This is a genomic window from Nonomuraea sp. B5E05 (assembly GCF_039880665.1).
Taxonomy (GTDB): domain Bacteria; phylum Actinomycetota; class Actinomycetes; order Streptosporangiales; family Streptosporangiaceae; genus Nonomuraea.
Map to the genome: position 1 here is coordinate 513,586 of NZ_JBDPMJ010000002.1, position 114,771 is coordinate 628,356.

Sequence of the window (114,771 nt, forward strand, 5' to 3'; positions counted from 1 at the left end):
CAGCAGGGTCACAGGGAGGGTGCCGCCGAACACCTGCGCGAACATGATGGCGACGGCGACCAGCACCGCCCAGACGGGATGGATGGCTCTCATGGGAGGCCACGCTAGGAACGCGGGCGAGGCGCGCACATCGGGCCGCGGACCGAATCGGCCATGACCATGGTCATGGGCCTTCAGGAGGATCCCCCGCCCGCGCGGGATACTAGGGTCGCGGTCATGCAGTCCCGTCTGGCCCGGCTGCGCGATCCCGATCGGCCGGTCCTGTTCAGTGCCGTGTTCTGGCTGGTGCTCGCGGGCACCGCCGTGACCGGATACCTCGCCCATCCGGGGACGATCGCCGCGCTCGTGCCGTTCGGCGTCAACCTGACGGTGGTGACCGGGTCGTGGCTCCTGCTGCCGTGGCGGCGGGCCAGCGGGTGGCGGCGGCCGCTGGGCGTCGTTTTCCTGGTGGCGACGATCATGCTGGGGATCACCGGCTCGGCCGAGGTTCACATGCTCCTGACGCTCATCGGCATCGCGAACGTGGCATTCGTGCACGGCATGCGGATCGCCTGGATGATCATCGGCGGCATGGCCGGCGCCCTGTTCCTCACGATCGTGCTGCTCTTCGGGTACGGAGTGGAGAACGCCGTCGCCCAGACCGTGCCGTTCATCGTGTTCGCCGTGTTCGTGCTGGGCCTGACGTCGGCCGTGCTGGAGGCCCGCCGCAGGCGGGCGGAGGCACAGCGGCTGGCCGCTCGGGTCCGGGAGCTCACGGTCGCCGAGGAGCGGGCGCGGATGGCCGCGGACATGCACGACTCCATCGGCCACCACCTGACGGTGATCAAGATGAGCCTGGAGAACGCCGAACGCTTCCGATCCCGCCGGCCCGAGTCGGCCTGGGAGGAGGTGCGGCAGGCCAAGGAGACGACCGTGACGGCGCTGACCGACGCCCGCCGCTGGGTCAGGGCGCTACGCCCGCTCGCGCTCGAAGGGCAGATCAGCGGCGCGGCGCTGGAGCGGCTCGCGGCCTCGTTCGACGGCACAGGGCTGGCGGTGTCGTTCGAGGTGGCGGGCGGGGAGGCGCCGCTGGATCCGGACGTGGAGCTGGTCCTCTACCGCGTGCTGCAGGAGTCCCTGACCAACGCCGTCCGGCACGCGAGCGCCCGGCACGTGAGCGGCAGGCTGGCCTTCGAGGACGAGCGGGTGGTGCTGGTGGTCGCCGACGACGGCCGTGGCCGCGTTCGTGACGCGCGCGGCGGCTTCGGCCTGCGCTCGCTCGCCGAACGCGCCCGCACAGTGGGCGGCGTCCTGACCGCCGGCAACCGCCAGGGCGGCGGCTTCGAGGTACGCGCGGAACTCCCCGTCCCGCCCGCCGGAGGCACCGCCTGGGACCCTGCCCGCGAACCTGACCGGAACCCTGCCGAAGACGTGGAGGCGGCGCGATGAGCACGATCCGGGTGCTGCTGGCCGACGACCAGGAGCTGATCCGGCGGGCGCTGCGCAAGATGCTGGAGATCGAGGACGGCATCGAGGTGGCCTGCGAGGCGGCCGACGGCGAGGAGGCGCTACGCGTGGCCGGCGAGTGCCGGCCGGACGTGGCGCTGGTGGACGCTCGCATGCCGAGGATGGACGGCGTCGAGCTCATCGCGAGGCTGTCCGCCCGGCATCCCGGCGTGGCCGCCATCGTGCTCAGCACCTTCGACGAGGACGACTACATCTTCGGCGCCCTGCGCGGCGGGGCCGTCGGCTACCTGCTCAAGGACTGTACTCCGGAGGAACTGGTGGACGGCATCCACCGGGCCGCGCGCGGGGAGACGGTGCTCGGCGCGTCCGTCGCCGGACGCCTCGTGGCCGAGATCCGCCGCCGCCCGCCCGCGCCGCGTCCCCGAGATGAGGGCCTGTCCGCCAGGGAGGCCGAGGTGGCCGGGCTGATCGCCGAGGGGGCAACGAACCGGGAGATCGCGGCGCGGCTGCTCGTCACGGAGGGCACGGTGAAGAACCACGTCTCAAGCCTGCTTCGCAAGTTCGCCCTCCCTGACCGGACCCGCCTCGCCCTCCACCTCAGGGACGTTCACCCACCCCGCCCCTGACACCCCGCCTCTGGCACCCCGCCCACCGGCACCACGCCCTGTCCGAGCCTCAGGGCAGCGCCCCGCGGAGTGGTGCACGCGGACGGCCCACGGGGCGCGCGTCACGGCGGCCCGCCACGCGCACCCGGTGAGCGTCACCCTGGACGGGGCCCGGCCGCGTGCACAGGGTGGGCCCTCCCGCGCGAAGCCGTAAAAAGGAAAAGGAGGGATCGGTCAGGCGCCCAGGCAGGCCGGGCCGAGCAGCTCTTTCAGGTCGCCCATCAGGGCGGGGGACGGGGTCACGCGGAGGCGGTCGTCGACGCGCATCACTGTCGTCTTGGGCCCGTTGTGCACCTGCAGGTGCACCTCGGACGTGCCCGGATGCGTCGCCAGGATCTCCTTCAGCCGCCCCACCACCGGGGGTGTGCAGCGGGTCACGGGCAGGCTCACCAGTAGCGGCCCGCCCGCCTCCTGGCTCAGGTCGGGGGCAGTCACCTCCATGGCGATGATCTTCGCGACATCCTCGCGCTTGTCGATGCGCCCCTTGACGAACACGATGGCGTCCTCGGCCAGGATCGTCGAGCAGAGCTGGTAGGCCGACGGGAAGATCATCACCTCGATGGAGCCCGCGAGGTCCTCCAGCTGGGTCAGCACCCAGGTGTCGCCCTTCTTGGTGACCTTGCGCTGCACCCCGCTCAGGATGCCGCCCACGGTCACCACCTGCCCGTCGGAGCGGCTTTCGTCCTGGACTGCGGCGATCGAGCAGTCGGCTCCCGCCGCGAGAATGTGCTCGACGCCGAACAGCGGGTGGTCCGACACGTAGAGGCCGAGCATCTCGCGTTCGAACTGCAGGAGCGTGGTCTTGTCCCACTCCCCCAGCGGGATCTGCACGTCGAAGGTCTGGTCCTCGCCGCCCTCGATCGCCCCGAACAGGGAGTCCTGGCCGATGGCTTCGTTCTTCTTGATGTCGATGATCGCGTCGACGGCTTGTTCGTGCACCATGACCAGGCCCTTGCGCACGTGGCCGAGCGAGTCGAACGCGCCCGCCTTGATCAGCGATTCGATGACCCGCTTGTTGCAGACGATGGCCGGCACCTTGCGCAGGAAGTCCTTGAAGTCGGCGAAGCGGCCCTTCTCCCTGCGGGCGATGATGATGCCGTCGACGACGTTGGCGCCGACATTGCGGATGGCCGACAGACCGAAACGGATGTCGGTGCCGCGCGGGGTGAAGTCGAAGTCGGAGTCGTTGACGTCCGGCGGGAACACCTTGATGCCCATGCGGCGGCACTCGTTGAGGTAGAGGGCCGACTTGTCCTTGTCGTCCTTCACCGAGGACAGCAGCGCGGCCATGTAGGCGGCCGGGTAGTTGGCCTTGAGGTAGGCGGTCCAGTAGGCGACGAGGCCGTAGCCGGCGGTGTGGGCCTTGTTGAAGGCGTAGTCGGAGAACGGCAGCAGGATGTCCCAGAGCGCCTTGATGGCCGCGGCGGAGAAGCCGTTGTCCTGCATGCCCTTCTCGAAGGTCACGAACTGCTTGTCCAGCTCGGCCTTCTTCTTCTTGCCCATCGCCCGCCGCAGCAGGTCGGCGCCGCCCAGCGAGTAGCCGGCGACCTTCTGGGCGATGGCCATGACCTGTTCCTGATAGACGATCAGGCCGTAGGTCGTGTCGAGGATCTCCTTCAGCGGCTCTTCGAGCTCGGGGTGGATCGGGGTGATCTCCTGCTGGCCGCTCTTGCGCAGCGCGTAGTTGGTGTGGGAGTTGGCGCCCATCGGGCCGGGCCGGTAGAGCGCGAGGGCGGCGGAGATGTCCTCGAAGTTGTCGGGGCGCATGAGCCGCATCAGCGAGCGCATGCCGCCGCCGTCGAGCTGGAAGATGCCCAGCGTGTCGCCCCGCGCCAGGAGTTCGTAGGCCCTGCGGTCGTCGAGCGGCAGCTCGAGCAGGTCGATCTTCTCGCCGCTGGTCGACTCGATCATCTTCAGGCAGTCGTCGATGATCGTGAGGTTGCGCAGGCCCAGGAAGTCCATCTTCAGCAGGCCGAGCGTCTCGCAGGTCGGATAGTCGAACTGCGTGATGATCGCGCCGTCGGAGTCGCGGCGCATGATCGGGATGTAGTCGGTCAGCACCTCGGCCGACATGATCACGCCGGCGGCGTGCACACCGGTCTGCCTGATCAGGCCCTCCAGGCCCTTGCCGAGGTCCATCGTCGCCTTGACGTCGACGTCTTCCTCGTAGAGCTTGCGCAGCTCGCCGGCCTCGGCGTAGCGCGGGTGGTCCTTGTCGAAGATGCCCGACAGCGGGATGTCCTTGCCCATGACGGCCGGCGGGAACGCCTTGGAGACGCGGTCGCCGAGCGCGTAGGGGTAGCCCAGGACGCGGCCGGCGTCCTTGATGGCGGCCTTCGCCTTGATGGTGCCGAACGTGGCGATCATGGCGACCTTGTCGGCGCCCCACTTCTCGGTCACGTAGCGGATCACGTCACCGCGCCTGCGCTCGTCGAAGTCGATGTCGACGTCGGGCATCGACACGCGCTCGGGGTTGAGGAACCGCTCGAAGATCAGGCCGTGCGGGATGGGGTCGAGGTCGGTGATGCCCAGCGCGTACGCCACCAGCGAGCCGGCCGCGGACCCACGGCCGGGACCGACGCGGATGCCGTTGTGCTTCGCCCACATGATGAAGTCGGCGACCACGAGGAAGTAGCTCGGGAACCCCATCTGGATGATGACGCCCAGCTCCTTCTCGGCCCAGGCGCGGTGCTCCTCGTCGACGCCCCCGGGGAAACGCCGCTCAAGGCCCTTCCACACCTCCTGGCGGAAGTATTGTTCCTCGGTCATCCCCTCCGGGACGGGGTAGGTCGGCATGAGGTTCTTGAACTCGAAGAACCCGGTCGGGTCGACCTTCTCGGCGACCAGCAGCGTGTTGCGGCAACCCTCGGCCCACAGGTCGGAGGAGTCGACCGCGCGCATCTCGTCGGCGGTCTTGATGTAGTAGCCGCTGCCGTCGAAGCGGAACCGGTCGGGGTCGGACAGCTGCTTGCCGGTCTGGATGCACAGGAGGGCGTCGTGGGAGGCGGCGTCGGACTCGTAGGTGTAGTGGGAGTCGTTGGTGACCAGAGGCGGGATGCCGAGCTCTTTGCTGATCCTGGTCAGGCCGTCACGGACCCGGCGCTCGATGTCGAGGCCGTGGTCCATGATCTCCAGGTAGAAGTTGTCCCTGCCGAAGATCTCCTGGAACTTCGCGGCCGCCTTGAGCGCCTCGTCGTACTGGCCGAGCCGCAGCCTCGTCTGCACCTCGCCCGACGGGCACCCCGTGGTGGCCATCAGGCCGTCGGCGTGCTCGGCGAGGATCTCGGCGTCCATCCGCGCCCACTTGCGGACGAACCCCTCGGTGTAGGCGCGCGACGACAACCGCATCAGGTTGTGCAGACCCGCCTTGTTGCGCGCCCAGATCGTCATGTGGGTGTAGTAGCCGCCCGCCGAGACGTCGTCCCGCTTCTGGTGCGGCTCGCCCCACAACACGGGCTTCTTGTTGTGGCGCAGCTCGGGCGCGACGTAGGCCTCGATGCCGATGACCGGCTTGATGCCGGCGCCGGTGGCCTGCTTGTAGAAGTCGTAGGCGCCGTGCATGTTGCCGTGGTCGGTGATCGCGATCGCCGGCATGCCCAGGTCGCCGACCTGTTTGAACATCTGCTTGAGGCGGGCGGCCCCGTCCAGCATCGAATATTCGGTGTGCACGTGCAGATGGACGAACGAGTCGCTGGACGACATGGAGCGACGCCTCCTGACCTCGACGGGTTGTGCGATCCGACTTTAGTGGGCCCGGCCGACACTCCGGGGCCTTCGCCCGCCGCCGCGTCGCAGCTGGACGCCGCCGCCAGGACATCGGGCCGCGCGGGGCGCCCGGATGGATCACCGGCTGGGTAGGCTCGATGGCGCATGCTGCAGTGATCGTTCTGGGAGGACACGCTGGACGAGGCGAAGCGGAGGATCGCCCAGACCGTCGCCGCGGCCGCAATCGGCGTCGCCCTGGCCCTGGCCTGCCTGCCGCTGGGCGTCTTCGAGAAGCTGGCCTGCGCCATGCTGGACACGGGTTGTACCACCACCCAGGAGCCGCCAGGCCTGCTGCCGCAGGTGACGCGGCTGACGCCCGTGGAGGTGGCGCGGAGCGGCGCGTACGTCGCGCTCGGCGACTCCTACTCCTCCGGGGAGGGCGTCTACGACCTGGACGAGCGGCCGGTCAACGACGGCGCCGACCGCTGCCACCGCGCGACGGGCTCGTACGTGCCGCTCGTGGCCAGGGCCTACCGGTTCGGCGGCGGCACCGCCTTCTACGCCTGCAGCGGCGCCACCACGACCGACCTGTTATCGGGCCAGCACGGCCGGCAACCCCAGGTCAGCCGCGTCAGCCCGGCGACCAGCCTGGTGACGCTCAGCATCGGCGGCAACGACGCCGGTTTCACCAAGGTGCTCACGGGCTGCATCGTCAAGCTGCCCGGCTCGTCGGCCTGCGTCGAGCAGGAGGCCGCCGTCGGGCGCCGCATCGAGGAGCTGCGCTCCAGCGTCCTCACGGTCCTCAGAGAGCTGCGCGTACGCGCGCCGGGAGCCCGCGTCATCGTCCTCGGCTACCCGCGCCCGTTCCCGGCGAACCCGGTGCGCACCGTCGACAACCTCAGCCCGCAGGACCAGCGGTGGCTCAACAGCATGACGCGCCGCCTCAACGACACGGTGGGCACGGTGGCCGCCGGCTTCGACCGCATGCTCGCCGCATTCGAGGCGCCGGGCAGCGTGGAGTACGTGGACGCCTACGACGCCTTCACCGGACACGAGGTGGGACGGCCCGAGCCGTATCTCAACGGGTTGCACGTGGACATGGGCGAACTCGCGGTCAACGCCCGCAGCTATCACCCGACGGGCGCCGGCTACCGCCGCTTCGCCGACCTCATCACCCGCCAGATCGCCAAGGGTCCCGGCCGGCCCATGCACAACGTCCGCCTCACGACCCCCTGACCCGTCACTCCGGCGCCTGCGCGCTCAGCGGCGGGCGCGTTCCTCGGCCAGGTGGAGGCCCGCCTCGATGACGGCGTTCATGATGGGAGCGAGCCGCGGCTCCCCCAGCGACGGCGCGCGCGACGCCATGCGTTTCACGAGGGCGCGCTCCCGGTCGAGGTCGCGCCCGGCGAAGCCGCCGACGGGCTTGATCCGCTGCACGATGCCCGCCAGCTCGGCTCTGCGCTCCAGCAGCGTCGCCAGCGCGGCGTCCACCCGGTCGATCGCGTCCCTGCACTCCGGCAGCGTGGCGGGCGCCTCAGGACGGAGCAGGGCGCCCACGACGGTCACGGCCTCTTCGGCCACCCGCAGCGCCGCCTCCTGGTCGGCTTCGGGGATCGCCCCGGGGTCCGCCATGACGCCCGGCAGTCCGATTCCGTCCGCCGCCGCGAACTCCCGAGCCACGACGCCCGCGTAACCGGGCCTCCTGCCCCCCGCGGGGTCATTCTTGCCCGCCTGCCCATGACCAGCCATCCCGCCGTGCCCGGCGCCGGCCGCACCCCCGTGCCCGCCAGAACCCGTCCCGCCGTTGCCGGACCCGGCCGCGCCCCCGTGCCCTGCGGAGTCCGTCCCACCGTTCCGGGAACCGGCTCCCCCGGCGCCGCCGGGCCGCGTGGAAGCGTGGGCGCGGTTGCCGGAGGAGGCGGCCGGGTCGCCCGCGCTCTGAGAGGGCGCGGGGAGAAGGAGGCCGTCGGCGCCGGCGGCGACCGCTGCGGCGGCTAGCCCGACATTTCGGGAAACGTCGGCGAGCACCGGCCTCCCGGACGCCACCCGCGCGGCCCGCATCGACCCCAGATCCAGCGAAGGCCCCTCGCAGAGGATCACCTGCCCGTCCCCCTCGGCCGCGCAGTAGTCGGCCAGCCCCAGCCACTCCTCCAGAGTCCCCGCAGCCCGCCGCTCCACCACGACCGGCAGGCCCAGCCCGGCCGCCGCCCGCACCAGCGGGATGTCGCGCGTCCACGACGAGCCCACCACCACCGCGCCGGCGAGCGCGGCGATCGCCGGCAGGTCGGCCGCCGAGAGCGGCTCCACCAGCAGCGGAGCCGACCGCGCGGCCCTCTCCCGCAGCACGTCGTACGCGTCCGCCCGCCCGTGGCGCTCCCGCAGGCTCACCCGGCCGTCGATCACCACGGCGGGCCCCTCGCCCACGAGCAGCCCGCCCACCGCCACCGCGTGCCGTTCCAAGGTCGATGACATCTCGATCCCTCGCTCAGGCCGGCTCTCCGGAACCGGCAGGAAAACCAAAAAGGCAGAGACGGGGCGTCTCTGCCTCTGCCGACTCCAGGTGGTCGCTAGCCGCCGACCGGCCCTCCTGGAGCCGGCTCGATAAACGCGTAGCGACAAGTCATGTCTGAAACCTTACACCCATGCCTCCACCTGCTGGACAATGCTTCTCACATGGCGGACTGACCCTCCGGCGAGTCGCCGTTGATCCCTGCCTATGGGAGTATTTCTTGGCCTAGAGGAGGGTTTGAGGCCGTTGATGTCGGATCGCAAGCAGGACGGACGCCGCATCGCCGGCCGCTACCAGCTGCAGGAACCCATCGGCAAGGGCGGAATGGGCATCGTCTGGCGTGCCTACGACGAGCTTCTCGACCGCACGGTCGCGGTCAAGGAGGTCAGGTACGCCGCCGCCCTGGGCGATGAGGTGCAGCTACTGAACCGGCGCACCATGCGCGAGGCAAGAGCGGCGGCGAGATTCGAGCATCCCAACGTGATCGTCGTGCACGACGTGATCGAGGAGGATGACAGGCCCTGGATCGTCATGCAGCTCGTCCAGTCACGTTCGCTGGGCACGGTGATCAAGCAGGACGGGCCGCTGCCGCCCAAGCGGGTGGCCGAGATCGGCCTGGCCGTGCTCGACGCGCTGCACCGCGCCCACGAGGCGGGCGTGCTGCACCGCGACGTCAAGCCGGAGAACGTGCTGCTCGCCGACGACGGCAGGGTCGTGCTGACCGACTTCGGCATCGCCACGCTGGAGACGGAGACGCAGCTGACCGTGACGGGGCTGGCCGGCACCCCGGCGTTCATCGCGCCCGAACGGCTCAAGGGGCTGCCCGCGCGGCGCGAGTCGGACCTGTGGTCCCTGGGCGCCACGCTGTACACGGCCGTGGAGGGCCGCTCCCCGCACGAGCGGGGAATGGCGCTGGCCACGATGCACGCCGTGCTCACCGACGAGCCCGATCCCATGCCGCACGCCGGCCCGCTCGCCGAGGTGATCAGCGGGCTGCTGGTGAAGGAGCCGGTGCAGCGGCTCACGTACGAGGAGACGCAGCGACTGCTGCGCGCCGCCATCGCGCAGGCGAGTCCGCCGCCGACGGCGCAGTTCCCCGCCGCCCAGCCGCTCGAGGTGCCCCCTCCGGCCAGCACACCGGCCAAGGCGCGCAAGGTCCCGTTCCCGCCCGTGTCGGCGAGCAGGCCGCGGCGGGCGCCCGCTCCGGCCGTGGACGAAACCCCGACCGACCCGGCTCTGGCGGCCGCCGCGGCGGCCAAGGCCGTCCCGGAGACCGGCGCCCGGATCTCCCCGCTGACGGAGGAGCCCCGGCCGGCGTCGGAGCCGACGGTGGACGCGGCGAGGCCGGGCCAGGTGCGGGCCGGGATCGTCGTCGCGGCCGCCGCGGCGGTCGTTCTCGTCGCCGGCGTGGGCGGCTACCTCGGCCTGAACTCGGTCCCCGACGACCAGGCGGCGGGCGGGCCGGTCTCCTCCGCGCCCGCGACGCCCGCGCAGGCGTCGCCGAGCGCCTCCGCGAGCACCTCTCGGTCGGAAAGCCCGTCCGGGGATCCCTCCCCGAGCCCCAGCGACAGCCCGACCCCGGAGCCCACCGAGACGGCGAACGCGCTGCCCGACGGGTGGAAGATGTACAAGGACAAGGAACTGGGCTTCTCCATCGGGTTACCCAAGGGCTGGGACGTATGGGACCGCGGCGGCAGACAGGTCAAGTTCAAGGGGCCGGGCGCGGCGTCCAACGCCTACCTGATGATCGAAGAGGCGGCCAAGCCGGGCAGTGACCCGTACAAGGACTGGAAGAAGCAGGAGCCGCACCTCAAGCACAACTTCGGTGGCTACAAGAAGATCGACATCGAAAAGGTCGACACCGAGAAGTTCGGCTACATGAAGGCCGCGGCCGACTGGGACTTCACCTGGAACACCAACACGGGCAAGACCCGCGTGCGCAACCGGGGCTTCGTCACCACCAACGGACGGGCGTACGCGATCTACTGGCACACCCTGAACAGCCACTGGAAGGCCGACTACGACTTCTTCGAAGGGTTCTGCGCGACATTCAAACCGGCGAAGTAGGCTTCCCCGCGTGGCAAGGCAGGTCAGCAACCGGTACCACCTCCTCGAGCCTCTCGGCGAGGGCGGGATGGGCGTGGTCTGGCGGGCCTACGACCAACTGCTCGACCGCAAGGTCGCGATCAAGGAGGTCCGCTACTCCGGCGTCGGCGACGCCCGGCGGGCCGAGCTCACCCGCAGGACCATCAGGGAGGCCAGGGCGGCGGGCCGCCTCGACCACCCGTCGGTGATCGTCATCCACGACGTCGTCGAGGAGGACGGCCGCCCGTGGATCGTCATGCAGCTGGTGCCCTCCCGCTCGCTGGCGGAGGTGATCCGCGAGAGCGGTCCGCTGCGCGTGGGGCAGGTCGCGGTGATCGGCGGCCGGGTGCTCGGCGCCCTGCGGGCCGCGCACGCGACGGGGGTGCTGCACCGCGACGTGAAGCCGGAGAACGTGCTGCTGGCCGACGACGGCAGAGTGGTGCTCACCGACTTCGGCATCGCCTCGATGGAGGCGGAGGCAGGGCTGACGGCGACCGGCAACGTGGTGGGCACGCCCGCCTACATGCCTCCCGAGCGGCTGAACGGCGATCCGGCCGGGCCCGGGTCCGACCTGTGGTCGCTGGGGGCGACGCTCTACGCGGCCGTCGAGGGCGAGCCGCCGTTCAAGCGCGACTCGTGGGCCGCGACGGTGGCGGCGGTGCTGCGTGACGAGCCCGAGCCGCCGACGCGGGCCGGGGCGCTGGAGCCGGTCATCATGGGGCTGCTGCGCCGGAACCCTGCCGCCAGGATGGCCGCGGAAGAGGCCGCCAGGCTCCTGTACGACGTCGCCGGCGCACCCGACCGGCCGGCGACGGCCACCGGCCCCGCGGCGCCAGGCCGGGCGGGCGGCACGGCCGAGGCCCCCGGCCCGCCGGACGACGACCGCGCGGCGACCGGCGACCGGTTTCCCACCGGCGACCGGCGGCCCACGGAAACCGGCCGGCGCGAGCGTCCCAGGACCTGGTGGATCGCGGTGCCCGCGGCGGTGATCGGGATGGCACTGCTCGGCACGGCGGGCGTGCTGCTGACCGACGGATGGACGGCGACCCCCACGACCGGCACCACGACCGGCTCGACAGGCGGCGAGCCCACCGCGACGCCCACGCCCACTGAGCCGACCACGGGGCCGACCACGGGGCCGACCACAGGGCCGACCACAGGGCCGACCACAGGGCCGGCCACTGAGCCCGACCCCACGAGAGCGCCGGTGCCGGAGGGCTGGCGGACCTACACGAGCGCCGCGGGCCGCTTCTCGATCGCCCTGCCCCGGCAGTGGAGGGCCGAGAAGCACGCCACCAGGGACAGCGTCTCCTTCTCCCGCCCCGGCGCCTCCGGCACGATGATCGTCGAGTGGACCGTCCCCGACATCCCGTGGGACGACCCGCGCGAGCACTGGATCGGCCTGGAGAAGGAGATCCTGGCGAAGAAGCTGTTCAAGGGCTACGAGCGCATCCGCATCACGCCCACGAGGTTCCTCGGCCGCGAGGCCGCCGACTGGGAATTCACCCGGGAGCGCGACGGTTCCACCATTCACGTGCTCAACCGCGGTTTCCACACCGCGGAAGGCCGCCCGTACGCTCTCTACTGGGAGACCACCCAGTCGCGCTGGCAGCGCGACCGGCACTACTTCGCGGCGTTCGCGAAGACGTTCAGACCCGAATGACCATGCCCGAATGACCATGCCCGAATGACCATGAAGGAACAGGCACACTTCTGGCGGCACCCGGCGGTGCCGGAGACCGACCTGCTCAAAGCCCGCTACGTCACCCACCGTTTCTCCCGGCACGTGCACGACGGCTACGCCATCGGCGTCATCGTGGGCGGCGTCGAGGAGTTCCACTACCGTGGCACCCTGCACCGGGCGGGCACGGGCGAGCTGGTGCTGGTCAACCCCGACTCGGTGCACACTGGGCAGGCCGGCGTGCCCGGCGGGTGGGCGTACCGCATGCTCTATCCGTCGATCGACGCGCTGGCCTCGATCGCCGCCGAGCTGGGCGCCCCCTACGCGACGCCGCACTTCCCGGAGCAGGTGGTGCGCGACGACGAGGTGGCGGCCCTGCTCGGGCGGGCGCACCAGGCGGCCGAGCGGGGCGACGCGCTGGCCGCCTCGACGTTGAGCCGCACGCTGTTCGCCCGGCTGGTGACGCGCCACGCCGCGCCCAGGCCGGCCGCGGCCCTGCCCGCCGAGGGCAGGCGGGCCGTGCGGGAGGCGCTCGACCTGCTCCACGGCAGCCTCGTCGACCCGCCGACGCTCGACGATCTCGCCGGCGCGGTGGGGGCACGGCCGTTCGCACTGCTGCGGGCGTTCAAGGCCGCGACGGGCATGCCGCCGCACGCCTACCTCACCTCGCTCCGGGTACGCCAGGCGCGCCGGCTGCTGCTGTCCGGGGTACGCCCCGCGCAGGTGGCGGCCGAGGTGGGCTTCACCGACCAGGCTCACCTCAACCGGCATTTCAAGCGTGTCGTGGGCGTACCTCCCGCCGCCTACCAGCGCGCCGCAGGAACGTACAAGACCGGCGCTTGACCCCACGTCTAGCCTCGGCGGCATGGAACAGACAACACACCGTTCCGCCGCCGTGCGGGACGGCTTCGGCGTGGGCCTGGCCGTGGGGCTGTCCGGGCTCGCCTTCGGCGCCGCGGCGGTCACCGCGGGCCTGAGCGTGCCGCAGGCGTGCGTGCTGAGCCTGCTGACGTTCACCGGCGCCTCGCAGTTCGCGCTGACGGGCGCGGTGGGCGCGGGCGGCGACCTGGTGGCCGCCACCCTCGGCGCGCTGCTGCTCGGCGGCCGCAACACCCTGTACGGCCTGCGCCTGGCCGACCTGCTGCGGGTACGCGGGCCGCGCCGGCTGGTCGCCGCGCACGGCGTGATCGACGAGACCGCGGCCGTCTCCCTGGCCCAGCCGACCCCGGAGGCGGCGCGCACCGGCTTCGCGACCACGTTCGCCAGCCTCTACGTCACGTGGAACCTCACCACCCTGGCGGGCGCGTACGGCACGTCGTTCCTCGGTGACCCTGACATGGTGGGCCTGGACGTGGTGGGCCCGGCCGCGTTCCTGGCCATCCTGTGGCCCCGTCTGGCGAAGAGCGCCGAGCTGCGCCTGCTGGCCGGGGCGGGCGCGGCGATCGCCCTGTGCGCGACCCCGTTCCTGCCGCCGGGCGTCCCCGTGCTGCTGTCGGCCGCGGCGGTTCTGGTGGTGATGGCCCGATGACGTTGTGGTGGGCCATCGCCGCGCTCTGCGCCGGCTGCTACGCGCTCAAGCTGGCCGGGCTGGCCGCGCCGCAGCGGGTGCTGGAGCATCCGGTGGTGAGCAGGTTCGCCGAGCTGGTGCCGGTGGCGCTGCTGGCGGCGCTGATCGCGGTGCAGATGTTCACCGAGGAGGGCGGGCTGCGGTTCGACCCGGCCCGTACGGCGGGTCTCGGCGCGGCGGTGATCGCCCTGCTGCTGCGTGCCCCGTTTCTGGTGGTTCTGGCGTCCGCGGCGGTCATTACCGCGCTTGTCCGGATTTTTACTGGGTAGTCGCTCGTGCATGACCGATGCAACGGGGATGGTCGGTGGACGGTACCGGCTGGTCAGGACGATCGGCCAGGGCGGCATGGGCACGGTGTGGCAGGCCCACGACGAGGTGCTCGGCAGGGACGTGGCCGTCAAGGAGGTCCTGCCGCCTCCCGACCTCACGGGCTCGGAGCGCGAGGTGTTCGCCGTACGCACCTTCCGCGAGGCCAGGGCCGCCGGCCGGGTGGCGCACCCGAGCGTCGCCGCCGTGTACGACGTCCTGGAGGAGCGCGGGCACCCGTGGATCGTCATGCAGCTGGTCCGCTCCCGCACGCTCGGCGAGGCGATCCGCGAGGACGGCCCGATGCCCCCGCCGCAGGCCGCCCGCGTCGGGCTGCAGCTGCTGGAGGCGCTGCGCGCGGCCCACGCGGCGGGCGTGCTGCACCGGGACGTCAAACCGGACAACGTGCTGCTCACCAAGGACGGCCGGGCGGTGCTGACCGACTTCGGCATCGCGACCACGGAGGACGAGGCCCCGGTCACGAGGACGGGCATCCTGATCGGCACGCCCGCCTACATGGCGCCGGAGCGCGCCGCGGGCGGCCGGGCGGGACCGGCCTCGGACCTGTGGGCGCTGGGCGCGACGCTCTACCTGGCGGTCGAGGGCGACTCGCCCTTCCAGCGGGAGAACGCCCTGGCCACGCTGGGCGCGGTCTTGCACGCCGAGCCGGAACCGCTGTCGCGCGCGGGGGCGCTGGCGCCCGTACTGCTCGGTCTGCTGCGCAAGAACCCGGCCGAGCGCATGTCGCTGGAGGAGGCCGAGCAGCGGCTGGCCGCGATCATCGCGGGCGCGGCGCCCGAGCCCACGGGCCCCTTCACCGCGCCGGAGACGCACGGAAGCGCGCCGCCCCGGACGGTCCAGGGGACGGCGCGACGGAGGCGCGGGCTGCAGCTGACCGCGATCGCGGGAGGCACGCTGCTCGTGGGGCTCGTCGTGGGAGGTGCGGCGTGGTTCTCGAACGGGCCGTACAACGTGCCGGCACACCAGCGGGTGCCCGCCGTGGTGACGACCTCGGGCGAACCGGCGCCGACGGAGGAGGCGTCACCGGGGCCGGAGCGATCACCGAAGAGCGGCCCCGTCTCCAGGCCGGGCCCGTTCTCCGAGCCGGGAGGGAAGACGCCGGCGCCGCCGACGGCCCGTGAGCGGCCGGAGGCACCTCTCGAGGAACGCAACCGCGTCACGCGCGCGCCCGCACCCACCGAGTCCGCGGAGAAACCACGCGAGGACGAGAAGGTGGAGAACCCCAGCCGGACTCCCGGCCAGGTCGAGGGCTCCGAGGACGGCGAGGCGGCGGCCGACGAGGACCAGCAGAGCGAAACCGATTCCTGATCAGGACTCGGCGCGGACGATGTCGAGGGCCTTCTGCAGGTCCTGCGGGTAGTCGGTGCTGAACGACATCCACTCGCCCGTCGCCGGGTGCTCGAACCCCAGCGCGACCGCGTGCAGCCACTGCCGGGTGACCCCCAGCCTGGCCGCGAGCGTGGGGTCGGCGCCGTAGAGCAGGTCTCCGACGCACGGATGGCGCAGCGCCGACATGTGCACCCTGATCTGGTGGGTGCGCCCGGTCTCCAGCTTGATGTCGAGCAGCGACGCCGCCCGGAACGCCTCGATCGTGTCGTAGTGGGTCACCGACGGCTTGCCGCCAGCCACCACGGCGAACCTGCCGTCACCCGACGGGTGCCGGTCGATGGGCGCGTCGACGGTGCCCCTGAACGGGTCGGGATGCCCCTGGACCAGCGCGTGGTAGCGCTTGTCGACCGTACGTTCCTTGAAGGCCCGCTTGAGATGGGAGTAGGCCTGCTCGCTCTTGGCCACCACCATCGCTCCGGTGGTGTTGGCGTCGAGCCGGTGCACGATGCCCTGCCGCTCGGCCGCGCCGCTGGTGGCGATCGTGTGCCCGGCCCCCATCAGCCCGCCGATCACGGTGGGGCCCGTCCAGCCGACGGTCGGGTGGGCGGCCACCCCGATCGGCTTGTTGACCACCACGATGTCGTCGTCCTCGTGGACGATCGTCATGCCCGGCACCGGCTCGGCGACCGGCATGGGCGTGGTGATCGGCGGCGGCATCGTCACGTCGAGCCAGGCGCCCGCGTGCACCCGGTCGCTCTTGGCCGGTTGCCTGCCGTCGACCAGCACCTCGCCGGCCCCGATCAGCTCGGCCGCGCGCGTGCGGGAGAAGCCGAACAACCGCGAGAGGGCGGCGTCGAGCCGCTCGCCCTCCAGGCCGTCGGGGACCGGCAGGCTCCGCTGCTCAGTCATCCCCTGCCACCTCCTTGGAGCCGTCGATCTGCACGTTGCGCCAGGCCAGGAGCACCGCGAGGATGCCGCCGCAGACGATCGCGGAGTCGGCGATGTTGAAGACGGGGAAATAGTCGATCACGGGGAAGTGCCCGGGGAACACCTCGATGAAGTCGACGACGTGCCCCTGGAACTGCGTGGGGCGCCCGATGCCCGACGGATAGCGCAGGAGGCGGTCGGTGAGGTTGCCGAACGCCCCGCCGAGCAGCAGGCCGAGCGTGACCGCCCAGGCCCTGCTGCCCAGCTTGCGGGCGGTGCGCACGATGGCGACCACCACGCAGGCCGCGATGATGGTGAAGATGAACGTCATCCCGGTGCCGATGCTGAAGGCGGCCCCGGGATTGAAGATCACCCTGAACTGCAGGACGTCCTGGATGACGACCAGCGGCGCCTCGCCCTCGAGCGTGCGCAGCACCACCGTCTTGGTGACGAGGTCGGCCGCGTAGATCACGGCCGCCAGCACGATGAGGACGGCGAAGAGGCGCCGGCGTGGGCCGCCTACCGGCGTTCCTCCCTCTGCTTGCACTTGACGCACAGCGTCGCCCTCGGGAACGCCTGAAGGCGTTCCTTGCCGATCGGCTTGTGGCACGATTCGCACACTCCGTAGGTCCCTGCGTCGATCCTGGCGATCGCACGTTCGTTCTGCGCGACCAGATCGCGCGCATTCAGGGTAAGGGCGATCTCGCGTTCGCGCTCATACGTCTTCGCGCCGGCGTCCGCCTGGTCGTCGCCGGCTCCTTGGGTGACGTCTCCAGAGGCTATCTCGGACTCGTGCCGGAGGATGTCCGCGTTGAGTTCGTCGATCTCGCTCTGCAGTCTGCCGCGTACCTCGGCCAGCTCCTCGTCCGACCACATCGACGGTGTAGCGGTCTGCGTGACTGCCGCCATGGCTGCCTCCATTGCTGATCAAGGCCCGTAATGGTGCGGGCAGCTTAGGATCCGGATAACGGAACGGCAAACGACCCGCCGGACGGTTTACCTCCCCCGTACTATCCCGCCACGCGCATTCAACTCCTCCTCAGCGGCGTCCATTCCCACAACTTTGTCACCGTTTACGACTTCCGGACTGACATGTCTGGACATCCTTGGCCGTAGCCTCCCCCACCAGGGAAACCGGGAAGCCTTCGCCCCCACTCTGCGTTATGGTTTGAATCTGCAAGGCGTTGATGGGGCCCTTCTGTGAGGGATATCACCCCGGAGCCGCCGGAAGAACGGCTCGTCCGAGCTCACTAGACCCGGCAGCAGAGCAAATGAAGAGGGCCCCGCCCAGCGCGGAGCCAAGAAGGGTGGTACCGCGGAGCCGCACGGCTTCGTCCCTTCACGCCAGCCAGCCGGCCGATCAAGCGTGGAGGTCACGCCCGAGATGTCCCCAACTTTCCGCTCTCTTCCCGCGCAGGTCGACCTGCCCGCGCTCGAGCGCGAGGTCCTCGACCGCTGGCGGGACGGGAAGATCTTCGAGCGGTCCGTCGAGCAGAACACCGGCAACCCGTCGTGGGTCTTCTACGAGGGCCCGCCCACCGCCAACGGCCTGCCCGGCGTCCACCACGTCGAGGCGCGCGTCTTCAAGGACCTCTTCCCGCGCTACAAGTCCATGCGCGGGTTCAGCGTCCCGCGCAAGGCCGGCTGGGACTGCCACGGCCTGCCCGTCGAGGTCGGCGTCGAGCGCGAGCTGGGCCTGTCCGGCAAGAAGGACATCGAGACGTACGGCATCGCCGAGTTCAACGCCAAGTGCCGGGAGTCGGTGCTGCGGCACGTCGACGCGTTCGAGCAGCTGACCGAGCGCATGGGCTACTGGATCGACCTGTCCCAGGCCTACCGGACGATGGACCCGTCCTACATCGAGTCGGTGTGGTGGTCGCTGAAGGTCGTCCACGACAAGGGGCTGCTGTTCCGCGACTTCCGGATCACCCCCTACTGCCCGCGCTGCGGCACCGGCCTGTCCGACCACGAGCTGGGCCAGCCCGGCGGCTACGAGACCGTCTCCAGCCCGTCCGTCTACGTCCGCATGCCCGTCACGTCCGGCCCGCTGGCCGAGCTGGGCGCGGCGCTGCTGATCTGGACGACCACGCCGTGGACGCTCGTGTCGAACACGGCGGTCGCCGTGCACCCCGACGTGACCTACGTCGCCGCCCGCACCGCCGGCGGCGAGGTCCTGGTGGTGGCCGAGCCGCTGCTGTCCGTGCTCGGCGAGGACGCGACCGAGCTGGCCCGCTACACCGGGCGCGAGCTGGAGCACACCCCCTACTCCCGCCCGTTCGACCTGGTCGACATCCCGGGCGCCCACTACGTCGTGCTGGGCGACTACGTCACCGTCGACGACGGCACCGGCCTGGTCCACCAGGCTCCCGCGTTCGGCGCCGACGACCTGGCCGTCATCAAGCGGTACGACATGCCGGTCGTCAACCCGATCGGCCCCGACGGCCGCTTCCTCGACGACGTGCCCATGGTCGGCGGGCGCTTCTTCAAGGACGCCGACGAGGAGCTGACCGACGACCTGCGCGCCCGCGGGCTGCTCTTCCGCGGCGGCCACTTCGACCACAGCTACCCCCACTGCTGGCGCTGCCACACGCCGCTGCTCTACTACGCGCTCCCGTCCTGGTACATCCGCACCACCGCGGTCAAGGACCAGATGCTGGCCGAGAACGCCAGGACCAACTGGTATCCCGACACCATCAAGTGGGGCCGGTTCGGCGAGTGGCTGCGCAACAACGTCGACTGGTCGCTGTCGCGCTCGCGCTACTGGGGCACGCCGCTGCCGCTGTGGGTGTGCTCGGCCGACGAGTCCCACGTGACGTGCGTAGGGTCGCTGCAGGAGCTGGGCGAGCTGGCCGGCCAGGACGTCTCGGCCCTCGACCCGCACCGCCCGTACGTCGACGACGTGACCTTCGCCTGCCCCGACTGCGGCGAGCAGGCCCGGCGCGTCCCCGACGTGATCGACGCCTGGTACGACTCGGGCTCCATGCCGTTCGCCCAGTGGGGCGAGCGCGGCAGGCCCGAGGGCGTCTACCCGGCGCAGTTCATCTGCGAGGCCACCGACCAGACGCGCGGCTGGTTCTACTCGCTGATGGCCGTCGGCACCCTCGTCTTCGGCCAGTCCTCCTACGAGAACGTGCTCTGCCTCGGCCTCATCCTGGCCGAGGACGGCCGCAAGATGAGCAAGCACCTGGGCAACATCCTCGAGCCGATCCCGCTGATGGAGCAGCACGGCGCCGATGCCCTGCGCTGGTTCATGGCCTGCTCGGGATCGCCATGGGCGTCCCGCCGGGTGGGGCACAACACCCTCGAGGAGATCGTCCGCAAGGTCCTGCTGACGCTCTGGAACACCGCGTCGTTCTTCACTCTCTACGCCAACGCCGAGTCGTGGTCGCCGTCCCGGCTGCGGGAGGCCACACCGGCGGCCGAGCGCCCGCTGCTCGACCGCTGGGCGCTGGCCGAGTTGCACCGCACGGTGGCCGAGGTGACGGCGTCGCTCGACGACTACGACACCCAGCGGGCCGGGCGGCGGCTGGCCGACTTCCTCGACGACCTGTCCAACTGGTACGTCCGCCGCTCCCGCCGCCGCTTCTGGCAGGGAGAGCAGGACGCGTTCGCCACCCTGTACGAGTGCCTGGAGACGGTGCTGCGGCTGATGGCGCCCGTCACGCCGTTCGTCACCGACTACCTGTGGGACATCCTGCGGCCGGGAGACGCTCCCTCCTCGGTGCACCTGGCCTCGTGGCCCGAGGTGCGTGACGACCTGCTCGATCCGGCGCTGTCGGAGCAGATGGCCCTGGTCCGCCGGCTGGTGGAGCTGGGCCGTTCGGCCCGTGCGTCGTCGGGCGTCAAGACCCGGCAGCCGCTCCGCCGGGCCCTGGTGGGCGCGCACGGCTGGCCGTCGTTGCCCGCCGAACTGCGCGGCCTGGTGGCCGACGAGCTCAACGTCCAGGCTCTGGAGGACATGTCCGGCTTCAGCGCCGATCTGGTGTCCTACTCCGTCAAGCCCAATTTCCGGGCCCTGGGCAAGCGCTTCGGCTCCCAGACCAAGGTCGTGGCCGCCGCGGTGGCCGCCGCCGACCCCACCCACGTGGCCAGGGCCCTGCGCTCGGGCTCCACGGTCACGGTGGAGGCGGGCGACCTGGGCGAGGTCACGCTCGGCCCCGACGAGGTGATCGTCAACGAGCAGCCCCGCTCGGGCTGGGCGGTGGAGACGGGAGCGATCGGCACGGGCACGGGCGAGACGGTCGCCCTCGACCTCGAGCTCACCGACGACCTGCGCCGCGCGGGTCTGCTGCGCGAGGTCATCCGCCTGGTCCAGGAGGCGCGCAAGTCGACCGGCCTGTCCATCACGGACCGGATCGAGCTGTGGTGGACCGCGTCCTCGCCGGACCTGGCCGCGGCGCTGCGCTCGGACTGGCAGGTCGTGGCGGAGGAGGTGCTGGCGACCTCGGTCACGGAAGGCACCACGGCAGATCTGCCGTCCCACACGGACGAGGACCTCGGGCTGACCTTCCAGCTCCGCCGCATCTGACGCAGGGCCGGCCGGGCCGCATGCGGCCCGGCCACGCCCGCCCCTCATCAGACCCGCACCGCACGCTCAACGGCAGGTGACCACGTACGTCCTCGCCCCTTCCAGGGCCCGCGCCATGCGGTCAAGGGCCGTGGAGGTGTCGGCGGTCAGCTGACCGATTCGCGGTCGTGCTGGCAGACCGAGCAGCTCGTCAGCCCGGCCGCCTCGGCCGCGGCGGCCGCCATGGTCTCCACTCCCGACTCGCCCGCACCTCTGATCAGCGGGCAGTTGGTGCTGTGGTAGCGGCGCGTGCCGACGATGACCTTCACCGTGCGCCTGTCGCCGCCCTTGGATTCGTCGCCCGTCTTCTTCCCGGAGCCCTCAGCCGTGGAACCGGCGGCCGGAGCCTTCGAGCCGGCAGCCGGCGTCTTCGCGGGTGTGCCCCCGGAAGGCTGGGAACCCTGCCGAGGTTTGCCCTGCTCCTGGTCGCCCTGCCCTTGCTGGGGCTTACCGGAATCCTGCGCGCTCTGCCCTTGGCGAGGCTTGCCCGGCCCCTGGTCACCCTGCCGTTGCTGAGGCTTGCCGGCAGGCTGAGCACCCGTGCCGGACGGCTGCGGGCGAGCAGCCGGAGAGCCGCCCTTGGGCGTGCCGGTGTCATCGTTGGAGGGCTCTGATGCCGCACCCGCCCTCTGCGTGCCAGGCCGGGAACCGGGGCGGGACGTCGCGTTCTTCTGGCCGGCGCCCGAGGGGCCTTCCGCTGCTGCGGGCGTTCCGGTCTTCGGGGCGGTGCCGGGCTTGGCCGGCGGGCCCGAGGGACGCTCCTCCGCCGCGGACCTGGCCGTCGCGCCCGTGGGCAGCGGCCCCTTGGGCTTGGCCTCCGACTCGGCCGAAGACGCGGGCCGTTCAGGAAGGATGAGGGTCTGCCCCACCGCTGCGGAGGTGTCGGCACCCCCGGACGGAGTCTTCGACGGCCCGGACGCTCCCGGACGGCCTGGCGTGGCGGAGGAGGGCACCCTGGGCTGGGGCGCGGTCGCGGGACCCGCGGAGTCGTCGTCCGCCGCCTCGCCCTGGGGACGCTTGCCGCCACCCCCGGGCTGCCCGGGCTTACCACCGGGCTGCTGCGAACCCGCCGCGGGCTGCCCCGGCTTACCGCCGGACTGCTGCGGACTCGCGGCGGACCGCCCCGGCTTGGCCGGGGTCCGCGCGGGCGAGTCCGCGGACGATTCCCGCTCTTCGGCGGGCGTCGCCGGCCTGCCCGGGGCCTGTGCCGGCTTTCCCGCGGCCTGCGCGGGCTTGTCCGCGGGGCGCTCGGACGCGCCGCTCGGCTGCCCCGGCCCGGCGCCGGGCTGCTCGGGTGTGCGGGCGGACTGGGCGGACGACTTGCCGGGTGCGGACCGGCCGGACGGGCCGGTGGCCTGCGCGGGTCCGGGCCGGCCGGACGGGCCTGCCGGCTTCGCGGGCGCGGACCGGCCGGACGGGCCGGGCGTCTTCGCGGGGGTGCCTGGCCGGGTCCCGGGCTTGCCGGGAGAAGCCTTGCCAGGGGAAGGCTTGCCGGTCGACGGCTCGGGCGGCGCGCTGGAAGGCGGCGTCTCGGCCCTGAGCGTGTGCGGCAGGAAAACAGAGGTCTGGGTCTCCGCCTGCTCATCATCCGAGTCAGGGGCGGCGGAGGTGGAGTGGCCGAACCACCCGGCGCCTTCCTCGTGGGCGGCGGCGGGCTCCGGGCTGGGGGTGGAAGCCTTCGTGTCGGGCTTCGGCGGTGCGACCGGCGAACGTAGGTCGCGGGTCTCCGCGGAGTTTTCCGCCCGGCTCTCCGCGCTGATGGCGGAGCCGGGTGCGACGGCGGGCTCGGGGTCGGCGGCAGGCGGCAGCTGCCGTCCGCCGAGCGCTGCGTCAGGCAGGCACGTCGTGCAGGGCGTGAAGCCCTCCTCGCGAGCCTCCTCGTAGGTGAGCTCCTCGTTGGTCCGGCCGCTCAGCTGTCGGCAACCGGGCACGTGATATCTCTTCCGTCCCGGGATCACCAGCACGATCGCATCCGGTGAGATGCCCGCGGCCGCCGGGCGGCGCTGGGCGGAGGCGGCGGGAACGGTCGCCGCCCGCTGGGGTGCCCGCGGTTGCGGACGCGGATGCGGTTGGGTGTGCGGGGGTGGCTGGTGAGCCATGGCACCGGTCTGGGTATACGGCATGCCGGGCGGGGTGAGCCCTTTCGGGGGGGTGGCCGGCGCAGCGGCCTGCCCACCACCGGGAAAAAGCTCGTTTCGCCGCAGGAAGGCCCCGATCACCAGGAACAGCGCGGACAGCACGCTGACCACGATGGACCACATGATCAGGAACGGCTTCGCCAGTACGAAGCCCGCGATCAGCAATACCACTGCCGCGAGCACCAAACCAGCACTGATGAGGATCACAGAGGGCTCTTTCGAGTGACAGGTCCTAGTGACCCTGTACTTTACCGGCGGTCGTTGTGGGGACCGTCACCGCCGGGGAAGGCGCCCTGCGGAGCCGCCTCGCCGCCGAACGGGTTGGGGCCACCGGGCAGGGGCTGCTGGCCACTTCCCTGAGGCACGGCGTGCGACATGGCAGGCGCCGCCGTCTGACCCTGCGGACCACCGGACATCACCGGGAACCCGCCGCTGCCCTCGGCCGCGACATTGAGCTCGGCGAGCTGGTTTTCCAGGTAGAGCTTGAGCCTGCTGCGGTATTCGCGCTCGAAGCTGCGCAGCTCCTCGACCTTGCGCTCGAGCTCGTCGCGGGTCTGCACCAGCGAGCCCATCGCCTGGCGGTGGCGCTCCTGGGCGTCGCGCTCGAGCGTCTCCGCGCGGGCCCTGGCGTCGCCGATGACCTGCTCGGCCTGGCGGCGGGCCTTGGTGAGGATCTCGTCGGCCTCGCGCCGGGCGCGGGTCACCGTCTCGTCCGCCTCCCGGCGGGCGTCGGAGATCGCCTGGTCGGCGGTCTGCTGGGCGAGCGCGAGCACACGGGCCGCGGTGTCCATGTTGTCCTCCGCCGGAGGCATGTTCATGGCCACGGGGACCGGCTGCTGCTGCACCGGCTGCGGCTCGGGGGCCCGCATGGGCTCCGGCTGCGGAGGCGCCATCATCTCGGGCTTGGGCTGCTGCTCCTGGACCGGGGCGGAGGCCATGGGCATGTTCATGCCGCCCGGCACCTTCCCCCGCAGGCACTCGGCCAGCTTGGCGCGGAGCTCCTCGTTCTCTTGGATCAGGCGGTCGAGCTCAGCCTCCACCTCGTCGAGGAAGGCGTCGACCTCTTCCTCGTCGTAGCCCGGCCGCAACCGGGTGGTACTGAACTGCTTGTTCCGCACATCAGCGGGCGTCAGCGGCATTTTTGGTCTCCTTGGCGCGCTTTGGAGTCTGTCCTGAGGACGGTAACCCGAATCACTTCAGCGCGGACACGAGTTGGATCACGACCGGCACGACATCGGCCCGTTCAGCGAAGCGCTCCTGCGATCTGGATCAGGATCAGCACGACGATGAACAGGACAGTGAAGCTTAGGTCAAAGGCCACCGTACCCAACCGGAGCGGGGGAATGAAACGGCGGAGGAACTTGAGTGGTGGGTCTGTTGCGGTGTACGTGGCCTCCGCCAGCACCAGGACGACGCCCGTAGGACGCCACTGGCGAGCGAAAGCCTGCACCGTCTCGAAGATCATCCTGCCGATGAGCAGCACCAGATAGAGAGACAGGACAACGACCAAGATCTGACTGACGATCCCCACGGCCCGGCCGCGCCTCCACTTCTGATGTGCCCTCCCGGCCTCGGCGAGACCTGGTTGGGTGCGATAGACATACAGAGACTCTAACTCTGGTTGAAGAACCCGCGCTCCGCGATTCGGGCCTTGTCCTCGGCGGTCACCTCGACATTGGCAGGGGACAACAGGAACACCTTGTTCGTAACACGTTCAATGCTGCCATGTAGGCCAAAGACGAGACCTGCCGCGAAATCGACAAGGCGCTTGGCGTCGCTGTCGACCATCTCGGTCAGGTTCATGATGACCGGGGTGCCGTCCCGGAAGTGCTCCCCTATGGTACGCGCTTCGTTGTACGTGCGGGGGTGAAGGGTCGTGATGCGGGCGAGATCGGTCGTGCGGCGCTCCACGATCGCCGTCGCCGGCCGCGGCGCGGGCACCCCGGCCTCCGCTTCCTCGTCGCGGTCCTGGACCGCGACAGGCCGCTCTTCGCCGGTTCGCTGCACGTCGTCCTCGTAGGCGTACTCGTCCGGGTAGGTCTCATACCTCTCGTAGCGGTCGTCCTCCACGAGACCGAGGTAGACCGCCATCTTGCGCATCGCGCCGGCCATCGCTACGTCGTCCTCCTGCTCATGGTCGCACTCGCTCGGGCCCGTCTCCGGGCGCCGAGGCGGTAGGCGTACCCCCCTGGAGCTCACCGCTGATCGACCTCTACTCGGTCATGGACCTGAAGACCCACTTGAGGGGACATTACCTGACGAAGGGCCTGCGACGACCGAGCAACGCCGTACCGATCCGCAGGTGTGTCGCGCCGTAGGCGACGGCCTCGGTGAGATCTTCGCTCATACCGGCCGAAACCATCGTCGCGCGGGGATGCTGCTCCTGTACGCGGGTCGCCACCTCCCGCAACCGGGCGAACGCCTTGGCCGGCTCCTCCCCCAGCGGCGCCACCGCCATGACGCCGCCCAGCCACACGCCCTCGGCGAGGGCCACCTCGTCGGCGAGCGCGAGCACGTCGCCGGGGCGCGCGCCGCCTCTGGCCGGGTCGTCGTCGAGCGCGACCTGGAGCAGGCAGCCGATGGTGCGGCCCTGGCGCACCGCCTCCTTGCTGATCGCCTCCACCAGCCTGAGGCGGTCGACGGAGTGGATCACGTCGGCGTACCCGACGACGGAGCGGACCTTGTTGGTCTGGAGCTGGCCCACGAAGTGCCACGTCAGCGGCAGATCGGCGAGCTCGCGCGCCTTGGGGGCGGCCTCCTGGTCGCGGTTCTCCCCGACGTCGCGTACGCCCAGCTCGCACAGGATGCGTACGTCACCGGCGGGTCTGGTCTTGGTGACGGCGATCAGCGTGACCTCGCCGCGGTCGCGCCCGACGGCCTGGCAGGCCGCCCCGATGCGCGCCTCGACCTCGGCGAGCCCGGCCGCGATCTCGTCCCTTCTCACTGCCTCTTCCTCTCGCTTCCGATCCTGTGGCACGTCCGCCGTGAACACGGCGGCGCCGCTCCCGTTTCCCTTCGGGGAGCGGCGTCAGGCGAGCGGCTATTTGAGGAAGTCGGGGACGTCGAGATCCTCCTCCTGCTCCTCGAAGACCACCCGCGGACGTTTGGCGGGCTCCGACATGCGGGAGGTGATGGGCGTGGGCGGGTTGGCGGGCTCCGGCGTCGGCCGGGGGATGGAGACGGGGCCGGACGGTTCGTCGGCGACGGCCTCCCCGGCGTCCTGCCCGGAGGTCTGCGCAGAGGCCTGCGCGGGCTCAACGGGCCGCACCGGCTCGGGGCGCGGCTCCGGACGGGACTCGGGGCGCTGCTCCGGGGCCGGCTCGGCCCTGAAGTCGGAGCGCGGCTCCGGCCTGAACTCCGTACGGGGCTCGGACCTGAACTCCGCGCGCGGCTCCTGCCGCGGCTCAGGGCGGAAGTCGGCACGCGGCTCCGGACGGGCCTCAGGACGGACATCGGCGCGCGGCTCGGCCCTGAAGTCCCCGCGCGGCTCCGGACGCTGCTCAGCGCGCGGCTCAGGGCGCGCCGGAGGCGACTCGGACTTCACGCTGGGCGCCGAGACGCTCGGCCGGGCGGGAGACGACACCGGCGGCGCGGCGGGACGCCCCACCGGACGGGTGGCCGGCTTGTCGGCCACGGTCGGCACGTCGTCGAACCCCGCCGCGATCACCGTCACGCGCACCTCGTCGCCGAGGGCGTCGTCGATGACCGTGCCGAAGATGATGTTGGCGTCCGGCGCGGCCGCCATGGACACGAGCTGGGCGGCCTCGTTGATCTCGAACAGGCCCAGGTCGGAGCCGCCCGCGATGGACAGCAGCACACCGTGGGCGCCGTCGATGCTGGCCTCCAGCAGCGGGCTGGAGACCGCCATCTCGGCCGCCGCCACCGAGCGGTCGTCGCCGCGGGCGTGGCCGATGCCCATGAGCGCCGAACCGGCGCCCGACATGACCGACTTGACGTCGGCGAAGTCGAGGTTGATCAGACCGGGGGTGGTGATCAGGTCGGTGATGCCCTGCACACCGGAGAGCAGCACCTGGTCGGCCGCCTTGAACGCGTCGAGCACGCTCACCTGGCGGTCCGAGATGGACAGCAGCCGGTCGTTGGGGATCACGATGAGGGTGTCGACCTCGTCGCGCAGCGTCTCGATGCCGGCCTCGGCCTGCGAGGCCCTGCGCCGCCCCTCGAAGCTGAACGGCCGGGTCACGACGCCGATCGTCAGCGCGCCGAGCGACCTGGCGATGTTGGCCACGACGGGCGCGCCGCCGGTGCCCGTGCCACCGCCCTCACCTGCCGTGACGAAGACCATGTCGGCCCCCTTGAGGACCTCCTCGATCTCCTCACGGTGGTCCTCGGCCGCCTTGCGCCCCACGTCGGGGTTGGCGCCCGCACCCAGTCCGCGCGTGAGCTCGCGGCCCACGTCGAGTTTCACATCGGCGTCACTCATCAGCAGCGCCTGGGCGTCGGTGTTTATCGCGATGAACTCGACGCCCTTGAGTCCCTCTTCGATCATCCGGTTGACGGCGTTCACTCCGCCGCCGCCGATGCCGACGACCTTGATGACCGCGAGGTAGTTCTGCGGTGCTGCCACGACGAGGGGCCTTTCCGCTCGTTGACTTGCCATTTCGGTGCGGATCGTCTCCGCTTTCAGTCAGTTCGGGTAACTCTCAACCTCAAGTTGAGATTTAGATTTATGTCAACCTGAGGATTGATACGGACAGTAGGAGTTACGCTCCGGGCGGGTCAACTAACCGCGCCGCAAGCACGTCCGGCGTGTCGCGGGCTGTCCGTTTCGCTCTGAAGTCGCGCCTGGTCGGGGCTCCTCTGCCGAACGTCCGCTCTACAGGCTCTCACGTCGTACCCCCCACCCCGCACAGGCTCGGCGATGCTCTTGCCGCAGGGTTGCCAGACCCTGACGATCACCGTCACTTCAGCGTCACCACGTCCGGGGAGCTCACGTCGTAGCGGGTGGCATCGCGCTCGCGCCGGAGCAGCGAGGTGAGGATGCGCCCCTTCTCCTTGGGCCGGTCGGCGCCACCCCAGATGACGGTGCGCCCGTCGGACAACTCGAGGGTGACTCCCTCGGCCGTGCCCGCGCGCACCTCCTTGACCCTGACCGCCACCGACCCCGGCACCACCTGGATGACCTGGAGCGCCGCCATCAGCGCCGGGTCGCCCTCGGCGGGGCGGTCCACCTTGATCAGTGGCAGCAGGGTCGGCATCGTCGTCGTGACCTCGATCACCACGCCCTGTTTGTCGACGACGGCCACCTGGTCACCCACGGGGACGGCCGCCACGGGCCTGCGCTCGACGACCTCGATCTTGAGCGTGCCCGGCCAGACGCGTTCGGCCTTCGCCCCGGCGAGCCGTCTGATGCCCCTGACACGACTCTCGACGCCCGCCAGGTCGACGGTGGCGAGAGGGTGGAGGTCGGCCACCCCGGCGCGCTGCTTGATCTCGTCGCCGGGCACTGTGACATTTCCCACGATCTCGATCGACCGCACGCCCAGCACGGGAGAGAAGAACACCAGCCACGCCGCCGTGCCCACCACTCCCGCCGTCAGCAGCACCAGGAACGCCGTCCGCGCCTTCATCGCCCTCCCCTGCATGTCGGCACAACCTACGCCGCCGGGTGGGTGAACACCGCGCGCCACGCCCAACGGCGGCGGCTCAAGACAGGCGGGCGACGATCTGCGGGCCGAGCTCGGTGATGTCGCCCGCGCCCATGGTGAGCACGATGTCGCCGGGCCTGGCCCGCTCGGCGATCATCCCGGGCACCGCCGCCCGGTCGGGCGCGTACGCCACCCGCTCGGCCGGCAGCGGCACCCGGCCCGCCACCATCGCCCCGGACACGCCGGGCTCGGGATCCTCGCGGGCGCCGTAGACGTCGAGCACGATGGCCTCGTCGGCCAGCCCGAGCGCCGCGCCGAACTCGTCGGCGAAGAAGCGGGTGCGCGAGTAGAGGTGCGGCTGGAAGACCGCGATGACCCGGCCGGTGCCGGAGTAGGAGGCGACCACGTCGCGCGCGGCGCGCAGGTCGGCGGTCAGCTCGGTCGGATGGTGGGCGTAGCTGTCGAACACGGCGATGCCGCCGGCCTCGCCCTTGGCCTCGAAACGCCGCTTGGCCCCGGTGAAGGCTCCCAGGCCCTGCCTGATCTCCTCGAACGGCAGCCCCAGCTCGTCGGCCACGGCGATCGCCGCGGCGGCGTTGAGCGCGTTGTGCGCCCCGGGGACGGCCAGCCGCACGTCGCCCTTGCCCTCGATGGCGAACACGGTGCCGAACCCGTCGGGCGCGACCCCGGTGACGCGGTAGTCCTCGCCCCGCAGGCCGTACGTCTTGACTCGCAACCCCCGCTCGCGCGCCCGGCCGGCCAGCTCGGCCGCTCCCGGGTCGTCCGCGCACACGATGAGCAGCGAGCCGACCCGGTCGGCGAACCTGGCGAAGCCGTCGTGCACCGCCCGCGGGTCGCCGTAGTTGTCGAGGTGGTCGGCCTCGACATTGGTGACCACCGCGATGTCGGGCGCGAGCATGAGGAACGAGCCGTCGCTCTCGTCGGCCTCCGCCACGAAGACCGTGCCCTGGCCGTCGTCGGCGCCGAGCCCGGTGGTGACGAGCTGGCCGCCCACGCAGTAGGACGGGTCGGCCCCGCACTTCTGCAGCGCCACGGTCAGCATCGAGGTGGTGGTGGTCTTGCCGTGGGTGCCCGCGATGGCCACGGCGGTGCGCCCGGCCATGACGCTGGCCAGCGCGGCGGCCCGCGGGATGATCCGCAGCCCCTGCTTGAGCGCCTCACCGAGCTCGGGGTTGGAGTCGCGGATGGCGGTCGAGACGACCACGGTGTCGACGTCTCTGATGTGGGAGGCGGCGTGCCCGATGTGCACCGTCGCGCCCAGCTCGCGCAGCTCGGTGATCAGCTCGGAGCTGCGCGCGTCGCTGCCCGACACGGGGACGCCCCGCTTGAGCAGGATGCGGGCGATGCCCGACATGCCCGCGCCGCCGATGCCGATGAAGTGCACCCGCCCCAGATCGTCGACGGCGACGGGATCGACCAGCTTCACGAGACTCATCGAGCTATCTCCAACACTTTCCTGGCAAGCATGATATCGGCGTCCTTGCGCCCCAGCCGGGAGGCGGCCTCCGACATGACGGCGACCCGCTCGGGGTCGTGGAGCATCGGCAGCACGTTCTGGATGATCCAATCAGGGGTCAGGCCCGCGTCGTCGACCAGGATGCCGCCGCCGCCCTGGGCGATGCGCTCGGCGTTCATGCGCTGCTCGCCGTTGCCGTACGGCAGCGGCACGTAGGCGGCGGGCAGCCCGACCGCGGTCAGCTCCGCGCACGTCAGCGCGCCACTGCGGCACAGCGCCACGTCGGCGGCGGCGTAGGCCAGGTCCATGCGGTCGAGGTAGGGCAGCAGGACGTACTGTGGATCGCCGGGCGGCGGCTCGTGCTCGACGGTGTTGGTCGGGCCGAGCACATGGAGCACCTGCACGCCGGCCCGGCGCAGGGCGGGCGCCGCGGCGAGCGCCGCGTCGTTGACCGACCTCGCCCCCTGCGATCCGCCGAACACCAGCAGCGTCGGCCGGTCGTTCTCCAGCCCGAACCAGGAGCGCGCCTTGTCGCCCATGGACAGCCGGTCGAGGTTGACGATGTCGCGCCGCAGCGGCGTGCCGATGTATTCGGCCTTGGGCAGCAGCTGGGCTTCGGGAAAGCCGGTGAACACGTGGTCGGTCAGCCTGGCGCCCAGCCGGTTGGCCAGGCCGGGCCGCGGATTGGCCTCGTGCACGACGATCGGCAGGCCGCGCCGCTTGGCCGCCAGATAGGCGGGGGTCGCCACGTAACCGCCGAAACCGACGAGGATGTCGGCCTCGACCCGGTCGAGTATGGCGGCCGTGGCGTTGATGGCTCCGGCCAGCCTGCCGGGAACCGTCAGCAGGCTCGGAGTGATCGACCTGGGCAGGGGCACGGCCGGCACCAGCTCAAGATCGTAGCCCCTGGCGGGCACGAGCCGCGTCTCCAAACCGCGATCCGTGCCCACGCAGGTGATGCCGGCGCTGCGGTCAAGATGGCGCAGCGCGTCCGCAAGGGCTAGCGCGGGCTCGATGTGCCCGGCTGTCCCCCCACCGGCGAGGACCACCCTCATCTCGGTCACTCCCTAACGTGTCACTCGGCCTTTGGTCGTAGCCCCCAGGCCCAGCCAGCTTAGGGCCCGGGCGGCGGGCCCGGGGCCACGAGCCGCCAGGGCCTCACGCGCGCCGGGCTCGCGCTTGGCGAACGACAGCAGCATGCCGAGCGCGGCGAGCGTGGGCAGCAGCGACGATCCGCCGTACGAGACCAGGGGCAGGGGGATGCCGGTGATCGGCAGCACGCCGAGCACGGCACCCATGTTGACGGTGGCCTGGCCGACGATCCAGGCCACCATGGCGGCGGCGGCCAGCCTGATGAAGGAGTCGTGGACCCGCACGGCCACCCGCAGCCCGGCGTAGCCGAGCAGCCCGAACAGCGCCACCACCATGAGCGTGCCCATCAGCCCCAGCTCCTCGCCCAGGATGGCGAAGATGAAGTCGCTCTCGCCGTGCGGCAGCCAGCTCCACTTCTGCCGGCTGCTGCCCAGGCCGAGCCCGAACCAGCCGCCGGAGCCCATCGCGATCTGCCCCTGGACGGCCTGGTATCCGGCGCCCTGCGCGTCGGCCCACGGGTCGAGGAAGGAGCTGATGCGCGCCATCCGGTAGGGTTCCACCTTGATCATGATGAGGGCGGCCAGCACCGCCAGCGACAGGATGCCCCCGAACAACTTGACCGGCGCCCCCACCACCCACAACAACGCCAGGAAGATCATGAAGAGCACGAGCGTGGTGCCCAGGTCGCTGCCCAGCATGACCATGACGGCCAGGATCGCGGTGCCGGGCATGAGCGGGATCAGCATCTGCCGCCACTCGATCCTGCCCTGCCGCGCCCGCCGGGCCAGCAGGTCGGCCCCCCACAACGCGAGCCCGAGCTTGGCGGGCTCGGACGGCTGGAGGGTGAACGGACCGATGTAGATCCACCGCTGCGCGCCCAGCTCCGACGAGCCGATGAACAGCACCATGACCAGCGCCAGGATGGACAGCGCCATCAGGGGGTAGCCGGCCCAGCGGAAGAACTTCGTCGGCAGCCGCGAGCAGGCCCACATCACAGGTACGCCCACCGCGGCCGACAACGACTGCTTGATGAACCACGAGAACGGGCTGCCGGTCTTCTGCAGCGCCTCGATGCTGGACGCCGACAACACCATCATCAACCCGAGCGCCAGCAGCAGCGCGCTGCACATGATGATCAGGTAGTAGGTGGTGAGCGGCTTGTCGAGCAGCTCCTTCAGCGAGCCGAGCTGTTCACGGGCCCAGTTGCCGGGCCCCTCCTCAGCGGTCGCGCTCACGTCGCAGCCTCAGCTCGCGCACGGCACGCGCGAAGGCCTCCCCCCGCGCTGGATAACCGGCGAACATGTCAAGGGAGGCCCCCGCCGGGGAGAGCAGCACGGTGTCCCCTGGCGAGGCCAGCCGCGCGGCTTCGGTGACGACTCTTTCCATCACCCCAGTGTCGCGATCGGCGATGTCCACTACGGGGACATCCGGGGCGTGTCGCGCGACGGCTTCGGCGATCGTGGCCCGGTCGGCGCCCAGCAGCACCGCGCCGCGCAGCCGTGGAGCCGCCTGACGCACCAGGTCGTCGACGTCGGCGCCCTTGAGCTGCCCGCCGGCCACCCACACGATCGACGAGTACGACGCCAGCGCCGCCGCGGCCGCGTGCGGGTTGGTCGCCTTGGAGTCGTCGATGTAGTCGACCTCGCCGATCCTGTCCACGTGTGACAGCCGGTGCGGATCGGGCACGAAGTCGCGCAGGCCCGTGGCCACGGCCTCGGACGGCACGCCGAGCGAACGCGCAAGGGCGGCGGCGGCCAGCGCGTTGGCGACGTTGTGCGGCGCGAAGGGCCGTACGTCGTCCAGCGTGGCCAGCTCCTCCGCGCCCTCCACCGGGTCGGCGACGAACGCCCGGTCCACCAGCAGGTCCTCGACCACGCCGATCTCGCCCCGCTTGGGCACCCGCAGGGTGAACCCGACCGCCCCGGGATAGGGCGCGGCCAGCCTGGTCGCCTCGGGATCGTCGGCGTTGAAGATCACGGTGCCGGCGCGTTCGTAGACACGGCCCTTGGCCGCGGTGTACTCCTCCATGGAGCCGTGCCAGTCGATGTGGTCGGGGGCCACGTTGAGCACGGCGGCGGCGTGCGGGGCCAGCGTGCCCGACCAGTGGAGCTGGAAGCTGGACAGCTCGACGGCCAGCACGTCGTACGGCTCGGCGACCGCGCGCACGACGGGGACGCCCACGTTCCCGACCGCCACGGCCTTCTGCCCGGCCGCGAGCAGGATCGAGGTGAGCATGCGCACCGCCGTGGTCTTGCCGTTGGTGCCGGTCAGCGCCAGCCACGGGGCCGCCTGCGCCGGGCGCAGCCGCCAGGCCAGCTCCACCTCCCCCACGACCTCGACCCCGGCAGCGAGCGCGGCGGCGATCAGCGGGTGGTGCGGCGCCCAGCCCGTGGTGACGAGCCGGGTGACCCCCTCGGGCAACACCATCTCCCCGAACCGGGTCTCGACGCCGAGCCGGGCCAGTCCGGCCGCCGCGGCGAGCTGCCGCTCCCCCTCAGCCGACTCCACGACCACGACCCGCTCGCCTCGACCGGCCAGCACCCTGGCCACGGCCGTGCCGGAGACGCCGAGCCCGGCGACACAGGTGAGACTCATCACCTGGGCATCCATTCGACGTAGAAGAGCCCGAGACCGAGCGCCGCGCAGAGCATCGCGATCAGCCAGAACCGGACCACGATCGTGGTCTCCGCCCAGCCTTTCAGCTCGAAGTGGTGCTGCAGCGGGGCCATCCTGAACACCCGCTTGCCGGTCATCTTGAAGGAACCGACCTGGATGATCACCGACAGCGTGATGATCACGCACAGGCCGGCGAGAATGATCAGCAGCAGCTGGGTACGGGTGGCGATGGCCAGCCCGGCCAGCACGCCGCCCAGGGCCAGGGAGCCGGTGTCGCCCATGAAGATCCGGGCGGGCGGGGCGTTCCACCACAGGAAGCCGATGAGCGCCCCGAGCACGGCGGCGGCCACGACGGCCAGGTCGAGCGGATCTCGTACCCAGTAGCAGTTGGGGCCGAGCTGGTCGATGCAGTTGTTGCGCAGCTGCCAGTTGCCGATCAGCACGTACGCGCCGAGGACCACCCCGGTCGCGCCGCTGGCCAGGCCGTCGAGACCGTCGGTGAGGTTCACCGCGTTGGAGAACCCGACGATCATGATGAGCACCCAGATGGTGAAGCCGACGATGCCGATCGACGGGCCGATGTCCCGCAGGAACGACACCCTGGTCTCGGCGGGGGTGATGCCGTAGACGTTCGGGTGGCGTACCACCAGGAACGCGAAGACGGCGCCGACGACGAGCTGGCCGAGAGCCTTCGCGCCGCTGCGCAGGCCCAGGCTGCGCTGCTTGTAGATCTTGATGAAGTCGTCGAGGAACCCGACCGCGCCGAGCCCCGTCATCAGGAACAGCACCAGCATGCCCGACACGGTGGGCGTCGAGAGCATCGCCAGGTGCGACGCGCCGTACGCGAGCAGGGCGGCCAGCACGATCACGGTGCCGCCCATGGTGGGGGTGCCTCGCTTGCTGTGGTGGCCGGACGGGCCTTCCTCGCGGACCTCCTGGCCGTAACCGCGCCGCGAGAACAGCCGGATCGCCAGCGGGGTGCCCAGCATCGAGAGGATCAGGCCCACCGCACCGGCGACGATGATGTTGGTCACTGGGGGGCACCTCCGAGCACGAGCTCGGCCGTCCGCTCCAGACCCATGGCCCTGGGCCCCTTGATCAGCACCGCGTCACCCTGCCGGAGCCACCCCGCCAGCTCGGCGGCGGCCGCCTCGGCGTCGGGCACGTGCACGATCCGCGTCACGTGCTGCGGGCATGCCGCGTTACCTCCCGGGACTCCGGCCGGAGGAGCGCCGGCGGGGACTTGGTCGGGGGCCGGCCGGCCCGGCGCTCCTGCGGGGGCGCCGTGGGCGTGTCCCTGCCGGTCCTGGGGGTCACCGGCGGGATGGGCGCCGCTCGGCGGAGACCCCGCGGGCCCGTGAGGAACGTGACCCGGCGCGGCCACCGGGAAGGGGCCGGCGGGCGCGTGAGGCCCTGAGACTTGCGGCCCGGCAGACTGCGGCCCGGCAGGTCCGGCCGCCTGGGGACCGATCACCGGACCGGCGGCCATCTGCGGGAACGTGATGGGACCGACGCTCTGCGGCCTCACGGGCCGCGGGCCGGTGACCGGCCCACCGGCGCCCTGCGGACCAGCGGCCTGAGGGGCCACGCCCTGCGGACCTGGACCAGGGCCTCCGGCACCCTGCGGATCAGGAGTCCGCGGGCCGGAGGGCGGGGGCAGGGCGCGGGCTGTGGTGGCGGCTTGGGCGGCCGTGTGGGCGCCCTGGAGCACCGGCTCCGCGTCAGGGCCCGCCACGATCAGCCCGGCCAGCCCCGCGCCGCCGGCCAGCCGGCCGAGTTCGGCGTTGAGCGCCGGCCCGTCGTCACCGAGCTCCCGCAGCGCCGCGATGACGGCGAACCGCCGCCGCCCGCGCCCCAGCACCTCGAACGCCTCGAACGCCGCCCGCATCGAATCGGGATTGGCGTTGTACGCGTCGTTGACGACCGTCACCCCGTCGGGCCTGTCGTTGACCTCCATCCGCCACCGGCTGCGCGGCGTCGCCTCGGACAGCTCGGCGGCGATGGTGGCGACGGGCAGCCCGAGCTCGTATCCGGCCGCGGCCGCGGCGAGGGCGTTCTCGACCGCGTGCGCGCCGTGCAGCTTGAGCGACACGTGCGCGCTGCCTGACGGAGTGCGCAGCGTGAAGGATGCGCGCCCGCGGGCGTCGAGCACGACGCCCTCCGCCCTGATGGCCGCGGACTCGCCCCGCCCGAAGTACGTGACCCGGGCGTCGGTGCGCGTGGCCATCGCGCGGACCAGCGGGTCGTCGGCGTTGAGCACGGCCACTCCGGTGCGCGGCAGCGCCTCGACGAGTTCGCCCTTGGCCTTGGCGATGGCCTCCTTGCCACCGAACACGCCCAGGTGCGCCGTGCCGACGTTGAGCACCACGCCGATCTGCGGCGGCGCGATGCGGGTCAGGTCTTTGATGTGGCCGATGTTCCTGGCGGCCAGTTCGAGGACCATGAACCGGGTGTCGGCGTCGGCCCGAAGCACGGTGAGCGGGTGGCCGAGCTCGTTGTTGAAGCTGCCGACGGGGGCGATGGCGGGCCCGATGCGGCCGGTGAGCCTGGCCAGCAGGTCTTTGGTGCCGGTCTTGCCCGCCGAGCCGGTCACGCCGATGACGGTGACCTGGGGCAGCGCGCGGACCTGCGCGGCGGCCAGCGCGGCCAGCGCGGCGGCGGCGTCCGGGACGATCACCGCGGGCGCCTCGACGGGCCTGGTGGCCAGGACGGCGACCGCTCCTGCCCTGATCGCCTGCGCGGCGTAGTCGTGACCGTCGACCCGCGCGCCCTTGACGGCGACGAACAGGGATCCCGGTTCTACGGCCCGCGAGTCGATCACGACGGGCCCGCGCACCACGGCGCGGGGATCGGCCATGCCCGACAGGGCGCCCGAGGTTATCTCGGCGATCCTGGCCAGAGGCAACGGGATCATTAGTGCTTCCTGCTTTCCTTGCGTGCGTCGATCGCTTCGGCGACCACTTCGCGGTCGTCGAAGGGGATCACCTCGCCTGAAACGTACTGGCCCTGCTCGTGGCCCTTGCCCGCCACGACGATCACGTCGCCGCGCCCGGCCCGGGCGATCGCCAGGCCGATGGCGGCCGCGCGGTCGGGCTCAATGATCACATGAGCGCGGTCGTGCTGCGGAACGCGGAGCGCTCCCTCCATCATCGTCGCGAGGATGGAGAGCGGATCCTCCGAGCGAGGATTATCGTTCGTAAAAATAGCGACATCTGCCAGCTGGGCGGAGATTTCCCCCATGATGGCTCGTTTGCCCTTGTCGCGGTCGCCGCCGCAGCCGAGCACGATCGTCAGGGCACCCGCCGTGACCGACCGCAGCGAGCGCAGCACCGACTCCACGGCGCCCGGCTTGTGTGAATAGTCCACGAGCGCCTGGAACGCGTCGTCAGCGCCCGTGATGCGCTGCATGCGCCCGGGGACTCCGGTAAGGGATCCGACGCCGTGCACGGCCGTCTGCAGCGGCACCCCGGCCTCGACCAGGGTCACGATGGCACCGAGCGCGTTGGCCACGTTGAACGGACCGGGGAGCGCGATCTGCGCGTCGGCCTCGACCCCGCCCGGGCCAACCACCCGGAACGCGCTGCCGTCGGCGCCGAGCCTGGCGTCCAGCACCCGCCACTCGGCCTCCGGATCGCCCGCCGCGGAGAACGTGGTCATCGGCACCTTCGCCAGACCGATCAGCTCACGCCCGTAGCGGTCGTCGATGTTGGTCACCCCGGCACGGCTCAGCTCGGGCTGGAACAGCCGCGCCTTGGTCGCGAAGTAGTCGTCGAAGTCCTTGTGGAAGTCGAGATGGTCCTGCGAGAGGTTGGTGAACAGGGCCACGTCGTAGAAGATGCCGTCGACCCGGCCGAGCGCGAGCGCGTGGCTGGAGACCTCCATCACGGCCGCGCCGACACCCTTCTCGCGCATCAGGGCGAACAGGCCGTGCAGATCGCAGGCCTCCGGCGTGGTGAGCGTGGGCACGAAGCGCTCATCGCCCACGTGGATCTCGACGCCGCCCACCAGGCCGGCGGTGTGCCCGGCCGCCCGCAGGCCGGCCTCCAGCATGAACGTGGTGGTGGACTTGCCGCTGGTGCCGGTGACGCCGAGGATCTGGACGTCGTGGGCCGGCTGGCCGTACACCCAGGAGGAGATCTGCCCCAGCAGGGCGCGCGGGTCGGGCACGATCAGCACGGGCAGCCCCGTCGCGACGGCCGCGTCGCGGCCGGCCCGGTCGGTGAGCACGGCGACGGCGCCGCTCGCCATCGCCTGGGCGGCGAAGTCGGCGCCGTGCACGCGGCTGCCGGACAGCGCGACGTAGAGATCTCCCCGCCGGACGGCGCGAGAGTCGATGGTGACGCCGGTCAGAGCCGCATGGGGCGACCGTGACGTGCCGGAATCGGCGTCGATCATGGTCGCGAGCCCGGTCAGCGGGCGAGGCGGGCTGGTCGTGGGACGCATAGACGACGGGGGACGCACGGCGAGAGCGTACCTTCCCTGGTCACTGTCCCGCGCGCGTCCGCACCGGCGGCACGGCGGAGCCTGTGGGAGGAATCTTCCTGCTCTTGATGGCGAACGTCATCACATCCTTGAACACGGGGGCCGCCAGCTGCCCGCCGAAATGGCCGTTCTTCGGGTTCTGCAGGACGGAAAGCACCACGAGCCGGGGGTTGTCCGCGGGGCTGAATCCCACGAACGAGGCCGTATAACCGTCATAACGGCCGAGCTCGGCATCATAGCGGTTCGCCGTGCCCGTCTTGCCCGCCACCCGATAGCCGGGGATGGCCGCGAGCTGCCCGGTGCCCTCTTCGCCCACCGCGCCCTCCAGCATGGCCGTGATCTCCTTCGCCGTCGTCTGGCTCACCACCCTGGTCCGCTTACCAGGAGGGGCGGGGACGAACCTGCCCGACGGATCCGTCGCGCCCGCGACGATCTGCGGTTCGATCTTGACGCCGCCGTTGGCGATGGTCTGGTAGACGCTGGCCGTCTGCAGCGCGGTCACCGACACGCCCTGCCCGTAGGCGACCGTGCAGCTCTGGCTGCCGGACCACTTCTTGTAGTCGGGCAGCAGGCCGGCCTCAGCACCGGGCACGCCGCCACCAGGCCGCGTGCCGAACCCGAACGCCTTGAGCATCTGGTGCAGGCCCTCGCTGCCGACCTTGCGCGCGGCCATGATCGTGGCCACGTTGCTGGACTGCGCCATGGCCTGGCGGAACGTCATCGACTCCGTCTTGTGCGCGTGGGCGTCGCGCAGGACCTGGTCGGCGCACCGGATCCGGTCGGGCACCTCGAACACCGTGTCGGGTCCCACCACCCCCGCCTCCAGCGCGGCGGCGGCTGTGATCACCTTGTTGGTGCTGCCCGGTTCGAAGACGTCGGCGGCGGCCTTGTTGACGTAGCTGCTCGCCGGTTCCTTGCGCCAGTTGTTCAGGTCGAGCTCGGGAGAGTTCGCCATGGCGATGATCTGGGCGGTCCGCACGTCCATCACGATCACGGTGCCGCTGTCGGCACCCGACTCGCGGACCTGCTCGCCGATCGACTTCTGGGCGGCCCACTGGATGTCGCGGTCGATGGTGAGCCGCACGTCACGGCCGTTCACTGGGGCGGTGCGCTGGCTGCTGGTCATGGGGATGCGCAGGCCGTCACGGCCGGTCTCGACGCGCATCTCGCCGTCGCGGCCGGCCAGCAGCGAGTTTCTCGCCTGCTCCATGCCGCCCAGGCCGTCACCCTCGTCGCCCACGAACCCGATGAGGCTGCCCGCCAGATCACCCGCCGGGTAGAGCCGGCGGTAGGTGTTCTTCGCCGACAGCGCGGGCACGCGCGCCTGCAGCAGGCGGCTGGCCACGACGGGGTCGACGCCCCTGGCCAGGAGCTGGTAGCGGGTGTCGGTCCTGGCCAGCTTGGCGGCGATGTCCTGCTGGTCCTTGCCCAGATGCTTGGCCAGGACGGCGGCCACGTTGGCGCGCGCGGCTGCCGGCACCTTGGTCGGGTCGATCGACACGTCGCGCGCTTCGACGGTCACGGCCAGCTCGTGGCCGTTGACGTCGGTGATCGAGCCCCGCTTGGCGGGGATGTCCTCGGTGTGCTGGCGCTGGTCGGCCGCCGCGGCGGCGTACACCTTGGTGTCGAGCCCCTGCATCTGGATCAGCCGCCCGGCGAAGATCGACAAGACGAACGTCATGCCGATCAGGCCGATGTTGATGCGCCTGCGCGGGCTGCCCAGCCGCAACATCAGCGGCGGCCTGGGCGGCCGCGGCGGCGTGGGGGGACGGCGCGGCCCTCTGGGTGGCGGCACGTCTCCGCCGCGGCGCGCCGTCACCCGCTCGCGGCCGCCTCGCGCCTGCTCCGGCCCGGAGCCACCGGCCTGCGGCCTGGCTCCTCCCGCCTGGGTACGGCGCAGCGGCCCGTCCTCCTGCCGGCTGGTGCGCCGGGGATCGCCTGCGCCCGGCCGGGCCCCGTCACGGCGCGGGCGCTGCGCCGGGTCGGGCGCCTCCCGCCGGTCGCCTCGGCCGCGCGAGCGCTCGTCGCGCCCTCTGAGCCGGTCGGCGGCATCGCGGCCCTGCGCGGGACGCCCTCGGGAACGCTCCCCCTCGTCCCGGCCCGGGAGGGGACGCCGCCTGGGCCCTTCGTCGCGACTCTGCGCGGCCCGGCCGCGGAGCCGATCGTTCTCCTCACGCCCCTGAGGCGCCCGCCCTCTCGGAGCGTCGCCCCCGCGGCCGCGGGGAACGCGGCCGCTCGAGCCGTCGCCGTCGCGTGACGTGCGACTCCTCGGCGGGTCGCTTCCGTCCCGAGGCCGCCGGCGCGCGGCATCGCCCGCGCGGCCCCGGACAGAGTCGCGGCCCGGGTCACGGCCCGGGTCACGACCGGAGCCGCGTCCGGGGTCACGGTCGGAGTCGCCGGAGCGGCGCTCGCGCGGGGAACCGGGCTCCTGTGGCGGGCGTTCCCTGGGCGCGTCGTCACGCCCGAACGGCAGGTCGAACGGGTCGGGCTTGCGTGGCCGGCGGGGCGGCTCGTCCGGTGGGGCCGGGCGGCCCGTGCCCTCGGAACGGGGGGAGCCGCCCTGCCGTCCTGCCCGTCCCGGCCCTCCCGGCGTACGACGAGCGGCGCCTGGCCCTCCTTGAGAGCCGGCGCCGCCAGCGCCGCGGCCGGGTCCCTGCCCCCTGCCGCTGGAGTCTCTCACCGTTCCCTGTCCACCCGGCTGGCTCGGTCTCCCGCGCTGGTCCAGGCGTTGACGTCATCCCAGTCGGGCTGGTGGCCCTGCTTCTCGGCCATCTCGGCGATGACGTTGGGCTGCGTCTTGCGCTGGTATTCCTGGTCGATCTTCTCGTTCTCCTGGCGGGCCACGGCGATCTCCTCGCGCAGGTTGGCGTCGGTGATCGCGTCCTTGGCCAGCATGGTGTTGAGCAGCAGCAGGCTCACCAGGCCGCCGCAGAGCAGCCCGACCACGAGCAGCACGAACGGCGCGCGCTGCCGGCGCTCGGGCCGGCGTCGTGGCGCGGGGCGGCCGGTATCGGCGCGGGCGCCGGCGGCCGGCCGCTTCGCCTCGGGACGCGAGCGATCGGTGACCGGCCGTGCGCTCTCGGTCCGGGGGCGTGCGTCAGGACGGGGCCGCGGCTTGGACTGGTGCTGCGCTCCGGACCGGCGCGTGCCCGTCTTGGGCACGGCGCGGCGGACGGGCGCACCCCGGCCGAACTCCTGCTCAGTCGTCAACACGGATCCTCTCTGCCGCCCGTAGCCGGGCCGAGGCCGCCCGCGGGTTGCGGGCGAGCTCTTCTTCGCTTGGGAGCTCTGCTCCCCTCGTCAGCAGGCGGAACCTCGGCTGGTGCGCCGGCAGCGGGACCGGCAGCCCTGGCGGGCTGGTGTCCTTGGTTCGCGCCGCAAGGGCCTGCTTGGTGAGCCGGTCCTCGAGTGAGTGGTAGGAGAGCACGACAACTCGCCCACCGAGCGCCAGCGCGTCGAGGGCCGCGGGGAGCGCCACCTCCAGGGCGGACAGCTCAGCGTTCACCTCGATACGCAGGGCCTGGAAAGTCCTCTTGGCGGGGTTTCCTCCGGTACGCCGGGTCGCGGCGGGGATCGCCGCTCGGATGATCTCCGCCAGCCGCTTGGTCGAGGTTATTGCCTCTTTGGCCCGTTCTCTGATGATCAGGCCCGCGACACGCGGGGCGAATCGTTCTTCGCCGTAGTCACGCAGGATGCGGATCAGCTCGTCCGCGGCGTAGGTGTTGACCACCTGCTCCGCCGTCAGCTCCTGCTCGGTGTCCATCCGCATGTCGAGCGGCGCGTCGTAGGCGTAGGCGAACCCGCGCTCGGCCTCGTCGAGCTGCGGCGAGGAGACCCCCAGGTCGAACAGCGCCCCGTGGACCGTGGTGTGCCCCGCGCGGGCGAGCACCTCGGTCAGGTCGGCGGAGGACGCGTGGACCAGGGTCGTCCTGTCGGCATAAGGGCTCAGCCTGCGGGTCGAGTGTTCGATCGCGAACGGGTCGCGGTCGATCCCGATCAGATGAAGGGAGGGAAAGCGGGCGAGCAGGGCCTCCGAGTGCCCACCGAGGCCGAGGTTGGCGTCGACGACCACCGGCGCGGAACCGGACAGCGCGGGACCGAGCAGTTCCAGAACGCGCTCGAGCATCACCGGAACGTGACCGTCCGTGCCGACGTCGTTCTGCATCTCCAACCCCCCTCTCGCGTCCTGCTCGCGGATGACGCGTATCGATCGTCTCGCCGGTCTTCCTGGGTCCCCACCCGGCGCCGCCCGGCCAGGTCCCCATCCGCACCCTCTTCGTGGACGCCTGTCATCTGACACCGGGGAAGGTGCGTCAGCTGGCAGACAGTGGTTGCGGGTGGAGACCTCGCCGAACGACATCACCGACGGATCGACCGTGGTCACTACAAGATCCCTGGCAGCACCTCCTCCGACAGATCGGCGAACGCCTGCTCCTGCGCGCTGAGATAGGTTTCCCAGGCCTGCGCGTCCCAGATCTCCAACCGGGTGTTGGCCCCGATGACAACGCAATCACGCTCCAGCCCCGCGTACTGGCGGAGGCTCTGCGGGATCGTGATGCGCCCTTGTTTGTCTGGTTTCTCGTCGGACGCGCTGGCGAAGAAGACGCGGCTGTAGTCACGCACCGCCTTGGCGGTGACCGGGGCGGTGCTGAGAGCCTCGGTTATGCGCTGGAACTCCTCCACGGGAAAGACGTAGAGGCATCGCTCCTGGCCTTTGGTGATCACAAGACCCTCCGCCAGCTCCTCACGGTACTTAGCCGGCAGGAACAGCCGTCCCTTGTCGTCCAGACGCGGTTGATGGGTGCCGAGGAACATCGGCCCCACCTCCCGTGCCTCGTGAAGCGCTCAGCGCTGGCGCACCGGGCCCTCCACTGCGCACCACCATACTCCACTTCTCCCCACCGTCAACTGATTCGAACCGTCTTCATCATCGGTTTCCCTTGCGTTATCGCAGGTCAGAGCGATGGAGTGAGGTGGAGTGGGGTGAGCGGCCGGTCAACCCTCATGGGCGTGTCGAGGGTTGAAAAGACCGCGGAATTAGGCGGTGCGCGCTTCACGAAGGCCGCAGTGGGGGAATGTGGCGCGGATCATGGTCCGCCCTGTCACTGGATTCGCACCCCTATGCCACAAGAACAGGAACATCGCTGAGGTTCGCTGGAATATCCACAAATGTCGCTCGCGAACCCGCAGCGTCGTAGGGTCGTACACACAATGGAAAAGGAATGGCATGGCTCCCGCAATGGCACCAACGGGACAGCCGTCGCACTTCTCTCATGGAGGCCTGGTGGCAGTTACCCATGACGTCCCTCCCCAGCTCGACGAGCTGGTCTCCACCGCCCACCGCATTCGGCAGGCCATCGAATCGGTGATCGAGGGCAAGAGCGACGCCGTCCGCCTCACGCTGACCGTCCTGCTCGCCGAGGGGCACCTCCTCATCGAAGACGTGCCCGGGGTCGGCAAGACCATGCTGGCCAAGGCTCTCGCCCGGTCGATCGACTGCCCCGTGCGGCGCGTGCAGTTCACCCCCGACCTGTTGCCCAGCGACATCACCGGAGTGAGCGCGTACAACCAGCAGACCAGAGAGTTCGAGTTCAAGCCCGGGCCGGTGTTCGCCAACATCGTCGTGGGCGACGAGATCAACCGTGCCTCCCCCAAGACGCAGTCCGCGTTGCTGGAATGCATGGAGGAGCACCAGGTGACGGTGGACGGGGTGACGTACCAGCTGGATTCGCCGTTCATGGTGATGGCGACCCAGAACCCCATTGAGATGGAGGGCACCTATCCCCTGCCCGAAGCACAGCGTGACCGCTTCTCCGTGCGGATCGCGATGGGCTACCCGGAGCCGACCGCCGAGTTGGAGATGCTCGACGTGCACGGCAGCGCCTCGCCGCTCGACAAGCTCGAGCCGGTGGCGACGACCGCCGAGGTACGGGCGCTCATCGAGGCCGTGCGCGGGGTCTACGTCTCGCAGGCGGTCAAGAAGTACGCCATCGACCTGGTCGTGGCCACCCGCCACTCCCCCGACCTGCGGCTGGGCGCCTCACCCCGGTCCACGCTGCAGCTCGTACGGGCCGCGCGGGCGCACGCGGCGCTGGCGGGCCGCGACTACGTCATCCCCGACGACGTGCAGGACCTGGCCATCCCCGTGCTCGCGCACCGGCTGCTGCCCAGCATCGAGGCGCAGGGACAGCGCCGGCTGCCCGAACAAGTGGTGGCCGATCTGCTCAGGCGCGTACCGGTGCCCGAGTCGCGAGCGTCGTGAGAGCCGGACTGCAGGCGCTGACCTCCAGAGGCAGATCGTTCCTCGCCTCGGGAATCGCGGCGCTGCTGATGGCCGTGCTCCTGGGCGAGAACGACCTGTTCAGGATCGGGGTGCTGGTGACCGCGCTGCCGCTGCTGGCCGCGCTCGTGGCGGCGCGCACGCGCTACCGCCTGAGCTGCGCCAGGCGGCTGGATCCGTCAAGGGCTGAGGTGGGCGGCGAGGCCACCGTCACCCTGCGGCTGGAGAACGTCACCAGGCTGCCCACCGGCCTGCTGCTCATCGAGGACACCGTTCCCTACGCCCTCGGCGTGCGGCCCCGGTTCGTGCTGGACCGGGTGGAGTCGCGGGGCGTACGCGAGATCGACTACCGGGTGCGCTCCGACCTGCGCGGCCGCTACACGATCGGCCCGCTGTCGATCCGGATCACCGACCCGTTCGGCCTGGTCGAGCTGACCCGCTCGTTCACCATCAGCGACACGCTGGTGGTGACGCCGCACGTCGCGGCGCTGCCGCACGTACGGCTGTCGGGCGAATGGACGGGCGGTGGCGACAGCCGCACCAGGAGCGTGGCGGCGGCCGGCGACGACGACGTGGCGCCGCGCGAGTACCGGCAGGGCGACGACCTGCGGCGGGTGCACTGGCGCTCGACCGCCCGCCGCGGCGAGCTGATGGTGCGCCGCGAGGAGCAGCAGTGGCAGAGCCGCGGCGCGCTCCTGCTCGACACCCGCAGGCACGCCCACCGCGGCGAGGGCCCGCGCTCGTCGTTCGAGGTGGCGGTCTCGGCCGCGGCCTCGATCGGCGTGCACCTCGCCCGCGAGGGACTCGGCCTGCGGCTGGTGACCGACCAGGGCGCCGAGCACCTGACCGACACGGGCCTGAGCTGGTCGCTGCTCGACACACTCGCCGTGGTACGGCACAGCCCCGCCCGCTCGCTCGAGATGGGCGTCTCCGCCCTGCGCCAGGGCGGAGGCGACGGGCTGATCGTGGCCGTGCTCGGCTCGATGGACGCGGAGGAGGCGAGAGAACTGGCCAGGCTGAGGCACAGCGGCATCACCGGAGTGGCGGTCCTGCTCGACGTGGCGACCTGGGACGGCGGCGACAGGAAGGCCGCTGAGGACCTGGAGGCGGTGCAGACCGTCCTGGCCGGGTACGGCTGGCGCATCGTACGGCTGCCCGCGGGCACCACGATCGCGTCCGTCTGGCAGGACGCCGCCAACCACGGCAGGTACGCGGTCGGCCCGGCCGGAGGTGCGGCATGAGACTCACCGGCGCCTCCGGCCTGGCCGTGTTCACCGCGGCGATCCTGCTCTACCCGCTCTTCCAGGGCGGCGCCTGGTTCTGGGCGTCGCTCGGCGCCGTGCTCACGGTGGTGGTCGCGGGCCTGCTCACCAGCCGCCTGTCGTTGCCCGCGTGGGCGGCTCCGCTGGTCGCGCTGGCCGCGACGTGGATCTATCTGACCGTGACCTTCGTCTCGTCCGAGGCGTGGGCCCTGGTGGTGCCGACGAAGGGGTCGGTCGCGGAGCTGGCCCGGCTGCTGGGCGTCGGCTGGGCCGACATCCAGCGGTTCGCCGCCCCCGTGCCCGTGACCGACGGCATCACGCTCCTGACCACGGGCGGCGTGGCCCTCATCGCGATCACCGTGGACCTGCTGGCCGCTCGGCTGCGGCGGGCGGCGCTGGCCGGGCTGCCGCTGCTGGCGCTGGCCACGGTGCCGGCCACGATCCTGGCCGAGCCGATCAGCTGGCCCGCGTTCATCATCGCCGCGCTCGGGTTCATCGGCCTGCTGATCGCCGACGGGCGCGAGCGGGTGGGGCACTGGGGCCGGGCCGTGCTGGTGCGGCGGACCACTCGCGCCGCGCAGTCTCATGACGGCGCCCGTTCCGCGGCCGACACCAGTGGCCTGCGCCTGTCCGGCAAACGCATCGGGTTCGCCGCGATCGCGCTGGCCGTGCTGGTGCCGGCCGCGCTGCCGGCGATGGAGCCCGTGTCGTTCTTCACCTTCGGCGTGGGCGGCAACGGATCGGGGCGCGGCAACTCGATCAGCATCCCCAACCCGATCGCGAACCTGAAAGGCCAGCTGGAGCTGCCCGAGCGGCGGGTGGTCCTCACCTACAGCAACAACGACGACCAGGCCAGATATCTGCGGATCTACTCGCTCGACAGGTTCGACGGCCAGCAGTTCGGCATGACCGAGCCGAAGGGCGCGCCGCAGAACAGGACGGACAACGGCCCGCTGCCCGACCCGCCCGGGCTCAGCCGGCGGCCGAAGATCAACAACGTGATCACGAACGTCCGGATCAGCGACGAGATCGCCCGGCTGTCGTTCCTGCCGCTGCCGTACCCGGCCCGGCAGATCCGGGTGGACGGGGACTGGCGGGCCGACGTCGACACGCTCATGGTCTTCTCCACCCGTGACGAGGCCGCCGGCCTGGAGTACGAGGTGGCGACGAGCGAGCCGGAGCCCACGCCGGACCTGCTCGACTCGCTCGACGGGCAGCAGCCGAGGGTCGACGACCGGTATCTGGCGCTGCCGGACAACCTGCCGCCCGAGATCGCCGCGCTGGCCGAGCGGGTCACCCGTGGCGCCTCGACCACCTACGAGGCGGCGGTGAAGCTGCAGCGCTTCTTCACCACGGACGGCGGATTCACCTACAACCTGCGCACGCAGGGGCACGGCAACTCGGCGCTGCGGGACTTCCTGCTGCGTGACCGGGCGGGCTACTGCGAGCAGTTCGCCGCGTCCATGGCGGTGATGGCCAGGCTGGTGGGCATCCCGTCGCGGGTGGCGATCGGCTACACGGGCGGCATGAAGATCGGCGACCGGTGGACGGTCGGGACGAACGACTCCCATTCCTGGCCCGAGTTGTACTTCGAGGGCGTGGGCTGGCTGCCGTTCGAGCCGACTCCTTCGGGGTCGATCGGCCAGGGCAGCGCGCGCGTGCCGTCGTACTCGGTGCCCCGGCCGAGCACCACCACGGGCGAGGAGTCGACGCCGTCGACGGGAGAGAGCGGCTCCCCGGCCGACGAGCCGCAGGACCCGCAGGCCCGGCGCAACGAACGGCAGCTGGACCGCGAGGCCCAGGCCGCGACCGGCGGGCTGCCCCCGGACGACTCGATGCCGCTGATCGGCCAGGTCGGCATCGGCGCGGGCGCGCTGCTCGTGCTCCTGCTGGTCCCCGCCGGCGTGCGGCTGATCGCGCGGAACAGGCGCGTACGCACGCTGAAGGGGATGGCGCCGCAGGCGTCCACGACGCCGGCGACGGCGCCGGGGAGGACACGGCGCAAGCGCGGGGACGCCGCCCCCTGGGTGGCGGCCGTCTGGGCCGAGCTCGACGACGTGCTGTACGACTATGGAATGGCCCGCGAGGACAGCGAGACCCCGCGGGCGCTGGCCCGGCGGCTGACCCAGCAGTACGAGTTCGGTGCGGACTCCGCGGCGGCCATCTCGTCCATCGCCTCGGCGGTCGAGCGCGTGTTGTACGCCAGGGACCCGGGCCCGATCGCGCCCATGAGCAAGGACCTGCGCCAGGTGCGGCAGGCCCTGGCGGCCACGGTGTCACGCGGTCGGCGGATCAGGGCGGTGCTGCTGCCTCCGTCGACGCTGCGCCGGCTGCAGCGCATGGGAGAGGGCCTGCTCGACGGGTTCGACCTGCTGGAGAACATCAGGATGCGGCGGACGGCGGCGCACAAGGGATCATGACCACATGACCCAGCGTGCGGCCGCTCCCCTCGTCAGGGAGCGGCCGCACGCTTGGGTGGGTCAGCGCTCGTCGTGGCGACGGCGCCAGCGCTCTTCCATACGCTCCATGAAGGTGCCACGGTTGCCTCTGCGGGCCTGCTTGCCCCGAGGAGCGGCCGTGCCGCCGGGGGCGGCCGGGGGCGAGTCACCGAACCCATTCATACGTTTCCAACTGGACAAGCCCCACAAACACGCGGCGAGCATGACCACGAAACCGCCGACGCCGAGCGGGATCAGGGCACTGCCACTGACGACCACGCCGACCATCATGATGACGACGCCGAGGGCAAAGCCGATGGAGGCTTTGATCAGGCGACGCTTGTAATGGCTGCGCGGGTCACTGATCCTTACGGTGTTGGCCCACTTCGGGTCCTCGGCGTAGAGGGCCTGCTCGATCTGGTCGAGCAAGCGCTGCTCGTGCTCAGAGAGCGGCACGGCGCCTCCCAAGGACGGCCCCAGGACGGGGAAGACGGCAACGGACGACACGGGGTGTCCGAACCTCGCGGTCGGTCATCCCCAGGATACGAGGCTGTAGACGCAGGCGAAAGCAAACGTCCAACGCAGACCAAACCGGAGGTGACGTCATGGCTCCATTGTGACCCATCTCGTCCCCCTTCCCCCAAAACTGGGGCACTGATGTCCCCCTAAATCTGGACATCGAACGTCATGTCTCTATTTCATCAAGCTTGCCACGTACTAGCGATGCTGGGAGCACCGCGTCGGGACCGAATCTCCGGATCGCCTTGTCCATGGCCTGTTCGGCCTCGCGCCAGCCGGTCTCCCGCTCGCCCAGGCTGAGCTGGCGCACGGCTTCGCCGGCCGGTCGCAAACTTTCCATCCGCACTCCCACCAGGCGCAACCTCACACGTTCGAGGCCGGCGGCGGCGAACAGCTCGCACGCGGTGGCATAGATGACCTGCGCCACATCAGTGGGCTCGCGAAGCGTCCGCGAGCGGCTGATCGTCGTGAAATCGGCGCGGCGGAGCTTCACACTTACCGTTCTTCCCACGTGGCCGCCCTTACGCATCCGGGCGGCCACCCGCTCCGACAGGCGCAGCAACTCACGCTTGATCACCTCGGGATCGTCCACGTCGGCCGCGAACGTCTCCTCGTTGCCGATGCTCTTGTCGGGCACGTGGGCGGTCACCGGCCGCTCGTCACGCCCCCAGGCAAGCGCCGCGAGATGGCCGCCCGCGGCCTGCCCCAGCTCCCGCTGCAGGGTGCCGGGCGGCACCCTGGCGAGGTCTCCGACCGTGCGGATGCCGAGCCGCACCAGCGCCTGCTCGGTGCGCTCCCCCACCCCCCACAAGGCCGACACCGGCAGCGGATGCAGGAAATCGACCACCTCGCCGGCGGGCACCACCAGCAGCCCGTCGGGCTTGCACTGCTTGGAGGCGAGTTTTGCCACAAATTTACTCGAGGCGACGCCGACGGAGCAGGTGATGCCGTAGCGGTCGAGGACCTGCTCCCTGATCATGGCGGCGATGGCCGCGGGCGGGCCGAGCCTGAGCCTGGCTCCCCCGACGTCGAGGAACGCCTCGTCGGAGGCGATCGGCTCGACCTGCGGGGAGATCGCGCGGAAGATCTCCATGACACCCTTGGAGACCTCGGAGTATTTGCCGTGGCTGGGCGGGATGACCGTGGCCTGCGGGCAGAGCCGGCGCGCTCTGCTCATCGGCATCGCCGAGTGCACGCCGTACGCCCTGGCCTCGTAGGTGGCGCTGAGCACGACGCCGCGCCCGGCGGGCGAGCCCACGATCACGGGCCGGCCCACCAGCTCGGGACGGTCGAGCAGCTCGACGCTGGCGTAGAAGGCGTCCATGTCGACATGGAGGATCGGGCAGCCGCTGTCATCGACCCCGGTCCGCGGAGCGGGGCCGATGCCGGTGATCTGCTTGCGAGACACGCCGCCGATTCTATCCGAACAGGAGTTCTATACCGAGGGGAGCCGCCATCGATCTTTTCCTTCCTGACACTGAGGCGCCGGGGGGTGAGGCGCGATCTCGGCCGCGCTCGTGCCGGTCATCGGGCTCAGGTCCTGTGACCGAGCGCGTGCGACTGGGTGGCGATGTCTCTCAGCACCGGGTGGGTCGACGCCGCCTGCTCGAGCGCCACGAGCGCGTCCGCGGCACCGGGCTCACCGTCGACGAGCCTGCTCGGCACCAGATCGGCGAAGACGCGCACGCCATGGACGGCCCCGATGGAGAAGCCGGTGGCGCCCAGCAACTCGACGAGCGTGGCGGCGGCGAAACGCCGGGGCGTGGGATCGCGCTCGCCCCAGCTTCCCTCCGGGTCGTCGAGCACGGACCTGGCCTCGTCGAACTGGCCGGCGAGCGCCCGGTGGATGGCGCTGGCGACCGGGTTGGCGGCCAGCACGCTCACGGCCCCGCCCCTGCGCAACACTCCGGCGACGGCGGTCAGCGCGCTGATCGGGTCTTCGACGTATTCCAGGACACTGTGGCAGAGCACCAGGTCGGCGCTGTCGCGGCTGAGCAGCTCGCCCAGGTCGGCGACGTCACCCTGCAGCGCGCGCACGCCCACGCCCTGCTCCTTGGCCCGGCGTTCGAGCGCGGCCAGGGAGTCGGGGCTCGGGTCGACGACGGTGACGCCGTGGCCGAGCGCCGCCAGGGGCACGGCGAACCCGCCGGTCCCGCCGCCCGCGTCGACGATGTCGAGCCGCTCGCGCCCGGTGGACGCGGCCCGCTCCGCCAGCACGGAACGCAACGCGTCCCAGACGACGGCGGTCCGCACCGCCGGGGTCCTCGTGACGCCTTCAGCACGCAACGTCGGCTCGCCTCCCTTTCCCTCGCGACCGGCGCCCTCGCGAACGCGCACTTCGCGAACGGCTTCTTCGCGGATGGGCCCAGCCTACGCCGTGCGCGCGATCGCCCGCTCCCCGCCGGGCGGCCCTGGCGGTCAGGCTCGGGCGTCGAACTCGGCGGCCAGTCGTTTCGGCGCCCGCAGCCGCCAGGCCTCGCTCAGCAGCTCGCCCATCTCCTCGGCGTCCACCGCCCCGAACCGCGCGAGCACGATCGCGTGCCCCTCGTAATGCGGCGTGGTGAAGAACTTGGCGGGCTCGGCCGCGATCAGCCCGGCCTTCTCCTCCTCGGCCGGCACCGGGAGGACGAGCACGTCGCCCTCTTCCCTGATCCGGGCGAACCACTTGCCGCGCACGTAGAAGGCGGGGGTGCCGTACATGCTCTTCTCGGTCGTCTCGGGCAGCGCCAGCGCCAGCCTGCGCACGTCATCCTCCGTCACCATCAGAGCCTCCTGAGGGGACCGTCGCCTTCAGGCGATGGGGAATCGGGAGCGGGAGTACCGTCGAGGGAGCCCGTGCGTGCAGTGGCTGAGCGGCAGGGAAAAGGGCGCGTCGCGGCTGGTGACGCGCCCTTACTCCGGCTGCCGGACGGACCCGCACGCGCCACGCGGGATCGCCGTGGTTGGAACGTACCCCGAACTTGCGGCCATGACGGCGGGCAACAGGGTGTCTAAAGGGTGAGGCTTGGCTTGAGTTGCTTGAAGCGGGCCAGCAGCCCGTTGACGAACTGAGGCGACTCGTCGGTCGAGAGCTCCCCCGCCAGGTGCACCCACTCGCTGATGACCACGCCCTCGGGCACGTCGGGCATCCACAGCAGTTCGTACGTGCCGCCGCGCAGCAGGTTGCGGTCGACCGCCGGCATGCGGTCGAGGGTCCATCCCTCGGCGTAGGTGGTGATCAGCTCGTCGATGCGCTCGTTGTGCCGGGCGACGCCCTCGACGAGGGCGGAGGTGTATTCGTTGACCGGAGGCTCCTGCCGCTCCACCCGCTCGGCGAGGATCTTCAGCGCATCCTCGCCGCGCAGCTCGGCTTCGAAGAGGATGTCGAGTGCCCGCCTGCGTGCTTTGCCGCGTGCCGACACCTCAGGCCCGGCCGAGGTATTCGCCGCTGCGGGTGTCGACCTTGACCTTCTCCCCGGTGGTGATGAACAGCGGGACCTTGATCTCGGCGCCGGTCTCCAGGGTGGCGGGCTTGGTGCCGCCGGTGGAGCGGTCGCCCTGCAGGCCCGGCTCGGTCTCCGAGACGGTCAGCTCGACGGCCGCGGGCAGATCCACATAGAGCGCGGAACCCTCGTTGAAGGCCACCGTGGCCAGGGTGTTCTCCAGCATGTAGCTGGCCGCGGCGCCGACCGTCGCGCTGGGCACGTTGACCATGTCGTAGGTCTCGGTGTCCATGAACACGAACTCGTCGCCGTCCTTGTACGAATATTGCATCTCGCGCTTGTCGACGTTGGCCACCTCGACCTTGACGCCGGCGTTGAAGGTCTTGTCGACGACCTTTCCTGAGAGGACGTTCTTGAGTTTGGTGCGCACGAACGCGCCGCCCTTGCCCGGCTTGACGTGCTGGAATTCCACAACGGCCCAGAGCTCCCCGCCGTCGAGCTTCAGCACCATGCCGTTCTTCAGGTCGTTGGTCGTCGCCACTCGTTCTCTCCCGCGTGCGGCCGCTCTAAAGGACGAGCAGCTCCTTGGTCGTCTTGGTGAAAAGCTCCGGCCCGCCCTCGCGTGTCACAAGCGTGTCCTCAATGCGAACGCCGCCCCGGCCCGGGAGGTAGACCCCGGGCTCGACGGTGATCGGAACTCGATCCTCTAGTCTACCGGTCCGAGAGGGACCCAGGAACGGCTCCTCATGGATCTGCAGGCCGACTCCGTGGCCGAGACCGTGCCGGAAATGTTCGCCGTGACCGGCGTCGGCGATCACGGAGCGGGCGGCGGCGTCCACGTCGCCGACCGGCGCTCCGGGTGCGAGGGCGTGCCTTCCCGCCCGCTGCGCCGCGACGACCAGGTCGTACAGCTCGCGCTGCCAGGCGGCGGGCGGGCCGAGGCAGACCGTTCTCGTCATGTCGGCGTGGTAACCGCGGTATCGGGCGCCGAAGTCCATGGTGACCAGGTCGCCGGCGCGCAGCTCCCTGCCGGTGGGGGCGTGGTGGGGGATCGCGCCGTTCTCGCCGGCCGCCACGATCGTGTCGAACGCGGGCTTGTCGGCGCCCAGCTCGGTCATGCGGTTGTCGAGCAGGCGGGCCACGTCACGCTCGGTCATGCCGGGGGCGATGCGCTGCCGGACGTCCTCGAACGCCTGGTCGGTGAGCTCGCAGGCGGTGCGCAAAAGCGCCAGTTCGGCGTCGTCCTTGACCGCCCGCAGCACCTCCACCACCGGCCCCAGCGGGACCAGCCCTTCGCCCAGCCGGTGGTAGGTGGCCACGCTCATGCTCGCCGCCTCGATGCCGGTCCCGGGCCCTTCCAGGACGCCCGCCAGGGCGCCCGCCACGTCGGCCGCCTCGACCGCCGGAAGGTCGAGGGCGCGTGCCACGTCGATGTAGCGGTTGTCGGTGGCCAGCAGCCCCGAGCCGTCGGCCCTGACCAGCACGGCCGCGTTGGAGCTGGCCAGCCCGGTCAGGTAGCGGACGTTCTCCGGCGAGGTGACCAGCAGGGCCTGGACCTCGTGGGCGGGCAGCAGCCCGGCGAGCCGCTCCCGGCGAGCCGCGTAGTCGAAGGTCATTTCGCCAATGTACGCGCTATGTCCCTCTTATCACGATTGCCCGCCCTGGCGCGGCGGTCAGCGGCCCGGCAGGCGCCACTCCCCCATGAACTCGGCCAGTGGCCCTCCCGGCACCATGTCGCCCTTCTCCTGCGCGCGCACCAGGTCGCGGTAGACCCCGCCCACGTGGTTGAGTGCCGGACCCATGTGGCCCTCGTCGAACTTCCTGCCCGCCTTCCTGATCTTCTCGCGGGCCTTCGCCGCGACGGCGGGATCGATCCCGCCCATGGCCTGCTGGGCGTTCAGCGCCTCGTCGAACGCCTGCAGCCACCTGCCCCACCCGCCCGGAGGGATGGCCTCCCCCAGGGTGGCCTTGGGCGGCACCGTCCCGAGCAGGGTGGTCGGTCCGGTGTCGAGCGTGGTCACGATGCCGGGGGTCGGGTTGCTGGAGGGGGTGTCGAACGGCGTCTCGATCGACGTGCTGGGCGAAGGGGAAGGCGTGGACACGGCGGCCTGCCGCTCCCCCGACACCGCCCACACCACCATGACGACGGTCACGACCGCGATGATCGCCACGGCCGCGCCGAGCTGGATGAACAGCCTGCGGTTGGCGGCGCCGGGCTCCGGCCCCAGATCGCCCGCCTGGTAGATCGCGGTGTCACCGGCTCTCGGGGTGGCGAACTGGTAGACCTCGGTCGCCCCACCGCCAGGAGCCCCGCCGGCGGCGCCGGTCCTGGGCGGGGCGGCCGGGTTGGCGCGCGGCCTGGCGATGGCCGCCAGCGCCCGCCGGATCGACTCGCCGCCGGCGGGCCGCTTGGCCGGGTCCTCGGCGAGCATGGCCAGCACCAGCCGGTCCAGCTCGGCGGGCACTTCCGGCCGGTGCGCGCTGGGCGGCACGAGCCCGCCCCCGCGCGCTCCCGCACCGCCGGAAGCGCCGACGCCACCGGGCGTGCCGGTGGCGGCCGGGTCGCCGGACGCGGGCCCGCCATCTCCGTCCGAGGCGCCGGCAGACCCGGACGAATGGGCCTCAGCGGACGAGAACGAGCCAGTGGCGGCAGAGACGGACGGGCCGGTGGCGGCAGAGGCGACCGAGCCGGAGGCGGCAGAGGCGGACGGGCCGGGGACAGCGGAGCCGGACGAGCCGGAGGCGGCGGGCGGGTGGCCGCAGAGCAGCTCGTAGCAGACCGCACCGAGCGCGTACAGGTCACCGGGAGCCTGCGCCGCCTGGCCGGCGACCCGCTCGGGTGCCACGTACCGCTGGTCGCGGACGGGCGGCTCCTTGTCGTGCATCCCGAACCCGACGGCCTTGAGCACCCCGCTCCCGGCCCGGCGGAAGCTGTCCGGGTCCACCTGGCCGTGCACGACGCCGGCCCGGTGCGCGGCGTCGAGCCCGGCCGCGGCCTGCCCGATCAGGTCGCAGACCTCCACGATCGGCAGCGGGCCCCGCGCGGCCAGCTCCTCGCCCAGGCTGAGCCCGGTGAGGAACTCCATCACCAGGAACGGAGCGCCGTCCTCGTCACCGACGTCGAGCACCATGGCCACGTTCGGATGGATGACCCGCGCCGCGGCCTGCGCGTGCTGCTTGAGCACCTCTCTCGTGGCGGACCCCACCGCCTTGGCGCCGAGGACCTTGACGGCCACGACCCAGTCGGCCCGCGTGTCGTACCCCCGCCACACCTCACCCATCGGCCCGCTGCCGATGCGCTCGTCGAGCCGGTACCGGTCAGCGACCAAGGACGGCGCGCGCTCCGTCGCGTCGGACATATCCCCGCCAATAACTTGAACATCAGTATTTCGACCAACCATAGAGCCACACGGCCCCCGCCGCCCCGGCATCACCCCGGACGGCGGGCTTCCCACCGCCTTGACGTAACGAATATCGTTATTTACGTTTATCGTTATGCACACCCGATGGATCACCCGGCTCGAGACCTTGCTGACCTACGCCCTCGTCATCGGCTGTCTGGCCGCCCTGGTCGCGCTCGCCGCCAACGTGGCGATCGCCTTCATCGGCGCGCCCAAGGGAATCTCGATCCCCCTCCGCGTCTTCGACGTGCCCACCTCGGGCATGGCCATGACCGGGGTCGCCGTCGACGACATGACCGCCGAGGCGATGATCCGCCCGCAGGACGCCTCGCCGGTCGCGGGCCTGCTCTACCTGCTGATATGGGCGCCAGGAGCGGCCACGGGCCTGTTCGCGCTGTTCACGCGGGCGCTGCGCAGGGCGAGGGCGGGAGACAGGGCGCTGTTCTCCACCACGACGGCCGGTCTCCTGCGCAGGATCGGCTGGATCCTGATCGCGGGTTCGCTCGCGTCGGCCGCGCTCGGGATGGTGGCGGAGGCCACCCTCGCCGCCATGCTGCTGACCGAGAGCCATGCGTTCTACCCGCCGTCGAGCACGTTGCTCTGGGCCGTCGTCGCCGGTTTCGCCGCGCTCGGCGTGTCGGAGATCGTACGGCGAGGGCTGGCGCTGCTAGAAGAGGTCGAGGCCACGGTCTGATGAGCGAACCGGTCATCAGGGTGCGGCTCGACGAACTGCTCAAGGAACGCGGCATGACACTCACCGAGCTGTCGCACCGCGTGGAGATCACCGTGGTCAACCTGTCCATCTTGAAGAACGGTCACGCCAAGGCGATCCGCTTCTCCACGCTGGCGCGGCTGTGCCAGGCGCTCGGGTGCCAGCCGGGCGATCTGCTGACGTACGAATGAGCCGGCCGAGGGAGGACGCGTCCTCCCTCGGCCGGCTCGTCACCCGCGCGGGTCTCAGGCCGTGGCCGGTTCCGGTGCGCGGGGCGCGGGGCCCGCGGCGGCGGTGTCGAGCGGCTGCGGCGGCGCGTTGAAGACGGCCTCGTCGAGGCGGCCTTCCGAGCGCGCCACCAGGACTGGCACCACCATCTGGCCGGTGACGTTGGTCGCGGTGCGGATCATGTCGAGGATCGGGTCGATCGCCAGCAGCAGGCCGACGCCCTCGAGGGGCAGGCCCAGCGTGCTGAGCGTGAGCGTCAGCATGACGATCGCGCCGGTCAGTCCGGCCGTCGCGGCGGATCCGACCACCGAGACGAACGCGATCAGCAGGTAGTCGCCCACCCCGAGCGGCACGCCGAACACCTGGGCCACGAAGATCGCCGCCAGGGCCGGATAGACCGAGGCGCAGCCGTCCATCTTGGTGGTGGCGCCGAACGGCACGGCGAAGGAGGCGTAGGCGCCGTCCACGCCGTTGCGCTCGATGGTGACCTTCTGGGTCAGGGGCAGCGTGCCGACGGAGGAACGCGAGACGAAGGCCAGCTCGATCGCGGGCCAGGCGTTGCGGAAGAACTGGATCGGGTTGACCTTGCCCCACACCGCCAGCAGCGTCGGATAGACGGCCAGCAGGACGATGAAGCAGCCGACGTAGACACCGACGCTGAACTTGGCGAGCGGCGCGAGCAGGTCCCAGCCGTACGTGGAGACGGCCTTGCCGATCAAGCCCGCCGTGCCGAGAGGGGCCAGCCGGATGACCCACCACAGTGCCTTCTGCACCAGCTCCAGCACGGACCGGCCGAGGTTCAGGAACGGCTCGGCCTTCTCTCCGACGGCCAGGGCCGCCGCGCCGAGCACGACCCCCAGGAAGACGATCTGGAGGACGTTCACCTCGGTGAAGGCGGTCACGACGTTCGTCGGCACGACGCCGGTGACGAAGTCGATCCAGCTGCCGGAGCTCTCCGGCGCCTTGGCCGTTCCGGTGTCGAGGGTGACGCCCTGGCCGGGGTTGATGATCAGGCCGAGCCCGATCGCGAACGCCACCGACACGAGCGCGGTGAGAAGGAACCAGAGCAGCGTCTTGGACGCGAGCCTGGCCGCGCCGCTGACGTTGCGCAGGTTGGCCACGCTGACCAGCACGGCGGTGAAGACCAGGGGCGGGACGGCGAGCTTGAGCAGCTGGACGAAGATCGCGCCGACCTGGGTCAGCGTCTCGGCGAGCCAGGTCACGTCCCAGATCCTGGCGACGAACCCGAGCGCGACGCCGGCCACGAGGCCGAGCAGCAACTGCAGGGAGAAGGACAATCTCTTCACGGGGGAGCTCCGAGGTTTCGCGGCATGCCGAAGGGCACGCCCATGGGTGGAGGGTCGTAGGCGGAGCGATCAGAGACAGAGAGAGCCGCGCGTCCGGCACAGGTCGATGTGCAGCCGGCCAACCAGGCGCACGAGCACGACAGAGAACCTCACGAAGCCGGTTAACTACTCTGTAGTTACGGATATTCCCCAGTGAGTGTGTTTTAGCCCACTATTCGGCGATCTCCTTGATCGTTTCGATGAGGCGCACGCGCTCCTCGTGCGTCCTGCCGAGCGGCGTCACGTTGAGCGTGGTCACGCCCGAGTCCTTCAGCGCCCGCACGCGGTCGCGCACGAACCCCTCGCTGCCGATCAGCGACATGTTCTCCAGCAGCTCGGTGGGCACCAGCGCGGCGGCGGCGTCCTTCTGGCCCTCCAGGTAGAGGTCCTGGATCTGCTCGGCCTCCTTCTCGTAGCCGTAGCGCCTGGCCAGGTCGTTGTAGAAGTTCTTCCCCTTGGCGCCCATGCCGCCGATGTAGAGCGCCGCCATCGGGCGGCCGAACTCCAGCAGCCCCGCCACGTCGTCGCCGATCGCCAGCGACGCCTGCGCGATCACGTCCAACTCGCCCAGCTCCGGGTCGCGCCCGGCCTTGCCCGCGGCCAGCGAGGGACCCCACACGTCCGCGGCCTTCTCGGGGTAGTAGAAGATCGGCTCCCAGCCCTCGGCCAGCTCGGCGGCCAGCTCGACGTTCTTGGGGCCGATGGCGGCGACCACGATCGGGATGCGGGAGCGTACCGGATGGTTGATCAGCTTCAGCGGCTTGCCCAGGCCCGTGCCCTGGCCGAGCGGCAGGGGCAGCGTGTAGTGCCTGCCGTCGTGCTCCAGGCGCTCGCGCCGCCACACCTTGCGGCAGATCTCGATGACCTCCCGCGTACGCCCCAGCGGCGCGGTGTACGGCACCCCGTGGAAGCCCTCGATCACCTGCGGCCCCGAAGCCCCCAGGCCGAGCGTGAAGCGCCCGTCGGAGACGTAGTCGAGGCCCGCGGCCGTCATGGCCAGCAGCGCCGGCGTGCGGGAGTAGATCGGCAGGATGCCGGAGGCGATCTCCAGCCGCTCGGTCCTGGCCGCGATGTAGCCCATCTGGCTGACCGCGTCGAACGAGTAGGCCTCGGCCACGAACACGATGTCCAGGCCCGCCTTCTCGTAGTCGGACAATTCTTCCACCGACTCCTTGAAGCCGCCCGAGTAGTTGAGTGCCATACCGATGCGCATGCCGGGCTCCCACTGACCGAATGTTGTTCCGTTCGAGTGGGAACAGGCTATCGTGTCGGCTGTTCGGAGCGGGAGCCGCTAATCTGGATCAGATGCTGAGCCGGATCGTCGTCATCGTCTCGGCCGCGGTGGCCATGACTCTGGCGGGGCATGGGCTGATCCCGGCCCTGGGCGGGTTCACGCCCGTTCTGGAGAGCCTGCTGCCCTGGATGGGCTGGTCCGTTCCCGTGTTGCTCGCGGCCGCCACGATGGCACGTTCCAGGGCTGCCGCCGCCGCGGCGCTGGTGCCCGGGATCGTGTGGGCGGTGATGTTCGGGTCCACGCTGCTGCGCACGCCGCCGGGCGGCCCCAGCGACCTGACCGTCGGCACGGTCAACGTCGGCGTCACCAACAACGCCTCGGGCGAGGCCGTGCGGCAGGTCGCCAAGGATCTCGACCTGCTCGCCGCCCAGGAGCTGACCCGCGGCGGGCCCGCGGCCAAGCAGCTCAACAAGATGTTCCGCTACCGCTATCCGGTCAGCACGGTCGGCCTGTGGAGCCGCTACCCGATCACCAAGAGCAGGCCGCTCGACGTCGGCATGGGCTGGCCGCGGGCGCTGCGCGCCGTGATCTCCACCCCCAAGGGCAAGGTGACCGTCTACGTCATGCACCTGGCCTCCGCCCGGCCCGGGCACACCACCTCGCGCGACGCCTCGCTCGCGCAGGCGCGCAGGCTCATCGACGCCGACTCCAGCAAGCGCATCCTGCTGCTCGGCGACCTCAACACCGCCACCACCGACCGGGGCATGCGCGGGCTCACTCCGCCGCTGACCGACGCCCAGACCGCGGCCGGCGACGGGTTCGGCTTCACCTGGCCGTCGGAGTTCCCCGTCACCAGGCCCGACCACATCCTCTACAAAGGCATGACGGCCACCAGGGCGGGCGTGGCCCCCGCGACCGGCAGCGACCACCGCGCGGCCGTGGCCTCACTCCGCCTCTAGCAGGTGCAGGTCCTGCGGCGTGTCGATGTCGGCGGGGTCGCCGTGGCCGTCGCACGGCACCTCGGTGACCAGCTCGGGATGGGCCTTGATGTACGCCCGCGCGCCGACGTCGCCCTCGGCCAGCTCCGCCACCCCGGCGAAGTGCTCGTGGCCGATCAGCACGGGGTTCCTGCGCCGGCCACCATAGGTCGCCACCGCCAGCCCCGCGCCGGACGCGACCAGCGCGCGCACCGCGCCCGGGCGGATCAGCGGCTGGTCGACCAGCGCGACCACCACGGACTCCGCCTCCTCGGGCAGCGCGGCCAGCCCCACCCGCAGGGACGAGCCCATGCCGGACGCCCAGCCGGGGTTGCGCACGGTCACCGCGCCCCGCACCTGCACGGTGGCCGCGCCGAGCACCACCACGACGGGATGGCAGCCGCCCTCCTCCAGCAGCCGCACACCCCGGTCGACCAGCCGCTCGCCGGCATATTCCACCAGTGCCTTCGGCGTGCCCAGCCGGGAGCCCCGCCCGGCGGCCAGCAGCAGCCCCGCCACCCCGCCGGATTTCATGGGCCCTCGTGGTGGATGCGGCCCCGCGTGGTGGACAGCGGGGCGCCCGAGCCGCCCCAGCGCAGCTGGATCAGCTCGGCGGCGATGGCCACGGCCGTCTCCTCGGGGGTGCGCGCGCCGAGGTCGAGACCGATGGGCGAGCGCAGCCGGGCCAGCTCGTCCTCGGTGAGTCCGGACTCGCGCAGGCGCACGAGCCGGTCGTCGTGGGTGCGGCGCGAGCCCATGGCGCCCACGTAGCCGGCGCGGGTGCGCAACGCCACCTCCAGCAGCGGCACGTCGAACTTGGGGTCGTGGGTGAGCACGCAGATCACCGTGCGCTCGTCCACCTCCACGGAGGCCAGGTAGTCGTGCGGCCATTTGACCACCACCTCGTCGGCGTCGGGGAACCGCTTGGCGGTGGCGAAGATCGGCCGGGCGTCGCAGACCGTGACGTGGTAGCCGAGGAACTTGCCCACCCTGGCCACGGCCGCGGCGAAGTCGATGGCCCCGAACACCAGCATCCGCGGCGGCGGCGCGAACGACTGGACGAACACCGCCAGGTCGTCCAGCCGGCGCTCCCCCTGGCCGCCGTAGTGCCTGATGCCGGTCAGGCCCTGGGCGAGCATGCCGCGGGCGTCGTCGTCCACGGCCTCGTCGAGACGCTCCAGGCCGAGGCTGCCCGACGAGCGGTCAGGCCAGATGATCCGGCGGGCGCCGACCTGGCCGGGGCCGGAGACGATGGTGGCCACGGCAACCGGCCGGCGCTCCTGCACGGCCGCGGAGATCTCCTCCAGCTCGGGGAACGTCTCCCGCGAGACGGGCTCGACGAAGACGTCGATGATGCCGCCGCACGTGAGCCCGACGGCGAACGCGTCGTCGTCGCTGACGCCGTACCGCTGCAGGACCGGCCGGCCGGTCTCCGTGACCAGCTCCGTGGCCAGCTCGAACACCGCGCCCTCGACACAGCCGCCGGACACGCTGCCGGCCACCTCCTCGCCGCGCACCGCCATGGCCGCGCCGGGGGGCCGGGGGGCGCTGCTGAACGTGCCGACCACGGTCGCCAGCCCGAACCGGTGCCCGGACCTCCACCACTCCACGATCTCCGGCAGCACGTCACGCATGGGCGAGCCTTTCGCTGAGTTGCTCGTAGGCGGCCAGGCTGTGCCCGGCCACCAGGTCGTCGAGATGCGGCAGAGCGGCCCGCATGCCGCCGGTGAGCGGCTGGTAGTCCGCGTATCCCTTGTGCGGGTTGACCCAGACCACGCGGTGCGCCTGCCGGGCCAGCCTGGCCATCTGGGCACCGAGCAGGGCGGGGTCGCCGCGCTCCCAGCCGTCGGAGGCGATCACCGCGATCGTCCCTCTGGCGCTGTAACGAGCCAGGTACTCGCGGAGTTCCTCCCCCAGGCGGGTCCCCCCGCTCCAGTCGGGAATGGTCTTGGAGACCTCGTTCAGCGCCGTCCCCGGGTCGCGGTGGCGCAACTCGGCGGTGATCGAGGTCAGCCGGGTGCCGACGGAATAGACCCTGGTGGCCCGGGGCTCGCTCCTGACCAGCGCGTGGGCGAAGCGGAGCAGGGTCTCGGCGTACGGGGCCATGGAGCCGCTGACGTCGACGAAGAGCACCACCGTACGCGGCCTGGTGGTGTGCCTGCGGTGCCTGAGCCGCGCCACGTCGCCCTTCCTGAGCGCGTCACGGATGGTGCGCCGCTGGTCGAGCACGCCCCGGTGGGCGCTCTCGAACCGGCGCGAACGCCGCCGCGCCCGCCCGCCGCGCAGCAGGGAGAGCATCCGGTGCACCTCGGCCCGTTCCGCCTCCGTCAGCCGGGCCACGTCGCGGTGCCGCAGCACCTCCGCGCGGCTCGCGGTGGCCGGCGCCGCCGTCCCGTCGTCGGCGCCGTCCTCGCCGCCGCTCTCGGCCTGCGCGGCGAGGTGCCGGGTCACGCTGGACGTGCTCGTACGGGCGACGCCCGCCCGCGCCCCGCCGAAGTAGGCGGCGAAGCACCGGTCGTATCGCGGCAGGTCGTCGGGCGTGGCGCACAGGGTGAGCCGTCCGGCCCAGTAGACCTCGCCCGGGTCGGTCACGTCGAGGTGGCCGAGCGCCCTGAGCAGGTTCTGGGTGCGTTCGTGGTCGGCCGCGACGCCGGCCGCGCGCAGCGTCCTGGCGAACCCCGTCATGGTGGCGGCCAGCTCATCCATGGGCGAGCAGCCCGTTCCCGAGCACGGTGGCGACGTCCTCGCGGTATTTCAGCGCCGCGCCCAGCGTGGCCGCGGCCTTGCCCGGATCGAGTTCCTTGGCGCCGAGCGTCAGCAGCGCCTCGGTCCAGTCGAGGGTCTCGGCCACGCCCGGCGGTTTGACCAGGTCGGCCTGGCGCAGCCGCCCGGCCGCCCGCGCCACCTGCACGGCCAGCGTCTCGGTGCAGCCGGGCAGGCGGCGCAGCAGGATCGCGACCTCGCGGTCGAAGCTCGGATGCTCCAGCCAGTGGTAGAGGCAGCGCCGCTTGAGCGCGTCGTGCACCTCGCGCGTCCTGTTGGAGGTCACCACGACCACCGGCGGCGTCGCGGCCCTGACGGTGCCCAGCTCGGGGATGGAGATGGTGAAGTCGGAGAGCACTTCGAGCAGGAACGCCTCGAACTCGTCGTCGGCACGGTCGATCTCGTCCACGAGCAGCACGCTCGGCTGCGTCTCCACGGCCTTCAGCAGCGGCCTGGCGATCAGGAACCGCCGGTCGTAGATCTCGCCTTCGAGCCGGCTCACGTCGGTGATCCCGGCGGCCTCCGCGGCCTTGAGGTGGAGGAGCTGGCGGGCGAAGTCCCAGTCGTACAGGGCCTGCGCCGCGTCGAGCCCCTCATAACACTGGAGCCTGATGAGCGGTGCTTCAAGCAGCGCCGCGAGGGTCTTGGCCAGCTCGGTCTTCCCGACGCCCGCCTCTCCTTCGAGGAACAGCGGCCGCCCCATCCGCAGCGCGAGGAAGGCCGCCGTGGCCAGCCCTTCGTCGGCCAGGTAGGCGTGCCGGTCGAGGAGCTCGATCAACTTGTCCGGCGACTCGATGTCCATTGCCTTGATTGTCCGCCGTAGCACGCTTTCAGGCTACGCCGCCGCCGGGCTGGAACGGGAGGAGCGGCTATTCCTCGCGCGCCTCGCCGCGCTCGCGGATCAGGGCCTCCAGCTCGGCCGTGGCCCGGCGGGCGCGGGCCTTCTCCGAGCCCTGGATGCCCATGGCGCCGATCGTGCGCCCGTCGGAGAAGTCGATCCGCGGCCACGGGTCGCCCACGAGGAGCGTGACGTCGAGGATCTCCGGCCAGCTGTAGCGGTGGGTGCGGACGGCGTTGACGATCGTGATGCCCTCCTCGTCGGCCTCCACCCGCACCCGCCCCAGCAGGTGCAGCACGTAGGCCACCGCGCAGCCGAACGCCACGATCGCCACCCGGTCGGGCAGCTTGAACGGCGCGGCGATGAGGACCGCCATGACCACCGCCCCCAGCACGATCAGCACGGCGAAACCGTAGGCGACGATCCTCGCCCGGCGTGGACGCCAGGTGACGGGCAGGGGCGGTGCGGGCTGTGACACGAAGGAAACCTACCGCACGCTAATGGAGGTCCCTGAGGAGGAGGGCGGTCTCGAGCGCGGCGACGGCCGACTCGTATCCCTTGTCCTCCTTGCTGCCCGGCAGGCCGGACCTGTCGAGAGCCTGGTCGAGCGTCTCGCACGTGAGCACGCCGTTGCCGACCGGTGTGCGCTCGTCCAGTGAGATCCGGGTCAGCCCCGAGGTCACCGAGTCGCAGACGTAGTCGAAATGGGCGGTCTCTCCCTTGATGACCGCGCCCAGTGCCACGACGGCGTCGCAGCGGCGGGCCAGCGCCTGGGCCACCACCGGGATCTCCAGCGAGCCCGGCACCCGCACCACCGTCGCCACGGCGCCGCTGTCGTCGCACGCCTGCACGGCCCGCGCCACCAGCTGGTCGGTGATCGTGGCGTGCCAGCTCGCCGCCACCACCCCCACCGTCAGCCCGGACGCGTCCGGCGCCACCGCCCCGGGCCGCCCCTCACCGCTCATGACGCCTCCCCCGATGTCGTGGCGATGTCGTGGCCGAGCCGGTCGCGCTTGGCCAGGAGATAACGCTCGTTGTGGCGGTTGATGGCCACCGGCATGGGTTCGCGGCCGAGCACCTTGATGCCGTAGCCGTCCATGCCCTTGAGCTTGGCCGGGTTGTTGGTGAGCAGCCGCACCGACTTCACCCCGAGGTCGGCGAGGATCTGCGCCGCGTTGGAGAACTCGCGCGCGTCCACCGGCAACCCCAGCTCCACGTTGGCGTCGACGGTGTCGCTGCCGTTGTCCTGCAGGCTGTACGCCCTGAGCTTGGCCAGCAGGCCGATGCCCCTGCCCTCGTGGCCGCGCAGGTAGACGACCACGCCGCGGCCCTCCTCCGCGATGGCCGCCATGGCATGGTCGAGCTGCACCCCGCAGTCGCAGCGCAGCGAGCCGAACACGTCGCCGGTCAGGCATTCGGAGTGGGCCCTGACCAGGACGTTCTCGCCGCCGGACAGGTCGCCGTAGACGAGGGCCACGTGCTCGCCGCCGTCGAGCGCGCTGGCGTAGCCGTACGCCCGCCACATGCCGTGCGCGTTGGGCAGCCGCGTCTCGGCGACCCTGGTGACCATGCTCTCGGCGCGGCGGCGGTGGTCGGCGAGCTGCTCGATCGAGACCAGGGCCAGATCGTGCTCGTCGGCGAAGCGGCGCAGCTCGGGCAGCCTGGCCATGGTGCCGTCGTCGTTGACGACCTCCGCCAGCGCGCCCGCCGCCGACAGCCCCGCCGCCCTGGCCAGGTCGACGGCCGCCTCGGTGTGGCCGCGCCTGGCCAGCACGCCGCCTTCGCGGTAGCGCAGCGGGAAGATGTGGCCCGGGCGTACGAGCTCGTCGGGCTCGGTGGCGGAGTCGGCGAGCGTGCGGATGGTCTGGGCCCGGTCGGCGGCGGAGATGCCCGTGGTGACGCCGTCGCGCGCGTCCACGGTGATCGTGTACGCCGTGCGCATGCGTTCGGTGTTGTGGAAGACCATGAGGGGCAGGCCGAGCCGGTCGAGCTCCTTGCCCTCCATGGCCACGCAGATCATGCCGCTGGTATGCCGGATCGTGAACGTGCACAGGTCGGGCGTGGCCTTGGCGGCGGCGAAGATGAGGTCGCCTTCGTTCTCCCTGCTCTCGTCGTCGACGACCACGACGGGTTTGCCGGCGCGGATGTCCTCGATGGCGCGTTCGATGGGGTCGAGCCTGATGGTGTTCACTGCGCCACCGCCACCTGAAGCCGGGCCGTACGGGATTCGCGCAGCCACTTCACGAACCCGACGATGACCAGCACGAAGAACACTGCGTACACGTAGCCGGAGACCACGAGCCCCGAGTAGAACGCCACCGGCACCCCCACCAGGTCGACGGCCACCCACACGATCCAGAAGTCCACCAGCGCCCTGCCCTGGGCCCAGGTGGCCAACGCGCTGCCGACGAAGATGTAGGCGTCGGCCGCCACCAGGAAGGCGCCCTCGGGCAGCGGCACCGTGGCGCCCCACGACAGGCCCGTGACATAGAAGAGCAGGCCGACCGCGGCGGTGCCCAGCACCATGAAACCGATCAGGACGAGCCGTTCCCACCACCGCGCCGGGCGGATGGCCAGCTGCCTGCCGTTCTCGGTGCCGCGCCGCCAGGCCCACCACCCGTAGATCGCCAGGCCGGCGAACATCGCCTGCTTGAGCGCGTTACCGGTGATGTGCGCGTTGATGGAGGCGATGAACAGCAACACCGAGCCGGTGAACTGGACCGGCCACGTCCACATCGACTTGCGGATGGCGAGCAGGACCGTCGACAGGGCGGCGATGTTGCCCACCAGGTCGGTCCACAACACATGCGTGCCGAATATCTCAAATCCGGCGTCGGCCCAGTTCACTTCGTGGCCACCAGCCTCTCCACATATTTAGCGATCACGTCGACCTCGATGTTCACCATGTCGCCCACCTGGCGGTCGCCCAGGGTGGTGAGCTTGAGCGTGGTCGGGATGAGGCTCACGCCGAAGCTTTCGTCGTCAACCGTCGTGACCGTCAGGCTGATTCCGTCGATGGCGATCGAGCCCTTCTCCGCGACGTAGCGGGCGAGCGGCTCCGGCAGCGAGAACCGCACGTCGTCCCAGCTCTCACCGGGCTCCCTGGACAGCAGCGTGGCGGTGCCGTCGACGTGGCCCTGCACGATGTGGCCGCCCAGGCGCTGGTCGGCGCGTACGGAGCGCTCCAGGTTGACGGCGGAGCCCTCGATCAGCGCGCCCAGGGAGCTGCGGTCGAGCGATTCCCTGATCACGTCGACGGTGAACACGTCGTCCTCGACCGTCACGACCGTGAGGCACACTCCGTTGACCGCGATGGAGTCGCCATGCCGGGCGTCGGAGGTGACGAGCGGCCCGCGCACCGCCAGCAGGGCTCCGCCTCCCGACCGTTCGATGGCCACGACCTCGCCTTTTTCCTCGATGATTCCGGTGAACATCACTGCTCCCTGCCTAGTGGGTGGGCGGGCCGGGCGATCAACCGAAGATCCGGCCCAATGAGGGAAAAGTCATCAAAGGTCAGGCGGTGGATCTCGCCGATCGTGCCCACCCCCGCCGCGCCGAGCGCGGCGCTCCCCGAGCCGAGCAGCGCGGGCGCCACGTAGGCCAGCACCCGGTCGGCCAGACCCTGCCTGACGAACGAGCCGGCCAGCGTGGGCCCGCCCTCCACGAACACGCCGACCACCTCGCGCGCGGCCAGCTCCCGCAGGAGGGCGCACAGGTCGAGGCCGCCCTCGTGGCGGGGCAGGCGCAGCAGGTCGGCTTTGAGGCCGGTGCGGGTGTCGTCGGCCACCGCGACGAGCGTGGGCGCCCGGTCGTCGAGCACCCTGGCGTGCTGAGGGGTGCGGCCCTCGGTGTCGATCACGACTCGCAACGGCGCACGGACACCCCGGGCGGGGCCGTCGTCCCCATCGTGTCCGGGCGGGCGGGCGGTGAGGCTGGGATCGTCGGCCAGGACGGTGCCGATGCCGGCCACGATCGCGTCGGCGGCGGCGCGCATCCGGTGCACGTCGGCCCGCGCCTCGGGAGAGGTGATCCACTGGCTGGTGCCGTCTTCGGCGGCCGACCTGCCGTCGAGCGTCGCGGCGAACTTCCAGGTCACGTGGGAACGCCCGAGCCGCGCGTACGTGAGCCACTCCTCGTTGCCCCGCTCGGCCGCGCCGGCGAGCACCCCGGTCGTCACGGGCACGCCGTGCGCCCGCAGCCGCGCGGCCCCGCCCGCCGCCTTCGGGTTGGGGTCGGTCACCGCGATCACCACCCGCGCGATGCCCGCGTCGAGCAGCGCCCGGCTGCACGGGCCCGTCCTGCCGGTGTGGTCGCAGGGCTCGAGGGTCACGTAGGCGGTGCCGCCGCGGGCCCGCTCTCCGGCCTGCGCCAGCGCGACGACCTCGGCGTGCGGCCCGCCGGCGTACGCGTGGAACCCCTCGCCCGCCACCTGGCCGGCCGCGTCGAGCACGACGCAGCCCACGACGGGGTTGGGGCTGGTGGTGCCGCGCCCGTGCCCGGCCAGTTCGATGGCGCGCGCCATGTGCGCGGCGTCCTGCTCGGGAGTCTCCACCCGGGTCTCCTACTCGCCAGTAGCTCTTCGCCACGGCGGGCCCCGGGGGACGTGCGATGGTGCACCCGTGCACCACAGCAGGCGCCCGGTTGGGACACCGGACACCTCGCGCGCTTCCTCCCATCCGGACTTTAACCGTCGGTCCCGGAATTTCACCGGGTCAACCGGCCGATGGCATCGGCCGGGTCGCGGACTGTCACCGCCGGTTCGGAATTTCACCGACCCCGGAGCACGCTAGCTCTTCTCGCCTACCAGTTTGCCATGCCTCGATCCGGGCGCGCGACCACCCCGGGCACAATGACCAACCGACCGCTTGGTCAACGCCCTCAGGCTGCCATGATGCGGTGCGCGCGCCGGGCCGCCGGGCTGTGGAGCACATGCCCGGGGACCAGCCCGATCCCGGTGTGCAGGGTCCGGAGCGTGGCGGTCGCCCACAGGTCGCCGACCGGAGTGGCGGGCAGCCCGTACAGCCGTCTCGCCCAGCGCGGCAGCGTGGCGAACGCGAGCAGCGTCAACGCCGGCATCGCCGGCTTGAGCGGCGTGAGCAGGACCGGGAGCGGCGCGTTGAGCGACAGGCGCAGCGGGTGGGACGCCTCGGGGACGAAGCGCAGCCCCGGCCGCTCGGCGTCGATGTAGGCGCGCAGCTCCGCCACCGAGCCGGGCACCTCCTCCCCCCGCAACCCCACGACCTCGGCGGCCCGCCGCCACTCCGCGACGAACGTGTCGGCCTCGTCGTCCGTCAGCCGCACCCCCGCCCGGCGGGCGACCGACAGGTAGGAGTCGACCTCGCCGACGTGCACCCAGCGCAGCGCGTCGGGCTCGTCGAGGCGGAACGTGGTGCCGGTGTCGGGGTCGTGGGCGGTCAGCTTGGCATGGATCTTGCGTACGCGGCGGCCGGCCCGCTCGACCTCCGCGCGGGTGCCGTACGTGCGCACGCGGACGAACTCGGTCGTGCGGACGAACCGCGACCAGGCTTCGTTCGGATCCATGAGCGCGGAGTTCTGCAGCACCCCGCGCATCGCCCTCGGATGCAGCCCCTGCATCAGCAGGGCGCGAATGCCGCCCACCAGCAGAATCGGCTCGCCCATCACCCGCCACGTCACCGAGCGGGGCCCGAAGATGCCATGGTCGCCCATAAGTGGATGCTTACCCCGACAACCGGCATTTCATGTCACGAGCCGGCGCGCTCTGCGGCGGCCCTGAGCGTGTCGACGGCCGCCATGGGGTCGGACGCGCCGAAGACGGCGCTGCCCGCCACGAACACGTCGGCGCCCGCCTCGGCGCAGCGCTCGATGGTCTCGCCGGTCACCCCGCCGTCCACCTGCAGCCACACGCGCCCGCCGTGCCTGTCGACGAGCTCGCGCGCCCGCCGCACCTTCGGCAGCACCACGTCGAGGAACTTCTGCCCGCCGAACCCCGGCTCGACGGTCATCAGCAGCAGCATGTCGACCTCGCCCAGCAGGTCTTCGAACGGCTCGACCGCCGTGGCCGGGTTGAGTGCGAGGCCCGCCCTGGCCCCGAGCGCGCGGATCTCGCGCAGCGTGCGGACGGGAGCCCGTGCCGCCTCCGCGTGGATGGTGACGCTGCCGGCGCCCGCCTCGGCGTACTGAGGCGCCCAGCGGTCGGGCTCGGCGATCATGAGGTGGCAGTCGAGCGGCTTGTCGGTCGCCTTGCGCAGCGACTCGACCACCGGCAGGCCCAGGGTGAGGTTGGGCACGAAGTGGTAGTCCATCACATCGACGTGCAGCCAGTCGGCGTTGGGCACGGCGGCGGCCTCGTCGGCGAGCCTGGCGAAGTCGGCGGCGAGGATGCTGGGCGAGATCTGTACGGCCATGATGCGCCAGTCTATTGAACGGCCTGCACCCGTCTCGCCGGGGCCATCAGCCCGAGCCTGATGAACAACACCGGCGCTCCCAACTGCACCCAGAGCGCCAGCAGCGCGTATCCGGCATACAGGACGGCGCCGGTCTGCGGCAGCTGCTCTCGCATGACGTAGAAGACGGCCGCGGCGACGAGCGTGCCGAGCAGCCAGCGGGCGACGCGCGTGCCGGGCGGCCCGCCCGCCTCGAACCAGCCGATCCGGTGCATGATCGAGGTGCCCGCCAGCGTGCCGGCCAGCAGCCCGGCGAGGATGACGACCCGGTCGAGGTTCTCGGGGTCGATGGCGCCGGCCGGGCTCCACGCCGCGGGCGGCGACCAGCCGGCGTAGGAGGTGTCGATGAGCGCCGCCGCGCCGACCAGCCCGAACGACAGCGCCGCGGAGGCGGCCAGCTGCGCCCACAGCGCCTGCCGCCGCCACCACTCCGTCACGGGGCGTTCCAGCGTGATGACGAGCACCAGCACGACCAGCCCGAGCACCACCCCGGCCACGACATCGGAGATGAAGTGCACGCCGAGATAGACCCGGCTCACGCATACCAGCCCGACGAGCCCGCCCGCCGCCCACCACGCCCACGGACCGCCCGACAGCGAGGCGAGCCGGCCCAGGCCGGCCGTGCCGCTCTGGGCGTGCCCCGACGGCAGCCCGAACGCGCCCTCCAGCGACAGCGGGCGGACGCGGGCGTCGATCCAGTACGGCCTCGGCTGGTGCCAGGCGAGCTTGGCGAGCGCGTTCGTGGCGCCCGCCACCATCACCGTGAGCCCGAGGCGCAGGGCGAGTGCGGGATTGACGCACCAGTAGAGCACGGGCAGGCACAGCAGGTAGAAGGTGTCGGTGCCGAGGGCCGACACCAGCTCCATCACCGGCAGGACCCACTCGGGCCACTGCTGGAGCCCGACGATCGGCCCGAGCTCCGCCAGGTGCAACTCGTCCAGGAGATCCACCCTGCCCATCGTGTCCCATCCGCGCGCCCTCATGCCCCGCGCGCCGATCCCGGCGGCATGATTCGCGCCGGGCCGGCCCGGTGAGCTGGGCGGACGGCGCGCGTAACGATCAGTGACGCTTGCGCAGCAGGGCCAGGAACATGGCGTCGGTGCCGTGCCGGTGCGGCCAGAACTGGACGTGCGGCCCCTCCCCCAGGGCTTCGACGCCCGGCAGGTAGGCTCGCGCGTCGAGCTGCTCGACGTCCTTCCTGCGGGCCGCGACGTCACCGACCACGACCCTGGTCTCGGCCAGGTGGGGAGAGCAGGTCACGTACGCCACGACGCCCCCGGGACGCACGGCGTCGAGCGCCGTGCCGAGCAGCCGCCGCTGCAGCTTGCCCAGGTCGCCGATGCCGGCCGGATCGCGCCGCCAGCGCGCCTCAGGACGCCGCCGCAACGCGCCGAGCCCGGTGCAGGGCGCGTCGAGCATGACCCGGTCGAACACCCCCTGCCGCCAGGCCGGCTCCGTGCCGTCGGCGGTGACCACGCCGGCGTCCCTGGTGGTCTGCCAGACCAGCCGCGCCCGGTGGTGCTGCAGGTCGGCGGCCAGCAGCCGGGCCCCTCCAGGGAAGGCGCCCGGGGCTCCGGCGTCGAGCCCCGCCAGGTCTCCGTGGACGGCGATGGCGTCCAGCAGCCCGGCCTTGCCACCGGGGCCCGCGCACAGGTCGAGCCAGCGCTCCTCGCCGGCGCCCTCGACCGGCACCCGGGTCAGGGCGAGCGCCACCAGCTGGCTGGCTTCGTCCTGCACGGCGGCGCGCGTCTCGCCGACCGCCGCGATCTGGCCGGGATCGCCCTCAGGCAGGTAGGCCGCGTAGGGAGAGTAGCGGCCCGGCGCGGCGCCCGCCTTCTCCAGCTCCGCCACCGAGCTGCGCCCCGGCCGGGCGACCAGCGTCACCAGCGGGCGGGCGTTGTCGGCCTCGAGCAGCGCGGTCAGCTCGTCAGGGCCGCCCAGCGCGTCGCGGAACGCGGAGACGATCCACCGGGGATGTCCGTAGGCGACGGCGAGGTGGCCGACCGGGTCGTCGGCCGGATCGGGCGCGACGATGGGCAGCCACTCCTCGATCGTCCTGGAGCCGATCTTGCGGAGCACCGCGTTGACGAACTTGGCCGCGCCCGCGCCGATGCGCAGGCGTACGAGGTCGACGGTGGTGCCGACGGCCGCGTGCGGCGGCACGCGCATGCGCAGCAGCTGGTGCGCGCCGAGCCTGAGGGCGTCGAGCACGTCGGGGTCGGGGGTGCGGTCACTGCACGTCTCGATGATCGCGTCGTACGTGCCGAGGCCGCGCAGCGTGCCGTAGGCGAGCTCGGTGGCCAGCGCCGCGTCACGCCCCCTGATCCCGCGCTCGCGCAGCAGGCGCGGCAGCAGCAGGTTGGCGTACGCGTCTCGCTCGTCGACGGCGCGCACGACGTCGAAGGCCGCGTTGCGAGCCTGATCGCGCGCCGGCTTCCGAGACGATTTCTGTGCCGATTTCTGGGTCTGGGCCGGTTTCTGGGCCGGTTTCTGGGGCCCGCGCGTACGGTTGCCGCCGGAGCCCTGGTGCCCCCTGGTCGTCATGCCCTCACACTTTCCGCGCGGCCGCGCCGTGCCGGGTCACTGGAAGCTCTCTTCGCCTTCCGGGCGGACCCCTCGGGCCCACTCGACGGCCCCCATCAGCCGCTTGCCCTGCGGCTGCACGTCGCCGAGCTCCACCGCGTCGGTCGCGGTGCCCACCAGCACCGACGACTTCGACGCGGCGATCTCGCCCGGCGCGAGCCGCTCGCCCGCGAGCACCCGCACCGGGCCGAGCTTCATCCGCTGCCCCCTGAACTCGCTCCACGCGCCGGGGCCCGGGGTGCAGGCCCGGATCAGCCGGTCGATGTGCAGGGCCGGTCTGTCCCAGGCGACCCGGGCGTCGGCGACGGAGATCTTGGGCGCGACGCTCACGCCGTCGGCTGGTTGCGGCCGGGCCTCCAGGGCGCCGTCCTCGACGCCGTCGAGGGTGGCGGCGAGCAGGCCCGCCCCCGAGACCGACAGGCGTTCCAGCAGGGCGCCGCTCGTGTCGGACGCCCGGATCTCCTCGGTGACCACGCCGTAGACGGGCCCCGCGTCGAGCTCCTTGACGATCTGGAACGTGCTCGCGCCGGTGATCTCGTCGCCGTGCAGGATGGCGTGCTGGACGGGGGCGGCCCCGCGCCAGGCGGGCAGGATCGAGAAGTGCAGGTTGATCCAGCCGTGCCGGGGCACGTCGAGGGCTGATTGCGGAAGCAGCGCGCCATAGGCGACCACCGGGCAGCAGTCGGGCTCGAGGGCGCGCAGCAGGTCGAGGAAGGCGGGATCGCCGGCCTTCTGCGGGCGCAGCACCTCGATGCCCGCCTCCTCGGCGAGCTCGGCCACCGGAGAGGGGTGGACCTTGCGGCCCCGGCCGGACTGGGCGTCGGGACGGGTGACGACCGCCACCACGTCGTGCCGGGGCGAGTCGATGAGGGTGCGCAGCGACGGCAGCGCCGTCGCAGGGGTGCCCGCGAAGACCAGACGCATGCTCTCAGAGCGCCTTTCCGCCGGTGGGGTGCGGCGAGGCCTTGATCACCGGGGCGGACAGCCCGCTCCACTCGGCCTCGCGCACGGCCTTCATGGCGAGCTTGCGCTGCTTGGGGTCCATGCGGTCGATGAACAGGATGCCGTCGAGGTGGTCGGTCTCGTGCTGGAAGCACCGGGCCATCAGGTCGGTGCCCTCGAGGACGACGGGCTCGCCGTGCATGGTGAAGCCCTTGGCCACGGCGCGGACGGCGCGCGGCGTCGGGAACGACAGGCCGGGGAAGGACAGGCAGCCCTCCTCGCCCTCCTCGTCGATCTCCGAGGACAGGTCGAGGTCAGGATTGATCAGGTGGCCGAGCTGATCGTCGACGTAGTAGGTGAACACCCGCAGCCCGACGCCGATCTGCGGCGCCGCCAGGCCCGCGCCCGGGGCGTCCATCATCGTGTCGGTGAGGTCTTTGACCAGCTTGCGGAGCTCCTTGTCGAAGTCGACGACCGGGGCCGCCGGGGTGCGCAGCACCGGATCTCCGAACAGCCGGATCGACTGGATCGCCAAGGGGGTCACTCCGTTTCTCGAACGTGGATCAGCCCAGTTTAGTAGAGCATGTCACCTGCGAGAGGCCTCCCGCGCCGCCCGCGGCCGGCGGCGGGCCGCTCACCCGCGCGGGGCCGTCGTGTTACGACGTCGTGCGCGGGCCGTCGTACACCAGCGAGCGGGCCTTCATCGCGGCCTTGCGCGCCGCCTTGACCACGGCCTGGTCGTCGTGGGCGGCGGCGAGCATGTCGAGCACCGCGATCGTGTCGGGGTGACCGACCGCGGGCATCTCACCGACGAGCTTGATCAGGTCTTCGCCGGGCTCGGGGGTGTCGAGCCGGCCGGCCGCGTGGCCCGACAGGTGCATGAGCGCGGCCAGGGAGTCGACCGCGATCCAGGTGTGGTCCTCGGGGCTGAGCGCCGGCGCCTCGAGGTCGCGGATGTGCAGCCACGAGGCGGCGTAGCGGCGCATCAGCGGATCGCCGAGCGCCTGCCTGACGGGCTGTTCCGCCTCAGGGCCGAGCTCTTCCAGGATCGCGCCCACCGCGCCGCGCTGGCCCGCCGTGCCGGAGGCGGCGATCTCGATCAGGGCGCGGGCGGCCGACTCGGGCGAGCGGCGCTCCAGCCACCCCGCGACGGCGCTCTGCGTGGCCGCTCCCTTGACCAGCTCGTCGACCAGCTCGGCCGCGGACAGGTCGGCGTACACCTCGACCTCGGCCGCGGTCGGCGCGTCGTGCCCCTCGCGCAGCAGGTCGCGGCGGATGGCCCAGACGCCGAGCGGGGTGAGCGCGGTGCGGCCCGCGGCGGTCTGCTCGACGAGCCCGCAGTAGGTCAGCAGCGACAGCGCCTCCAGCAGCTCGGCGGGCAGCGCCGCGGCGAGCCTGCGCATCTCGACAGGGCCGGGCGCGCAGGCGACCTCGTGGGACTGGAGGATGCCGCGGGCGAGGTTGGCGGTGGCGACGCCCGAGCGCACGGAGTAGATCGTGGCGAGCATCTCGGCCAGGTGGCCGTCGACCACGGCCGAGCCCGTCAGGCCCTCGTCGGCGCGGTCGAGCACGTCCATGACCACGCCGTCCCAGAACTCCAGCGTGGCCTCGACGGTGAGCTGCATCGACAGCGGCCCTCGCGAGGCCCGCCCGCCGAGGATCTGCAGCAGCCCGGTGTTGACGGCGACGATCCAGATCAGGCGCAGCCGGGAGGCCGGAACCCCGAGTTCCCCGGCCGCGGCCCGCGCGGCGGCCTCGTCGAGGTGCCCCTCGGCGGTCACCTGCCGGGTGCCCGTCCAGGTCGTGAGCCTGATGGCGTCGGCGACCAGCGGGACCGTGGGCACCGCCCTGGCCAGCTCGGCGTCGGGCGCCAGCAGGACCGGCGGAAACGTCAGCGCCTCATGCTCCACGGGAGTCTCCACAGGAGGCCGTGACGGCACTGCGGCCTGCTCATCGATCAGCTTGCGCAGCTCGGCGAGGTCGAAGACATTGTTGGCCACCCACGAAACTTACTGCACAGGAGTCACATGAGCGTACTCAACGGATGGCCCGGGATCGGGCCTTGAACGCGGCCTTGCGGGCCGCCTTGGCGACCGTGCCGTCGGGTATGGAGCGTCCGAGCAGCTCGAGGACGTCGACGACGTCGGGGTGGTCGACCCGCCACATCTCCTCGATCATGTGAGCGGGCGGGCCGGAGGCGGCCATGTTCTCGGCGAACACCTCGAGGTCCTCCTCGGCCGCCGGCATCGCCAGCGCGAGCATGTCGACGCTGACCCAGAGCAGCTCCTCCTGGGTGAGCTGGGGCGCGGGCAGCCCCCTGGCGGCCAGCCAGTGGATGGCGTGCGGGCGCAGCTCCTGCTCGTCGAGATAGTCGCGCACCTGCGGCTCGGCCTCGGGCCCGAGCCGGTCGACGATGGTGATCGCGATGCCGCGGGCCACGGCGGGCGCGCCGGAGGCGGCGCCCAGCAGCTCGGCCGCGGCCTCGCCCGCCTCCCTGCCGGTCAGCCAGCGGCTGATGTCGTCCTCGGCCAGCTCGGCGGGCACGCCTTCGAGCAGCCCTTCGATGAGGCCGCGGGCGTCGGCCTCGGCCAGGTCGGACGCCTGCGGGGCGTCGAGCCCCAGCGACAGGTAGTGCTCGCGCAACCCCCACACCGCCAGCGGCGTGAGCTCCGCGGTGTCGCCGGTGACCTCGATCATGCCGTGCCAGGCCAGCCGGTCGAGCACGGCGTCGAGGTCGGCACCGCCGTCGCCGGCGATCTCGTCGAGATAGTCGCCGATCACGGTGACGGGAACCCGAACCTGGAGCCGGTAGAGCATGTCGAACAGGTCGTAGAGGCCCTCGTCGAGCTCGGCCGAGCCGGTGACGGCGCCCCGCGTGCCCGGCTCCAGCATGCGGGCCACCGCCTGCGCCCACGCCTCCATCGGGTCGCCGCCGCTGCCGGCCGGCGGCTGCTCGGCCAGCATCGGCACCGAGGCGAGCCCGGCGCGCAGGTCGTCGAGGGAGGCCAGCCGGGCGGCCGGCAGCGGCGTGCAGCCCGGGCAGTCGCAGGGCGCCTCGCCCAGATCGGGCACCTCGCCGGACGGGATGGCGATCGACTGCTCGAGCGACTCTGGTCCGATGGAGCTGAACAGGCTCTTGGCCATGCCGAAGTTGGCCGGGTCGGCGAGGGCCTCCGGCATGCGCGGCTCGATCTCGTCGAGCCTGCCGCGCATGAGCGCCGCCGTCTCCTCGCCGACCGCGCCGCGCTCGCTGAGGTAGGCCACCAGAGTGCGGGCCGCGGACACGGTCTCCCGCGCGCTCTCCGGCGGCGCGATGACCTTGCGCGGATAGATGGACAACAACAGCTCATCGAACGTCTCGGGGGTGAAGTCACCCGGCTCGTTGACGTTGAGGTAGTCGCTGGCGTAGTCGCAGAGCAGGCGGACCTCGTCCGCGTCCACTTCGACGTCCCGCGAGCGCCCCCAGGCACGCAGGTCGTCGATGGCCTGGTTCACCCATTCGATCGACACAGGGGCACGCTAACGGCTGGCCATGAGTTGAGCGAATCGGGGAAACGGTTTAAATCAGGTCGAGCGGGTCGACACTCACCCTCACCACCTCCGGTGTCTTGCGCGCCGCGCGCACCCCGCTGGCGCCCTTGAGCGCGGCCGCCAGCGCGGCGCCCCCGGCCCGGCGTACCCGGATCATGGCGCGTTCCTGTCCCGGCTCGTCCACCGGCACGGGGCCGAGCACCTGGGCGTCGGGAGGCAGGCGTACCTCGTCGAGCATCTGCCTCACCGCGCTCGCCGCGCCCGTGAGCGTCGCCATCCGCACCGCGGGCGGGAAACCGAGCTCGGCCCGCTCGCCGAGCTCACGTTCGGCGTGCGTGATGGGGTCCCACCTGACCAGCGCCTGTACGGCGGGCAGCGCGGAGTCCCCCAGCACGACCAGTTCGGCGGCGGGGCGGAGCAGGGCGGCGGCGTTCATCCAGCGGCGCACCGCCTCCTCGGCCGCCCTCAGATCGGCCCGGCCGAGCAGCGCCCACCCGTCGAGCAGCACGGCCGCCGCGTACCCCCCTTCGGCCACGGGTTCCGCGCCGGGGGTGGCGACGACCAGCGCGCGGGTGGACGGCACGGTGGCCAGCACGCCGTCACGGCCCGACGTGCGCACCGGCACGGACGGGAAGGCCCTGCCGAGCTCCTCCGCCGTACGTCTGGCCCCCGTGACGACGGCACGCAGCCGGGGACTTCCGCAGGACGGGCACCGCCAGCGCGCGTCCACCCGGCCGCACCAGCGGCAGTAGGGTGCGGCGTGGCCGCCCCTGAGCGCCAGCGGGCCATGACACAACGGCCTGCCCTCGCCCGTCCCGCTTCCGGTCACCTCGGCCGGGCCGGGCTCGCCCTCCTGGCGGGCGGGGTGTTCCCGCCGGCCGCCCGCGCCGGGCTGCGCGGCCTGGGACGGGCCGCCGTACGGATCCCGGCCGCCGGTCCGGGCCGGTGTGGCGAGCGGGCCGTCGGCGCCGAGCCGATCGGTCCGGGACGGCCCTCGGTCCGCACCCGGCCCCTCCGCCTGCCTTGCATGGGACCGCCCGCTGATCGCACCGGCACCACCGGACTGCCCGGCCTGGAACGGCCCGCTGACCGGACCCGCATCACCGTGCCGCCCCACCGGGGACCGCCCGCCGGCCGGACCCCCACCACCAGGCTGGGACCGCTCGCTGACCGGACCCGGACCAGCTGCCGGGGACGGCTCGGTGAGGGGATCGGGGCCGCCGAGCGGGATCGCCCCCGCCATGGCCGAACCGGGGGATCTTTCACTCGACGACGGGAGGACAGAGGCGGCCGTCCTGGTGGGAGGCAGGACACACCGGGCAGGCGCACGGCAGTGCCGGCAGGCCAGGGCGGGCAGGTAGCCGCGTCTCGGCACCTGCACCAGCACCGGCCCTCTCTCCAACCCCTCCCGCAGGGCCCGCCAGGCGATGCTCGGCAGCCTGGCCTGCCGCGCCGCCTGGTCCTTGGCCAGTTCCGCGTCCTCTCCCGCTGGGCGCACGCGGGGGGCCAGGCTCCTGATCGTCGTACGGGCGGCCACGATCGGCCTGGCCCAGCGGGAGGCGATGAGCTGCGTGGCCTCCGCGGTGCGCGCGTATCCGCCGATCAGCATCGCCGCGCCGGTCCTGTGCGCCCTGAGCCCGAGCACCTCCCGGGCATGCGGGTACGGGGCCAGGCGCTCGGCGTGCAGATCGTCGCCGTCGTCCCAGATGGCCACCAGACCGAGATCGGCCACGGGGGCGAACATGGCGGCCCTGGTGCCGACAACGGCCCGCACCTGTCCTCTCAGCACCTTCAGCCACCGCCTGTACCGCTCCGCCGGCCCCAGATCTGCCGTGAGCGCCACGTGCCTGCCAGGACCGAGCGCCCGCTCGAACTCGGCGTCGGCCAGCGCCACGTCCTTGCCGTCGGGGACCACCAGGACCGCTCCCCTGTCGCCGTCCAGCGTCGCGCCCACGGCCTCGGCCATCGCCCTCGCCCACCCGCGGGCGCCGGGCAGGGCCGACCACACGGCCCGGGGCGCCCGCCCGCCGCGCAACGCGTCCAGGAAGGAAGGCCCGGTGGGATAGGCGTCCCAGGCGCTCTCCCCCCGCGCGACCTCCCCGCCGTAAGACTGCACCGCCTGCTGAGCACCTCCGCCCCGCGCCGCCTCCCCACCACCGGCCCGCACGGCCTGCTCAGCGCTTCCGGCTCTCCCGGCGCTCGCGGACGGCGCCGCCTGACCGTCACCAGCGCTCGGCGCCGCCTGGCCATCGCCACCGCGCGGCGCCGCCTGGCCGTCTCTCCCGCTCGGCGCCGCCTGCTCCGGCGACGGGGGCTCCTCCGCCGAGGACACCTGATCCGGCTGGGGCCCTCCCTCCACGCCGGCGGCCTCGACGGGCCGCTCCGCCGCACCGGCCGTCTCGCCGCCCCGCGGCACGGCAGCGGTCGCGTCACCGGGCTGAGGCCGCTCTCCCCCGCCGGGACGGGACGCGTTCCCCACGGTGACCGGATCATCGAGTCCGGGTCGAGTATCGGTAGTGGCGCGCGCGGCCGGGACGGGCGCATCGGGAGCCGGGGTCTTGGGGGTCTCCGACTCGACCTTGGCATGGCGCGGCGGGATGGCCAGGCGCAGCACGTCGGTCAGGGTGCCCGCGTAGCGGTCGGCGACGGCACGGGCCAGCCCGGCGATCTCCGGCGTGAGCACGCGCTCAGGAGAGACCACACGTTCGAGAGGCGTGAGCCGCCCTTCGTGCTCGCTCTCCTCGGCCCGCTCCAGCAGGAACCCGTCCACGAGCTTGCCCGCGAACCGCACCCTGACCCGCACGCCCGGCTCGGCCTCGTCGTGCATGGAAGCCGGGACCAGGTAGTCGAAAGAACGGTCGAGGTGCGGCAGCGGGCTGTCCACCACGATTCTCGCCACCGGCCGCTCGGGAGCGGGCACGGGAGCGCCTTTGGCGTCCTTGGACGACGCTGGAGGCCGCACGGCGTCGAGCGGCAGAAGGGCGTCGTCGGAGTCGGTCACGCCCTACGTCTACCAGACCTCACCACCCGCGGCGTCCGCCGGCCGCACACGGCACGAACACCGGATGCCGCATCCCTGGACAGGGAATGCGGCATCCGATTCGCCGGCTGACAGGCCGTTTCACTCACAGGCGCGAGCAGGCGTCACGACCCGTCGCACGGCGGGAGCGCCCCCACGATCCCAAGGGGCGCCACGACCACGCTCCTGCCGTCTCTGCCCGGGGGGATATACGCCGGCCGGCACGCGCCGGGAACATCCGGCCGCACGCCGGCCCCGGGCTCTGCGGAGCCCGGGGCCGGCGCGTCACGTCATGCGGACCGGCGCGTCCCGCGCCCCAAGGCCGGCCCGGGAGAGCGAGACGCCCGCAGCGGCGGGCTCACATGCCGGCGGCGGTGCGCAGGGCCTCGGCGCGGTCGGTGGACTCCCAGGAGAAGCCCTCACGGCCGAAGTGCCCGTAGGCGGCGGTCTCGGAGTAGATGGGCCGCAGCAGGTCGAGGTCGCGGATGATGGCGGCCGGACGCAGGTCGAACACCTGCAGGACGGCCTCCTGGATCTTCTCCACGGCCACCTTCTCCGTGCCGAAGCACTCCACGAACAGCCCGACCGGCTTGGCCTTGCCGATCGCGTACGCCACCTGGACCTCGCACCGGTCGGCGAGCCCGGCGGCGACGACGTTCTTGGCGACCCAGCGCATCGCGTAGGCGGCCGAGCGGTCGACCTTGGACGGGTCCTTGCCGGAGAAGGCTCCGCCGCCGTGGCGGGCCATGCCGCCGTAGGTGTCAATGATGATCTTGCGTCCGGTGAGCCCGGCGTCGCCCATCGGGCCGCCGATCTCGAAGCGGCCGGTCGGGTTGACCAGCAGGCGGTAGCCCTCGGTGTCGAGGTCGAGCTCCGCGAGCACGGGGTCGACCACGTGCTCCTTGATGTCGGGCGTCAGCATCTCCTTGAGGTCGATCTCGGCGGCGTGCTGCGTCGAGACGACCACGGTGTCGAGCCGGATCGGCGTGTCGCCGTCGTATTCGATGGTGACCTGGGTCTTGCCGTCGGGCCGGAGGTAGGGGACCGTGCCGTTCTTGCGCACCTGGGACAGGCGCTGGGCGAGCCGGTGGGCCAGTGTGATCGGCAGGGGCATCAGCTCGGGGGTCTCACGGCAGGCATAGCCGAACATGAGGCCCTGGTCACCGGCGCCCTGGCGGTCGAGCTCGTCGCCGTCCTCGCCCTCGCGGTGCTCGTAGGCGGCGTCGACACCCTGGGCGATGTCGGGCGACTGCGCGCCGATGGACACCGACACACCGCACGAGGCGCCGTCGAAGCCCTTGTGGGAGGCGTCGTAGCCGATCTCAAGGATCTTCTCCCGGATGACGCCAGGGATGTCGACGTAGGTCTCGGTGGTGACCTCGCCTGCGACATGGACCTGGCCGGTAGTGATCATCGTCTCGACGGCGACCCGGCTCTTCGGGTCGTCTTTGAGCATGGTGTCGAGAATCGCGTCACTGATCTGGTCGGCGATCTTGTCCGGGTGGCCCTCGGTGACCGACTCGGAGGTGAACAGGCGACGTGACAACTCAGTGGCTCCTCATGCAGCGGCTGCTGACGTATGTACGGCTCAGGGCCGACGGGCGGACCTGGGCTTCGCCGAAGTCTAGCCTTACCCGGCGCCCGGCCGCGAAGCCGCACACCGCATGTCGGGCATCACAGGTCGGGCAGTGGATCCGGGGGAAGGGTCTCCGGCGCGAAGACTTCCGCGTCGGCGGCCTTGATCACCGCGGTGTACTCCTCATCGAACTCGAACGCCATCGAGCCCAGCTCGATGATCGGTCCAGGCTGGATGGGGCCCAGCCTCGTGTGCCTCGGAAACGACGCGAACACCGCGACGGGCCGGTCGCTTCTGAGCGTCCTGGTAGCGAGCACCGAAATAGCCGCATCGGTGACCACGATGAGGAAATGTCCGCTTTCCGTCGTTCCCACCGAATGCGCGGGGAAGACGTAGTGGAGCTCCCCTTGGTCGCCGAGCAATGTCCTACAACGATCCCTGACAGCAGAACCCACCGGCATTCCATCCCCCCTTGCCCCAAGTATCCGCAGGCGTATAGGGGTGTCGCAACATGCGATTTGGAATAGATCTGGCACGCTTTGTACGTTCTTCGCCGCCCGCGTCCCTCATACGATCGTTAGTACGGTCCCCGCTCAGGTGAGGCGGGCCGCGACGAGATCCCACACGACGTCGGCGAGATCCTCCTTGGGACCGAGCGGCACCTCGACCGGGTCACCGCCCGCGACGAGCACGGTGGCCGCGTTGTCGGAGGTGCCGAACGCCCTGCCCTCGCCCACCTCGTTGACGACCAGCAGGTCACAACCCTTGCGTGCGAGCTTGGCCTGCCCGTTGGCGAGCACGTCGTGCGTCTCGGCCGCGAAGCCGACGATCACCTCGGGGTACGGCTTCCGCACCGCGCCGCCCCCTGCCGCCTCCGGACGCGCGTCATCGGACACACCAACGGTGTCCGGCACGCCCGCAGGATCAGCCACACCGACCGGACCCGGCACGCCGGCCGGACTCGCGACACCCGCCGATCTCTGAGCACCGTCCGGGCCTGAGACTCCAGCCGGGTGCGTGACGTCCTCATGCGCCGGCGCGCCCGCCGGGTCGCCGGAGCCCGCCACCCCCACGGGGTTGCCGACGCCCGCCACAACCTCAGGCTCGCCGGTGCCCGTCGTGCCCGCCGGGTCGCCGACGCCCGGGCCCGCGGCGCCGGTCGCATCGGGAACGCGGGCCTGGCGACGGCGGCGTCCGAGCTCGGCGAGGATGTCGGGATTTTTCGTCAGGTGGATGGATTCGGGCTCGCCATCCGTCTTCTTGATCTTCTCGTCGTGCCGCGTCGCGGGCCGGAAGTCGGCCACGGCCGCCGCCATCACCACGACCTCGGCGTCACCCGAGGCGGCCAGCACCGCATCGCGCAGCTCGGCCGTGGACTCCACCCGCACCACCGTGGCCCCGGCGGGATCGGGCAGCGTGACGTTGGCGGCGACGAGAGTCACCTCGGCCCCGCGGGCGACGGCCGTGCGGGCCAGGGCATAGCCCTGCAGCCCCGACGAACGATTGCCGATGTAGCGAACCGGGTCGATCGCCTCACGGGTGCCCCCGGCGGACACGACGACCCTGCGCCCGGACAGGTCGCGCGGGCGGCCGCGCAGCACGCGCAGGCAGACCTGGAAGATCTCCGCCGGGTCGGGCAGCCGGCCGGGACCGCTGTCGGCGCCGGTGAGCCGCCCAGCGGCGGGGTCGATCACGATCGAGCCGCGCTCGCGCAACGTCGTGACGTTGGCGCGGGTGGCGGGATGCTGCCACATCTCGGTGTGCATCGCGGGTGCGAACACGACCGGGCATCTCGCGGTCAGCAAGGTGTTGGTGAGCAGATCGCCCGCCAGCCCGTGCGCCGCCCTGGCGAGCACGTCGGCGGTCGCGGGCGCCACCACGATGAGGTCGGCCTGCTGGCCGATCCGCACGTGGGGCACCTCGTGAACGTCGTCCCACACCTCGGCGGTCACGGGGCTGCCGGACAGGGCGGCCCAGGTGGGCGCGCCCACGAACTTCAGGGCGTCGCGGGTCGGGACGACCCGCACCTCGTGCCCCGACTCGGTGAACAGGCGCAGCAGCTCACAAGCCTTGTACGCGGCGATGCCGCCGCTGACGCCCAGGACGACCTTCATCGAAGGGGTCAGACCGCGCCTTCGATGGGCTCGGCGTTGAGCAGGCCCTCGGAGACCTCGCGCAGCGCGATGGACAGCGGCTTCTCCTGAGCATGCGTCTCGACCAGCGGCCCGACGTATTCCAGCAGGCCCTCGCCGAGCTGGGAGTAGTAGGCGTTGATCTGGCGAGCGCGCTTGGCGCCCATGATCACCAGGGAGTATTTGCTGTCGACGATGTCGAGCAGCGCGTCGATCGGCGGGTTGGTGATGCCCTCCGCGGCCGGGATGGTGCCTGCCACGATTGTCAGACCTCTCGGTTGGTGGTTGTCGTGACCCCCTGAGGGTCAGTCATCAAGGCTATCAGCCGGCGGCACACGTCTTGGACACTCGTGTTCACCAGAGAGAGGTCGAATTCGGATTCGGCGGCCATCTCGATCCGCCCGGCCGCCAGGCGGCGTGCGATGACGTCCTCGGGCTCGGTGCCGCGCCCGCGCAGCCGCTTCTCCAGCTCCTCCCAGCTGGGCGGGGCCAGGAAGACCAACAGCGCCTCCGGCATGCTGCGGCGCACCTGCCTGGCGCCTTCGAGGTCGATCTCGAGCAGAGTCGGCACGCCCTCGGCCAGCTTCTTCAGCACCGGCTCGCGCGGCGTGCCGTAGCGGTTGCCCGCGAACTCCGCCCATTCGAGCAGCTCACCGGCCGCCACGAGCCGGTCGAACTCGTCGCCGTCGACGAAGTAGTAGTGGACCCCGTGCACCTCGCCGGGCCGGGGCCTCCTGGTGGTCACCGAGACCGACAGCCACACTTCGGGGTGTGCCCGCCGGAACTCGGCGACGACCGTGGACTTGCCGACGCCCGACGGCCCGGAAAGGACCGTCAGCCGTCTCTCGCTCAGGGGCAGGAAGCCGTCCTCCACTTCCGATCCGACAGTCTCATGGGCACTGACGTCGCCGGACCAGGACCTGTCGGCCACTTCCTACCCCCCGTTGAACCTGCGCTTCGTGTGGAACAGAGATTAGCTCTCGTTGCCACCGAACTCGCGCTCGAGGGAGGCCCTCTGGTTCGCGCCGAGGCCCCGCACGCGGCGGGACTCGGCGATGGCCAGCCGCTCCATGAGTTGCTTGGCGCGGACCTTGCCCACGCCTGGGAGCGATTCCAACAAAGCCGACACCTTCATCTTGCCGATGACGTCGTCGGTCTGCCCATCCTTGAGCACCTCAGCCAGAGAAACCGCGCCATGCTTGAGCCGGTTCTTGACCTCGGCACGCTCTTTACGGGCCTTGGCAGCCTTCTCCAGGGCTGCGGCGCGCTGCTCGGGGGTCAGGGGAGGAAGAGCCACGCCGGGTCACCTCGAATTTCTGTCGATGTACTCGGACGGGAAGGGAAACTAGCTGGTCATCGCCCCCTAAGCAACGTCAAGAGCACTTTCTCTCGCCACAAAACGCACTTCATCACTGTCCGTGTTTGTAAAATCACATTGCGCTGATCAATTTGTCGCACTTCCCGCTCAGGGCGGCGGCGCGCGACGATGTCGCGAAACGCAATGAAGATCACATTTCAGCCGTCCAGCATTGTCCGAAATACCGCCCGCACCTGGGCCGAAACCTTCTCGATGATCGGTGTGCGACCGCTTCCGGAATGCCTTATGATCTTGTGAGCGGCACCGGACAGCAAGATCCATGTCACCCGCTCGTCCATGATCCACCGACCCATGGCGGCGGGCGCACGGACAGGCGCGGCGACCACCTCTGACTCGCGCCCGTCAACCCGCATCCGTCACCCATGCCGGGGGGCGCCGCCACCCACCCGACCGCACGGGACCGACGCGACATCCCGACGTCTCGCCGGCACGGAGCCGACACGGGGCCGACACGGGGCCGGCACGTGTCCTGCCCGCACGGAGCCCAGCGCCCCGGACCGGCGCGACGGCCTCGACCATGCGTGAATGCCGGGTGCGTGTCCTGCGGCCGCCACGGCACACGCTCCACCTGCGGATACGCGGGCATCGACGCACCGTGACCGACCACGGGCGCGCACTCGGATGCCGGCCACCACGACCCAGGTCAGGCGCGCATCCACGGGAGCCAGGTCACCACGGGCCGGGTCAAGTGTGCGCTCGTCACGGCGAGTGCCACGTGAGCCTTCACGACCGGCCATGACGGGCGGACACCGGCGTCGGCGCGTGCGGGCAGGCCAGGCTTGCCGTAAAGGATGGCGATCGTCACATGTCAGACGGAACGGCGGAGAGAGGCGGCGATGGCGGCGGCCGCGGCGCCCGGGTCCGGGGAGCCCGTGATGGGGCGGCCGATGACGAGCAGGTCGGCGCCGTCCGCGAGGGCCTGTTCGGGCGTGGCCACGCGCGCCTGGTCCTGCGTGGCGGCGCCTGCGGGGCGCACGCCCGGCGTGATCAGCCTGATCCCCTCCCCCACCTCCGCCCGCACCGCGGACACCTCGTGAGGCGAGCACACGAGCGCCGTCGCGCCCGCCTCGACCGACAGCGCTGCCAGCCGGCGCACCGCGGCGTCGGCCGGGCCGGCGAGCCCGACGCGGTCGAGGTCGGCCTCCGTCAAGGAGGTGAGAATCGTCACGGCGGCGATCTCGGTGTGCGGCGCCGCCTCCACGGCGGCCCTGATCATGGCGGGCCCGCCGGCGGCGTGCACGGTCAGGATCGCCGGACGCAGCCGGGCCACGGCGCGGGCGGCGCCGGCGACGGTGTTGGGGATGTCGTGCAGTTTGAGGTCGAGGAACACCTGCACGCCGCTCGCCCCCTTGACCGAGGCGATCACGTCGGGGCCATAGCGCAGGTAGAGCTCCAGGCCCACCTTGACCGTGCTGACGTGCGGCGTCACGAGGGCCGCCCACTGGGCTGCGGTCTCCAGGTCGGGTGCGTCGAGGGCGACGGCGATCGGTGCGGGAGTCAAGACGTGCTCTCCTCAGGTGCTGGAGCGATTGCGGGCGGGGCGGTCAAGGGCGCTTGTCCGCCTCGGCCATCATGGGACGGCACGGGGCATTCTCCTCCGCGGCCGGACGGCACAGGACGCTCTCTGCGGCCGGACGGCACAGGACACTCTCTTAGGAAGTCCTCCGGCATACGTCACGGGGCGCTCTCTTCGGAGTCGACCAGGAGATGCCGGGGGGCGCTTCCCGGGGGACGGTGCGCCAGGCCGACGGCGTCGGCGAGGCGCTGCAGGCCGCGCGCCCTCAGGAGGTCTTCGAGCTCGCGTTCGATGCGCAGGCAGGCGTAGGGGTCGTGGAAGAGCGCCGTGCCGACCCCGACCACGCAGGCGCCCGCCAGGACGAGCTGGAAGGCGTCCTGGCCGCTCATCACGCCGCCCATGCCGATCAGCGGGACTCCCGGCAGCGCGGCGTGGACCTGCCAGACGCAGCGTACGGCCAGCGGCAGGACGGCGGGCCCCGACAGCCCGCCGGTGACGGCGGCGAGCGAGGGCCGCAGCGCCTCGGTGTCGATGGCCATGCCGAGCGGGTTGTTGATCATGGACAGCGCGTCGGCCCCGGCGTCCACGCACGCCCGGGCGACCGAGACGATGTCGGCGACGTCGGGCGCGAGCTTGGCGACGACGGGGACGTCGTAGCGCATGATGGAGCGCACGGAGGCGATCACCTCGGCCGCCGCGCTGCCCTCGCGGGCGAAGACGCGGCCGCGGTCCTCCATGTTCGGGCAGGACAGGTTGATCTCCAGCGCGGTGACCCCGGGCGCGTCGGCCAGCCTGCGGGCCAGCTCGGAATATTCGGCGACGGTGCCCCCGCCGATCGAGACGATGGTCCTGATGCCCCGCTGGGCCAGCCAGGGCAGCTCTCGCTCCAGGAACGCGTCGATGCCGGGGCCCTGCAGGCCGACGGAGTTGAGCATGCCCGAGGGCGTCTCGGCCATCCGCGGGGTCGGCCGGCCGGCGCGCGGCGCCATGGTGATCGAGCGGGTGGTCAGCGCGCCGAGCCGGTGCAGGTCGAAGAACTGGGCCAGCTCACGCCCCGAGGAGGCGCAGCCGGCCGCCGTGGTGATCGGGTTCGCCAGCTCCACATGCGCCAGAAAAGTCCGCATATCAACTGACATGTCGTGCTCCGCCTCCGGGGGCGCCCAGCGCGTCGAACGGGATGGTTCCCACGTCCTCGAAGCGCACCCGTTCCCCCCGGAACACCGGCCCTTCCGCGCACGCCCTGACCATCCTCGTCGCCCCGTCGTCGCCGATGACGGGCAGCACGCACGTCATGCACACCCCGATCCCGCAGGCCATCGACTCCTCGACCGCCACCTGCACCGGGATGTCGAACTCCATCGCCACCGCCGTCACCGCCCGCAGCGTCGCCATGGGCGCGCAGGCGTAGACGGCGTCGGCCCGCGTGTCGGCGATCACCGAGGGCAGCGCGTCGGTGACGGTGCCGCGCAGGCCGAGCGAGCCGTCCTGGGTGGTCAGCGTGGTCGTCTCGGCCATCCTGCGGGCCCGCATCGCCCCGAAGACCCGCTCGGCCTCGGCTGCCCCGATCACGAAGTCGACCCGGCAGCCCCGCGCCAGCAGCGCGTCGGCCAGCGGGAACAGCACAGCCGAGCCGTAGTCGGAACCCACCAGCACGCAGTGGGCGGGATCGCGCGGCAGCGGGAACGGCCGCCCGAGCGGCCCGACCAGGTCGAGCGTGTCACGGGCGCGCCGCTCGGCGAGCCAGGCCGTGCCGGGCCCGCCGGTGGTGAAGACCAGTTCGACCGTGCCGCCATAGTCGGCCTTGACGTCGTGGATGAAGAACGCCCGGCGCGTCACCATCGAGGTGTAAGCCCCTCCGACCGCCACCGACACGAAGTGACCGGGGCGGTAGCGCTCGGCTATCCCCGGTGCCACCACCGTCAGCGCATGGTAGGCGTCGACGCGGCGCGTCGTCAGCACCGTGCCAGTCACCTGCACCGGAGTGCCGGCCAGTCGTCTTCACCTCCCGCCCCGGGGGTCGTAGGGGTCAGCCCCTGAGTGCCTGCGCGTGTTCCTGCAGTGACCGTACGCCCACATCGCCGCGCACGATCGCCTGGATGCCCGCCGCCGCCGCGGCGAGTCCCGCGACCGTGGTGATGCACGGGATGCCGCGCAGCACCGCGGCGGTGCGGATGTCGTAGCCGTCGAGGCGCGGGCCTGACTGCCCGGGGCTGCCGAAGGGCGTGTTGATGATCAGATCGACCTCGCCGTCGAGAATGCACTGCACGCTCGTAGGCTCACCTCCGGGCCCCGTCCCCTCGCTGTGCTTTCGCACGATCTTGGCATGGACGCCGTTGCGGCGCAGCACCTCGGCGGTCCCCTCGGTGGCCAGGATCTCGAACCCGAGGTCCGCGAGCGCCTTCACAGGGAAGATCATCGCACGCTTGTCGCGGTTGGCCACGGACACGAACGCGCGTCCCTTGGTCGGCAGCTCACCATAGGCGGCCGCCTGGGACTTCGCGAACGCCACGCCGAAGAACGCGTCGATGCCCATGACCTCGCCCGTGGAGCGCATCTCGGGCCCGAGCACGATGTCGACGCCGCGGAAGCGGTTGAACGGCAGCACCGCCTCCTTGACCGCGATGGACGAGTCGAGCGGCAGCGTGCCGCCGTCGCCGGTCGCGGGCAGCATGCCCTCCTCGCGCAGCGAGGCGATCGACGCGCCGAGCATCACCCGGGCCGCCGCCTTGGCCAGCGGCGCCGCCGTGGCCTTGGACACGAACGGCACGGTACGGCTGGCGCGCGGGTTGGCCTCCAGGACGTGGAGGACGCCGGCGGACATGGCGTACTGGACGTTCAGCAGCCCGCGCACCCCCACCCCGGCGGCGATGGCCTCGGTGGCGGCGCGGATGCGCTTGATGTCGTTGCTGCCGAGCGTGATGGGCGGCAGGGCACACGCCGAGTCGCCGGAGTGGATGCCGGCCTCCTCGATGTGCTCCATGACGCCCCCGAGATAGAGCTCCTCGCCGTCGTAGAGGGCGTCGACGTCGATCTCGATGGACTCGTCGAGGAACTTGTCCACCAGCACCGGATGGCCGCCCTCCTGGGCCGCCATGTAGGTGGTCAGCGTCTCGTCGTCGTAGACGATGGCCATGCCTGCCCCGCCCAGCACGTACGAGGGGCGCACGAGCACCGGGTAGCCGAGGTCCTCGGCGATCTCCAGAGCCTCCGAGACGGTCAGCGCCGTGCCGTGCTTGGGCGCGGGCAGGCCCGCCTCGGCCAGCACCCGCCCGAACGCGCCGCGCTCCTCGGCCAGGTGGATGGACTCCGGCGAGGTGCCGACCACGGGCACGCCCGCGTCCTTCAGCGCCTGCGCGAGCCCCAGCGGCGTCTGGCCGCCGAGCTGCACGATCACGCCCGCCACGGGCCCTGTCTGCTGCTCGGCGTGCACGACCTCCAGGACGTCCTCCAGGGTGAGCGGCTCGAAGTAGAGCCGGTCGGAGGTGTCGTAGTCGGTGGAGACGGTCTCGGGGTTGCAGTTGACCATGACGGTCTCGAACCCGGCCCGCGACAGCTCGAACGAGGCGTGCACGCACGCGTAGTCGAACTCGATGCCCTGCCCGATGCGGTTGGGCCCGGAGCCGAGGATGATGACCTTCTCCCGCTCGCCGGAGGGGACCTCGCTCTCCTCGTCGTAGGTGGAGTAGAGGTAGGGGGTCTTCGCGGCGAACTCGGCGGCGCACGTGTCGACGGTGTTGTAGACCGGCCGCAGCCCGAGGGCGTGCCGCAGGTCGCGCACCCGCGCCTCGTCGATGCCGCGGATGTCGCCGATCTGCACGTCGCTGAATCCGTGGCGCTTGGCGCGTTCGAGCACCTCCACGGTCAGCTCGGCCGCCGTGGCGACCGTCTCGGCCTCCTCGTGCAGCAGGAAGAGCTGGTCGATGAACCACGGGTCGACGCGCGTGGCCTCGAACAGCTCGCCGGGCGTGGCGCCCGCCCTGATGGCCTGCTGCATGGTGTGCAGCCGCCCGTCGTGCGGCGTGCGGCACTCGGCCAGCAGCTCGTCCTTCGGCCGGAGCTCGCCGGCCCAGGTGAAGGAGGAGTCTTTTTTCTCCAGCGACCGCAGCGCCTTCTGCAGCGCTTCGGGGAAGGAGCGGCCGATGGCCATGGCCTCGCCGACCGACTTCATGTGCGTGGTGAGCGTCTGGTCGGCGCCCCTGAACTTCTCGAACGCGAACCGCGGCACCTTCACCACGATGTAGTCGAGCGTCGGCTCGAAGGAGGCGGGGGTCTCCTTCGTGATGTCGTTGGGGATCTCGTCGAGGGTGTAGCCGATGGCCAGCTTGGCCGCGATCTTCGCGATCGGGAAGCCGGTGGCCTTGGACGCCAGCGCCGACGAGCGCGACACGCGCGGGTTCATCTCGATGACGATCATGCGGCCGGTGCGCGGGTCGACCGCGAACTGGATGTTGCAGCCGCCGGTGTCGACCCCGACCTCGCGGATGACGGCGATGGCGACGTCGCGCATGTTCTGGTATTCGCGGTCGGTCAGGGTCAGCGCGGGCGCGACGGTGACGCTGTCGCCGGTGTGGACGCCCATCGGGTCGATGTTCTCGATGGAGCAGACGATGACGACGTTGTCGGCCCTGTCGCGCATGACCTCGAGCTCGTACTCCTTCCAGCCGAGGATCGACTCCTCCAGGAGCACCTCGGTGGTCGGCGACGCGTCGAGCCCCGCGCCGGCGATGCGCCGCAGGTCTTCCTCGGTGTACGCGAACCCGGACCCGGCGCCGCCCATGGTGAACGACGGCCTGACCACCACCGGATAGCCGAGCTCGCCCGCGGCGGCCAGGCACTCGTCCATCGTGTGGCAGATGACCGACCTCGCGGACTCGGCGTTGAGACCGTGCTCGCGGGCGACCTTGGCGACGATCTCCTTGAACCGCTCGCGGTTCTCGCCCGCCTGGATCGCGTCGAAATCGGCGCCGATCAGCTCGACTTCGTACGTGTCCAGGACGCCCGACTCGTGCAGCGCGACCGCCGTGTTGAGCGCCGTCTGCCCGCCCAGCGTCGGCAGCAGCGCGTCGGGGCGCTCCTTGGCGATGATCTTCTCGACGAACTCGGGGGTGATGGGCTCGACGTACGTGGCGTCGGCGAACTCCGGGTCCGTCATGATCGTCGCGGGGTTGCTGTTGACCAGGATGACGCGGAAGCCCTCGTCCCGCAGCACCCGGCACGCCTGGGTGCCGGAGTAGTCGAACTCGCACGCCTGACCGATCACGATCGGGCCCGAGCCGATCACCAGGACCGACCTGATGTCCTCACGCTTGGGCATTCGAGGCCTCCCTCGTCCGGCCGGGCATCAGGTCACGCGTCGGGGCGCGGAGCCCGCGGGCAGGTGAAACGTCTGTGGAGCTGGTGTAAGACCGCAAGGAGAGCGTCCCTTTCTGGCGGGCGGTCGGCTGCGAAGCAGGAACCTCTATCCGCAAGGGTGAGAATCCTTCCCGTCTTTCCCGGAGTCCTGCATGGAGTCCCGTCCGGAGTCCCGCGCACAGGACGAGGCCAGGATCTCGCAGAACTCGTCGAAGAGGTAAGCCGCGTCGTGGGGCCCCGCGGCGGCCTCAGGGTGGTATTGCACGCTGAAGGCAGGCTGTTCCAGCAGGCGCAGGCCCTCCACGCAGCGGTCGTTGAGGTTGACGTGACTGACCTCGGCCGGCCCGTACGGCGTCTCGAACGGCCCGTCGAGCGGCGCCTCCACCGCGAACCCGTGGTTGTGCGCCGAGATCTCCACCTTCCCGGTGCGTACGTCCTGCACCGGCTGGTTGACGCCCCGGTGCCCGTAGCGCAGTTTGTACGTGGACAGGCCGAGGGCCCGCCCGAAGAGCTGGTTGCCGAAGCAGATGCCGAAGAAGGGCACCCTGGCCTCCAGCACCTTCCGCAGCGCCGACACGTCGGCGGTGGCGGGGTCGCCGGGGCCGTTGGAGAAGAACACGCCGTCCGGCTTCACCGCCATGATCTGCTCGTACGTGGCGGTCGCGGGCAGCACGTGCACCTCGCAGCCGCGCTCGGCCATCCGGTGCGGCGTCATGCCCTTGATGCCCAGGTCGACGGCCGCCACCGTGAACTTCTTCGTTCCGGCCGCGGGCACGACGTAGGGCTCGGCCGTGGCCACCTGTGCGGCCAGGTCGGCGCCCTCCATGCCGGGCGAGCGGCGCACCCGCTCGACCAGTTCCTCGACGGGCTCGGACGGGCCGGTGAAGATGCCGGCGCGCATGGCGCCGCGCTCGCGCAGGTGGCGGGTGAGCGCGCGGGTGCCGGAGATGGCGATGCCGACGACGCCCTGCTCCTTGAGGTAGGCGTCGAGTGATCGGGTGGCCCGCCAGCTGGAGACCACCCTGGACGGTTCGCGCACGACGTAGCCGGCCACCCAGACGCGCGACGACTCGGGATCGTCGTCGTTGACGCCGGTGTTGCCGATGTGGGGCGCCGTCATGGCGACGATCTGCCGGTGGTAGGACGGGTCCGTCAGCGTCTCCTGGTAGCCGGTCATGCCGGTGTTGAAGACCATCTCGCCGAACGTCTCACCTTCGGCGCCGTACGGGGTTCCGTGGAAGACGCGGCCGTCTTCCAGAACGAGCACCGCCCCTCGGTGGGCTCCGCCCCCCGAGTAGCCGCTTCGCGGCACGTTGTTGTCCATGTCAGCAGGGCTGTCGTTCAAACCAGCTTCCCTTCGAGAACGGTCGGCCTGCCGCGCAGGAACGTGGCGACGACCCGGCCCGGCAGCGTCATGCCTTCATAGGGTGTGTTCCTGCTCTTCGACGCGAAGGCGGAGGGATCCACCTCGGTGCGCGCGGACGGGTCGTACAGCATGATGTTGGCCGGCTCGCCCACCTCGAGCGGACGGCCCTGACCGGGCAGGCGGCCGATGCGCGCGGGAAGCGCGGACATCCGCTGCGCGACACCCGCCCAGTCGAGCAGCCCGGTCTCCACCATGGCTTCCTGGACGACGCTGAGCGCCGTCTCCAGGCCGACCATGCCCATGGCCGCCGCCGACCACTCGGTCTCCTTGTCCTCGACCGGGTGGGGCGCGTGGTCGGTGGCCACGATGTCGATCGTGCCGTCGGCCAGCGCGGCGCGCAGCGCCTCCACGTCGGCGCGGGTGCGCAGCGGCGGGTTGACCTTGTAGATCGGGTTGTAGGCCCCCACCGGCGACTCCTCGACCAGGTCGTCGGTGAGCAGGAGGTGGTGGGGGGTGACCTCGGCGGTGACGTTCCAGCCCTTGGACTTGGCCCAGCGGATGATCTCGACCGAGCCCGCCGTGGAGACGTGGCACACGTGCAGCCTGGAGCCCACGTGCGCGGCCAGCAGGCAGTCGCGGGCGATGATCGCCTCCTCGGCGACCGCCGGCCAGCCGGCCAGGCCGAGCCTGCCGGAGACGACGCCTTCGTTCATCTGGGCGCCGGAGGTGAGCCTGGGCTCCTGGGCGTGCTGGGCGACGACGCCGTCGAACGCCTTGACGTATTCGAGGGCGCGGCGCATGAGGACGGCGTCGTCGACGCACTTGCCGTCGTCGGAGAAGACGCGCACGCGGGCGGCCGAGTCGGCCATCGCGCCCAGCTCGGCCAGCTGCCTGCCCTCCAGGCCGACGGTGACCGCGCCGACGGGGTGCACGTCGCAGAGAGCGTGTTCGCGGCCCAGCCGCCACACCTGCTCGACCACGCCGGCGGTGTCGGCGACGGGCGAGGTGTTGGCCATGGCGTGCACGGCGGTGTAGCCGCCGCGGGCCGCCGACTGCGTGCCGGTCCGCACGGTCTCGGCGTCCTCCCGGCCCGGCTCGCGCAGGTGGGTGTGCAGGTCGACCAGCCCGGGGAGCGCGATCGCGCCTGCGCCGTCGATCGCCTCGGGCGCGTCCAGGCCCGGCGCGACCTCCGCGATCACGCCGTCGGCGATCCGGATCGAGACCGGCTCGCCGCCCAGAATCCTGACGTTCTTGATGATCATAATGCTGTGCCCGTCGGTTGGTTCGCTGCGCTCTTTCACGTGGTCTCTCCTCCGAGCAGCAGGTAGAGGACGGCCATGCGGATGGTCACGCCGTTGGCGACCTGCTCCACGATCGTCGAGCGCGCCGAGTCGGCCACCTCGGCGGCGATCTCCATGCCGCGGTTCATCGGCCCGGGGTGCATGACGATCGCGTCGTCCGGCATCTTGGCGAAGCGGTCGCGGTCGAGTCCGTAGCGGCGCGAGTATTCGCGCTCGCTCGGGAAGTAGGCGGCGTTCATCCGCTCCTTCTGCACCCGCAGCATCATCACCACGTCGGACTTCGGCAGCACCGCGTCGAGGTCGTAGGAGACCTCGCACGGCCAGGTGCCGACGGAGACGGGCAGCAGCGTGGGCGGCGCGACCAGCGTGACGTCGGCGCCGAGCGTGCCGAGCAGCAGCACGTTGGAGCGGGCGACCCGGCTGTGCAGCACGTCGCCGACGATCGTGATCTTGCGCCCTTCGAGCGCGCCCAGGCGGCGGCGCATGGAGAAGGCGTCGAGCAGCGCCTGCGTCGGGTGCTCGTGGGTGCCGTCGCCGGCGTTGACGACGCTGCCGTGCACCCAGTTGGCCAGGCGGTGCGGCGCGCCGGAGGCGCTGTGGCGGATGACGACCGCGTCGGCCCCCATGGCCTCCAGGGTGAGCGCGGTGTCCTTGAGCGACTCGCCCTTGGACACGCTCGACCCCTTGGCCGAGAAGTTGATCACGTCGGCCGACAGCCGCTTGGCCGCCGCCTCGAACGAGATGCGCGTGCGGGTCGAGTCTTCGAAGAAGAGGTTGACCACCGTGCGCCCGCGCAGCGTGGGCAGCTTCTTGATGGAACGTTCCGCGACACTCGCCAGCTCCTCGGCGGTGTCGAGGATGAGCAGCGCGTCGTCCTTGGTGAGGTCTCCGGCGGAGATCAGATGCCGTTTCACCTGCCGCCCCCCTTGACCAGCACGACGGCGTCGCGGCCGTCGATCTCCTGGAGATAGACCTTGACCTTCTCGCTCTTGGCGGTCGGCAGGTTCTTGCCGACGTAGTCGGCGCGGATGGGCAGCTCGCGGTGGCCGCGGTCGACCAGCGTGGCCAGCTGCACGGCGGTGGGCCGGCCGAGGTCGTTGAGCGCGTCGAGCGCGGCCCGCACGGTGCGGCCGGAGTAGAGAACGTCGTCGACGAGCACCACGACCTTGCCGTCGATGCCGTCGGGCGGCAGCTCGGTGTGGCCGAGCGGCCGGGCGGGCTTGAGCCGCAGATCGTCGCGGTACATCGTGATGTCGATCGAGCCGACGGGGATCTTCACGCCTTCGAACTGCTCGACGCGGTCGCCGAGCCGGCGGGCCAGCGTCGCGCCACGGGTCGGGATGCCGAGGAGGACGACGTCGTCGGCGCCCTTGGTCCGCTCGAGGATCTCGTGCGCGATCCTGGTCAGCGCCCGGTGAATGTCGGGGGCCTCCAGCACGGCGCGGGAATCGGACATGGCGAATCTCACCACCTTTCCCGCCTCACGGGACGGATCTTAAAGGGTGTTGGTCGGGAGACAGAGTACCAGGGGCTACCAGCTACAACGCGAGCGCCCTCCCGATACGCCGCGACGGCTCCCCTACGGGGGGTGACCGGCCAGTGCGGGTTCCGCCGCTCTCATCCGCGGCCTGCCATCGGGTAAAACTCCCCTCATCCGCCGTGTCGGCCCTTCTCGCGCGGGCAGGTCACGGAGGGCTTGCCGGGCGATCGTTCATGTCCGGCTTTTGGGGGGATAGAGCGAAGATGACCTTTCATGTCGATTCGGAGGTCGGGCGGCTGCGCCAGGTCCTCCTCCACAAGCCCGACCTGGCGCTCAAGAGGCTCACCCCCACCACCAAGGACGCGTTCCTCTTCGACGACGTGCTGTGGGTCCAGCGCGCGATGGAGGAGCACGAGGAGTTCAGGCAGGTGCTGACAGGCCGCGGCATCGAGGTGTACGAGCTGGCCGACCTGCTGCGCGAGACCGTCGACATCCCCGAGGCGCGCAAGCACATCCTCGACGCGGTCATCGACGAGCGCTGGCTCGGCCCGGCCGCCATCGACGACATCCGCAACACCCTCGACGGCATGGACGCGGCCACGCTGCAGCTCTACCTGACGGGCGGCATCACCAAGGACGAACTGGTCGCCATGGGCTGCGCCCCCAAGTCGGTCACCTTCCACACCACGGCCGGCGACGACTACATCCTGCCGCCGCTGCCCAACCACCTCTTCACCCGCGACACGTCCTGCTGGATCTACGACGGCGTGTCGATCAACGCCATGCGCAAGAAGGCCCGCATGCGCGAGACGGTCAACATGGAGGCCGTCTACATGTTCCACCCGACGTTCGCCGGCGGCTTCGACCGGCCCGGTCAGGGCGGCTACCACTGCTGGATGCCCGGCCAGACGGTGGCGCCCGCCACCCTCGAAGGCGGCGACGTGCTGGTGATCGGCAACGGCGCGGTGCTGATCGGGATCAGCGAGCGCACCCGGGCTCAGGCGGTCGAGATGCTGGCGCAGCGGCTTTTCAGAGCCGGCTCGGCGCGGAAGATCGTGGCGCTCGACATGCCGAAGGCGCGGGCGGTCATGCATCTCGACACCGTGATGACGATGCTGGACGTGGGGGTGTTCACGAAGTACGCGGGGCTCGGGATGCTGCGCTCGTACACGATCGAGCCCGGTGAGACGCACAAGGAGCTCAAGGTCACCGACCACCCGCCGGAGGACATGCACAAGGCCATCGCCCGCGCGCTGGACCTGGACGACATCAAGGTCCTCACCCCCACCCAGGACGTGTACGCCGCGGAGCGGGAGCAGTGGGACGACGGCTGCAACGGGCTGGCACTGGAGCCCGGCGTGGTGGTCGCCTACGAGCGCAACACCACGACGAACAACTTCCTGCGCGACAACGGCATCGAAGTGATCACCATCAGGGGCAGCGAGCTCGGCAGGGGCCGGGGCGGCCCTCGCTGCATGAGCTGCCCGCTCGAGCGGGACGCGGTCCAGGAGGCCTGATGCGGGTCATCGTCGCTCTCGGCGGCAACGCCGTGCTCAAACGCGGCCAGAAGGCGGACGCCGACGTCCAGCTGGCCAACGTGCGCACGGCCGTCAGGACGCTCGCCCGGCTGGCCGGCGAGCACGAGCTGGTCATCACCCACGGGAACGGCCCGCAGATCGGCATGCTGGCGCTGGAGAGCGCCGCCGACCCCGACCTGACCCGGCCCTACCCGTTCGACACGCTGGTCGCGCAGACACAGGGCATGATCGGCTACTGGATGCAGCAGACGCTGCAGAACGCGCTGCCGGGCCGGCAGGTCCTCGCCATGGTCACGCAGACGCTGGTGACGGCCGTCGACCCCGCCTTCGAGCAGCCGGCCAAGTTCGTCGGCCAGGTCTACGACCAGGAGGAGGCCGAGAAGCTGGCCGCCGAGAACGGCTGGACCGTCGCCCAGGACGGCCCTCACTGGCGGCGTGTCGTCCCCTCCCCCACGCCCCGGCGCATCGTCGAGACCCGGCTGATCCGCAAGATGATCCGCGAGGGCGTGGTCGTCATCTGCGCGGGCGGCGGCGGCATCCCCGTCGTCCGCGACGAGTCCGGCCGGCTGATCGGCGTCGAGGCGGTCGTGGACAAGGACCTCACCGCCGCGATGCTGGCCGAGTCGCTCGAATGCGACGCGTTCCTGATCCTCACCGACGTGCCCCGCGTGATGCGCGGCTTCGGCACGCCGGAGGAGACGGAGATCGCCCACACCACGCCGCACGAGCTGCGGACCATGGAGTTCCCCGCCGGGTCGATGGGCCCGAAGGTGGACGCCGTGTGCCGTTTCGTCGAGAACACCGGTGACATGGCCGCCATCGGGAAGCTTGACCAGGCCGAACGCATACTCGACGGCTCAGCGGGCACCATCGTCACACCCAACGGCAGGTGGCCGCTGACGAGCACGTTGTAGGGGGTGTCGGATGGCACTGGCCCAACGGCTCCTGCGTACGAAGCCGACCGAGCGCATCGTGGCCGAGGCCGGCCGGGGTGAGGGCGGTGAGCTGCGGCGCACGATGTCGCTGTGGCAGCTCACGCTGTTCAGCGTGGGAGCCACGCTGGGCACCGGCATCTTCGTGATCCTCGGGCAGGCGGTCCCCAAGGCGGGGCCCGCGGTGGTGCTGGCGTTCGTGCTGGCCGCCTTCACCGCGCTGCTGTCCGCCCTGTCGTACGCCGAGCTGGCCGGGACGATCCCGGTGTCCGGCTCGTCCTACTCCTACGCGTACGCGACGCTGGGCGAGCTGGTGGCCTGGATCTGCGGCTGGTGCCTCATGCTGGAGTACGCCGTGTCCGTGGCGGCGGTCTCCGTGGGCTGGGGCGAATACCTGAACGCGTTCCTGCGGTCGTTGTTCGGCTTCACCCTGCCTGACGCGATCACCCGCTCCCCCGGCCAGGACGGCGGCGTGGTCAACGTCACCGCGATCCTCATCGTGCTGCTGGCCACCTGGCTGCTGCTCTACGGGGCGTCCGAGAGCGCCAAGGCCAACGCGATCTTCGTGCTGATCAAGATCGCGGTGCTGCTGTTCTTCTGCGCGGTGGCGTTCACCGCGTTCGATGCGGGCAACCTCTCGCCCCTCGCCCCGATGGGGGTGGCCGGCATCACCGCCGCCGCCTCCCAGGTCTTCTTCTCGTACATCGGCTTCGACGCCGCCTCGACCGCCGGCGAGGAGGCCAAGAACCCCAGGCGCGACCTGCCCCTGGCCATCGTCCTCTCCCTGGCCATCGTCACGCTCGTCTACGTGCTCGTGGCCCTGGCCGCCGTCGGCGCGATGCCGTGGACCGAGTTCGACCCCGAAAGCACCGAGGCCAGCCTGGCCTACATCGCCGACCTGGCCATGGGCGCCACCTGGCCCGGCCTGATCGTCTCCTTCGGCGCGGTCATCGCCATCGCGAGCGTCGTGCTCACCGTCATGTACGGCCAGACCCGCATCCTGTTCGCGATGTCCCGCGACGGGCTCATCCCCCGCGTCTTCCAGAAGGTCAACCCGCGCCACCAGGTGCCCGTCGCCAACACCCTCATCGTCGCCCTGTTCATCTCGGTGCTGGCCGGGCTCGTGCCGCTGGGCCAGCTGGCGGAGGCGACCAGCATCGGCACGCTGTTCGCCTTCGCCATCGTGAACGTCGGCGTGCTCGTGCTCCGCTACCGCAGCCCGGAGTTGCCGCGCAGCTTCCGCGTGCCGTTCTTCCCCGTCACGCCGATCCTCGGCGCGGTCTTCTGCCTCGTCGTCATGGCGGGGCTCGCCGGGGTCACCTGGCTGGCGTTCGCGCTGTGGATGCTGGTGGGCCTGACCTGCTACTTCCTCTACGGCTACAACCATTCGCGGCTGAATGTCGAGGTGGGCTGATTGGCTTCCCCGACAGGTCTTCGAGCCGGGCACCCGACTGGCCGGCTCCCCAGGGCTGAGGTCCGGGGTCTGCGGCGAAGGAGGAGCCGATGAAGCTGGAGAACGTGCTCGCCGGATACGCGCCGGGACCGCGGGGAAGAGACGGGCTGACGCTGGCCGTCCTGCTCAAGGAGCAGGCGCGCGGGCGCCTGACGGTGGCGAGCGTGCAGCCGCCCGTCTGGACGCCGCCGGGGCCCGCCAGGGCCGAGGAGAGCGCCTGGCGCGCCTACCTCGCCGAGCAGGCGGCCGCGACGCTCGCGCAGGCCCGCGAGCTGGCCGGCGAGGACGCCGAGTATGTCACGCACACCCACCGGGGCAGCGGGCGCGGCCTGGTGGAGCTGGCCCGCAAACGCGGCGCGGACGTCGTGGTGATCGGCTCGGCCCCGCGCGGAGGCAGGGGCCGCATCGCCCTGGGCAGCACGGCCGACCAGCTGCTGCACTCTTCCTCCGTCCCCGTCCTGCTCGCCCCCCGCGGCTACGGCGAACGGCCACCGGCCGCCTTCGACCGCCTCACCGTCGCCTACCGGCGCGGCCCCGGCGGCGACGCGGCGGTCAAGGACGCGGCCAGGGCGGCCGCGACGCTCGGCGTGTCCCTGAGGCTGGTCACGCTCGTGGTCAGCAGCGGCAGGCGGGCGCGGGTCGAGAAGGAGATGCTCGTCCGCCTGCGCGACCAGGCCGCGGCCGACCTGCGCACGGCTGCGCGGGGGCACCGGCGGAGGTTGTCCGTGGAGGCCGAGGTGCTGGAGGGCCGGAGTGTCCCTCAAGCGCTCGGCACGACCTCGTGGCTCGCCGGCGAGATGATCATATGCGCTTCGAGCGCCACCGGGCCACTCAGACGGGTCTTCCTCGGCGACACGTCCATAAAGATCGTCAAGGCCGCGACATGCCCGGTCATGGTGCTCACCCGCCAGACGTGAGTGGGCACGCTCCCTCGTCAAACTATGACGAAGTACTGGTATTAGTGGGACATCAGAGGCGTTTGTGGCGATTCCTACCGGACCGGATTCGGCATCTTTTTTCCAATCAGCTTGACCTGGGGCGTCCACCCCTTTACCGTCACTGTGCGTAACCGCACTGCGCGGCGTTACCGGGGTAAACCCAGGCCGTGGCTACCGATGGTGCCGAGCACAGCACCAGACCCCCCGGTGGCCGGGGCATACGCCGCAAGGGAGCACAATCTACTAAGAGCGATACATACGAGAGCCGGGGGGCCACACGATGCCGTCTGAGTACGCAAAGTCGCTGGGTGCACGACTCCGCGCCATCCGCACCCAGCAGGGCCTGTCCCTGCATGGAGTCGAAGAGAAGTCGCGTGGCAGGTGGAAAGCCGTAGTCGTGGGCTCATATGAGCGCGGCGACCGGGCTGTGACCGTGCAGAAACTTGCCGAGCTTGCCGACTTCTACGGGGTGCCCGTCTCCGAGCTGCTGCCGGGCGGCGCCGCCCCCAGCCCGCTCGGGCCGACACCCAAGCTTGTGATCGACCTGGAGCGCCTGGCGACCCTGCCGAAGGAGAAGGCGGGCGCGCTGGCCCGTTACGCCGCGACGATCCAGAGCCAGCGTGGCGACTACAACGGCAAGGTGCTGTCGATCCGCCAGGAGGATCTGCGCTCCCTGGCCGTGATCTACGACAAGTCGCCCAGCGAGCTGACCGAGGAGCTCATCAGCTGGGGCGTCCTCGACGCCGAGGCTCGCCGGGCCGTCGAGTCGTTCTGAGGTCGGCTCCTCAGGGATTGCTCGTTTTCGAGGTCACCCGCCTGAGGCATGTGGGCTCGCCGTGCACGCGGCGAGCCCTTCGTCCTTCCACGGGCCCCACCCTCCCGCCATTGACCACCACGATGGAGCGGCCCGCACGGCACCCCGGCTCACGGCCCCACCTGCCCTGCCGAGACGGTACGGCGGGCGCTCGGCGCCCGCGGAAGACCGGACGGGCCGCGCCGAGGACTGCGGCCACGGGTCCGCTACGGAGGGCCCGGCGGAGTCCATCCGGAAAGGCCCGGGAACACGCGAAAGCCCCGGCCAGGGTGGCCGCCCGGAAGGCCTTGGCCAGGGCATCCCGGAGCGCCCCGGGTGGCCCCGGGGGGGAGCCCGCTCGGAGGGGCTCGCGTGCGAGGGGGGCGTCAGCCGGCCAGGGGGACGTCCGCGGGAAGCTGGGGCTGGCTGGGAACGCCGAGCAGGTCTTCGATGGTGCAGACGAAGGTCTCCGCCTCGGCCAGGATCTCGTCGGCGTCGGCCGCGCCGATCCCGCGGACCATGCCCGCCTCGGCCGCGGCCCGCTTGGCGGCACTCGCCGCGAAGTAGGCGGCCCACTCGGCCAGGTGCGGCTCCGCCTCGGGCAGCAGCTCCCACGCGCTGCGCAGGCGACGCCTGCGGCCCTCCATGGGTCGCGGGCGCGCGGCCAGGATCGCCGCCGCCGCCCTGAGGGCGGCGAGGTGGGCGGCCACATATCGGGATGCCGGGGTGCGAGCGCCGGTCGCCTCCGCCAGGCAGGAACGTGAATCGATGAGGTGTGCCCGAACCGCAGCCGACAGCCGGGGCCCGGGCGTTTCTCTAGGCCGTGGTGCCATCTTGCGCGCCTCCTCTGGAGTCGTGGGCGGGCGGCCGGCGTTGCGCCGGTGGAGTCAACACTCGCAGACGCCACCGACATTTCCGCCGGGCCGGCCGGACGAGGAGCTTCCCCTCTCCCCGTCCGGCCAGGACACGCCCGCTCGTCTCCGCCGACGACGAGGACGTGCCCTTCGCCCGTGGAACCTGGCCGCGGGGATCGCTTGGGGAAGCGAACTGCCCGCGACCAGGCCCAGGTGACGCCGAGCCGCGAGCCTCACCGTCACTGGATCGAACATAATTTCGATCAGGTCCGGTGTCAACCACATCCACGAACACAGGTTCGATGACCATGGACGAAACGGCCGGCTCGCCACGAGGACAACCCGTACGACGAGAACAGCCGCCGCCGCGGATGGGCACGCGGCGGCGGCTCGGGTCCAGAGGGCGCCCAGGCGGCACCCAGGAGGGCCAGGAGGCGCTCAGGAGACGGAAATCGCCCCCGAGGGGCAGAGGGTCACGGCGCGCCGCACGGTCTCCTCCTGACCGTCCGGCGGCGTCTGACGCAACAACACCACCGTGCCTTCGTCCTCGCTCTGGTCGAACACCTCCGGCGCCGTCAGCGCGCACATGCCGGCACCGATGCACACCGTGGTGTCTGCCTTGATCTCCATGATGACCTACCAAGTGACAGGGAGGCGGTGCACTCCATAGATGGTCATATCCGAGCGCATCGGCACCTCCTCGGGCGTTACCGCCAAGCGTAGGCCAGGGAAGCGCCGCAGCAGCGCAGGGTAGGCGATGCGCATCTCGGCCCGGGCGAGCTGCTGGCCGAGGCACTGGTGGATGCCGTGGCCGAAGGTCATGTGACCGCCGGCGGGGCGGGTGACGTCGAGCCGATCGCCGTCGGGGAATCGGGAGGGGTCGCGGTTGACGACCGGCAGGTGGACGCCGACCATCTCTCCTTCCTTGATGAGGTTGCCCGCGATCTCGACGTCCTCCGTCGCGAGCCTGAACGGGCCGAGGTGGATGATGGTGAGGTAGCGCAGCAGCTCCTCGACGCCGTTGTCCACCACCGACGGGTCGTCGCGCATGGCGGCGAGCTGGTCGGGGTTGGTGAGCAGCGCGTACGTCCCGAGGCCCAGCATGTTGGCGGTCGTCTCGTGCCCGGCCACCAGCAGCAGGAACGCCACCCCCGTGAGCTCCTCGTCGTCGAGCTCCCCGCTCTCGATGAGCCCGCTCAGCAGGTCGTCGGCCGGCTCTTTGCGCTTGCGCTGGATCAACCCGTACAGGTAGGCCGAGACCCTCCCGAGCGCCGCCAGCACGTCGTCGGCCTTGGTCTCCAGGTTGACCAGGATCTTGGAGTCCTCCTGGAACTGCGCACGATCCTCGTACGGCACCCCGAGCAGTTCGCAGATCACCAGCGACGGGATCGGCAGCGCGAACGTCTGGACGAGGTCCACGGTGCCGCCGGCGGCCGCCATGTCGTCCAGGCAGGCGTCGGTGATCTCGGTGATCCGCGGCTCGAGAGCCTTCATCCTGCGCACGGTGAACTGCCCGGTCAGCAGCTTGCGGTAGCGCGTGTGCTCAGGCGCGTCCGTGCGCAGGAAGAACCCCCGCGGCACCCCGCGATCCCTGCGCTCGCCGACCAGGTCGACCCTGGACGGGATCGGCGCGTGCATCTTGTCCGGCCGGTTGCTGAAGCCGGGGTGGGCCAGCACCGCACGGGCCTCCGCGTAGCCGGTCACCAGCCAGCCGACGTGGCCGTCGGCGTACGTCATGCGGTGCATCGAAGCCTGTTGCCGCAGCTCCGCGACCTCGTCCGGCGGGTCGAACGGACGCTGCCTGGTCATGGGCAGGGTGAAGTCGGACATGCCTCTGCTCCTTTCCGAGCGACCTACCCAGAAAACCTCAATCGATGCAAACTTTCAACTAGTGAAAACAATAAAAGCGTGCAGTATAGTTCCGGCATGGCGGGATTGCGGGAGCGCAAGAAGCAGCGCACGCGCCGGGCGCTGATCGAGTCGGCGCTCCAGCTCTTCGACGAGAAGGGTTACGAGGAGACCACGCTGGCGGAGATCGCCGCTGGGGCCGACGTGTCGACACGCACGTTCTTCAGCTACTTCGCGAGCAAGGAGGACGTGGTCTTCTACGACACGGCCGAGCGCATGGAGCTGGCGAAGGCCATGCTGGCCCGCCCAGAGCCCGGGATGTCGCCGGCCGACCTGCTGAGCAGCCTCATCGACAACAGCCTCGCCTGGTCGAGCGCGCAGGAGGAGCTCACCTTCGAGGACGCCGAGCTGCGGCTGCGGCTCATCCTGACCGAACCGACGCTGCAGGCGCGGGCGCTGACGGTGCTGTTCGGCACGCAGCTCGGGCTGGCGCGGACGCTGCACGAGACGTACGCCGGCGAGCTGAGCATGATCGAGGCCGCGGCGGCGGTGGGCGCGCTGTTCGGGTCGGTCAAGCTCGCGGTGATCGCCAACCTGGAGCACAACCGGTCGCTGGAGGAGATCTGGGACACCGCTCGCCGGGCCGCCGACGTCGCGCTGGCCGGGATGCGCTCGCTCGGCTAGCACCTCGCGCACGCTTTCTGAGAGGCTGTCCCCGCCGAGGCGGGAGAGGAGAGCGCATGGCGGAAAGCAGCCGGCGGCGGCCCACCGATCTGGTCCTGCTGGCGCTCGGGCCGGTCCTGGCGGGGGCGTACGCGGCCGTCAACCACGCGGCCATCCGGGAGGCTGTGCGGGCGCAGATCGCCGGCCCCGAGTGGGAGGGCGGCCCGCTCGGTCCCGGCGAGATGACGGCGCTGGGCACCGACGTCTGGCGGCTGACCTGGTGGATCGCCCTGTTCACGGGGGTCGTGGCGGTGGCCTACCTCGTCATCGGCGCGCTGCTGCGGCGGCGTGGCCGGGGCCGCACGCTGCTCATGGTGCTCTCGGGCGTCCTCATGGTCCCGTACGCGCTCGCGTTCTTAGTCGCGCTGATGAACCCCGTACACAGCCTGCCAGGCCTGTACGACTCCCCTGACTTCGCCGCGGGGGTGCCAGGCTGGCAGGCGGCCACGCCGCTCATCGTGCTCGCGGCCGGGCTGACGCAGGCGGTGGGGATGGCGATGGCGGCCTCGACCGGCCGGCGCGCGGCGCGGGCAGGCGTGGAGCCCGCCCGCTGAGCCGCAGGTCACGCGAAGGCCTGGGGTGGAGGGGTCACGCGCCCCTGAACTTGCCCCGCACGTGCACCGGCACGCCCTTGCCGAGCAGGCCGGGAAGCTCCTCGGCGACGTTCATCGGCATGCGCACGCAGCCGTGCGAGGCCGGGTGGAGCGGCACGGACAACGCCCCGTGGAAGGCGATGCCGCCGTTGAAGAAGATCGGGTTGTACAGCTCGCCCAGATAGGACTTGTGCCACCCGTTCGCGCGCCAGGTCGTCCGGTAGTTGCCGGTCGGCGTCGTGGCCGAGCCGCAGAACCGCTGCTGCTTGCCCTGCCACATGGCCGTTTCGCAGTAGGCGATGCCGCTGCCCGACGACACGTGGGTGATGAGCGTGGCCTCGCCCTTGACGTACATGACCATGATCTGCTTGGTCAGGTCGACCTCGGCGCGGGTCGGCTTGCCGTTCCTGGCCAGGACTCTCGGGGCCTTCGGCGTCTCGAGCGCCTCCCAGGTGCGCCTGGCGACGGTGCTGGTCGGCTTGATGCCGTTGACCTTCTGGAACGCCCACACGGCCGCCAGCGTCGTGCCGCCGTATTTCCCGTCCGCCTTGCCCGGGCGGTAGCCCAGCTCGGTCAGGCGCTCCTGCATCCAGGTGACCGCCTTGCCCTTGGCCCCGAGCTTGAGCGTCTTGCCCGGCGCGGTGACCGTCGCGGCCGGAACGGCGGCGGCCGGCCCGCCCGCAGTCGCGGGTGTCGTGGTGGTAGTCGCCGGCGTCAGCACGGATGACGACACGTGCGTACGGTGCGGCGCCGGCGTGCCGCATCCCGAGACGATGACGGCGCCGGCCGTCAGGAGAGCAGCTACCCCGGGTAGCCGTCGAGCCCTCACCTGTACCACCTCTCACCCCGGTAACGAATGGATCAGTGGACCTTACACCACTCACCATCAATCGGTAATCAAGCAGTCATCCTGTTTAGAGTGTGTCCATGTCTGAGAAGTTGCCGGCCAATGCCGTCATTGTGGAATCAGCGCTTCGCCGGCTCGGGGTGACCGGCGAGATCGTCGTTCTGCCGGAGAAGGCCCCCACCGCCGCGACCGCCGCGGCGCAGATCGGGTGCGAGGTCGGGGCCATCGCCAACAGCCTGATCTTCGACGCGGACGGCGGGCCCCTGCTCGTGCTGACGAGCGGCGCGCACCGGGTCGATGTCGAACTGATCGCCCGCACGGCGGGTGTCCGGCGGGTACGCCGGGCGTCGCCGGAGTTCGTCAGGGCCGCCACCGGCCAGCCGATCGGCGGGGTCGCTCCGGTCGGGCATCCGGCGCCCGTGCCGACGCTGGTGGACAACTGGCTGAGCAAGCACGAGGTGGTGTGGGCGGCCGGCGGGCATCCGCTGACCGTGTTCCCGACCACGTTCGACGAGTTGGTGCGGATCACCGGGGGCACCCCTGTGGACGTCGAGTAGTGTGCGACAAGTGATCGACTTTCGCGGGGTGGGTCCCGCCGGGTTCACCGAACGGCTGGAGACGGTGATCGGCATCTACACGGCCGCGATGAACCCTCCCGCGGACCAGATCGCGGGCCGCAAGACCATCATGCGAAATCATGGGACATATCCCCATTTTCAGTGTTATTTCGCTGAATTGCGTGATTCATCCCCGCAGCTACCCACTTCGGAACCCCAAATCGTGGGTTTCGCGTACGGCTTCCGGGGCGCGCCGGGGCAATGGTGGCATGACGTGGTTCTCCGGGCCCTGCGTGACGAGATGGGCCCGGAGGCCGCCAACGCGTGGCTGGGATTCGCGTTCGAGCTGGCCGAGATCCACGTCCACCCCGGCTACCAGGGCAAGGGCATCGGCCGGGCCATGATCAGGACACTGTGCGCCGGCCGGCCGGAACGCTCGGCCGTCCTGTCCACGCACGACCAGCCGACGGCCGCCCGGCACCTCTACGCCAGCATGGGCTTCACCGATCTGCTGACCCGGTTCGTCTTCCCCGGCGGCCACGAGGAATACGCGATCGCCGGCCGCCCCCTGCCCCTCCCCTGACCGTCGCGGGAAAGAAGCCCCGCCGGACCTCTGCCGAGCGTCCCCTTTCGCCCCGCGGTCTCCGGTGACAGGAGAAACCTTGATGACGACGTGACCCGTGGGTTTACCGGGCATGGCCGAGGGCATCATCCATGACAGAAAGTAACCGACCCTTTACTCACCGGCTACCAGTCCCCGCCCGTCACCCGCCCGGTCCCCCTGCGGGCGGGTGACGGGCCTTCCTCATGCTCCTCGCTGACCGGCCCGACGCCTCGAACCACGTGTCCGGCCCACGTCGCGCCGTGACGGCGGCCCGCCCCGTGCGGGTCAGCGGGCGTCTCCCTGGAGGCCGCCGGCCCCGGTCGGCGGGTGGCGTGCCGCCGGCCGTGCCGTAAAGAAGGAAGACCGCGCCGGGCGGAGAGCCGCGTCAGGTGGGCGGCCACACCCCCAGCACCACGCCGGGCGGACAGCCGCACCACAGCGCCGCGTCAGGCGGACAGCTGCACCCCGGACAGTCTCTGGAACACCTCGCGCGTGGCGCTGGAGCGGTTGAACGTGATGAAGTGGATCCCCGGCGCGCCCTCGTCGAGCAGCCGCTGGCACAGCTCGGCCCCGTGCTCGATGCCCAGCCGCCGCACCGCGGCCGGATCGTCCTTGACCGCCTCGAAGCGTGCCGCCAGGCGGGGCGGGAACGGCGCCCCGGACAACTGCTCCGAACGCGCGATCGTGCTCATCTGCGTCACCGGCATGATGCACGGGATGATCGGCGTGTCACAGCCCTGGGCCGCCACCCGATCGCGCAGCCGCAGATAGTCGTCGGCCTCGAAGAACATCTGCGTGATCGCGTAGTCGGCACCCGACCGGCACTTGCGGACGAAGTAGTCGGTGTCGGACTCGATGGACGGCGAGCGCGGGTGCTTGTAGGGGAAGGCGGCCACGCCCACGCAGAAGTCGCCCGCCTGCCTGATCAGCCGCACCAGGTCTTCGGCGTAGAGCACGCCCTCGGGGTGCGGCACCCACTCGGCCGTCGGGTCGCCCGGGGGATCGCCCCGGACGGCCAGGATGTTGCGCACCCCGGCGTCGGCGAAGCGCCCCACGAGGTGGCGCAGCTCGCGGACGGAGTGGTTGACCGCCGTGAAGTGCGCCACGGGCGTGAGCGTGGTGTCGTGGGCGATGCGCTCCACGATGTCGACCGTGCGGTCGCGGGTGGAGCCGCCCGCGCCGTAGGTCACCGACACGAACGTCGGCCGCAGCGACTCGAGCTCCCTGATCGCCCGCCACAACAATCGCTCGCCCTCGTCGGTCTTCGGCGGGAAGAACTCGAAGGAGAACGACCGCCCACCGCCGGCGAGCATGTCGCGGACGGTGGGAACACGTTCGGGAAAGAAGGAAGGTCGACCAAGCGCCATGGTCACCAGGCTACAGCGGCGCCGCGGGACAGGCAGCCCGAGAGGCACCTGGAGATCCTGACGCCCGCGTCCGGCCATTAGTCTCAGTGTCATGACCACTGACGCCGCCCGCATGGACGTCCTGCGCCCGCAGGTGGAGCGCTCCCTCGCAGAGTTCGTCGAACGGAAGTTGCCGGCCGGGGGCGATGCCGCCTTCGCCCCGCTGCGCGCGGCCGCCGACGCACTGCTGTCCGGGGGCAAGCGGCTGCGCCCGGCGTTCTGCTACTGGGGCTGGCGCGGCGCGGGCGGCGCCGACGCCCCCTCGATCTTCACCGCCGCCGCCTCGCTGGAGCTGCTGCAGGCCAGCGCGCTCGTCCACGACGACGTGATGGACAAGAGCGACCTGCGCAGGGGGATGCCGGCCGCGCACCGCCGCTTCGAGTCCATGCACGAGCAGTCCCGCTGGCAGGGGTCGGCGCAGCAGTTCGGCGAGGGGGCGGCGATCCTGCTCGGCAACCTGCTGCTCATCTGGTCGGGCGAGATGTGGCGCACCAGCGGCCTGCCGCCCGCGTCCCTGGAGGCGGCCCAGCCCGTGCACGACCACATGCGCACCGAGCTGATGTGCGGCCAGTACCTCGACCTGCTGGAGCAGGCCAACGGGGAGAACACGTTCGAGTCGGCGCTGCGGGTGGCGCTGTTCAAGAGCGGCAAATACTCGGTGGAGCAGCCGCTGCGGCTCGGGCTGGTGCTCGCCGGCGAGAAGCGCGCGCCGTGGATGGACGAGCTGTGCACCGGCTACGGCACCCGCGTGGGGATCGCCTTCCAGCTCAGGGACGATATCCTCGGAGTGTTCGGCGACCCGGCGCAGACGGGCAAGCCCGCGGGCGACGACCTGCGCGAGGGCAAGCGGACGATGCTCGTGGCCCGCACGCTGGCGGCCGCGTCCCCCGGGGCCGCGCAGACCGTCCGGCGGCTGCTCGGCGACCCCGAGCTGGACGAGGCCGGGGTGGCGACGCTGCGGGAGATCATCGACGACACCGGCGCGTTGCGGGAGTGCGAGGACCTGATCGGCGACTATCTGAGCCAGGCGCTGTCCGCCCTCGACGAGTCGCCGGTGACGGCCGAGGCCCGCTCCGCCCTGACCGAGCTCGCCATCGCCGCCACGTCCCGCAAGACCTGAGGCGGCCGGGCGGGCCGGTCAGGGACCGCCCGGCGTTCGGCTCAGGGAGCCGACAGGCGTTTGGCGAACTCGGCCGCCGCCGCCCCCGGATCGTCCGCGTCGGTGATCGCGCGTACGACGACCACCCGCTCGGCACCGTACGACATGACCTCGTCGAGGTTGTCGAGGTCGATGCCGCCGATCCCGAACCACGGCCGCGAGGTGCCGAGCGCCGCCGCGTGCCTGAGCAGCGGCGGTCCGGGCGCCGGGCGGCCGGGTTTGGTCGGGGTGGGCCAGATGGGGCCGCAGCAGTAATAGTCGACGCCCTGCTCCACGGCCGCGGCGGACGCCTCGGCAGCGGAGTGGGTGGACCTTCCGATGACGATGTCGTCGCCGAGTATTTCTCGCGCGACCGTCACAGGAAGGTCGTCCTGCCCCAGATGGAGCACGTCGGGCCGGGCGGCGTGGGCGATGTCCGCCCGGTCGTTGACGGCCAGGAGTTTGCCGTGCCGGTCGCAGGCGTCGCGGAAGACCTCGAGGAGCGCGAGTTCTTCGCGGGCCTCCAAGCCCTTCTCCCTCAGCTGGATGATGTCCACGCCGCCGGCCAGCACGGAATCGAGGAACTCTGCCAGGTCGCCGCGGTCGCGGCGGCCGTCGGTGCAGAGATAGAGGCGGGCCTCAGAAAGCGAGAGCTTGGGCACGCCGCTTGACCTCAGTGTGACGGCCGGCCCGGATCGCCTCGATGGGCGACCCCGGCAGGGACTCGTCCGGGGTGAAGAGCCAGCGCAGCGACTCGACGTCGTCGTAGCCGGCGTCCTGCAACACGGTCAGCGTGCCGGGCAGGCCCTTCATCACATCTTTTCCGTCGAGGAACACCGCGGGCACCTGAGGCCCGCCGCTGCCCCTGCGTACGCCGAGCAGCTTGTGGTCCTTGAGAAGTTGCTTGGCCCGCCCCAGCGGAAGGTCGAGGCGTGAGGCCACTTCGGGGAGAGTGAGCCACTCGTCGACGAGCTGCTCGGTCTCCCGGTCGATCTGTGCAACAGAAAGTGTCACGAAACCACAACTACCACATGGCGCGCTTGCTCAAACAACACAATCTCGTAGGGACACTTCGGGATCTACCAGGCGTTTGGCATCGAGGCGTTGGCCCGAGGCGATGATTCTACGGCCCTGTACGAGGTCTCGCGGCCGATCGACGGCGAGCACGGCGGCGAGGGCGTCGTCGGCGGTGAGCCACACGGCCGACCATTTACCCTCCGCGTCACCGCGGTAGAGGAGGCGTTCGCCCGCGGGGTGGTGGCCGGCGTACTGCACCATGTGCCCGAACTGCTCCGACCAGAAGTAGGGCACGGGATCGTAGACGGCGTCCTCGCCGAGCAGCGTCGCGGCGGCGACCTCGGGCGCGTTGAGCGCGGAGTCCCAGTGTTCGACGCGGAGCCGGGTCTGCCAGCGGCGCGACCACCAGGCGGCGCAGTCGCCGACGGCGACGACGCCGGGCAACGAGGCGCGCAGATGCTCGTCGGTGACGACACCGTTGTGCAGGTCGATGTCGGCGTCGGCGAGCCACTCGACGGCGGGACGCACGCCGATGCCGGTGACGACCACGTGGGCCTCGACGAACGCGCCGCCCACCAACCGCACGCCGCCCTCGTCCACGGAGTCGACCATGGCGCCGAGCCGCAGGTCGATGCCGGAATACCAGGCCTCGGTGCGCGCGCCGATCTCGGCGCCGACGGCGGTGGCGAGCGGCGCGGGGCCGGCCTCGATCACCGTCACCGCGCACCCGGCCCGGCGGGCGGCGGTGGCGACCTCGGCGCCGATCCACCCGGCGCCGATGATCGCGACGCGGGCGCCGGGGACGAGCATGGCCCTGAGCTCGTGGGCGTCGTCGAGAGTGCGCAGCACGTGCTGGGGACCGTCGCCGGGAAGCCTGATCGGGTCGGCTCCGGTGGCGATCACCAGGCCGTCGTAGCCCAGCTCGCCCTCGGTCGTCTCCACGACCCCCGCGCGCAGCGACTTGGCGCTGACGCCGGGCCAGAACTCGACGCCGAGCGCGGCCAGGTCGGCGCCGACGTAGCTGTCGTCGGCCTCCCCCGACAACACGGCCTTGGACAGGGGCGGGCGGTCGTAGGGGCGGTGGCGTTCCCTGCCGACCATGGTGACGCGCCCGGCGAAGCCCTTCGAGCGCAGCGCCTCCACAGTGCGCAGACCGGCCAGTCCTGCTCCGACGACGACGACGTGGTTCACGTCCATGACCATAACGGGGGCGGTGTCCGGGCATGACACCGAGGCCGTAGGCTGGTGAGGGAAAGACGCGCGGGAGTCCGGCCGTTACCGGGCTGAGAGGAAGGCTTGACCGGGCCTTCGACCGCAAGACACCTGATCCGGGTCATGCCGGCGAAGGGAGCGCATGTGGACGTGATCGTAGGCGGCGGGATCGTCGGGCTGTCGGTCGCCTGGCGGCTGGCCCGCTCCGGCCGGCCGGTCACCGTGGCCGACCCGGCGCCCGCTTCGGGGGCCTCGCACGCGGCCGCGGGGATGCTGGCTCCGGTCAGCGAGGTGACCTACACCGAGGCACCGCTGCTGCGGCTCGGGATGGCCGCGCTGCGCCGCTGGCCGTCCTTCGCCGCCGAGCTGGCCTTGGACGCCGGGCTCTCCGGTCCGGCCGCACTCGACTTCCGTACGAACGGCACGCTGGACGTCGCGTTCGGCGCCGACGACCTGGCGGCGCTGGACGAGCTGGCCGCGTTCATGGAGAAGCTGGAGCTGCCGGTCGAGCGGCTGACCGGGCGCGAGTGCCGGCGCCTTGAGCCGATGCTGGCCCCCGCCGTGCGCGGCGGCCTGCTGGCTCCCGGCGACGCCTGGGTCGATCCGCGCCGCGTGACGGCGGCGCTGCTCGCCGCCCTCGACCGGCTGGGCGTCCCGCTGGTGCGGGCGCGCGTGAGCGAGCTCACGCGTGACGGCGGCAGGGTCACAGGGGTACGCCTCGCGCCACCGGACGTCCCGGCCCCCGCCGTGGCCGATGGGGGCGTGCCGCGACACCTGCGGGCCGAGCGGGTGATCCTGGCGGCCGGGGCGTGGAGCGCCGGGCTGGCCGGGGTGCCGGTACGTCCGGTCAAGGGGCAGATCATGCGGTTGCGCTCCGCCCAGCCCCTGCTCGGCCGGTGCGTACGCGGCACCGTGCACGGCTCGTCCGTCTACCTGGTCCCCAGGGGCGACGGCGAGCTGGTCGTCGGCGCCACCCAGGAGGAGATGGGGTTCGACACCAGGGTGACGGCCGGCGGGCTCTACGAGCTGCTGCGTGACGCCAGGGAGCTGGTGCCGGGCGTCACCGAGCTGGAGGTGGCCGACGTGGTGGCCGGGCTGCGGCCAGGGACGCCGGACAACCTGCCCGTCATCGGCCCGAGCGGCACGCCCGGGCTCGCGCTGGCCACCGGGCACCATCGGGGCGGCGTGCTGCTGGCCCCGTTGACGACGGCCATCCTGCTGGGCGAAGAAGGCGAGCTGGCGGCGCTGTGCTCGCCGGGAAGGTTTCAGGAAATTTCATGATTGTGATGATCAATGGGACCGCGCACGAGGTGATCGACGGCACGACCGTGGCGCAGGCCGTGAGCACGTTGACCGCGGCCACCACCGGAGTGGCCGTGGCCGTGAACGACGAGGTGGTCACGCGCAGCGCCTGGGAGACGACGGCGCTCAGCGACAGCGACCGCGTGGAGGTCCTGACGGCGGTGCAAGGTGGATGATCTGATCATCGCCGGGGAGAAGTTCTCGTCCCGGCTCATCATGGGCACCGGCGGCGCCCCGTCGCTCGAGGTGCTCGACCAGGCGCTGGCCGCGTCCGGCACCGAGATGACCACGGTCGCGATGCGGCGGCTCGACCCGGAGGCCCGCGGCTCCGTCCTCGACGTGCTGCGCAGGCGGGACATCAAGGTGCTCCCCAACACCGCGGGCTGCTTCACCGCGGGCGAGGCCGTGCTGACGGCGCGGCTGGCCAGGGAGGCGCTCGGCACACCCTGGGTCAAGCTGGAGGTCATCGCCGACGAGCGCACGCTGCTGCCCGACCCGATCGAGACGTTCGACGCGGCCGAGCGGCTGGTGGCCGACGGGTTCGTGGTGCTGCCGTACATCGGCGACGACCCGGCGCTGGCGCGGCGCCTGGAGCAGGCGGGCTGCGCGGCCGTCATGCCGCTGGGCGCGCCGATCGGCTCCGGGCTGGGCATCCGCAACCCGCACAACATCGAGCTGATCGTGGAGGCCGCCTCCGTGCCGGTCATCCTCGACGCGGGCATCGGCACGGCCAGCGACGCGGCCCTGGCGATGGAGCTGGGCTGCGACGCCGTCCT

Annotated in this window: 104 protein-coding genes, 1 pseudogene and 2 riboswitches (2 of these 107 cut by a window edge); of the genes and pseudogenes, 29 read left to right on the plus strand and 76 right to left on the minus strand. The window is 71.5% G+C overall.

All coding sequences use genetic code 11. The annotated features are described in order from the left end of the window. A protein-coding gene (locus tag ABGB01_RS05715) for a type II CAAX endopeptidase family protein (protein ID WP_347770995.1) crosses the window boundary here: on the minus strand, positions 1-93 show its 5' end (the start). The gene continues 696 nt to the left of window position 1, outside the view; 93 of the gene's 789 nt are visible here — the first part of the coding sequence; it begins with the start codon at positions 91-93; the stop codon falls past the left edge of the window. Between the two features lie 123 nt (positions 94-216). On the opposite strand from ABGB01_RS05715, the gene ABGB01_RS05720 reads away from it, so the two are divergent. Together ABGB01_RS05720 and ABGB01_RS05725 are read left to right on the plus strand one after the other, a co-directional pair. After that, the gene (locus tag ABGB01_RS05720; RefSeq protein WP_347770997.1) at positions 217-1,428 is read left to right on the plus strand and encodes a sensor histidine kinase; all 1,212 of its coding nucleotides are present in this window, start codon (positions 217-219) and stop codon (positions 1,426-1,428) included. After that, positions 1,425-2,072, plus strand: coding sequence for a response regulator transcription factor (locus tag ABGB01_RS05725; protein ID WP_347770999.1), 648 nt, complete (start codon positions 1,425-1,427; stop codon positions 2,070-2,072). The genes ABGB01_RS05720 and ABGB01_RS05725 overlap by 4 nt, the downstream gene beginning before the upstream one ends. Positions 2,073-2,285: 213 nt before the next feature. Here the strand turns inward: ABGB01_RS05725 and dnaE are convergent, their stop codons facing one another. After that, complete coding sequence (gene dnaE / locus ABGB01_RS05730) at positions 2,286-5,813, minus strand: DNA polymerase III subunit alpha (protein WP_347771001.1); 3,528 nt, start codon at positions 5,811-5,813, stop codon at positions 2,286-2,288. A 309-nt stretch (positions 5,814-6,122) separates the two neighbouring features. Between dnaE and ABGB01_RS05735 the strand changes: the two genes are divergently transcribed. Next, positions 6,123-7,052 (plus strand): SGNH/GDSL hydrolase family protein, encoded by a 930-nt coding sequence (locus tag ABGB01_RS05735; RefSeq protein ID WP_347771003.1) that lies wholly within the window; start codon positions 6,123-6,125, stop codon positions 7,050-7,052. 24 nt (positions 7,053-7,076) lie between these two features. Here the strand turns inward: ABGB01_RS05735 and ABGB01_RS05740 are convergent, their stop codons facing one another. After that, complete coding sequence (locus ABGB01_RS05740) at positions 7,077-7,373, minus strand: chorismate mutase (RefSeq protein ID WP_347771260.1); 297 nt, start codon at positions 7,371-7,373, stop codon at positions 7,077-7,079. 1,201 nt (positions 7,374-8,574) lie between these two features. Between ABGB01_RS05740 and ABGB01_RS05745 the strand changes: the two genes are divergently transcribed. The 6 genes from ABGB01_RS05745 to ABGB01_RS05770 are packed head-to-tail and all read left to right on the plus strand — an operon-like array spanning position 8,575 to position 15,293. Beyond that, a complete protein-coding gene (locus tag ABGB01_RS05745) occupies positions 8,575-10,392 on the plus strand; it encodes a protein kinase (protein ID WP_347771005.1) in 1,818 nt (605 codons plus the stop codon). 10 nt (positions 10,393-10,402) lie between these two features. After that, positions 10,403-12,073: a serine/threonine-protein kinase gene (locus ABGB01_RS05750; protein ID WP_347771007.1), complete on the plus strand. Its 1,671-nt coding sequence runs from the start codon at positions 10,403-10,405 to the stop codon at positions 12,071-12,073. A 24-nt stretch (positions 12,074-12,097) separates the two neighbouring features. Then, a complete protein-coding gene (locus tag ABGB01_RS05755; RefSeq protein ID WP_347771009.1) occupies positions 12,098-12,934 on the plus strand; it encodes an AraC family transcriptional regulator in 837 nt (278 codons plus the stop codon). 22 nt (positions 12,935-12,956) lie between these two features. Continuing rightward, a complete protein-coding gene (locus ABGB01_RS05760; protein WP_347621537.1) occupies positions 12,957-13,619 on the plus strand; it encodes an AzlC family ABC transporter permease in 663 nt (220 codons plus the stop codon). Then, positions 13,616-13,927: an AzlD domain-containing protein gene (locus ABGB01_RS05765; protein ID WP_347771012.1), complete on the plus strand. Its 312-nt coding sequence runs from the start codon at positions 13,616-13,618 to the stop codon at positions 13,925-13,927. The genes ABGB01_RS05760 and ABGB01_RS05765 overlap by 4 nt, the downstream gene beginning before the upstream one ends. A 10-nt stretch (positions 13,928-13,937) precedes the next feature. Further along, on the plus strand, positions 13,938-15,293 hold the full coding sequence (locus ABGB01_RS05770) for a protein kinase (protein ID WP_347771014.1): 1,356 nt from the start codon (positions 13,938-13,940) through the stop codon (positions 15,291-15,293). Here ABGB01_RS05770 and ABGB01_RS05775 read toward each other — a convergent pair whose 3' ends face one another. Genes ABGB01_RS05775 through ABGB01_RS05785 form a run of 3 tightly spaced genes read right to left on the minus strand, consistent with a single transcriptional unit; the run spans position 15,294 to position 17,150 of the window. Then, positions 15,294-16,223 (minus strand): RluA family pseudouridine synthase, encoded by a 930-nt coding sequence (locus ABGB01_RS05775; protein WP_347771016.1) that lies wholly within the window; start codon positions 16,221-16,223, stop codon positions 15,294-15,296. Continuing rightward, positions 16,216-16,797: a signal peptidase II gene (gene lspA / locus ABGB01_RS05780; RefSeq protein WP_347771018.1), complete on the minus strand. Its 582-nt coding sequence runs from the start codon at positions 16,795-16,797 to the stop codon at positions 16,216-16,218. Before lspA ends, ABGB01_RS05775 begins: the two co-directional genes overlap by 8 nt. Then, the gene (locus ABGB01_RS05785; protein WP_347771020.1) at positions 16,761-17,150 is read right to left on the minus strand and encodes a TraR/DksA C4-type zinc finger protein; all 390 of its coding nucleotides are present in this window, start codon (positions 17,148-17,150) and stop codon (positions 16,761-16,763) included. Before ABGB01_RS05785 ends, lspA begins: the two co-directional genes overlap by 37 nt. 475 nt (positions 17,151-17,625) lie before the next feature. On the opposite strand from ABGB01_RS05785, the gene ileS reads away from it, so the two are divergent. After that, positions 17,626-20,769: an isoleucine--tRNA ligase gene (ileS, locus tag ABGB01_RS05790; RefSeq protein ID WP_347771022.1), complete on the plus strand. Its 3,144-nt coding sequence runs from the start codon at positions 17,626-17,628 to the stop codon at positions 20,767-20,769. Positions 20,770-20,915: 146 nt separating this feature from the next. Here the strand turns inward: ileS and ABGB01_RS05795 are convergent, their stop codons facing one another. The 18 genes and pseudogenes from ABGB01_RS05795 to mraZ all read right to left on the minus strand — a co-directional run bounded on the left by ABGB01_RS05795 (position 20,916) and on the right by mraZ (position 43,034). Further along, positions 20,916-23,153: a hypothetical protein gene (locus tag ABGB01_RS05795; RefSeq protein ID WP_347771024.1), complete on the minus strand. Its 2,238-nt coding sequence runs from the start codon at positions 23,151-23,153 to the stop codon at positions 20,916-20,918. A gap of 41 nt (positions 23,154-23,194) precedes the next feature. Continuing rightward, positions 23,195-24,085 (minus strand): DivIVA domain-containing protein, encoded by an 891-nt coding sequence (locus ABGB01_RS05800; protein WP_347771026.1) that lies wholly within the window; start codon positions 24,083-24,085, stop codon positions 23,195-23,197. A 104-nt stretch (positions 24,086-24,189) separates the two neighbouring features. After that, the gene (locus tag ABGB01_RS05805; RefSeq protein WP_132331012.1) at positions 24,190-24,477 is read right to left on the minus strand and encodes a YggT family protein; all 288 of its coding nucleotides are present in this window, start codon (positions 24,475-24,477) and stop codon (positions 24,190-24,192) included. Between the two features lie 80 nt (positions 24,478-24,557). Further along, complete coding sequence (gene sepF, locus ABGB01_RS05810) at positions 24,558-25,058, minus strand: cell division protein SepF (RefSeq protein ID WP_347621545.1); 501 nt, start codon at positions 25,056-25,058, stop codon at positions 24,558-24,560. Positions 25,059-25,197: 139 nt separating this feature from the next. Next, positions 25,198-25,890 (minus strand): YggS family pyridoxal phosphate-dependent enzyme, encoded by a 693-nt coding sequence (locus ABGB01_RS05815; RefSeq protein ID WP_347771029.1) that lies wholly within the window; start codon positions 25,888-25,890, stop codon positions 25,198-25,200. A 96-nt stretch (positions 25,891-25,986) separates the two neighbouring features. Further along, positions 25,987-27,531 (minus strand): cell division protein FtsZ, encoded by a 1,545-nt coding sequence (gene ftsZ / locus ABGB01_RS05820; RefSeq protein ID WP_347771031.1) that lies wholly within the window; start codon positions 27,529-27,531, stop codon positions 25,987-25,989. 334 nt (positions 27,532-27,865) lie between these two features. After that, positions 27,866-28,534, minus strand: coding sequence for an FtsQ-type POTRA domain-containing protein (locus tag ABGB01_RS05825; protein WP_347771033.1), 669 nt, complete (start codon positions 28,532-28,534; stop codon positions 27,866-27,868). Positions 28,535-28,610: 76 nt separating this feature from the next. Further along, positions 28,611-30,008 carry a UDP-N-acetylmuramate--L-alanine ligase gene (gene murC, locus ABGB01_RS05830; protein WP_347771035.1) on the minus strand — a complete coding sequence of 466 codons (1,398 nt, stop codon included), beginning with the start codon at positions 30,006-30,008 and terminating at the stop codon, positions 28,611-28,613. Continuing rightward, positions 30,005-31,084, minus strand: coding sequence for an undecaprenyldiphospho-muramoylpentapeptide beta-N-acetylglucosaminyltransferase (murG, locus tag ABGB01_RS05835; RefSeq protein ID WP_347771037.1), 1,080 nt, complete (start codon positions 31,082-31,084; stop codon positions 30,005-30,007). The genes murC and murG overlap by 4 nt, the downstream gene beginning before the upstream one ends. 12 nt (positions 31,085-31,096) lie before the next feature. Next, a complete protein-coding gene (gene ftsW, locus ABGB01_RS05840; protein WP_347771039.1) occupies positions 31,097-32,356 on the minus strand; it encodes a putative lipid II flippase FtsW in 1,260 nt (419 codons plus the stop codon). Continuing rightward, complete coding sequence (gene murD, locus ABGB01_RS05845) at positions 32,340-33,716, minus strand: UDP-N-acetylmuramoyl-L-alanine--D-glutamate ligase (protein ID WP_347771041.1); 1,377 nt, start codon at positions 33,714-33,716, stop codon at positions 32,340-32,342. Before murD ends, ftsW begins: the two co-directional genes overlap by 17 nt. Continuing rightward, a complete protein-coding gene (gene mraY, locus ABGB01_RS05850) occupies positions 33,716-34,771 on the minus strand; it encodes a phospho-N-acetylmuramoyl-pentapeptide-transferase (RefSeq protein ID WP_347642748.1) in 1,056 nt (351 codons plus the stop codon). Before mraY ends, murD begins: the two co-directional genes overlap by 1 nt. Positions 34,772-35,421: 650 nt before the next feature. Beyond that, positions 35,422-36,651 (minus strand): annotated as a pseudogene (gene murF / locus ABGB01_RS05855) (UDP-N-acetylmuramoyl-tripeptide--D-alanyl-D-alanine ligase); the annotation flags it as partial. Then, positions 36,651-38,180: a UDP-N-acetylmuramoyl-L-alanyl-D-glutamate--2,6-diaminopimelate ligase gene (locus ABGB01_RS05860; protein WP_347771043.1), complete on the minus strand. Its 1,530-nt coding sequence runs from the start codon at positions 38,178-38,180 to the stop codon at positions 36,651-36,653. The pseudogene murF and the gene ABGB01_RS05860, both read right to left, overlap by 1 nt. Positions 38,181-38,220: 40 nt before the next feature. Next, entirely contained in the window at positions 38,221-40,014 is a 1,794-nt protein-coding gene (locus ABGB01_RS05865; protein ID WP_347771045.1) for a penicillin-binding protein 2, read from the minus strand. Positions 40,015-40,895: 881 nt separating this feature from the next. After that, positions 40,896-41,429 carry a hypothetical protein gene (locus ABGB01_RS05870; protein WP_347771047.1) on the minus strand — a complete coding sequence of 178 codons (534 nt, stop codon included), beginning with the start codon at positions 41,427-41,429 and terminating at the stop codon, positions 40,896-40,898. Further along, positions 41,419-42,384 carry a 16S rRNA (cytosine(1402)-N(4))-methyltransferase RsmH gene (gene rsmH, locus ABGB01_RS05875; RefSeq protein ID WP_347771049.1) on the minus strand — a complete coding sequence of 322 codons (966 nt, stop codon included), beginning with the start codon at positions 42,382-42,384 and terminating at the stop codon, positions 41,419-41,421. Before rsmH ends, ABGB01_RS05870 begins: the two co-directional genes overlap by 11 nt. Positions 42,385-42,602: 218 nt before the next feature. Then, complete coding sequence (gene mraZ, locus ABGB01_RS05880) at positions 42,603-43,034, minus strand: division/cell wall cluster transcriptional repressor MraZ (RefSeq protein ID WP_132511788.1); 432 nt, start codon at positions 43,032-43,034, stop codon at positions 42,603-42,605. A 469-nt stretch (positions 43,035-43,503) separates the two neighbouring features. Between mraZ and ABGB01_RS05885 the strand changes: the two genes are divergently transcribed. From ABGB01_RS05885 to ABGB01_RS05895, 3 genes are read left to right on the plus strand one after another with little or no spacing between them, the layout of a single operon-like run. Next, the gene (locus ABGB01_RS05885; protein ID WP_132604931.1) at positions 43,504-44,481 is read left to right on the plus strand and encodes a MoxR family ATPase; all 978 of its coding nucleotides are present in this window, start codon (positions 43,504-43,506) and stop codon (positions 44,479-44,481) included. Continuing rightward, entirely contained in the window at positions 44,478-45,740 is a 1,263-nt protein-coding gene (locus tag ABGB01_RS05890) for a DUF58 domain-containing protein (RefSeq protein ID WP_347771052.1), read from the plus strand. The genes ABGB01_RS05885 and ABGB01_RS05890 overlap by 4 nt, the downstream gene beginning before the upstream one ends. Continuing rightward, a complete protein-coding gene (locus ABGB01_RS05895) occupies positions 45,737-48,181 on the plus strand; it encodes a DUF3488 and transglutaminase-like domain-containing protein (RefSeq protein ID WP_347771054.1) in 2,445 nt (814 codons plus the stop codon). Before ABGB01_RS05890 ends, ABGB01_RS05895 begins: the two co-directional genes overlap by 4 nt. 60 nt (positions 48,182-48,241) lie before the next feature. On the opposite strand, the gene ABGB01_RS05900 is transcribed toward ABGB01_RS05895, so the two are convergent. The 8 genes from ABGB01_RS05900 to ABGB01_RS05935 form a co-directional block, all read right to left on the minus strand. Continuing rightward, entirely contained in the window at positions 48,242-48,655 is a 414-nt protein-coding gene (locus ABGB01_RS05900; protein WP_347771056.1) for a DUF3040 domain-containing protein, read from the minus strand. A 229-nt stretch (positions 48,656-48,884) separates the two neighbouring features. Next, on the minus strand, positions 48,885-50,126 hold the full coding sequence (dinB, locus tag ABGB01_RS05905) for a DNA polymerase IV (RefSeq protein ID WP_347771058.1): 1,242 nt from the start codon (positions 50,124-50,126) through the stop codon (positions 48,885-48,887). Positions 50,127-50,251: 125 nt separating this feature from the next. Continuing rightward, positions 50,252-50,971, minus strand: coding sequence for a methyltransferase domain-containing protein (locus tag ABGB01_RS05910; protein ID WP_347771060.1), 720 nt, complete (start codon positions 50,969-50,971; stop codon positions 50,252-50,254). A 165-nt stretch (positions 50,972-51,136) separates the two neighbouring features. Continuing rightward, on the minus strand, positions 51,137-51,481 hold the full coding sequence (locus ABGB01_RS05915; RefSeq protein ID WP_347771062.1) for an MmcQ/YjbR family DNA-binding protein: 345 nt from the start codon (positions 51,479-51,481) through the stop codon (positions 51,137-51,139). A 227-nt stretch (positions 51,482-51,708) separates the two neighbouring features. Further along, a complete protein-coding gene (gene nusB, locus ABGB01_RS05920; RefSeq protein ID WP_347621564.1) occupies positions 51,709-52,119 on the minus strand; it encodes a transcription antitermination factor NusB in 411 nt (136 codons plus the stop codon). Between the two features lies 1 nt (position 52,120). Next, the gene (efp, locus tag ABGB01_RS05925; protein WP_347771064.1) at positions 52,121-52,681 is read right to left on the minus strand and encodes an elongation factor P; all 561 of its coding nucleotides are present in this window, start codon (positions 52,679-52,681) and stop codon (positions 52,121-52,123) included. Positions 52,682-52,706: 25 nt separating this feature from the next. Then, complete coding sequence (locus ABGB01_RS05930) at positions 52,707-53,756, minus strand: aminopeptidase P family protein (protein ID WP_347771066.1); 1,050 nt, start codon at positions 53,754-53,756, stop codon at positions 52,707-52,709. Between the two features lie 57 nt (positions 53,757-53,813). After that, on the minus strand, positions 53,814-55,499 hold the full coding sequence (locus ABGB01_RS05935) for a serine/threonine-protein kinase (protein WP_347771068.1): 1,686 nt from the start codon (positions 55,497-55,499) through the stop codon (positions 53,814-53,816). 136 nt (positions 55,500-55,635) lie between these two features. On the opposite strand from ABGB01_RS05935, the gene ABGB01_RS05940 reads away from it, so the two are divergent. Both ABGB01_RS05940 and ABGB01_RS05945 read left to right on the plus strand, forming a co-directional pair. Continuing rightward, complete coding sequence (locus ABGB01_RS05940) at positions 55,636-56,235, plus strand: hypothetical protein (RefSeq protein WP_347771070.1); 600 nt, start codon at positions 55,636-55,638, stop codon at positions 56,233-56,235. Further along, entirely contained in the window at positions 56,235-56,444 is a 210-nt protein-coding gene (locus ABGB01_RS05945; RefSeq protein WP_347771072.1) for a helix-turn-helix transcriptional regulator, read from the plus strand. Before ABGB01_RS05940 ends, ABGB01_RS05945 begins: the two co-directional genes overlap by 1 nt. A gap of 54 nt (positions 56,445-56,498) precedes the next feature. Here the strand turns inward: ABGB01_RS05945 and ABGB01_RS05950 are convergent, their stop codons facing one another. Both ABGB01_RS05950 and ABGB01_RS05955 read right to left on the minus strand, forming a co-directional pair. Further along, the gene (locus tag ABGB01_RS05950) at positions 56,499-57,788 is read right to left on the minus strand and encodes a dicarboxylate/amino acid:cation symporter (RefSeq protein ID WP_347771074.1); all 1,290 of its coding nucleotides are present in this window, start codon (positions 57,786-57,788) and stop codon (positions 56,499-56,501) included. Positions 57,789-57,999: 211 nt separating this feature from the next. Further along, positions 58,000-59,040 carry an LLM class F420-dependent oxidoreductase gene (locus ABGB01_RS05955; RefSeq protein ID WP_347771076.1) on the minus strand — a complete coding sequence of 347 codons (1,041 nt, stop codon included), beginning with the start codon at positions 59,038-59,040 and terminating at the stop codon, positions 58,000-58,002. A 92-nt stretch (positions 59,041-59,132) separates the two neighbouring features. Here ABGB01_RS05955 and ABGB01_RS05960 point away from each other — a divergent pair, with 92 nt between their 5' ends. Beyond that, the gene (locus ABGB01_RS05960) at positions 59,133-60,020 is read left to right on the plus strand and encodes an endonuclease/exonuclease/phosphatase family protein (RefSeq protein WP_347771078.1); all 888 of its coding nucleotides are present in this window, start codon (positions 59,133-59,135) and stop codon (positions 60,018-60,020) included. Here the strand turns inward: ABGB01_RS05960 and ABGB01_RS05965 are convergent. From ABGB01_RS05965 to pyrR, 34 genes are all read right to left on the minus strand, one after another. Continuing rightward, the gene (locus ABGB01_RS05965; protein ID WP_347771080.1) at positions 60,006-60,572 is read right to left on the minus strand and encodes a nucleotidyltransferase family protein; all 567 of its coding nucleotides are present in this window, start codon (positions 60,570-60,572) and stop codon (positions 60,006-60,008) included. The genes ABGB01_RS05960 and ABGB01_RS05965 overlap by 15 nt on opposite strands. After that, positions 60,569-61,672 carry an XdhC/CoxI family protein gene (locus ABGB01_RS05970; RefSeq protein ID WP_347771082.1) on the minus strand — a complete coding sequence of 368 codons (1,104 nt, stop codon included), beginning with the start codon at positions 61,670-61,672 and terminating at the stop codon, positions 60,569-60,571. Before ABGB01_RS05970 ends, ABGB01_RS05965 begins: the two co-directional genes overlap by 4 nt. After that, the gene (locus ABGB01_RS05975; RefSeq protein ID WP_347771084.1) at positions 61,665-62,744 is read right to left on the minus strand and encodes a VWA domain-containing protein; all 1,080 of its coding nucleotides are present in this window, start codon (positions 62,742-62,744) and stop codon (positions 61,665-61,667) included. Before ABGB01_RS05975 ends, ABGB01_RS05970 begins: the two co-directional genes overlap by 8 nt. Beyond that, positions 62,737-63,603 (minus strand): MoxR family ATPase, encoded by an 867-nt coding sequence (locus ABGB01_RS05980; RefSeq protein WP_347771086.1) that lies wholly within the window; start codon positions 63,601-63,603, stop codon positions 62,737-62,739. Before ABGB01_RS05980 ends, ABGB01_RS05975 begins: the two co-directional genes overlap by 8 nt. A 67-nt stretch (positions 63,604-63,670) precedes the next feature. After that, positions 63,671-64,117 (minus strand): PH domain-containing protein, encoded by a 447-nt coding sequence (locus ABGB01_RS05985; RefSeq protein ID WP_347771088.1) that lies wholly within the window; start codon positions 64,115-64,117, stop codon positions 63,671-63,673. A 19-nt stretch (positions 64,118-64,136) separates the two neighbouring features. Beyond that, a complete protein-coding gene (gene ribH, locus ABGB01_RS05990) occupies positions 64,137-64,604 on the minus strand; it encodes a 6,7-dimethyl-8-ribityllumazine synthase (protein WP_347771090.1) in 468 nt (155 codons plus the stop codon). Continuing rightward, on the minus strand, positions 64,601-65,830 hold the full coding sequence (locus ABGB01_RS05995; RefSeq protein ID WP_347771092.1) for a bifunctional 3,4-dihydroxy-2-butanone-4-phosphate synthase/GTP cyclohydrolase II: 1,230 nt from the start codon (positions 65,828-65,830) through the stop codon (positions 64,601-64,603). Before ABGB01_RS05995 ends, ribH begins: the two co-directional genes overlap by 4 nt. Further along, on the minus strand, positions 65,827-66,486 hold the full coding sequence (locus tag ABGB01_RS06000; RefSeq protein WP_347771094.1) for a nicotinamide mononucleotide transporter family protein: 660 nt from the start codon (positions 66,484-66,486) through the stop codon (positions 65,827-65,829). The genes ABGB01_RS05995 and ABGB01_RS06000 overlap by 4 nt, the downstream gene beginning before the upstream one ends. After that, positions 66,483-67,073: a riboflavin synthase gene (locus tag ABGB01_RS06005; RefSeq protein WP_347771096.1), complete on the minus strand. Its 591-nt coding sequence runs from the start codon at positions 67,071-67,073 to the stop codon at positions 66,483-66,485. The genes ABGB01_RS06000 and ABGB01_RS06005 overlap by 4 nt, the downstream gene beginning before the upstream one ends. After that, positions 67,073-68,191, minus strand: coding sequence for a bifunctional diaminohydroxyphosphoribosylaminopyrimidine deaminase/5-amino-6-(5-phosphoribosylamino)uracil reductase RibD (ribD, locus tag ABGB01_RS06010; RefSeq protein WP_347771098.1), 1,119 nt, complete (start codon positions 68,189-68,191; stop codon positions 67,073-67,075). The genes ABGB01_RS06005 and ribD overlap by 1 nt, the downstream gene beginning before the upstream one ends. A 106-nt stretch (positions 68,192-68,297) precedes the next feature. Beyond that, positions 68,298-68,428, minus strand: a riboswitch (FMN riboswitch). A gap of 89 nt (positions 68,429-68,517) precedes the next feature. Beyond that, positions 68,518-69,327: an oxygenase MpaB family protein gene (locus tag ABGB01_RS06015; protein WP_347621583.1), complete on the minus strand. Its 810-nt coding sequence runs from the start codon at positions 69,325-69,327 to the stop codon at positions 68,518-68,520. Between the two features lie 35 nt (positions 69,328-69,362). Continuing rightward, entirely contained in the window at positions 69,363-70,025 is a 663-nt protein-coding gene (rpe, locus tag ABGB01_RS06020) for a ribulose-phosphate 3-epimerase (RefSeq protein ID WP_347771100.1), read from the minus strand. A gap of 11 nt (positions 70,026-70,036) precedes the next feature. After that, positions 70,037-71,014 (minus strand): phosphatase PAP2 family protein, encoded by a 978-nt coding sequence (locus ABGB01_RS06025; RefSeq protein ID WP_347771102.1) that lies wholly within the window; start codon positions 71,012-71,014, stop codon positions 70,037-70,039. 109 nt (positions 71,015-71,123) lie between these two features. After that, on the minus strand, positions 71,124-72,608 hold the full coding sequence (locus ABGB01_RS06030) for a transcription antitermination factor NusB (RefSeq protein WP_347771104.1): 1,485 nt from the start codon (positions 72,606-72,608) through the stop codon (positions 71,124-71,126). A gap of 36 nt (positions 72,609-72,644) precedes the next feature. Next, positions 72,645-73,571: a methionyl-tRNA formyltransferase gene (gene fmt, locus ABGB01_RS06035; protein WP_347771106.1), complete on the minus strand. Its 927-nt coding sequence runs from the start codon at positions 73,569-73,571 to the stop codon at positions 72,645-72,647. Between the two features lie 4 nt (positions 73,572-73,575). Next, entirely contained in the window at positions 73,576-74,124 is a 549-nt protein-coding gene (gene def, locus ABGB01_RS06040; protein ID WP_347771108.1) for a peptide deformylase, read from the minus strand. 121 nt (positions 74,125-74,245) lie between these two features. After that, positions 74,246-75,589, minus strand: a complete 1,344-nt coding sequence (locus ABGB01_RS06045) for a hypothetical protein (RefSeq protein ID WP_347771110.1) — start codon at positions 75,587-75,589, stop codon at positions 74,246-74,248. A 37-nt stretch (positions 75,590-75,626) separates the two neighbouring features. Next, positions 75,627-77,099, minus strand: a complete 1,473-nt coding sequence (locus ABGB01_RS06050; protein WP_347771111.1) for a hypothetical protein — start codon at positions 77,097-77,099, stop codon at positions 75,627-75,629. A 49-nt stretch (positions 77,100-77,148) separates the two neighbouring features. Next, a complete protein-coding gene (locus tag ABGB01_RS06055; RefSeq protein WP_347771261.1) occupies positions 77,149-80,082 on the minus strand; it encodes a primosomal protein N' in 2,934 nt (977 codons plus the stop codon). A 415-nt stretch (positions 80,083-80,497) separates the two neighbouring features. Continuing rightward, positions 80,498-81,685 carry a methionine adenosyltransferase gene (gene metK, locus ABGB01_RS06060; RefSeq protein ID WP_347771113.1) on the minus strand — a complete coding sequence of 396 codons (1,188 nt, stop codon included), beginning with the start codon at positions 81,683-81,685 and terminating at the stop codon, positions 80,498-80,500. Positions 81,686-81,813: 128 nt separating this feature from the next. After that, positions 81,814-82,176 carry a hypothetical protein gene (locus tag ABGB01_RS06065; protein ID WP_165974989.1) on the minus strand — a complete coding sequence of 121 codons (363 nt, stop codon included), beginning with the start codon at positions 82,174-82,176 and terminating at the stop codon, positions 81,814-81,816. Positions 82,177-82,308: 132 nt separating this feature from the next. Then, positions 82,309-83,829 (minus strand): bifunctional phosphopantothenoylcysteine decarboxylase/phosphopantothenate--cysteine ligase CoaBC, encoded by a 1,521-nt coding sequence (gene coaBC / locus ABGB01_RS06070; protein WP_347771115.1) that lies wholly within the window; start codon positions 83,827-83,829, stop codon positions 82,309-82,311. A gap of 8 nt (positions 83,830-83,837) precedes the next feature. Beyond that, positions 83,838-84,107, minus strand: coding sequence for a DNA-directed RNA polymerase subunit omega (rpoZ, locus tag ABGB01_RS06075; protein ID WP_132510563.1), 270 nt, complete (start codon positions 84,105-84,107; stop codon positions 83,838-83,840). A 5-nt stretch (positions 84,108-84,112) separates the two neighbouring features. After that, positions 84,113-84,721, minus strand: a complete 609-nt coding sequence (gmk, locus tag ABGB01_RS06080; RefSeq protein WP_347771118.1) for a guanylate kinase — start codon at positions 84,719-84,721, stop codon at positions 84,113-84,115. Between the two features lie 99 nt (positions 84,722-84,820). Further along, positions 84,821-85,144 carry an integration host factor, actinobacterial type gene (gene mihF, locus ABGB01_RS06085; protein ID WP_020541698.1) on the minus strand — a complete coding sequence of 108 codons (324 nt, stop codon included), beginning with the start codon at positions 85,142-85,144 and terminating at the stop codon, positions 84,821-84,823. A gap of 724 nt (positions 85,145-85,868) precedes the next feature. Then, positions 85,869-86,030 (minus strand): hypothetical protein, encoded by a 162-nt coding sequence (locus ABGB01_RS06090; protein WP_347771121.1) that lies wholly within the window; start codon positions 86,028-86,030, stop codon positions 85,869-85,871. 3 nt (positions 86,031-86,033) lie between these two features. Continuing rightward, positions 86,034-86,726, minus strand: a complete 693-nt coding sequence (gene pyrF, locus ABGB01_RS06095) for an orotidine-5'-phosphate decarboxylase (RefSeq protein WP_347771123.1) — start codon at positions 86,724-86,726, stop codon at positions 86,034-86,036. A 173-nt stretch (positions 86,727-86,899) separates the two neighbouring features. After that, a complete protein-coding gene (locus tag ABGB01_RS06100; protein WP_347771125.1) occupies positions 86,900-87,877 on the minus strand; it encodes a dihydroorotate dehydrogenase in 978 nt (325 codons plus the stop codon). Further along, positions 87,867-88,718 carry a dihydroorotate dehydrogenase electron transfer subunit gene (locus ABGB01_RS06105; protein ID WP_347771127.1) on the minus strand — a complete coding sequence of 284 codons (852 nt, stop codon included), beginning with the start codon at positions 88,716-88,718 and terminating at the stop codon, positions 87,867-87,869. Before ABGB01_RS06105 ends, ABGB01_RS06100 begins: the two co-directional genes overlap by 11 nt. Before the next feature lie 49 nt (positions 88,719-88,767). Continuing rightward, on the minus strand, positions 88,768-92,055 hold the full coding sequence (gene carB, locus ABGB01_RS06110) for a carbamoyl-phosphate synthase large subunit (protein ID WP_347771129.1): 3,288 nt from the start codon (positions 92,053-92,055) through the stop codon (positions 88,768-88,770). A gap of 144 nt (positions 92,056-92,199) precedes the next feature. Then, complete coding sequence (carA, locus tag ABGB01_RS06115; protein WP_347771131.1) at positions 92,200-93,417, minus strand: glutamine-hydrolyzing carbamoyl-phosphate synthase small subunit; 1,218 nt, start codon at positions 93,415-93,417, stop codon at positions 92,200-92,202. Positions 93,418-93,434: 17 nt separating this feature from the next. After that, positions 93,435-94,721: a dihydroorotase gene (locus ABGB01_RS06120; RefSeq protein ID WP_347771262.1), complete on the minus strand. Its 1,287-nt coding sequence runs from the start codon at positions 94,719-94,721 to the stop codon at positions 93,435-93,437. Between the two features lie 35 nt (positions 94,722-94,756). Beyond that, positions 94,757-95,674, minus strand: coding sequence for an aspartate carbamoyltransferase catalytic subunit (locus ABGB01_RS06125; protein ID WP_347771133.1), 918 nt, complete (start codon positions 95,672-95,674; stop codon positions 94,757-94,759). Next, entirely contained in the window at positions 95,671-96,216 is a 546-nt protein-coding gene (pyrR, locus tag ABGB01_RS06130) for a bifunctional pyr operon transcriptional regulator/uracil phosphoribosyltransferase PyrR (protein ID WP_347642701.1), read from the minus strand. Before pyrR ends, ABGB01_RS06125 begins: the two co-directional genes overlap by 4 nt. Before the next feature lie 287 nt (positions 96,217-96,503). Between pyrR and ABGB01_RS06135 the strand changes: the two genes are divergently transcribed. The 5 genes from ABGB01_RS06135 (at position 96,504) to ABGB01_RS06155 (ending at position 101,876) form a co-directional block, all read left to right on the plus strand. Beyond that, positions 96,504-97,757, plus strand: coding sequence for an arginine deiminase (locus tag ABGB01_RS06135; protein WP_347771135.1), 1,254 nt, complete (start codon positions 96,504-96,506; stop codon positions 97,755-97,757). Continuing rightward, a complete protein-coding gene (gene arcC, locus ABGB01_RS06140; protein WP_347771137.1) occupies positions 97,757-98,692 on the plus strand; it encodes a carbamate kinase in 936 nt (311 codons plus the stop codon). The genes ABGB01_RS06135 and arcC overlap by 1 nt, the downstream gene beginning before the upstream one ends. Positions 98,693-98,702: 10 nt before the next feature. Then, positions 98,703-100,124: an amino acid permease gene (locus tag ABGB01_RS06145; RefSeq protein WP_347771139.1), complete on the plus strand. Its 1,422-nt coding sequence runs from the start codon at positions 98,703-98,705 to the stop codon at positions 100,122-100,124. An 89-nt stretch (positions 100,125-100,213) separates the two neighbouring features. Beyond that, on the plus strand, positions 100,214-101,080 hold the full coding sequence (locus ABGB01_RS06150; RefSeq protein ID WP_347771141.1) for a universal stress protein: 867 nt from the start codon (positions 100,214-100,216) through the stop codon (positions 101,078-101,080). Between the two features lie 301 nt (positions 101,081-101,381). Beyond that, the gene (locus ABGB01_RS06155; protein WP_026214021.1) at positions 101,382-101,876 is read left to right on the plus strand and encodes a transcriptional regulator; all 495 of its coding nucleotides are present in this window, start codon (positions 101,382-101,384) and stop codon (positions 101,874-101,876) included. Positions 101,877-102,280: 404 nt separating this feature from the next. Here the strand turns inward: ABGB01_RS06155 and ABGB01_RS06160 are convergent, their stop codons facing one another. The 3 genes from ABGB01_RS06160 to ABGB01_RS06170 form a co-directional block, all read right to left on the minus strand. Then, positions 102,281-102,727, minus strand: coding sequence for an SAV_6107 family HEPN domain-containing protein (locus ABGB01_RS06160; RefSeq protein ID WP_347771144.1), 447 nt, complete (start codon positions 102,725-102,727; stop codon positions 102,281-102,283). A 459-nt stretch (positions 102,728-103,186) separates the two neighbouring features. Continuing rightward, positions 103,187-103,378: a ferredoxin gene (locus ABGB01_RS06165; protein ID WP_347771146.1), complete on the minus strand. Its 192-nt coding sequence runs from the start codon at positions 103,376-103,378 to the stop codon at positions 103,187-103,189. A gap of 6 nt (positions 103,379-103,384) precedes the next feature. After that, positions 103,385-104,578: a cytochrome P450 gene (locus tag ABGB01_RS06170; protein WP_347771148.1), complete on the minus strand. Its 1,194-nt coding sequence runs from the start codon at positions 104,576-104,578 to the stop codon at positions 103,385-103,387. Between the two features lie 96 nt (positions 104,579-104,674). Between ABGB01_RS06170 and ABGB01_RS06175 the strand changes: the two genes are divergently transcribed. Together ABGB01_RS06175 and ABGB01_RS06180 are read left to right on the plus strand one after the other, a co-directional pair. Next, positions 104,675-105,280: a helix-turn-helix domain-containing protein gene (locus ABGB01_RS06175; protein WP_347771150.1), complete on the plus strand. Its 606-nt coding sequence runs from the start codon at positions 104,675-104,677 to the stop codon at positions 105,278-105,280. Between the two features lie 56 nt (positions 105,281-105,336). After that, on the plus strand, positions 105,337-105,873 hold the full coding sequence (locus tag ABGB01_RS06180) for a hypothetical protein (protein WP_347771152.1): 537 nt from the start codon (positions 105,337-105,339) through the stop codon (positions 105,871-105,873). A 34-nt stretch (positions 105,874-105,907) separates the two neighbouring features. Here ABGB01_RS06180 and ABGB01_RS06185 read toward each other — a convergent pair whose 3' ends face one another. Beyond that, the gene (locus ABGB01_RS06185; protein ID WP_347771154.1) at positions 105,908-106,645 is read right to left on the minus strand and encodes a L,D-transpeptidase family protein; all 738 of its coding nucleotides are present in this window, start codon (positions 106,643-106,645) and stop codon (positions 105,908-105,910) included. A 194-nt stretch (positions 106,646-106,839) separates the two neighbouring features. On the opposite strand from ABGB01_RS06185, the gene ABGB01_RS06190 reads away from it, so the two are divergent. Further along, the gene (locus tag ABGB01_RS06190) at positions 106,840-107,316 is read left to right on the plus strand and encodes a YbaK/EbsC family protein (protein WP_347771156.1); all 477 of its coding nucleotides are present in this window, start codon (positions 106,840-106,842) and stop codon (positions 107,314-107,316) included. Between the two features lie 274 nt (positions 107,317-107,590). Continuing rightward, positions 107,591-107,899, plus strand: a complete 309-nt coding sequence (locus tag ABGB01_RS06195) for a GNAT family N-acetyltransferase (protein WP_347621611.1) — start codon at positions 107,591-107,593, stop codon at positions 107,897-107,899. A 467-nt stretch (positions 107,900-108,366) separates the two neighbouring features. Here the strand turns inward: ABGB01_RS06195 and metF are convergent, their stop codons facing one another. After that, on the minus strand, positions 108,367-109,287 hold the full coding sequence (gene metF / locus ABGB01_RS06200) for a methylenetetrahydrofolate reductase [NAD(P)H] (RefSeq protein ID WP_347771158.1): 921 nt from the start codon (positions 109,285-109,287) through the stop codon (positions 108,367-108,369). A 91-nt stretch (positions 109,288-109,378) separates the two neighbouring features. Here metF and ABGB01_RS06205 point away from each other — a divergent pair, with 91 nt between their 5' ends. Then, positions 109,379-110,446 (plus strand): polyprenyl synthetase family protein, encoded by a 1,068-nt coding sequence (locus tag ABGB01_RS06205; protein ID WP_347771160.1) that lies wholly within the window; start codon positions 109,379-109,381, stop codon positions 110,444-110,446. Positions 110,447-110,487: 41 nt separating this feature from the next. Here the strand turns inward: ABGB01_RS06205 and thiE are convergent, their stop codons facing one another. From thiE to ABGB01_RS06220, 3 genes are read right to left on the minus strand one after another with little or no spacing between them, the layout of a single operon-like run. Beyond that, a complete protein-coding gene (gene thiE / locus ABGB01_RS06210) occupies positions 110,488-111,126 on the minus strand; it encodes a thiamine phosphate synthase (protein ID WP_347771162.1) in 639 nt (212 codons plus the stop codon). Next, entirely contained in the window at positions 111,104-111,478 is a 375-nt protein-coding gene (locus ABGB01_RS06215) for an Rv2175c family DNA-binding protein (RefSeq protein WP_132510611.1), read from the minus strand. Before ABGB01_RS06215 ends, thiE begins: the two co-directional genes overlap by 23 nt. A 30-nt stretch (positions 111,479-111,508) precedes the next feature. After that, the gene (locus ABGB01_RS06220) at positions 111,509-112,672 is read right to left on the minus strand and encodes an FAD-dependent oxidoreductase (RefSeq protein ID WP_347771164.1); all 1,164 of its coding nucleotides are present in this window, start codon (positions 112,670-112,672) and stop codon (positions 111,509-111,511) included. Between the two features lie 59 nt (positions 112,673-112,731). Continuing rightward, a riboswitch (TPP riboswitch) is annotated at positions 112,732-112,848 on the plus strand. On the opposite strand from ABGB01_RS06220, the gene thiO reads away from it, so the two are divergent. From thiO to ABGB01_RS06235, 3 genes are all read left to right on the plus strand, one after another. Further along, positions 112,838-113,974 carry a glycine oxidase ThiO gene (gene thiO / locus ABGB01_RS06225; protein ID WP_347771166.1) on the plus strand — a complete coding sequence of 379 codons (1,137 nt, stop codon included), beginning with the start codon at positions 112,838-112,840 and terminating at the stop codon, positions 113,972-113,974. It overlaps the preceding riboswitch by 11 nt. Continuing rightward, the gene (gene thiS, locus ABGB01_RS06230) at positions 113,971-114,171 is read left to right on the plus strand and encodes a sulfur carrier protein ThiS (protein ID WP_132510617.1); all 201 of its coding nucleotides are present in this window, start codon (positions 113,971-113,973) and stop codon (positions 114,169-114,171) included. Before thiO ends, thiS begins: the two co-directional genes overlap by 4 nt. Further along, positions 114,164-114,771: the 5' portion of a thiazole synthase gene (locus ABGB01_RS06235; RefSeq protein ID WP_347771168.1), read on the plus strand. Its footprint extends 148 nt past the window's final position; 608 of the gene's 756 nt are visible here — the first part of the coding sequence; its start codon is at positions 114,164-114,166; its stop codon lies beyond the right edge, outside the window. The genes thiS and ABGB01_RS06235 overlap by 8 nt, the downstream gene beginning before the upstream one ends.

What these genes read in the sequence shown, in the direction of transcription:
- ABGB01_RS05970 (WP_347771082.1), bottom strand. Translation starts at nt 61,672, where the DNA reads ATGCGTGACGTGCTGCCGGAGATCGTGGAGTGGTGGAGGTCCGGGCAC.
- arcC (WP_347771137.1), top strand. Translation starts at nt 97,757, where the DNA reads ATGCGGGTCATCGTCGCTCTCGGCGGCAACGCCGTGCTCAAACGCGGC.
- ABGB01_RS06150 (WP_347771141.1), top strand. Translation starts at nt 100,214, where the DNA reads ATGAAGCTGGAGAACGTGCTCGCCGGATACGCGCCGGGACCGCGGGGA.
- ABGB01_RS06175 (WP_347771150.1), top strand. Translation starts at nt 104,675, where the DNA reads ATGGCGGGATTGCGGGAGCGCAAGAAGCAGCGCACGCGCCGGGCGCTG.
- ABGB01_RS05975 (WP_347771084.1), bottom strand. Translation starts at nt 62,744, where the DNA reads ATGGATGAGCTGGCCGCCACCATGACGGGGTTCGCCAGGACGCTGCGC.
- ABGB01_RS05940 (WP_347771070.1), top strand. Translation starts at nt 55,636, where the DNA reads ATGCACACCCGATGGATCACCCGGCTCGAGACCTTGCTGACCTACGCC.
- ABGB01_RS05725 (WP_347770999.1), top strand. Translation starts at nt 1,425, where the DNA reads ATGAGCACGATCCGGGTGCTGCTGGCCGACGACCAGGAGCTGATCCGG.
- ABGB01_RS05860 (WP_347771043.1), bottom strand. Translation starts at nt 38,180, where the DNA reads ATGCGTCCCACGACCAGCCCGCCTCGCCCGCTGACCGGGCTCGCGACC.
- ABGB01_RS05785 (WP_347771020.1), bottom strand. Translation starts at nt 17,150, where the DNA reads ATGGCGGCAGTCACGCAGACCGCTACACCGTCGATGTGGTCGGACGAG.
- thiS (WP_132510617.1), top strand. Translation starts at nt 113,971, where the DNA reads ATGATTGTGATGATCAATGGGACCGCGCACGAGGTGATCGACGGCACG.
- ABGB01_RS06100 (WP_347771125.1), bottom strand. Translation starts at nt 87,877, where the DNA reads ATGTCAGTTGATATGCGGACTTTTCTGGCGCATGTGGAGCTGGCGAAC.
- ABGB01_RS05720 (WP_347770997.1), top strand. Translation starts at nt 217, where the DNA reads ATGCAGTCCCGTCTGGCCCGGCTGCGCGATCCCGATCGGCCGGTCCTG.
- sepF (WP_347621545.1), bottom strand. Translation starts at nt 25,058, where the DNA reads ATGGCCGGCGCGATGCGCAAGATGGCGGTCTACCTCGGTCTCGTGGAG.
- murC (WP_347771035.1), bottom strand. Translation starts at nt 30,008, where the DNA reads ATGAGTCTCGTGAAGCTGGTCGATCCCGTCGCCGTCGACGATCTGGGG.
- ABGB01_RS06190 (WP_347771156.1), top strand. Translation starts at nt 106,840, where the DNA reads ATGTCTGAGAAGTTGCCGGCCAATGCCGTCATTGTGGAATCAGCGCTT.
- metF (WP_347771158.1), bottom strand. Translation starts at nt 109,287, where the DNA reads ATGGCGCTTGGTCGACCTTCCTTCTTTCCCGAACGTGTTCCCACCGTC.
- ABGB01_RS05960 (WP_347771078.1), top strand. Translation starts at nt 59,133, where the DNA reads ATGCTGAGCCGGATCGTCGTCATCGTCTCGGCCGCGGTGGCCATGACT.
- murG (WP_347771037.1), bottom strand. Translation starts at nt 31,084, where the DNA reads ATGAGGGTGGTCCTCGCCGGTGGGGGGACAGCCGGGCACATCGAGCCC.
- fmt (WP_347771106.1), bottom strand. Translation starts at nt 73,571, where the DNA reads ATGCGTCTGGTCTTCGCGGGCACCCCTGCGACGGCGCTGCCGTCGCTG.
- ABGB01_RS05965 (WP_347771080.1), bottom strand. Translation starts at nt 60,572, where the DNA reads ATGAAATCCGGCGGGGTGGCGGGGCTGCTGCTGGCCGCCGGGCGGGGC.
- ribH (WP_347771090.1), bottom strand. Translation starts at nt 64,604, where the DNA reads ATGAGCGGTGAGGGGCGGCCCGGGGCGGTGGCGCCGGACGCGTCCGGG.
- pyrR (WP_347642701.1), bottom strand. Translation starts at nt 96,216, where the DNA reads ATGTCCGATTCCCGCGCCGTGCTGGAGGCCCCCGACATTCACCGGGCG.
- ABGB01_RS06155 (WP_026214021.1), top strand. Translation starts at nt 101,382, where the DNA reads ATGCCGTCTGAGTACGCAAAGTCGCTGGGTGCACGACTCCGCGCCATC.
- ABGB01_RS06165 (WP_347771146.1), bottom strand. Translation starts at nt 103,378, where the DNA reads ATGGAGATCAAGGCAGACACCACGGTGTGCATCGGTGCCGGCATGTGC.
- ABGB01_RS06120 (WP_347771262.1), bottom strand. Translation starts at nt 94,721, where the DNA reads ATGATCATCAAGAACGTCAGGATTCTGGGCGGCGAGCCGGTCTCGATC.
- coaBC (WP_347771115.1), bottom strand. Translation starts at nt 83,829, where the DNA reads ATGAAGGTCGTCCTGGGCGTCAGCGGCGGCATCGCCGCGTACAAGGCT.
- ABGB01_RS05825 (WP_347771033.1), bottom strand. Translation starts at nt 28,534, where the DNA reads ATGAAGGCGCGGACGGCGTTCCTGGTGCTGCTGACGGCGGGAGTGGTG.
- ABGB01_RS06205 (WP_347771160.1), top strand. Translation starts at nt 109,379, where the DNA reads ATGACCACTGACGCCGCCCGCATGGACGTCCTGCGCCCGCAGGTGGAG.
- ABGB01_RS05755 (WP_347771009.1), top strand. Translation starts at nt 12,098, where the DNA reads ATGACCATGAAGGAACAGGCACACTTCTGGCGGCACCCGGCGGTGCCG.
- ABGB01_RS05745 (WP_347771005.1), top strand. Translation starts at nt 8,575, where the DNA reads ATGTCGGATCGCAAGCAGGACGGACGCCGCATCGCCGGCCGCTACCAG.
- murD (WP_347771041.1), bottom strand. Translation starts at nt 33,716, where the DNA reads ATGAGTCTCACCTGTGTCGCCGGGCTCGGCGTCTCCGGCACGGCCGTG.
- carA (WP_347771131.1), bottom strand. Translation starts at nt 93,417, where the DNA reads ATGGACAACAACGTGCCGCGAAGCGGCTACTCGGGGGGCGGAGCCCAC.
- ABGB01_RS05760 (WP_347621537.1), top strand. Translation starts at nt 12,957, where the DNA reads ATGGAACAGACAACACACCGTTCCGCCGCCGTGCGGGACGGCTTCGGC.
- ABGB01_RS05945 (WP_347771072.1), top strand. Translation starts at nt 56,235, where the DNA reads ATGAGCGAACCGGTCATCAGGGTGCGGCTCGACGAACTGCTCAAGGAA.
- ABGB01_RS05955 (WP_347771076.1), bottom strand. Translation starts at nt 59,040, where the DNA reads ATGCGCATCGGTATGGCACTCAACTACTCGGGCGGCTTCAAGGAGTCG.
- rsmH (WP_347771049.1), bottom strand. Translation starts at nt 42,384, where the DNA reads ATGCAGAACGACGTCGGCACGGACGGTCACGTTCCGGTGATGCTCGAG.
- ABGB01_RS05915 (WP_347771062.1), bottom strand. Translation starts at nt 51,481, where the DNA reads ATGGTGACGGAGGATGACGTGCGCAGGCTGGCGCTGGCGCTGCCCGAG.
- ABGB01_RS06145 (WP_347771139.1), top strand. Translation starts at nt 98,703, where the DNA reads ATGGCACTGGCCCAACGGCTCCTGCGTACGAAGCCGACCGAGCGCATC.
- ABGB01_RS06180 (WP_347771152.1), top strand. Translation starts at nt 105,337, where the DNA reads ATGGCGGAAAGCAGCCGGCGGCGGCCCACCGATCTGGTCCTGCTGGCG.
- ABGB01_RS06065 (WP_165974989.1), bottom strand. Translation starts at nt 82,176, where the DNA reads ATGCCGGTGGGTTCTGCTGTCAGGGATCGTTGTAGGACATTGCTCGGC.
- ABGB01_RS05765 (WP_347771012.1), top strand. Translation starts at nt 13,616, where the DNA reads ATGACGTTGTGGTGGGCCATCGCCGCGCTCTGCGCCGGCTGCTACGCG.
- ABGB01_RS05770 (WP_347771014.1), top strand. Translation starts at nt 13,938, where the DNA reads ATGACCGATGCAACGGGGATGGTCGGTGGACGGTACCGGCTGGTCAGG.
- ABGB01_RS05930 (WP_347771066.1), bottom strand. Translation starts at nt 53,756, where the DNA reads ATGACCTTCGACTACGCGGCTCGCCGGGAGCGGCTCGCCGGGCTGCTG.
- mraZ (WP_132511788.1), bottom strand. Translation starts at nt 43,034, where the DNA reads ATGTTCCTCGGCACCCATCAACCGCGTCTGGACGACAAGGGACGGCTG.
- ABGB01_RS05935 (WP_347771068.1), bottom strand. Translation starts at nt 55,499, where the DNA reads ATGTCCGACGCGACGGAGCGCGCGCCGTCCTTGGTCGCTGACCGGTAC.
- ABGB01_RS05895 (WP_347771054.1), top strand. Translation starts at nt 45,737, where the DNA reads ATGAGACTCACCGGCGCCTCCGGCCTGGCCGTGTTCACCGCGGCGATC.
- rpe (WP_347771100.1), bottom strand. Translation starts at nt 70,025, where the DNA reads ATGGCCGTACAGATCTCGCCCAGCATCCTCGCCGCCGACTTCGCCAGG.
- ABGB01_RS06160 (WP_347771144.1), bottom strand. Translation starts at nt 102,727, where the DNA reads ATGGCACCACGGCCTAGAGAAACGCCCGGGCCCCGGCTGTCGGCTGCG.
- ileS (WP_347771022.1), top strand. Translation starts at nt 17,626, where the DNA reads ATGTCCCCAACTTTCCGCTCTCTTCCCGCGCAGGTCGACCTGCCCGCG.
- ABGB01_RS06005 (WP_347771096.1), bottom strand. Translation starts at nt 67,073, where the DNA reads ATGTTCACCGGAATCATCGAGGAAAAAGGCGAGGTCGTGGCCATCGAA.
- ABGB01_RS06015 (WP_347621583.1), bottom strand. Translation starts at nt 69,327, where the DNA reads ATGGGCGACCATGGCATCTTCGGGCCCCGCTCGGTGACGTGGCGGGTG.
- ABGB01_RS05735 (WP_347771003.1), top strand. Translation starts at nt 6,123, where the DNA reads ATGCTGGACACGGGTTGTACCACCACCCAGGAGCCGCCAGGCCTGCTG.
- ABGB01_RS06030 (WP_347771104.1), bottom strand. Translation starts at nt 72,608, where the DNA reads ATGACGACCAGGGGGCACCAGGGCTCCGGCGGCAACCGTACGCGCGGG.
- carB (WP_347771129.1), bottom strand. Translation starts at nt 92,055, where the DNA reads ATGCCCAAGCGTGAGGACATCAGGTCGGTCCTGGTGATCGGCTCGGGC.
- ABGB01_RS05800 (WP_347771026.1), bottom strand. Translation starts at nt 24,085, where the DNA reads ATGCCGCTGACGCCCGCTGATGTGCGGAACAAGCAGTTCAGTACCACC.
- ABGB01_RS06135 (WP_347771135.1), top strand. Translation starts at nt 96,504, where the DNA reads ATGACCTTTCATGTCGATTCGGAGGTCGGGCGGCTGCGCCAGGTCCTC.
- ABGB01_RS05775 (WP_347771016.1), bottom strand. Translation starts at nt 16,223, where the DNA reads ATGACTGAGCAGCGGAGCCTGCCGGTCCCCGACGGCCTGGAGGGCGAG.
- ABGB01_RS05980 (WP_347771086.1), bottom strand. Translation starts at nt 63,603, where the DNA reads ATGGACATCGAGTCGCCGGACAAGTTGATCGAGCTCCTCGACCGGCAC.
- ABGB01_RS06170 (WP_347771148.1), bottom strand. Translation starts at nt 104,578, where the DNA reads ATGTCCGACTTCACCCTGCCCATGACCAGGCAGCGTCCGTTCGACCCG.
- dnaE (WP_347771001.1), bottom strand. Translation starts at nt 5,813, where the DNA reads ATGTCGTCCAGCGACTCGTTCGTCCATCTGCACGTGCACACCGAATAT.